Annotated in this window: 85 protein-coding genes and 14 pseudogenes (2 of these 99 running past the window's edge); 39 read left to right on the forward strand and 60 right to left on the reverse strand. The window is 62.1% G+C overall.

What is annotated here, in order from left to right; translation table 11 throughout:
• The 10 genes and pseudogenes from JN403_RS13565 to JN403_RS13610 all read right to left on the reverse strand — a co-directional run.
• Positions 1-170, reverse strand: partial view of a sulfite exporter TauE/SafE family protein gene (locus tag JN403_RS13565; RefSeq protein ID WP_205482781.1) — the beginning only. 598 nt of this gene lie to the left of the window's left edge; 170 of the gene's 768 nt are visible here — the first part of the coding sequence; it begins with the start codon at positions 168-170; its stop codon lies off the left edge, out of view.
• Positions 171-1,034: 864 nt separating this feature from the next.
• A complete protein-coding gene (ccoS, locus tag JN403_RS13570; protein ID WP_122534382.1) occupies positions 1,035-1,250 on the reverse strand; it encodes a cbb3-type cytochrome oxidase assembly protein CcoS in 216 nt (71 codons plus the stop codon).
• The gene (locus JN403_RS13575) at positions 1,229-3,697 is read right to left on the reverse strand and encodes a heavy metal translocating P-type ATPase (RefSeq protein ID WP_205487311.1); all 2,469 of its coding nucleotides are present in this window, start codon (positions 3,695-3,697) and stop codon (positions 1,229-1,231) included. The genes ccoS and JN403_RS13575 overlap by 22 nt, the downstream gene beginning before the upstream one ends.
• Before the next feature lie 16 nt (positions 3,698-3,713).
• Positions 3,714-4,247 carry a FixH family protein gene (locus JN403_RS13580; protein ID WP_205482782.1) on the reverse strand — a complete coding sequence of 178 codons (534 nt, stop codon included), beginning with the start codon at positions 4,245-4,247 and terminating at the stop codon, positions 3,714-3,716.
• Between the two features lie 12 nt (positions 4,248-4,259).
• The gene (gene ccoG, locus JN403_RS13585; RefSeq protein ID WP_205482783.1) at positions 4,260-5,675 is read right to left on the reverse strand and encodes a cytochrome c oxidase accessory protein CcoG; all 1,416 of its coding nucleotides are present in this window, start codon (positions 5,673-5,675) and stop codon (positions 4,260-4,262) included.
• A 56-nt stretch (positions 5,676-5,731) separates the two neighbouring features.
• Positions 5,732-6,711: pseudogene (ccoP, locus tag JN403_RS13590) on the reverse strand (cytochrome-c oxidase, cbb3-type subunit III).
• A gap of 34 nt (positions 6,712-6,745) precedes the next feature.
• Positions 6,746-6,928 (reverse strand): annotated as a pseudogene (locus JN403_RS13595) (cbb3-type cytochrome c oxidase subunit 3); the annotation flags it as partial.
• A gap of 5 nt (positions 6,929-6,933) precedes the next feature.
• Positions 6,934-7,545, reverse strand: coding sequence for a cytochrome-c oxidase, cbb3-type subunit II (ccoO, locus tag JN403_RS13600; protein WP_205482784.1), 612 nt, complete (start codon positions 7,543-7,545; stop codon positions 6,934-6,936).
• Complete coding sequence (gene ccoN, locus JN403_RS13605) at positions 7,545-8,987, reverse strand: cytochrome-c oxidase, cbb3-type subunit I (RefSeq protein WP_122622671.1); 1,443 nt, start codon at positions 8,985-8,987, stop codon at positions 7,545-7,547. Before ccoN ends, ccoO begins: the two co-directional genes overlap by 1 nt.
• Positions 8,988-9,325: 338 nt before the next feature.
• Entirely contained in the window at positions 9,326-9,589 is a 264-nt protein-coding gene (locus JN403_RS13610) for a hypothetical protein (RefSeq protein ID WP_205482785.1), read from the reverse strand.
• Positions 9,590-9,840: 251 nt separating this feature from the next.
• Here JN403_RS13610 and JN403_RS13615 point away from each other — a divergent pair, with 251 nt between their 5' ends.
• Complete coding sequence (locus JN403_RS13615) at positions 9,841-10,530, forward strand: alpha/beta family hydrolase (RefSeq protein WP_205482786.1); 690 nt, start codon at positions 9,841-9,843, stop codon at positions 10,528-10,530.
• On the opposite strand, the gene JN403_RS13620 is transcribed toward JN403_RS13615, so the two are convergent.
• The 3 genes from JN403_RS13620 to JN403_RS13630 form a co-directional block, all read right to left on the reverse strand.
• Positions 10,505-11,002 carry a hypothetical protein gene (locus JN403_RS13620; RefSeq protein WP_205482788.1) on the reverse strand — a complete coding sequence of 166 codons (498 nt, stop codon included), beginning with the start codon at positions 11,000-11,002 and terminating at the stop codon, positions 10,505-10,507. The genes JN403_RS13615 and JN403_RS13620 overlap by 26 nt on opposite strands.
• 163 nt (positions 11,003-11,165) lie before the next feature.
• The gene (locus JN403_RS13625) at positions 11,166-12,593 is read right to left on the reverse strand and encodes a hypothetical protein (protein WP_240356553.1); all 1,428 of its coding nucleotides are present in this window, start codon (positions 12,591-12,593) and stop codon (positions 11,166-11,168) included.
• Between the two features lie 545 nt (positions 12,594-13,138).
• Positions 13,139-15,004 carry a hypothetical protein gene (locus tag JN403_RS13630; RefSeq protein WP_205482790.1) on the reverse strand — a complete coding sequence of 622 codons (1,866 nt, stop codon included), beginning with the start codon at positions 15,002-15,004 and terminating at the stop codon, positions 13,139-13,141.
• A gap of 1,249 nt (positions 15,005-16,253) precedes the next feature.
• On the opposite strand from JN403_RS13630, the gene JN403_RS13635 reads away from it, so the two are divergent.
• Positions 16,254-17,675, forward strand: a complete 1,422-nt coding sequence (locus tag JN403_RS13635; protein WP_240356555.1) for an autotransporter outer membrane beta-barrel domain-containing protein — start codon at positions 16,254-16,256, stop codon at positions 17,673-17,675.
• Positions 17,676-17,749: 74 nt separating this feature from the next.
• Here the strand turns inward: JN403_RS13635 and JN403_RS13640 are convergent, their stop codons facing one another.
• The 5 genes and pseudogenes from JN403_RS13640 to acnA form a co-directional block, all read right to left on the reverse strand.
• Entirely contained in the window at positions 17,750-18,415 is a 666-nt protein-coding gene (locus JN403_RS13640; protein WP_205482791.1) for a hypothetical protein, read from the reverse strand.
• A 421-nt stretch (positions 18,416-18,836) separates the two neighbouring features.
• Positions 18,837-19,490 (reverse strand): hypothetical protein, encoded by a 654-nt coding sequence (locus tag JN403_RS13645; RefSeq protein WP_205482792.1) that lies wholly within the window; start codon positions 19,488-19,490, stop codon positions 18,837-18,839.
• A 285-nt stretch (positions 19,491-19,775) separates the two neighbouring features.
• Positions 19,776-21,340 (reverse strand): annotated as a pseudogene (locus JN403_RS13650) (PAS domain-containing methyl-accepting chemotaxis protein).
• Between the two features lie 100 nt (positions 21,341-21,440).
• A pseudogene (locus tag JN403_RS13655) lies at positions 21,441-22,231 on the reverse strand (CPBP family intramembrane glutamic endopeptidase).
• A 577-nt stretch (positions 22,232-22,808) separates the two neighbouring features.
• Positions 22,809-25,550 (reverse strand): aconitate hydratase AcnA, encoded by a 2,742-nt coding sequence (gene acnA, locus JN403_RS13660; RefSeq protein WP_205482793.1) that lies wholly within the window; start codon positions 25,548-25,550, stop codon positions 22,809-22,811.
• A gap of 235 nt (positions 25,551-25,785) precedes the next feature.
• On the opposite strand from acnA, the gene rlmM reads away from it, so the two are divergent.
• From rlmM to JN403_RS13675, 3 genes and pseudogenes are all read left to right on the forward strand, one after another.
• Complete coding sequence (gene rlmM, locus JN403_RS13665) at positions 25,786-26,853, forward strand: 23S rRNA (cytidine(2498)-2'-O)-methyltransferase RlmM (RefSeq protein WP_205482794.1); 1,068 nt, start codon at positions 25,786-25,788, stop codon at positions 26,851-26,853.
• 250 nt (positions 26,854-27,103) lie between these two features.
• Positions 27,104-28,530: pseudogene (locus JN403_RS13670) on the forward strand (FAD/NAD(P)-binding protein).
• A gap of 164 nt (positions 28,531-28,694) precedes the next feature.
• On the forward strand, positions 28,695-29,183 hold the full coding sequence (locus JN403_RS13675; RefSeq protein ID WP_205482795.1) for a hypothetical protein: 489 nt from the start codon (positions 28,695-28,697) through the stop codon (positions 29,181-29,183).
• Here JN403_RS13675 and soxR read toward each other — a convergent pair.
• Positions 29,174-29,635, reverse strand: coding sequence for a redox-sensitive transcriptional activator SoxR (gene soxR, locus JN403_RS13680; protein WP_122622685.1), 462 nt, complete (start codon positions 29,633-29,635; stop codon positions 29,174-29,176). The genes JN403_RS13675 and soxR overlap by 10 nt on opposite strands.
• 179 nt (positions 29,636-29,814) lie before the next feature.
• Between soxR and JN403_RS13685 the strand changes: the two genes are divergently transcribed.
• A complete protein-coding gene (locus JN403_RS13685; protein ID WP_205482796.1) occupies positions 29,815-30,138 on the forward strand; it encodes an antibiotic biosynthesis monooxygenase in 324 nt (107 codons plus the stop codon).
• Positions 30,139-30,185: 47 nt separating this feature from the next.
• On the opposite strand, the gene JN403_RS13690 is transcribed toward JN403_RS13685, so the two are convergent.
• The 10 genes and pseudogenes from JN403_RS13690 to JN403_RS13735 form a co-directional block, all read right to left on the reverse strand.
• Positions 30,186-31,289, reverse strand: coding sequence for a sigma-54 dependent transcriptional regulator (locus JN403_RS13690; RefSeq protein WP_122534783.1), 1,104 nt, complete (start codon positions 31,287-31,289; stop codon positions 30,186-30,188).
• Between the two features lie 144 nt (positions 31,290-31,433).
• Entirely contained in the window at positions 31,434-32,570 is a 1,137-nt protein-coding gene (ssuD, locus tag JN403_RS13695; protein WP_172612785.1) for an FMNH2-dependent alkanesulfonate monooxygenase, read from the reverse strand.
• Positions 32,571-32,933: 363 nt separating this feature from the next.
• On the reverse strand, positions 32,934-34,550 hold the full coding sequence (locus tag JN403_RS13700) for an inorganic phosphate transporter (protein WP_172612784.1): 1,617 nt from the start codon (positions 34,548-34,550) through the stop codon (positions 32,934-32,936).
• 130 nt (positions 34,551-34,680) lie between these two features.
• Positions 34,681-35,689 (reverse strand): annotated as a pseudogene (locus tag JN403_RS13705) (transporter).
• A gap of 109 nt (positions 35,690-35,798) precedes the next feature.
• Positions 35,799-36,631, reverse strand: a pseudogene (locus JN403_RS13710) (aldo/keto reductase).
• A gap of 232 nt (positions 36,632-36,863) precedes the next feature.
• Complete coding sequence (locus JN403_RS13715; RefSeq protein WP_205482798.1) at positions 36,864-38,300, reverse strand: TolC family protein; 1,437 nt, start codon at positions 38,298-38,300, stop codon at positions 36,864-36,866.
• A complete protein-coding gene (locus JN403_RS13720; RefSeq protein WP_205482800.1) occupies positions 38,297-39,217 on the reverse strand; it encodes an HlyD family secretion protein in 921 nt (306 codons plus the stop codon). The genes JN403_RS13715 and JN403_RS13720 overlap by 4 nt, the downstream gene beginning before the upstream one ends.
• On the reverse strand, positions 39,214-39,423 hold the full coding sequence (locus JN403_RS13725; protein ID WP_122534409.1) for a DUF1656 domain-containing protein: 210 nt from the start codon (positions 39,421-39,423) through the stop codon (positions 39,214-39,216). Before JN403_RS13725 ends, JN403_RS13720 begins: the two co-directional genes overlap by 4 nt.
• Positions 39,420-41,510: an FUSC family protein gene (locus tag JN403_RS13730; RefSeq protein ID WP_205487313.1), complete on the reverse strand. Its 2,091-nt coding sequence runs from the start codon at positions 41,508-41,510 to the stop codon at positions 39,420-39,422. Before JN403_RS13730 ends, JN403_RS13725 begins: the two co-directional genes overlap by 4 nt.
• 5 nt (positions 41,511-41,515) lie before the next feature.
• A pseudogene (locus tag JN403_RS13735) lies at positions 41,516-41,967 on the reverse strand (MarR family transcriptional regulator).
• 569 nt (positions 41,968-42,536) lie between these two features.
• Between JN403_RS13735 and JN403_RS13740 the strand changes: the two are divergent.
• A complete protein-coding gene (locus JN403_RS13740; RefSeq protein WP_122534411.1) occupies positions 42,537-43,205 on the forward strand; it encodes a polysaccharide lyase family 7 protein in 669 nt (222 codons plus the stop codon).
• Between the two features lie 168 nt (positions 43,206-43,373).
• Here JN403_RS13740 and JN403_RS13745 read toward each other — a convergent pair whose 3' ends face one another.
• Both JN403_RS13745 and JN403_RS13750 read right to left on the reverse strand, forming a co-directional pair.
• Positions 43,374-44,765, reverse strand: coding sequence for a heavy metal sensor histidine kinase (locus JN403_RS13745; RefSeq protein ID WP_205482802.1), 1,392 nt, complete (start codon positions 44,763-44,765; stop codon positions 43,374-43,376).
• A complete protein-coding gene (locus JN403_RS13750) occupies positions 44,738-45,433 on the reverse strand; it encodes a heavy metal response regulator transcription factor (protein WP_205482804.1) in 696 nt (231 codons plus the stop codon). Before JN403_RS13750 ends, JN403_RS13745 begins: the two co-directional genes overlap by 28 nt.
• 310 nt (positions 45,434-45,743) lie before the next feature.
• Here JN403_RS13750 and JN403_RS13755 point away from each other — a divergent pair.
• From JN403_RS13755 to JN403_RS13765, 3 genes and pseudogenes are all read left to right on the forward strand, one after another.
• Positions 45,744-46,366 (forward strand): annotated as a pseudogene (locus tag JN403_RS13755) (hypothetical protein).
• A gap of 71 nt (positions 46,367-46,437) precedes the next feature.
• Positions 46,438-47,046, forward strand: a complete 609-nt coding sequence (locus tag JN403_RS13760) for a cytochrome b/b6 domain-containing protein (RefSeq protein WP_275900184.1) — start codon at positions 46,438-46,440, stop codon at positions 47,044-47,046.
• Positions 47,039-47,808, forward strand: a pseudogene (locus JN403_RS13765) (molybdopterin-dependent oxidoreductase). The gene JN403_RS13760 and the pseudogene JN403_RS13765 overlap by 8 nt, the downstream one beginning before the upstream one ends.
• 1,116 nt (positions 47,809-48,924) lie before the next feature.
• Here JN403_RS13765 and efeO (JN403_RS13770) read toward each other — a convergent pair.
• The 5 genes from efeO (JN403_RS13770) to JN403_RS13790 all read right to left on the reverse strand — a co-directional run bounded on the left by efeO (JN403_RS13770) (position 48,925) and on the right by JN403_RS13790 (position 54,518).
• Entirely contained in the window at positions 48,925-49,749 is an 825-nt protein-coding gene (efeO, locus tag JN403_RS13770; protein WP_205482808.1) for an iron uptake system protein EfeO, read from the reverse strand.
• A gap of 27 nt (positions 49,750-49,776) precedes the next feature.
• Complete coding sequence (efeB, locus tag JN403_RS13775; RefSeq protein WP_122534418.1) at positions 49,777-51,093, reverse strand: iron uptake transporter deferrochelatase/peroxidase subunit; 1,317 nt, start codon at positions 51,091-51,093, stop codon at positions 49,777-49,779.
• Positions 51,094-51,158: 65 nt separating this feature from the next.
• A complete protein-coding gene (efeO, locus tag JN403_RS13780; protein ID WP_122623929.1) occupies positions 51,159-52,370 on the reverse strand; it encodes an iron uptake system protein EfeO in 1,212 nt (403 codons plus the stop codon).
• Positions 52,371-52,378: 8 nt separating this feature from the next.
• Positions 52,379-53,260 (reverse strand): iron uptake transporter permease EfeU, encoded by an 882-nt coding sequence (gene efeU, locus JN403_RS13785; protein WP_205482809.1) that lies wholly within the window; start codon positions 53,258-53,260, stop codon positions 52,379-52,381.
• A 364-nt stretch (positions 53,261-53,624) separates the two neighbouring features.
• Positions 53,625-54,518: a LysR family transcriptional regulator gene (locus tag JN403_RS13790; RefSeq protein ID WP_205482810.1), complete on the reverse strand. Its 894-nt coding sequence runs from the start codon at positions 54,516-54,518 to the stop codon at positions 53,625-53,627.
• Positions 54,519-54,623: 105 nt separating this feature from the next.
• Between JN403_RS13790 and JN403_RS13795 the strand changes: the two genes are divergently transcribed.
• From JN403_RS13795 to JN403_RS13805, 3 genes and pseudogenes are all read left to right on the forward strand, one after another.
• Positions 54,624-55,988: a citrate:proton symporter gene (locus JN403_RS13795; RefSeq protein WP_345945816.1), complete on the forward strand. Its 1,365-nt coding sequence runs from the start codon at positions 54,624-54,626 to the stop codon at positions 55,986-55,988.
• On the forward strand, positions 55,989-57,353 hold the full coding sequence (locus JN403_RS13800; RefSeq protein ID WP_205482812.1) for an acyclic terpene utilization AtuA family protein: 1,365 nt from the start codon (positions 55,989-55,991) through the stop codon (positions 57,351-57,353). It abuts the gene before it with no gap.
• Positions 57,350-57,666: pseudogene (locus JN403_RS13805) on the forward strand (hypothetical protein). The gene JN403_RS13800 and the pseudogene JN403_RS13805 overlap by 4 nt, the downstream one beginning before the upstream one ends.
• Positions 57,667-57,822: 156 nt before the next feature.
• On the opposite strand, the gene JN403_RS13810 reads toward JN403_RS13805, so the two are convergent.
• Both JN403_RS13810 and JN403_RS13815 read right to left on the reverse strand, forming a co-directional pair.
• The gene (locus JN403_RS13810; protein ID WP_205482813.1) at positions 57,823-58,563 is read right to left on the reverse strand and encodes a DUF3142 domain-containing protein; all 741 of its coding nucleotides are present in this window, start codon (positions 58,561-58,563) and stop codon (positions 57,823-57,825) included.
• On the reverse strand, positions 58,563-60,728 hold the full coding sequence (locus JN403_RS13815; protein ID WP_205482814.1) for an outer membrane assembly lipoprotein YfiO: 2,166 nt from the start codon (positions 60,726-60,728) through the stop codon (positions 58,563-58,565). The genes JN403_RS13810 and JN403_RS13815 overlap by 1 nt, the downstream gene beginning before the upstream one ends.
• A gap of 266 nt (positions 60,729-60,994) precedes the next feature.
• On the opposite strand from JN403_RS13815, the gene JN403_RS13820 reads away from it, so the two are divergent.
• Positions 60,995-63,121 carry a TonB-dependent siderophore receptor gene (locus JN403_RS13820; RefSeq protein ID WP_205487314.1) on the forward strand — a complete coding sequence of 709 codons (2,127 nt, stop codon included), beginning with the start codon at positions 60,995-60,997 and terminating at the stop codon, positions 63,119-63,121.
• Between the two features lie 480 nt (positions 63,122-63,601).
• On the opposite strand, the gene JN403_RS13825 is transcribed toward JN403_RS13820, so the two are convergent.
• Positions 63,602-64,942, reverse strand: a complete 1,341-nt coding sequence (locus JN403_RS13825; protein WP_205482816.1) for a HAMP domain-containing sensor histidine kinase — start codon at positions 64,940-64,942, stop codon at positions 63,602-63,604.
• Entirely contained in the window at positions 64,939-65,679 is a 741-nt protein-coding gene (locus JN403_RS13830) for a response regulator (RefSeq protein WP_122534429.1), read from the reverse strand. Before JN403_RS13830 ends, JN403_RS13825 begins: the two co-directional genes overlap by 4 nt.
• 305 nt (positions 65,680-65,984) lie before the next feature.
• On the opposite strand from JN403_RS13830, the gene JN403_RS13835 reads away from it, so the two are divergent.
• The 5 genes from JN403_RS13835 to JN403_RS13855 all read left to right on the forward strand — a co-directional run bounded on the left by JN403_RS13835 (position 65,985) and on the right by JN403_RS13855 (position 69,913).
• On the forward strand, positions 65,985-66,248 hold the full coding sequence (locus tag JN403_RS13835) for a DUF2790 domain-containing protein (protein ID WP_074891841.1): 264 nt from the start codon (positions 65,985-65,987) through the stop codon (positions 66,246-66,248).
• 78 nt (positions 66,249-66,326) lie between these two features.
• Complete coding sequence (locus tag JN403_RS13840; RefSeq protein WP_205482818.1) at positions 66,327-66,581, forward strand: hypothetical protein; 255 nt, start codon at positions 66,327-66,329, stop codon at positions 66,579-66,581.
• A gap of 139 nt (positions 66,582-66,720) precedes the next feature.
• Complete coding sequence (locus JN403_RS13845) at positions 66,721-68,670, forward strand: AAA family ATPase (protein ID WP_205482820.1); 1,950 nt, start codon at positions 66,721-66,723, stop codon at positions 68,668-68,670.
• Positions 68,671-68,826: 156 nt separating this feature from the next.
• On the forward strand, positions 68,827-69,474 hold the full coding sequence (locus tag JN403_RS13850; RefSeq protein ID WP_240356557.1) for a DUF6036 family nucleotidyltransferase: 648 nt from the start codon (positions 68,827-68,829) through the stop codon (positions 69,472-69,474).
• Positions 69,458-69,913, forward strand: a complete 456-nt coding sequence (locus tag JN403_RS13855; RefSeq protein ID WP_205482821.1) for a hypothetical protein — start codon at positions 69,458-69,460, stop codon at positions 69,911-69,913. The genes JN403_RS13850 and JN403_RS13855 overlap by 17 nt, the downstream gene beginning before the upstream one ends.
• 66 nt (positions 69,914-69,979) lie before the next feature.
• On the opposite strand, the gene JN403_RS13860 is transcribed toward JN403_RS13855, so the two are convergent.
• Complete coding sequence (locus tag JN403_RS13860; protein WP_205482822.1) at positions 69,980-71,056, reverse strand: AraC family transcriptional regulator; 1,077 nt, start codon at positions 71,054-71,056, stop codon at positions 69,980-69,982.
• A gap of 448 nt (positions 71,057-71,504) precedes the next feature.
• Here JN403_RS13860 and eat point away from each other — a divergent pair, with 448 nt between their 5' ends.
• From eat to JN403_RS13880, 4 genes and pseudogenes are all read left to right on the forward strand, one after another.
• Positions 71,505-72,857, forward strand: coding sequence for an ethanolamine permease (eat, locus tag JN403_RS13865; protein WP_122534432.1), 1,353 nt, complete (start codon positions 71,505-71,507; stop codon positions 72,855-72,857).
• Between the two features lie 28 nt (positions 72,858-72,885).
• A complete protein-coding gene (locus tag JN403_RS13870; RefSeq protein WP_205482823.1) occupies positions 72,886-74,277 on the forward strand; it encodes an ethanolamine ammonia-lyase subunit EutB in 1,392 nt (463 codons plus the stop codon).
• A 49-nt stretch (positions 74,278-74,326) separates the two neighbouring features.
• On the forward strand, positions 74,327-75,145 hold the full coding sequence (gene eutC, locus JN403_RS13875) for an ethanolamine ammonia-lyase subunit EutC (protein ID WP_205482824.1): 819 nt from the start codon (positions 74,327-74,329) through the stop codon (positions 75,143-75,145).
• A 662-nt stretch (positions 75,146-75,807) separates the two neighbouring features.
• Positions 75,808-77,171: pseudogene (locus JN403_RS13880) on the forward strand (CoA transferase).
• A gap of 22 nt (positions 77,172-77,193) precedes the next feature.
• Here JN403_RS13880 and argC read toward each other — a convergent pair.
• A complete protein-coding gene (argC, locus tag JN403_RS13885; RefSeq protein WP_205482825.1) occupies positions 77,194-78,117 on the reverse strand; it encodes an N-acetyl-gamma-glutamyl-phosphate reductase in 924 nt (307 codons plus the stop codon).
• 116 nt (positions 78,118-78,233) lie between these two features.
• Here argC and JN403_RS13890 point away from each other — a divergent pair, with 116 nt between their 5' ends.
• A complete protein-coding gene (locus tag JN403_RS13890) occupies positions 78,234-79,118 on the forward strand; it encodes a LysR family transcriptional regulator (RefSeq protein ID WP_205482826.1) in 885 nt (294 codons plus the stop codon).
• A gap of 86 nt (positions 79,119-79,204) precedes the next feature.
• On the opposite strand, the gene JN403_RS13895 is transcribed toward JN403_RS13890, so the two are convergent.
• Positions 79,205-79,636 carry a nuclear transport factor 2 family protein gene (locus JN403_RS13895; protein ID WP_205482827.1) on the reverse strand — a complete coding sequence of 144 codons (432 nt, stop codon included), beginning with the start codon at positions 79,634-79,636 and terminating at the stop codon, positions 79,205-79,207.
• Between the two features lie 265 nt (positions 79,637-79,901).
• Here JN403_RS13895 and yghX point away from each other — a divergent pair, with 265 nt between their 5' ends.
• The 3 genes from yghX to JN403_RS13910 all read left to right on the forward strand — a co-directional run bounded on the left by yghX (position 79,902) and on the right by JN403_RS13910 (position 84,769).
• Positions 79,902-80,789, forward strand: coding sequence for a YghX family hydrolase (gene yghX, locus JN403_RS13900; RefSeq protein ID WP_122623736.1), 888 nt, complete (start codon positions 79,902-79,904; stop codon positions 80,787-80,789).
• Positions 80,790-82,187: 1,398 nt separating this feature from the next.
• On the forward strand, positions 82,188-84,008 hold the full coding sequence (gene atzF / locus JN403_RS13905; RefSeq protein WP_205482829.1) for an allophanate hydrolase: 1,821 nt from the start codon (positions 82,188-82,190) through the stop codon (positions 84,006-84,008).
• A 71-nt stretch (positions 84,009-84,079) separates the two neighbouring features.
• On the forward strand, positions 84,080-84,769 hold the full coding sequence (locus JN403_RS13910) for a GntR family transcriptional regulator (protein WP_205487316.1): 690 nt from the start codon (positions 84,080-84,082) through the stop codon (positions 84,767-84,769).
• Positions 84,770-84,811: 42 nt separating this feature from the next.
• Here JN403_RS13910 and JN403_RS13915 read toward each other — a convergent pair whose 3' ends face one another.
• Together JN403_RS13915 and JN403_RS13920 are read right to left on the reverse strand one after the other, a co-directional pair.
• On the reverse strand, positions 84,812-85,756 hold the full coding sequence (locus JN403_RS13915) for an NAD(P)-dependent oxidoreductase (protein WP_275900159.1): 945 nt from the start codon (positions 85,754-85,756) through the stop codon (positions 84,812-84,814).
• 79 nt (positions 85,757-85,835) lie between these two features.
• Positions 85,836-86,710: pseudogene (locus JN403_RS13920) on the reverse strand (DMT family transporter).
• A gap of 146 nt (positions 86,711-86,856) precedes the next feature.
• Here JN403_RS13920 and JN403_RS13925 point away from each other — a divergent pair.
• Positions 86,857-87,710 (forward strand): annotated as a pseudogene (locus tag JN403_RS13925) (LysR family transcriptional regulator).
• 12 nt (positions 87,711-87,722) lie between these two features.
• Here the strand turns inward: JN403_RS13925 and JN403_RS13930 are convergent.
• The 6 genes from JN403_RS13930 to JN403_RS13955 form a co-directional block, all read right to left on the reverse strand.
• Positions 87,723-88,088 (reverse strand): glyoxalase superfamily protein, encoded by a 366-nt coding sequence (locus JN403_RS13930; protein ID WP_074893483.1) that lies wholly within the window; start codon positions 88,086-88,088, stop codon positions 87,723-87,725.
• A gap of 35 nt (positions 88,089-88,123) precedes the next feature.
• The gene (locus JN403_RS13935; protein ID WP_205482833.1) at positions 88,124-89,353 is read right to left on the reverse strand and encodes an MFS transporter; all 1,230 of its coding nucleotides are present in this window, start codon (positions 89,351-89,353) and stop codon (positions 88,124-88,126) included.
• A gap of 341 nt (positions 89,354-89,694) precedes the next feature.
• The gene (locus JN403_RS13940; RefSeq protein WP_205482835.1) at positions 89,695-90,714 is read right to left on the reverse strand and encodes an alpha/beta hydrolase; all 1,020 of its coding nucleotides are present in this window, start codon (positions 90,712-90,714) and stop codon (positions 89,695-89,697) included.
• Between the two features lie 280 nt (positions 90,715-90,994).
• On the reverse strand, positions 90,995-91,360 hold the full coding sequence (locus tag JN403_RS13945) for a hypothetical protein (protein ID WP_122534448.1): 366 nt from the start codon (positions 91,358-91,360) through the stop codon (positions 90,995-90,997).
• 193 nt (positions 91,361-91,553) lie between these two features.
• Entirely contained in the window at positions 91,554-92,303 is a 750-nt protein-coding gene (locus JN403_RS13950; RefSeq protein ID WP_205482836.1) for a creatininase family protein, read from the reverse strand.
• Positions 92,304-92,399: 96 nt separating this feature from the next.
• Positions 92,400-93,590 (reverse strand): GAF domain-containing sensor histidine kinase, encoded by a 1,191-nt coding sequence (locus JN403_RS13955; protein ID WP_205482837.1) that lies wholly within the window; start codon positions 93,588-93,590, stop codon positions 92,400-92,402.
• A gap of 289 nt (positions 93,591-93,879) precedes the next feature.
• Here JN403_RS13955 and JN403_RS13960 point away from each other — a divergent pair, with 289 nt between their 5' ends.
• The 3 genes from JN403_RS13960 to JN403_RS13970 are packed head-to-tail and all read left to right on the forward strand — an operon-like array spanning position 93,880 to position 96,218.
• Positions 93,880-95,217: a sorbosone dehydrogenase family protein gene (locus tag JN403_RS13960; protein WP_122623726.1), complete on the forward strand. Its 1,338-nt coding sequence runs from the start codon at positions 93,880-93,882 to the stop codon at positions 95,215-95,217.
• Between the two features lie 30 nt (positions 95,218-95,247).
• Positions 95,248-95,514, forward strand: coding sequence for a hypothetical protein (locus JN403_RS13965; protein WP_205482838.1), 267 nt, complete (start codon positions 95,248-95,250; stop codon positions 95,512-95,514).
• 14 nt (positions 95,515-95,528) lie between these two features.
• The gene (locus JN403_RS13970) at positions 95,529-96,218 is read left to right on the forward strand and encodes an ATPase (protein WP_205482839.1); all 690 of its coding nucleotides are present in this window, start codon (positions 95,529-95,531) and stop codon (positions 96,216-96,218) included.
• A 244-nt stretch (positions 96,219-96,462) separates the two neighbouring features.
• Here JN403_RS13970 and JN403_RS13975 read toward each other — a convergent pair whose 3' ends face one another.
• Both JN403_RS13975 and JN403_RS13980 read right to left on the reverse strand, forming a co-directional pair.
• The gene (locus tag JN403_RS13975) at positions 96,463-98,886 is read right to left on the reverse strand and encodes a glucose/quinate/shikimate family membrane-bound PQQ-dependent dehydrogenase (protein ID WP_205482840.1); all 2,424 of its coding nucleotides are present in this window, start codon (positions 98,884-98,886) and stop codon (positions 96,463-96,465) included.
• A 224-nt stretch (positions 98,887-99,110) separates the two neighbouring features.
• Positions 99,111-99,536: an NUDIX hydrolase gene (locus JN403_RS13980; RefSeq protein ID WP_205482841.1), complete on the reverse strand. Its 426-nt coding sequence runs from the start codon at positions 99,534-99,536 to the stop codon at positions 99,111-99,113.
• Positions 99,537-100,008: 472 nt separating this feature from the next.
• Here JN403_RS13980 and JN403_RS13985 point away from each other — a divergent pair, with 472 nt between their 5' ends.
• Positions 100,009-100,404, forward strand: a complete 396-nt coding sequence (locus JN403_RS13985) for an ester cyclase (RefSeq protein ID WP_205482842.1) — start codon at positions 100,009-100,011, stop codon at positions 100,402-100,404.
• 61 nt (positions 100,405-100,465) lie between these two features.
• On the opposite strand, the gene JN403_RS13990 is transcribed toward JN403_RS13985, so the two are convergent.
• The 3 genes from JN403_RS13990 to JN403_RS14000 form a co-directional block, all read right to left on the reverse strand.
• Complete coding sequence (locus JN403_RS13990) at positions 100,466-101,605, reverse strand: cytochrome c (RefSeq protein ID WP_240356976.1); 1,140 nt, start codon at positions 101,603-101,605, stop codon at positions 100,466-100,468.
• Between the two features lie 88 nt (positions 101,606-101,693).
• Positions 101,694-103,886, reverse strand: a complete 2,193-nt coding sequence (locus tag JN403_RS13995) for a xanthine dehydrogenase family protein molybdopterin-binding subunit (protein WP_205482846.1) — start codon at positions 103,884-103,886, stop codon at positions 101,694-101,696.
• An 11-nt stretch (positions 103,887-103,897) separates the two neighbouring features.
• Positions 103,898-104,350 (reverse strand): (2Fe-2S)-binding protein, encoded by a 453-nt coding sequence (locus JN403_RS14000; RefSeq protein ID WP_074893339.1) that lies wholly within the window; start codon positions 104,348-104,350, stop codon positions 103,898-103,900.
• A gap of 518 nt (positions 104,351-104,868) precedes the next feature.
• Here JN403_RS14000 and JN403_RS14005 point away from each other — a divergent pair.
• Complete coding sequence (locus JN403_RS14005) at positions 104,869-105,141, forward strand: DUF2790 domain-containing protein (protein ID WP_172612739.1); 273 nt, start codon at positions 104,869-104,871, stop codon at positions 105,139-105,141.
• Positions 105,142-105,316: 175 nt separating this feature from the next.
• Here JN403_RS14005 and JN403_RS14010 read toward each other — a convergent pair whose 3' ends face one another.
• Positions 105,317-106,216 (reverse strand): LysR family transcriptional regulator, encoded by a 900-nt coding sequence (locus tag JN403_RS14010; protein ID WP_205482847.1) that lies wholly within the window; start codon positions 106,214-106,216, stop codon positions 105,317-105,319.
• A 100-nt stretch (positions 106,217-106,316) separates the two neighbouring features.
• Between JN403_RS14010 and JN403_RS14015 the strand changes: the two genes are divergently transcribed.
• Complete coding sequence (locus JN403_RS14015) at positions 106,317-107,183, forward strand: aldo/keto reductase family oxidoreductase (protein ID WP_205482848.1); 867 nt, start codon at positions 106,317-106,319, stop codon at positions 107,181-107,183.
• Positions 107,184-107,358: 175 nt separating this feature from the next.
• Here JN403_RS14015 and yghU read toward each other — a convergent pair whose 3' ends face one another.
• Positions 107,359-108,198 carry a glutathione-dependent disulfide-bond oxidoreductase gene (gene yghU / locus JN403_RS14020; protein WP_205482849.1) on the reverse strand — a complete coding sequence of 280 codons (840 nt, stop codon included), beginning with the start codon at positions 108,196-108,198 and terminating at the stop codon, positions 107,359-107,361.
• 72 nt (positions 108,199-108,270) lie between these two features.
• On the reverse strand, positions 108,271-109,983 hold the full coding sequence (locus JN403_RS14025; RefSeq protein ID WP_205482850.1) for an amidase: 1,713 nt from the start codon (positions 109,981-109,983) through the stop codon (positions 108,271-108,273).
• A gap of 530 nt (positions 109,984-110,513) precedes the next feature.
• Here JN403_RS14025 and JN403_RS14030 point away from each other — a divergent pair.
• Together JN403_RS14030 and JN403_RS14035 are read left to right on the forward strand one after the other, a co-directional pair.
• Entirely contained in the window at positions 110,514-111,095 is a 582-nt protein-coding gene (locus tag JN403_RS14030; protein ID WP_205482851.1) for a DMT family transporter, read from the forward strand.
• On the forward strand, positions 111,074-111,400 hold the full coding sequence (locus JN403_RS14035) for an EamA family transporter (protein WP_205482852.1): 327 nt from the start codon (positions 111,074-111,076) through the stop codon (positions 111,398-111,400). Before JN403_RS14030 ends, JN403_RS14035 begins: the two co-directional genes overlap by 22 nt.
• 18 nt (positions 111,401-111,418) lie before the next feature.
• Here the strand turns inward: JN403_RS14035 and JN403_RS14040 are convergent, their stop codons facing one another.
• Positions 111,419-111,853 carry a GNAT family N-acetyltransferase gene (locus JN403_RS14040; RefSeq protein WP_205482854.1) on the reverse strand — a complete coding sequence of 145 codons (435 nt, stop codon included), beginning with the start codon at positions 111,851-111,853 and terminating at the stop codon, positions 111,419-111,421.
• A gap of 952 nt (positions 111,854-112,805) precedes the next feature.
• Between JN403_RS14040 and JN403_RS14045 the strand changes: the two genes are divergently transcribed.
• From JN403_RS14045 to JN403_RS14055, 3 genes are all read left to right on the forward strand, one after another.
• The gene (locus JN403_RS14045; protein ID WP_205482856.1) at positions 112,806-113,537 is read left to right on the forward strand and encodes a GntR family transcriptional regulator; all 732 of its coding nucleotides are present in this window, start codon (positions 112,806-112,808) and stop codon (positions 113,535-113,537) included.
• On the forward strand, positions 113,480-114,919 hold the full coding sequence (locus JN403_RS14050; RefSeq protein WP_275900160.1) for an MFS transporter: 1,440 nt from the start codon (positions 113,480-113,482) through the stop codon (positions 114,917-114,919). Before JN403_RS14045 ends, JN403_RS14050 begins: the two co-directional genes overlap by 58 nt.
• A 69-nt stretch (positions 114,920-114,988) precedes the next feature.
• Positions 114,989-115,343 carry the 5' portion of an amidohydrolase family protein gene (locus tag JN403_RS14055; RefSeq protein ID WP_240356977.1) on the forward strand. It continues 485 nt past the right edge of the window, so 355 of the gene's 840 nt are visible here — the first part of the coding sequence; its start codon is at positions 114,989-114,991; its stop codon lies off the right edge, out of view.

The raw sequence follows: 115,343 nt of genomic DNA on the forward strand, positions 1-115,343 counted from the left end.
ACACGTCCGACGTTGTAGGCCACCAGCAGACGCAGGCGTCGTCCGTGTTGCTCCTTGGGAATGGCAAAGGTGAGCGCGCCCATCAGCCCGCCGCACATACCCAGGCAGTGGCCGCCGCCGAGCAGGCCCAGCACGAGGGCGGAGAGGAGTTGGGGGAGGAGGTCATGCATGGTTTCGGCCTGAACGTCTGGCAGTGATTGCACGGACGTCTTCGCGAGCAAGGTAAAGCGCCACCCCGGTCGTCCCACATGAGATTGCATCAAGCCTGACGGCACCGCCGATGTATCTGCCAACACATGGACTGTGGGAGCGAGCTTGCTCGCGATGGCGTCGGTACATCCGACAGATATCCAGCGGTCGATAGTCAGCCTTCGTGAGCAAGCTCACTCCCACAGGGACCGTGTTCACTTGGCAGAATCCTTCGCGAGCAAGGTGGAGCGCCACCCCGGTCGTCCCACATGAGATTGCATCAAGCCTGACGGCACCGCCGATGTAGCTGCCAACACATGGACTGTGGGAGTGAGCTTGCTCGCGAAGAGGTCGGTACATCCGACAGTGATCCGGCGGTCGATAGTCAGCCTTCGTGAGCAAGCTCACTCCCACAGGGACCGCGTTCACTTGGCAGAATCCTTCTTGAGCAAGATGAAGCGCCACCCCGGTCGTCCCACATGAGATTGCATCAAGCCTGACGGCACCGCCGATGTATCTGCCAACACATGGACTGTGGGAGCGAGCTTGCTCGCGAAGAGGTCGGTACATCCGACAGATATCCAGCGGTCGATAGTCAGCCTTCGTGAGCAAGCTCACTCCCACAGGGACCGCGTTCACTTGGCAGAGTCCTTCGTGAGCAAGATGAAGCGCCACCCCGGTCGTCCCACATGAGATTGAATCAAGCCTGACGGCACCGCCGATGTATCTGCCAACACATGGACTGTGGGAGCGAGCTTGCTCGCGATGGCGTCGGTACATCCGACAGATATCCAGCGGTCGATAGTCAGCTTTCGTGAGCAAGCTCACTCCCACAGGGACCGCGTTCACGTGGCCGAATCCTTCTTGACGCCCGCTTTCTCTTTCCCTGCCGCTTCATCCACCCCGGCCTTGTGCCCTGGATCTTGATCGTCGAACAAAATGCTGTGAGCGGGACCGTCCAGGTCGTCGTACTGACCGCTGTCCACTGCCCAGAAAAAGACGTAAATCGCCACCGCGACAATCAGCAGCGCCACCGGAATCATGATGTAGAGCGCAGGCATGGGGCCTCCCTATTTGGTCGCGTCAGACGCAACGCATTCAACACCACCACCAGCGAACTCACCGACATCCCCGCCGCCGCCCACAACGGTGTGACCCAGCCCAGCGCCGCGAAGGGCAGCACCAGGCCGTTGTACAGCCCGGCCCACGCCAGATTTTCCAGAATGATCCGCCGCGTGCGCCGAGCGAGGCCAAGCGCCTCCACCAACACCTGCAGACGGTTCGACAACAACACCGCATCGGCGCTGGTCTTGGCCAGATCAGTGGCCGAGCCCATGGCGATGCTGATGTCGGCTGCTGCCAGCACCGGCACATCGTTAACCCCGTCGCCAATCACCAGAAGGGTTCGACCCTCGGCGCGCAGTCGTTGAAGAATGGCGAGCTTGTCATCCGGCCGCAGGCTGCCTCGCGCGTCATCGACCTGTAGCTGAGCAGCGACGCTGGACACCATGGGCGAGCTGTCGCCGGACAACAGCAAGGTCTGCCAGCCGCGTTGTTTGCATGCTTCGACCAAGGCCGTCGCGTCGTCCCGCAACCGATCATCCAGCACCAGCCAGGCGAGGGCCTGTGTGTCATCCGCCAGCAACAACCACTGACCGGGCTCATCCGGCATGGAGGGCACAGCGACGCCGCTCAGGGCGCAGACAAACGCAGGCTGACCGATGCGTAACGGGCGCCCATCAACGACGCCTTCAAGGCCTAGCCCCGGCGTGGCGACAAGCCCCTCGGCAGTCAGCGGCGTTTTGCCGAACGCCCGGGCAATCGGGTGTTCGGAGCGACTTTCCAGCGCCGCTGCCAGACTCATACAGTCGTCACTGCTCAGCGCGCCGAGGCTGCGAATGGCTCTTAGCGTCAGGCGACCTTCGGTCAACGTGCCGGTCTTGTCGAAGATCACCGTGTCGATTCGGTTCAGCCCTTCCAGCACATGGCCACGGGTCAGCAACAATCCGAGCCTGTGCAGCGTGCCGGTGGCGGCGGTCAGGGCGGTCGGGGTCGCCAGCGACAAGGCGCACGGGCAGGTGGCGACCAGCATCGCCAGCACAATCCAGAACGCGCGGCTGGCGTCGAGCTGCCACCAGACCACGCCGACACACACCGCCAGCACCAGCGAGATCAGCAAAAACCACTGCGCCGCGCGGTCCGCCAACTGCGCAAGGGGCGGCTTCTCCGATTGGGCGCGCTCCAGCAATCGGACGACGGCAGAGAGCCGCGTGTCATCGCCGAGGGCAAGGACTTCCACGGTCAGCACGCTTTCAATATTGGCGGTGCCGGCGGTGACGGCGTCTCCCACCTCGCGTGGCTGAGGCAGGTACTCGCCGGTGAGCAGTGATTCGTCGAGGCTCGACCGACCCGCGATGATTCGGCCGTCCGCCGGCAACAGCGCGCCGGGGTGGACCAGCACGTGATCGTGCAAACGCAACTGATGAGTCAAGACGCGCTCGGTCTGGCCGTCCGCGTTCAACCGCAGGCAGGACGCCGGCAGCAGATTGACCAGTTGCGCCGACGCGGCGCTGGTGCGTTCCCGGGCGCGGCGTTCGAGGTAGCGGCCGGTGAGCAGGAACAGCGCGAACATGCCGACCGCGTCGAAATACAATTCGCCAACGCCGGTGACCGCCGTCCAGATGCCCGCGAGGTACGCCGCGCCGATCGCCAGCGACACCGAAACGTCCATCGTGAGATGACAGGCGCGCAGGTCGCGTAGTGCCCCTTTGAAGAACGGCGCACAGCTATAAAACACGATGGGTGTCGTCAGAAACATCGCCACCCAGCGCAGGATCGTATGCATCTCGGGGCTGAGGTCGATGTTGAATTCAGGCCAGGTCGCCATGGTCGCCATCATCGCCTGAAACCACAACAGCCCGGCGACGCCCAGTTGACGCAGGCTGCGGCGGTTTTCCCGGGCCAGTTGCTCGGTCGTCTTGTCCGGCTGATAAGGGTGGCCGGCGTAACCGATGCTGCGCAGCTCGGCCAGCACCTCGCTCAGGGGCATCGACTGGTCATGCCAGCGCAGGTGCAGGCGGTGATTGGACAGGTTCAGCCGCGCTTCGACCACGGCGGGCAAGGTGCGCAGATGGCGCTCGATCAGCCAGCCGCACGCCGCGCAGGTGATGCCCTCGATCATCAGCGTCGTTTCAGCCATATCGCCGGCGACATCGCCAGAGGGGGTGTCATGGCGGACAAAGGGCGCCTGCACGTCGGGACGATCAAAGAGGGCTTGTTCGTCGGCCACAGGCGTCGGCAACACCTGAGGATTGACCGACGCTTCGCTGCGATGCAGGTAATAGCTTTCCAGGCCGCTAGCGACGATGGCGTGGGCCACGGCCTCACAACCGGGGCAACAGAACTCCCGCGCCTCACCCAGCACCGAAGCGACGAAGCGCGCGCCCGGCGGAACCGGCAGCGTGCAGTGGTAACAAGACCGCAGGGCTTTTATCTCGTTGGCCGTCATTTGAGTGGCGTTCACGTCAATGCCTGCCCGCGCCCTGAATCGGTTCGTCGCCCAGGGTCAGTGGCTGCCCGGGAAGGATCCGCTCTTCCTCGAACAGGCGCCAGGTCTGGGCGTTTTCCACCCCCAGCAATTCGACGAAGCGCCGGCCTTCGACCCTGTCGCTCAACTGCCCGACGTAACGCCCCGGCTGCGAAGGGTTACGCGGCAGCACGATTTTACGGTCCTTGTCCGGCTGGGTCGGGGAGATGAGGTTCAGCACCAGGGTTTCCGGCTGACTGGCGCCGCTCAGCTGCACATCCACTTCGCCGGTCAGTTCGTCGAGGCCCACACGGGCTTGCAGGTTGAGGGACTGAGCCAGCAACTCGCGATCGAGGGAGCGGTTGATGCCTTTCCCGGCCTCGTAATAATTGTCGGTGACGAGGTTGTCCGGGTGGGTGACGGCGATGGTGACCATTGCCGCGGTCAACGACACCGAGCAGGTCAGGATGCCAATAATGATCCATGGCCATAGCTGCCGGTGCCAGGGAAGTGCTGCGGTGACTGCGGTCATTTCCGACTTCTCTCAGCGAATGGACGGGCCGATGAAACGGCTCTTGGCGTGGACTTCGGTGTCGCTGTGCTCGATGGCCCTGAGGCTGAAACTGACCTCGTTGGTGCTCGACGGCAGCTGCTTCGGCGCGACCGACAGCTGCACCGGCAGACTGACGATCTCGCCCGCCGGCACCCTGATCTCGCGACGGCCTTGCAGCTTCAGGTCCGGCAGCCCGGTGGCCTCGAGCAGATAGATGTGGTCGATCTGGTCCTTGTTCATGACCTTCAGGCTGTAGACGTTTTCGATCCGGCCGTCAGCGTTTTCCCGGTACAGCGTGCGGTCCTTGCTGACGTCCAGACCCACCAGCGAGCGGGTGAGAAACGCGGCAGTGAGCCCGCCGATCATCACCAGCAACACCAGGCCATAGCCGATCAACCGCGGCCGCAGTGTATGGGTTACCTGCCCGGAAAGGTTGTGCTCGGTGGTGTAACTGATCAAACCGCGCGGGTAGTCCATCTTGTCCATGATCGAGTCGCAGGCATCAATGCACGCCGCGCAGCCGATGCACTCGATCTGCAAACCGTCGCGGATGTCGATGCTGGTGGGGCAGACCTGCACGCACATCGTGCAATCGATGCAGTCGCCCAGGCCTTCAGCCTTGTAATCCGTGTCTTTTTTGCGCGCACCCCGTGGCTCGCCGCGCCGTGGGTCGTAGGAAACGATCAGGGTGTCCTTGTCGAACATCACGCTCTGAAAGCGCGCGTAGGGGCACATATGGATACAGACCTGTTCCCTTAGCCAACCTGCATTGGCGTAGGTGGCGAGGGTGAAGAAGCCGACCCAGAAATACGACCAGCCGTCGGCCTCGCCGGTGAAGAAGTCCGCCAGCAGCTCGCGGATGGGCGAAAAGTAGCCGACGAAGGTCAGGCCGGTGACCAGGCCGATCAGCAGCCACAGGCCGTGCTTGGCACTCTTGCGCGCGAACTTGTTGGCGTCCATGGGCGCCTTGTCGAGCTTGATGCGCTGGTGGCGGTCGCCTTCGGTGACCTTTTCACACCACATGAACACCCACGTCCACACGCTTTGGGGGCAGGTATAGCCGCACCAGACGCGCCCGGCGAACACGGTAATAAAGAACAAGCCGAATGCGCTGACGATCAGGATGCCCGACAACAGAATGAAGTCTTGCGGCCAGAACGTCGCGCCGAAGATGTAGAACTTGCGCGCCGGCAGGTTCCACCACACCGCCTGATGCGCGCCCCAGTTGAGCCAGACTGTGCCGAAATACAGCAGGAACAGCACAACGCCGCCACCCATGCGCAGATTACGGAACACTCCGGTGAACGCGCGGGTGTAGATCTTCTCCCGCGAGGCATACAGGTCAACGGTGTCGCCGTCCTTTTCAGTCGGCGGCGTGACGTTGTGCAGCGGAATCTGATTGCTCATGGCAGCGTCCTACGCCCTTCGGGCCGAATCATCAGCGTGTGCGACGGCGATATCCTTCACTCGGAGTTTGTCGCCGGTTCGTCGCCATGGGACAGGCTATACACGTAAGCCGCCAGCAGGTGCACCCGGTCGTTTCCTTGCAGCAAGGCCTGCGCCGGCATCTGGCCCTGGCGGCCGTACTGGATGGTCTGCTGCAACTGGGCGAAGCTCGCGCCGTAGATGAACCCGCCGGGGTGGGTCAGGTCCGGCGCACCCAATGCAGCAACGCCTTTGCCCTCGGGCCCGTGGCAGGCGACGCAGGTGGTGGCGTAGGTTTTCGCACCTGCCAGCGGATCGGCGTTCGCATCAGCCGGCAACGCGCGCTCGTTCAGCTTCGTCAGCACGTAAGCCGACACGTCGCGCACGCCCTGATCGCCGATCACCGCACCCCACGCCGGCATCACGGCGTGACGGCCGTTCATGATGGAGGTTTTGATGCTCTGCGCATCGCCGCCCCAGCGCCAGTCGGCGTCGGTGAGGTTGGGGAAGCCGTAGGCGCCTTTGGCGTCGGAGCCGTGGCAGACCGAGCAATTGGACGCGAACAATCGACCGCCCATCTTCAGCGCTTGCGGATCCTTGGCCACCTCTTCAATGGGCATCGCTGCGAATTTGGCGAAGGTCGGTCCGAAGCGCGCTTCGGAGCGGGCCATTTCCTTCTCCCATTCATGCACGCCGGTCCAGCCGGTTGTGCCGTCGGAAAACTGGATTTTTTCTCGTTGTCGGCGTAGTCGTACCCCGGCAGCAAGCCCTTCCAGTTGCCCAGGCCCGGGTAAAACGCCAGATAACCCAGGGCGAAAATGATCGTGCCGATGAACAACCAGAACCACCACTTGGGCAGCGGGTTGTCGTATTCCTCGATGCCATCGAAAGAATGGCCCACGGTTTCATCGGTGGTGTCGGCGCGCTGGCCCTTGCGCGTGGCGATCAGCAGCCAGCCCATCGCGAAGATCGTGCCCAGGGTCAGCACCGTGACGTACAGGCTCCAGAAGGTGCTCATGGTTTCGGGCTCCTTTCGGCGTTGGAGGGGCGTGCTCTTTGCTTTGGTCTTGCGCCTGCCTGACCTGCGCAATCGCCTCCGGATCATCGGCAAACGGCAGCAGGGTTGCATCGTCGAATTCCGCCTTGCGCCGCGGGCTGAACACCCACAACGCCAGACCAATGAAGGCCACCATCACGACGACGGTGCCCAGGCCTCGTATTGTTCCCATGTCCATGGCGATCACCGTTTGCTCTTGATGAGGGTGCCCAGGCCCTGAAGGTAGGCCACCAGCGCATCCATTTCGGTCTTGCCCTTCACCGCGTCGGCTGCGCCGGCGATGTCGGCATCGGTGTAGGGCACGCCCAGGCTGCGGAGCACTGCCATCTTCTTGCCTGTGAGCGTGCCGTCGATCCTGGTGTTCGCCAGGAAGGGGTAGGCCGGCATGATCGACTCCGGCACCAGGTCCCGCGGGTTATACAAATGCGCGCGGTGCCAGTCATCCGAGTAGCGACCGCCGACCCGGGCCAGGTCCGGCCCGGTGCGTTTGGAACCCCACAGAAACGGGTGATCCCAGACGCTTTCGCCCGCCACCGAGTAATGCCCGTAGCGTTCAGTCTCGGCGCGAAACGGCCGGATCATCTGCGAGTGGCAACCCACGCAGCCATTGGCGATATAGACGTCGCGGCCCTCGAGCTCCAGCGCCGGGCGCGGCTTCATGCCTTCGACGGGTTGGGTGGTGACGTCCTGAAAGAACAGCGGAACGATCTGCGTCAACCCACCAATCGCCACCGCGATGACCATGAAGATCGACAGCAGGCCAATGTTCTTTTCCATTGCTTCGTGCTTGATCATCAGTGGGCCCCCACGACGGCAATCTGCGCGGCGGCTTCGGCTTCTTCCGTGTTCGCTGCACGAATGGTGCGGAACACGTTGTAGGCCATGAACAGCATGCCACTGGCGAAAATCCCTCCGCCCAATGCGCGCACGATGTAGCCCGGATGACTGGCCTGCAGCGCTTCGACAAACGAGTAGGTGAGGGTGCCGTCGTCGTTGATGGCGCGCCACATCAGGCCTTGGGTGATGCCGTTGACCCACATCGCGGCGATGTAGAGCACGGTGCCGACAGTGGCGAGCCAGAAGTGCGTGTTGATCAGGGCGACGCTGTGCATCTGCGCACGGCCGTAGAGTTTCGGGATCATGTGGTAGACGGCGCCGATGGAGATCATCGCCACCCAGCCCAGCGCGCCGGCGTGAACGTGGCCGATGGTCCAGTCGGTGTAGTGGGAAAGCGAGTTGACGGTCTTGATCGCCATCATCGGCCCTTCGAACGTCGACATCCCGTAGAACGCCAGCGACAGCACGAGGAAGCGCAGAATCGGGTCGGTGCGCAACTTATGCCATGCGCCGGAGAGGGTCATCATGCCGTTGATCATGCCGCCCCAGCTCGGCACCAGCAGGATGATCGACATCACCATCCCCAGCGATTGCGCCCAGTCGGGCAGGGCGGTGTAGTGCAGATGGTGCGGGCCGGCCCAGATGTACAGGGTGATCAGCGCCCAGAAATGCACGATGGACAGGCGATAGGAATAGATCGGGCGCTCGGCCTGTTTCGGTACGAAGTAATACATCATTCCGAGAAAGCCGGTGGTGAGGAAAAAGCCCACGGCGTTGTGCCCGTACCACCACTGGATCATCGCGTCGGTGGCGCCGGCATACGCCGAATACGACTTGAACAGGCTCACCGGCAGCGAGATGTGGTTGACGATGTGCAGCATTGCCGTCACCACGATGAATGCGCCGTAGAACCAGTTGGCGACATAAATGTGTTGGGTCTTGCGTTTGACGATGGTGCCGAAGAAGACCGCGCCGTAGGCGATCCAGACAATCGTCAGCAGGATCGCGATCGGCCATTCGAGCTCGGCGTATTCCTTGGTGGTGGTGTAGCCCATCGGCAGGCTGACGATGGCGCCGATGATTACCGCCTGCCAGCCCCAGAAATGAAAGGCCGCCAGGCCATCGGAAATCAGCCGCGCCTGACAGGTGCGCTGGACGACGTAATAGGACGTGCCGAACAAGGCACAGCCGCCGAACGCGAAAATCACCAGGTTGGTATGCAGGGGACGCAGGCGACCGAATGTCGTCCACGGTAATCCGAAATTCAGGTCAGGCCAGACGAGCTGGGCGGCGATGAACACGCCCATGCCCATGCCGATGATGCCCCAGACAACCGTCATGATGGCGAACTGGCGGACGACCTTGTAGTTATAAGCAGTCGGGCGGGGTGCTGTGCTCATGTCAGGTTCCACGGTGTGTATTTTATTAGTGTGGTAACAGCCGCATCTTCGATCGCGCGTAGCCCGTCACGCAGTGGCGTGGTTGAGGATCGACGGAGGCGAGAGACGCGGTGCACGCAGACGCCCGGTCGCCGAAGCGTGGAGGGGTTCTGGCTGAGAGGCCTGGGGAAGGAAGACAGGTCGAGCTGGATCGCGCGCGTGAGTGGGAGGGATTGGATACAACCCTGCGGGTGAAAACAGCGCTGAGGCTGCTTGTCTGCAAGAGGGTTGCGTTGCCGGGCACAATCTTGTTGCTGGGCCTGTGGCTAGCTGTCGCCGGTCCACTGTGCGGACACAGCTTAGACGCGAATGATCGCGGAGGGAAGGCTTTGGAACAGCGCCTGCGACACTTGGCCGCGCTCGACGTGAAGTTGCCGCGTCCCTGGCGGGACGCGGCGATCAACCATTTCCGGAGATAGCTGAAACGCTTCTCTGCCTGCCGTTCCTGTGCATCGAGAGAGCATTTCGACTGCAAAGTTGTATACAAAAAGCCGCTGACATTGGCGCTTTTTTCCGCCCAAAAAATATTTGGCCCGAGCTGGCAGAAAGCCGGCGATCGTCACGGGTAATCGTCCGGCGCGGACAAAAAGCATATTCCGTCGATGAAACCGCCCGGTTGTGTGCAGGTTGGGGCGCTCAGGGTTCGGTGCTTGTTGCCGAAGTGCCCAGCCAGACTAACGCCCGGGAGCTGAACCTTTGCTGTCGGGACAGGGCAATCGGCGGACAGGGTCATGGCGCGCCGAGGTTGCTGCATAATGCCGGCCGTGGTGCCCGCCTCACTGGGGGTGAGCGAAGTTTTGAAAAAGAGACCGGCATGAGCAAACAACAGGCGGCGAAGCGAACGGCTGATCACTGCGCGCAACTGGCGCAAGAACACGGCTGGATCTGGGATGCGCCAACCGGCTCGGCGGCGGACGCGCCCTCGACGCTGATTCTCGCCCACGGCGCGGGCGCCCCGATGGACAGCGACTTCATGAACGACATCGCCACGCGCCTGGCGGCCTTGGGTGTTGGCGTGCTGCGCTTTGAATTCCCCTACATGGCCCAGCGCCGAATCGACGGGCGTAGACGACCGCCCAATCCCCAACCGAAGTTGCTGGAGTGCTGGCATCGGGTGTACGCCGCCGTGCGTGGGGGTGTGAGCGGGCGGGTGGCGATCGGCGGCAAATCCATGGGCGGACGCATGGCCAGCGTCATTGCTGACGACGTGGAAGCCGATGGGTTGTTCTGTCTGGGCTATCCGTTCTACGCGGCAGCTAAACCCGAGAAGCCGCGGGTCGCGCACCTGGCGGAACTGCGGACGCCGACGCTGATCGTTCAGGGCGAACGTGATGCGTTGGGCAATCGAGAGGCGGTTGAAGGGTACAAGCTGTCGAAAGCCATTGACGTGCATTGGGTACCGACCGCCAACCATGACCTCAAACCGTTGAAATCATCGGGCCTCACTGTCGAGGCGTGCATGCAGGAAATCGCCGGGCTTATGGCGCGTCGGCTGATCGGATAGCGGGATGTTCCTCGGCGTTCAGGTCACAAACCAGGTCGAACAGGCCGTCGGTCACGTGAAAGTCCTTGGTCGGGACCGCAAACTCGAAATTGCCATGCAGCGCGCCGGCTGCTGCATCGCAGCCCAGCAACGTGAGGTTGCCTTGCTGCAAATCGCGGGAGTGATAAATCTTCGCCATGCGCGTGGGGGTCAGGTGATAGATAACGGTGATCTGTTCGTTGCGCAGCAAGTTGTAGCTGCCGGGTTGCACTGTCTGGTCGATGAACAGGCCGATCATGGTGCGGTGCCGACGAACCGTGCCAGTGGCGAGGATCTTCCAGATTCGGCACGTGGTCGGATCCGACCGGCCCGGGCGCAGACACGCCATGGCACTCAGGCGGTGGGTGATGAAGGGGTGACCATTGACCGTGGCGCTGAACGTGCCGCGCGCCACCGGTGCATGCGGGCGTTGAAGAGGAGGTTTTACGGGCATTTTTCTGAGCTTTCCGTGAATGGATTTTTGGGGCGATGTGGGCGCTGCACGTGTAAGACGCCGTCGGGGGGCGACGACGTCTTTGAAAGGGGGTGCTGCCTACGTGTCTGAAGCTTGCCGGGTCGCGTGATTGGCTGATTCGCGATTTAGCTAAAACAGCGAATTAGCGAATAGCGACGCCCAGACTGGAATTGATGTGGAGCAGTTTGTAGTCCTTTCCGGTGTTGAGGTTTTTCACGTAATACCACTTCGCGCCGAACACGTTCTTGGCGACGGTGGACGACCAATAGTTGGCGTTGCCCATTGGCCAGCGGTTGCCGTAGGCGTTATAGATCTCGATCAGCTCGTGGATGCTCGGGATGCGCCCGCCGATGCGGTTGGCGGCGTTGGAGATTTGGGTGTAGTTGCCGGAGCCCACGCCGTGGCATTCGATGACGCCGGTGACGGTTACGTCGTAACTCTGCTGTTCGCCCGCTGAATCGGTGACCGTGATGGTTGCCACGCCGTTGCCGCGCACCGACGTCCAGCCGGACGCTGCCACGACGGCCACCTTCGCATCGCTGGTCGAATAGGTATAAGGAGGTCGACCGCCGCTGGCGATGCGATGGACCGTGGTACCGCTCGGGAATGTCGGCAGCAAATCCGGATGAGCGGGCAGCAGGTAGATCTTACCGGCCAGGGTCACCGGAGACGTGTCAAACATAATCCCCTCGCGCACCGACAGCTGAAGCGGCACGGACTCCATGTCGACGCCATTGCGCGTCACGATATAGGTCAGCGTCGCGGTGCTGCCGATACTCATCTCGATCAGCATCTTGGGTACGCCGAAAACCAGTTCAGTCATACCACCGACATTCATCATCATGGTCTCGAACGTACGCGCGCCGACCCATCGCACTCGCACCATATCCCGAGGGTCCATCCCGCGATAACTGACACGCACGATCGCGTCCCAGCCGGTAATCAGTGAAGGACGCAGAATGCCGTCCGGGCCTACTGTGTCGACGGTTGGCGCAGGCAGTTCCAGCGCGGCGCTCATGATCTTCAGCGCAAGTTTGGCCGATTCCTGCACGATGCCGCTGGTACGCGTCACGGTGTAGACCACCTCGACATTTTGTCCGTCGTTTATCGTGACTACGCTGCCAGGGAACACCAGAGTCAACGCCTGACCGGCTTCGGCGGCGGAAATGAGCTTCTCCTGGCGATCGTTACCCTTCGGACCGTTCCACTGAGCGATGACCGTTTCGCCTTCGCGCAGATCAGCCGTGGCACCGATCACTAATGTGGCGCCATTCACCGCATCGGCCGGGTCCAGAATCTGACCCTCGGCTTCGCGGATCACCGGTGCCGGCAGAGGTTGGCGCATGCCCAGGTCAAGCTGGATCATTACCGGATCAGAGACCATCGACACGTTGCCCGCGCGGTCGGTAACGGTGTAGGTGACCGCAGAGGTCTGGCAGTCCGACAGTTCCATGAACGGACGGGTGAAGTCCACCATCACCCGGTTTAGGCCCATATCGTTGGCATCAACGACGGTCATCGGACCTTCCATCGAACCCCAGTAGGTGCGGATTTCGTCCCCTGCAGCCATGCCGCTGTAGCCCGCGATCTTGCCGGGAAGGATGTTGTTGAGGCCTTCCAGCTCGGCGGAGGTGAGGCCGTTCTGGATGACGTCGGGGAAGATAATAGGGGCGAGTTGAGGGGCGCCTGGGGCGGTTCGGTCGATTTGGATTGGGGTTGTGCCGGAAAAACTTCAGAGTCGCTGAACGGGCTGTAGACACGATACGACACGGCATGAGTACCCTCTGAGAGCAGCGAAACCGGGATTTGTACGGTCAGCAAGTCGCCAGGCTTGTCCGTCGATAGGATTTCCTTTTCCGGCAGGACACGCTCTCCATCAAACACTAGCTGATAAGTGTATTGCGGCTCAGCTGCCTGCCAGACTGGAAAGTTAACAGTAATCGGCGTGGTCAACGCATCGTTAGGGATTAATCCTTCCGCGAGTGCTGCTGGAATGGTTGGCAGTGCTAGCGGAATTGGGGCGCTTGCACGGGTGAGTTGTTGCGATGTCATTGATGTTACCTCTTGATGATAGGCAGACAGGTCGGGTTAAACCGGACCTGTCTGCTAATTTGATTAGTTAATGGAACAGACTGCTTCGCTCGACTCGCGCATCTCGACAGGTACGCGGGTGACTTTTGATGTCACTGAACTTTGGTTACTATCAGGGGCTGGATCAACCCTGATATAGGCTTCACAAAATCCGCGACAAATGGTTCTCAAAATATTGTACGGAACTCGAAAGCTGTACCCGTTTAGTATGTCTTGGTCATCGAGCTCACGACTGGCGGTGTAGGTGGCGGAATCGATCGGGTTGTTTTCTCTATCAAAGCCTTTGAAGGTGAAAAATAACTTTTGATTCTCTGCGATGTTAGCGTAAGGCACCACGTACCCATCAGTACCATCAGGTGCCACGCTCTGAGAGATATAGCCAGCCGGGTTCAACTTGAATGTCGGGCCTTCGATTCCTTCGGGACCACCCGGAAGATTTTCTTTTGAGCGGACGGTAACCAGCTGAGTTGGTGATAGGGTTAAGTTAGGGTTGCCCTGTCGAGCTACCGCGTAACGGACCGGGATTTCGGCTCCAGTGCCCTGCGCTTTCATAATCGAGTTGGCGACTGGAATGACGAGATCCGCTGCAGCAATCAGATCTTCTTCTTTAATTTGGTACCATTGCAGTCGCTGCTGATCGCCCCAGAAAAGATGGATGTCATCATTCACTTTGAATGATTCGGTCCAGCGGATGATCGCCCTGCTGTTGTATTCGTAATCTTCCTCATCAATGAAGTTATCGTCCTTGTTTGGACTTGCAAGGCTGGTCCCCTGAATAATTGGCGCTTCGGAGGGTTCAGGTACTGGCAAGGTCAGGTACACATCTACGTCAGTAGGCAGAGAAGTTCCATTTAACTGATTCTGACGAGTGACGGTATATGTGATCGAAACATGGCCGATGGGCGCCACGGCTAAGGTTTCGTAAGGAACCTTCAAGGAAAGCACAATATCTTCGTTTTCATTCCCCGCCGGGATTTGAACCGGGAGCATCGGATAATCACTGCCCCAGTGCAGTGTAATTTGATCAAACGCTGCCGCCCCTGGGTAGTGTGGAATATCAACTTGTACTCCGGGCTTGGCTTCCATGTAGTCGATCAATGATCCAATGGCAGGGTCAAGTAGAGGTGCAGGGTAGTTTTCCGGAATCTCCTCAAGCAACAGCAACACGTTTACCGCAAGCGACTCCTCAGAAATGTTGCCCGCCCTGTCTACGACCCGATAGATTACATCGTGGCTTCCGGATGTAATTGATTCAAGAAAGTCCCGCTCGAAGTCGAACACAACTTTGTTGAGGCCCATGTCATTTTGGTCTACGACAGCTATCGGACCGGCGACCTCACCCCAGTACGTGTGGATGACGTCATGCTTCGCCATGCCAGTGTACCCAGCAACCTGAACCTCAAGCTTATCGCCCAACTGGGTCAACTCAACGGCCGTCAGGCCATTCTGAACTTCCACAGGGAACTGGATTGCGGCGAGCTGAGGCATGCCAGGAGCTGTACGGTCGATAACTATCGGAAACTCGTCGGAAAAATTTTCTGAGTCGGCTGCAGGACTGTAGGTCCGGTACGTCAGTCGATGGACGCCCTCTTTGAGAAAGTCGACGGGTATCTCGAGAGTAAGGGGATCGCCCGGTTTCTCACTTGCCTGAATGACCTTTTCCGGTCCGGACGGAGTTCCGTTCCATGTTAATTGATAGGTATATCCTGGTTCGGCGGCGTCCCACACTTCGAGGTCGACAATTACAGGCGCATTCAGGTTCGTCACGGGAATCAACCCTAGATTGTCGGCGTCATGAAATGCTACTGCGACGTCGGGTGCTTTTAATGGCAGCGGCTCTCGACTGGTACGAGGGTGGATGATGGTCGGTGCTGTTTTAATGTTGGACATGTTGATTCCTTGAGTTCGCTTTTTTGTTCGGACTTGGGTGCGTCCGACAGGATCTTTATGAAGTGGTGGAGTGCCAATTCCTGATTTAAATAATAGCTTTTTCTCGGGCCTGTCAACGAAGCAAGAACCTCGTTTTTGTAGGAAAGCTAGGCCGGTGTAAGATGAATATTTGTATGTCGTAATAAAGTCATGCGCTTTTCAGGTCGCGAATCTTCGGTTTTGCTAGCGTTTCAGAGCCGGGGATGTAGTCCGCGGACTTCGTACTTTTCGGATATTTCCTACTCAATATTTTTTGGCCAATTTCTCTAGTTGTCGGCAGCGCGCCCATACTCGTCGCTTTCCATGTACAGATATCGGAGGCGATGTGCCGTCATTCAGGGAAATTTTGCTATTAGGAGCGAAGCCAAATATTTTAGCATTGGCGATGGGGATGATTTCGCCAGCGCTTTGGGCCCAACAGGTGAGCTATAAGCCGATAGCGCTTGAACTTGCTAACTTAGCGGCCATGGATAGTTATGACCTGTCCAAGCCGAAGAAATCCGATGAGTCCTTCGTACCAGTCGACGACACTATTGTTAACGTGGATTCTTCGACGCCCTCTCAGAGTTATTTGGTGACGAACGGTGGCGTATTGAATGTCTTGGAAGGTGGAGTCGTCAGCGCCATCGCTATGAGTCATTCAGAGGTCTATGTTAATGCTGGATTAGTGAGGAATGGGATTGCTGTAAGCTCTGGAGACCTGAAACTAGTCGGCACAACGGTTGAGAATGCACAAGGGCTGGGTTTGCAACTGCTGCTTACTGAAACCGATCTGATAACGCGCTCTCAAGCTCATGTTACTAATAGCTCCATCACTGGGGGATTTTACGGGCTGGGTGTCGGCGCAACCGGGGAGATTTGGCTCGCCAATTCAGTAGTGAAAGGCGTAAGTGCTGATGGTGCGCCTAAAGCCGGTGGTATGCGTCTTAGCGGCGGTGTCGCGCATGTCACGGACAACAGTAGTATCAAGGGTGAAGTCAATGGTATCTACATAGTTAACGGTGCATCTAACATAACCACGCAGGAAAACCACCTGGATATTAGTAATTCCTTAATAAGCGGTGCGGCCGGGGCGGCGATAGTGGTTGATAGGCTTAGCAGCAGGGCTCAACAAACGACAGCGGACATAATAATTCGCGATGGATCCAGCCTTGAGTCAGATTCGGGATTACTCATTAATGTCCAGTCAGAAAGCACCGCGAATGTAAAAGTGATCAACAGCACCCTCTCCGGCGATTTCGTCGCCGATGACACCAGCACCCTCAACGTGGTGCTGCGCAATCACGGGCAGTTGAACGGGAATATCGTCAATGGCAATTCCGTAACCATCGATTCCAGTGGCCGCTGGCAATTTGCGGCGGATAACAGCGTTAACTCGCTTGCTCTGGACGGCGGCAGCGTAGGCTTCACCGGAGACGGCTTTCATTCGCTTTCGCTGGGTACGCTGTCCGGCCGTGGGCTTTTCGACATGCGTATCAACCTCGACGACGGCACCGGTGATTTGCTCAGCGTGAATGGGGAAGCCTCGGGCAGGCATCGCCTGCGTATTCAAAACACCGGCACTGAAGCCGTCCCTGCCGAGTTCGACCCGCTGCGGGTGGTTCACACCGAAGGCGGGGATGCCGAGTTCGGGCTGGTGGGCGGTCGGGCGGATCTTGGGGTGTATTCCTATGAGCTTGAGCGCCAGGGGACGGACTGGTTCATCGTCGGGTCCGGCAAGGAGATCAGCCCGTCCACGCAAAGTGCGCTGGCGTTGTTCAACACGGCCCCGACGGTTTGGAACAGCGAGTTGACGACGTTGCGCAGTCGCATGGGGGAGGTGCGCGGCCAGGAGCAGGGCGGCGGCTGGATGCGTACTTACGGCAGTCGCTTCAATGCGGCGCTGGATTCCGGCGTTGATTACAGTCAGAAGCAGCAGGGTCTGTCGTTCGGTGCGGATGCGCCCGTGCCGGTAGGCAATGGTCAGTTGTTGCTCGGATTGATGGGCGGTTACAGCAAGTCGGATCTGGACATCGGCCGAGGCACTTCGGGTCAGGTCGACAGCTACTACGTCGGCGCGTATGGCACGTGGTTGTCGGAGGGCGGCTATTACCTGGACGGTGTGCTGAAACTCAACCAGTTCCATAACGAGTCCAAGGTAGCGATGAGCGATGGCACCAAGGCCAAGGGTGATTACAGCAGCAAGGCGTTGGGCGGGTCGCTGGAAGTCGGCAAGCACATAAAGCTGGGCGATGAGTATTTCGTCGAGCCGTTCGCGCAGGTGTCCAGCGTCTGGATCGATGGCAGCAGCTACACCCTGGACAACGGCATGCAGGCCAGGACCAACCAGACCCAGTCGGTGCTGGGCAAGGTCGGCAGTACCTTGGGACGCAGCTTCGCCCTGAAGGACGGCGGCGTGGTTAAGCCGTACGCACGGCTGGCGTTGGCCCACGAGTTCTCCCGCAGCAATGACGTCAGCGTGAACGGTCAGCGTTTTGACAACGACCTGTTCGGCTCCCGCGCGGAGTTGGGCGCAGGTGTTTCGGTGTCGCTGTCCGAACGACTCCAGGTGCACGCTGATTTCGATTACATGAAAGGTGAGCATGTTGAGCAGCCTTGGGGTGCGAACGTGGGTGTGCGTCTGGCGTTCTGATTCGCATTAGTTGATTAAAAGGCGGTTCCGAGGCCCCGGCTGCAGCGATGCAGTCGGGGCTTTTTTACGTGGGCTTACGACTTCGGCTGCATCCGGCGCCGTCGCGGTGGTCGGCCAGGGGACGAGCCCTTGCCGCGCCGCTTCCTCAGCCGGGGCAGGTTGACGGTCAGGGTTTCCGAAATGCCGACGAGCTTGGCGCGCCGCACCACTTCATAGCGCACCTCGACGCATCCGCTTTCGTAGTCCGCCAGCGTTTCATTGTTGAGGTACTGAACCAGGCGAGGGCCTTTGCGGCCTTCTACTTTGCCGATGGTGGTGTAGAAGGTGTTGTGGCCCCAGCGCAGCTTCAGGTGATCCCCGAACCACAGCTTCGGCGAGCGCGGGATATTGATGTAGATGCCCACGTGCAGCTGTGCGTCGGTGGGGCCTTCGGGGTCGGCACCGGTGATGAAAGGCGCTTCGAATACCGGCGCCGGAGGCGGGTGCTTCATCTCGTGATGCCAGGGAAATCCCGGGGCGTTCTGAAGCTGGCCGGCGTAGACCAACGCCTGTTCAGCCGCACTTTTGCCCACGGGCGGCATTGCCTGCAGTTCTTCGTAGAGCGGGATTGAACTCTTGTCAGCTGATTTGCGTTTGGTCCTGCGGGTATTTTTGGGGTTTGGCACCGTTAACTTTTTATTGTTATCTGACTCGGTCGGTTGTGAGTGGGGGGATGGCTGGATATCCGTTTCATCTTCCATTGGAACTCCTTGATCAGATCGCTAGTGCGAGAATTACAGGATTGGGTGTTGTGCGCTTGCTTGTAGGACTGCGGCGCTGCACATGCCTATGATCGATTCGAAAAATAGGACTGTCAAACAAGCGAAGTGCATGGGATTGCATGGATTCTTCGAAAAAATTCGTGGTTGAATAGATCTTTGATGTGTGAAACGAGCCTTTTTTAGGGCATTTTTGAGTGATTTTAATAATTATGTATCGCGGGTAGTCTATAAAATTTTGATAGTCCATCAGACGCTTCCTACGGTGATGTAGGTTCTTTGGAATCGAGATGCCCAAAAATAATTTAAATTATTTTCCGCTGGCTCATTTATTGACAAAACCTCCACGCATAAGCGTGGAGGGGGTTACTTTTGGTATTCAGTTGAATAGCGGGAAAGCTGGTTACAATTTAACTGAAACCAGGGTCGGCAGGCTGGTGATGGACACATTGCCCGCCCGGTCGGTGACGACGTACTCGATGGACACGGTTTCGGCTGCATGGGCTTGCAGGTGTTCACGGCTGAACGGGATTTCGATGGGTCGGAGGGTGAGCTCATCCGCCTGGACCTGATGGGCCGGGCCTGCGACGCCGTTGAGTAATGTCTGGATGATATCGCCCGGTTCCATACCGGCGTAGCCAGGGAGCAGTCCGACGAGTTGATCGCCGAGGGTGGCAGTGGGGAAGATGAGGGGAGCGAGGAGGGTGGCGCCGGGTTTGGTGCGGTCTACTTGAATTAAGGCAGGCTTAGAATCCGCGATGTTTCCCCCGGGGTAGGTAATGTATCGGTAGGCAATTTCGTACATGCCATCGCTGAAAAATTCGTTCTTCGAAATGTGAACAGTTAATTTGACTCTAGTTTCCGGATCAGGTATCGGAAAAGGCTGGCTAGGGCCGAGCTCTCTATTGTTAAGCAATAGCTGGTACGAGTCGCCGGTTTTCACGAAGTCCGGCACGTCAAAAGTGATCATTAGATCATTTTCGAGTTCGCTAGTAGGTACTAAGCCGTCCTGCTCAGCTGCGGGAACGGACGGGGAGTCAAGGCTTTCAGTTTTCATAAGTTTCTCCATCAAGCACGCCTCTCCACTTCCATCCGCAGAAAGAGTGCACATTTAATTCAATTGTCCAGATCAACAAATACCCCACCCATGGTGGTAACTATTTATCGTCTTTCAACAATCAACTAATAGAGTTCTACAAATCCTGTCAACAGCCAAACCCGCGCTCCAAACCAAAAACCGCTCCCTCAAACGATTTTCAGAAATGTCCTACTTAATCCCCAACACAAACAAAAAAGCCCCGGCAGACGATCTGCCGGGGCCTTCGCTTAACCCATCAATCACTCAGCGGTTAAAGCGCTCCACCAACGAGTACTGCGTGTTGGCTGTCTGGGTGAGTTCCGCACTGAGCGTGGCAGAGCGACGGGCTTCGTCGGAGGTCTGGTCGGCCAGGTGTGCGATGGTGCTGATGTTTCGGCTGACCTCTTCTGCCACCGAGCTTTGCTCTTCGGTGGCGGCGGCGATCTGCGTGGTCATGTCGGTGATGTTGGCCACTGCGTCGCTGATGCCCATCAGCGCCCTGTCGGCTTCCATGACCTGTTCGACGCCTTCTTCGGCCTGACGGCGGCCTGTGTTCATGGTCTGCACCGCGTTGGTGGCCGTCTGTTGCAGCTTGGCGATAAGGGCGTGGATCTGGCCGGTGGATTCGGTCGTGCGTTGGGCCAATTGACGGACCTCATCGGCGACGACAGCAAAGCCGCGGCCCATCTCGCCCGCGCGGGCGGCTTCGATGGCCGCGTTCAACGCCAGCAGGTTGGTCTGGTCGGCGATGCCTTTGATGACGTCGACAACGCCACCGATTTCGTCGCTGTCTTTCGCCAGCTGGGTCACGGTCAGGCCGGTTTCGCCCACCGAAGCCGAAAGACGCTGGATGGCCTCGCGGGTGTCACTGGCGATCTCGCGGCCGCGACGGGTCAGTTCGTTGGCCTGCTGGGTGGCATCAGCGGTGCGCTGCACGTGATTGGCGACTTCCTGAGTGGTCGCGGCCATCTGGTTGACGGCGGTGGCGACCTGTTCGGTTTCGACGCGCTGACGTTCCAGGCCGGTAGAGCTGGCCTGCGCCAGGCTGTCGGACTGACGGGCCTGAGCGTTGAGGTGTTCGGCGGTGTCCTGCAGGCGGGTGAGGCAGGTCTTGAGACGCGCTTCCTGACTGAGGATCGACATTTCCAGTCGTGCCTGTGCGCCGCGACTGTCGGTGTACATCTGTGCGATCAACGGGTCGGACGTGGTTTGCTCGGCCAGACGCAGCAGACGCTTGAGGCCGCGTTGTTGCCAGCTCAGGCCCAGCAGGCCCAGCGGCACCGACAGGGCAGCCGCCAGCGCAAAGCCCCAGGGGAGTTCAACCAGACGCCAATCAGAAAGCTCAGCTGGCTGACGAGGATGAACGGCAGCCAGTCCTGCAGCATCGGCAGCCATTTGTCGCGGCTTGGCACTGCGCTTTTGCCGCTGTTCAGGCGTTTGTACAGCGCTTCGGCGCGGGACACCTGTTCAGCGGTCGGCTTGATGCGCACGGACTCGAAGCCCACGACCTGCTTGTTCTCGAAGACCGGCGTGACGTAGGCGTTGACCCAGTAGTGGTCGCCGTTCTTGCAGCGGTTCTTGACGATCCCCATCCACGGCAAGCCCTGCTTGAGGGTGGCCCACATGTGTTCGAAGACCGCCGACGGCACGTCCGGATGGCGCACGGTGTTGTGGGGCGATTTGATCAGCTCATCCTTGGAAAAACCGCTGATTTCAATGAAGGCGTCGTTGCAATAGGTAATGACGCCGCGCGCATCGGTGGTGGAGATCAACCGTTGCTGCGCCGGGAAGGTCCGTTCGCGTTGAGTGATGGGCTGGTTATTTCGCATGAGCTATTCGATCCAGGAAGGCTGTCACGGGTTATCGGCTCGATGCGACAAAAATTAAGTTTTTGTGAACTGCTTCATCTTCTGAATGTCGTGAAAACGCCTACCGGTCGAACATCGGATAGGTAAACAGGCTGAAATGAAGCAGGTTCAGACCGAAGTGGGTGAGCACGGCAGCGGGCAGGCCGCCCAGTCGATAGGCAACGCCATAACCCACACCCCCGATGCCCGCCAGAAGCGCCCATTCCCAGCCCGCGCCGATGTGCGCGAGGCCGAACAGTGCCGATGCCATTCCGACTGCCAGAGCGTCATGGCAGGGTAAGTGCTGCAGCCACCTTTTCAGACCCCTTGCAGATAACCCCGAAAAAGCAATTCTTCGGTCAGCGCGACCAGCAAGAGGTTGTTCAGCGCCCATATGCCCGTTTGCTCCGGCCACTTGGGCGACCAGCCGACGAGGCCCAGCAGCAGCGCCGTTGATAAACACGCTGCGGCGGTGACGGGCAAGGCGATGCTGGTGACGCTCAGCCAGCGTCGTGGGCTCAACGCAATAAACACCCACGGGCAGGCGATGGCGATCCAGAAGCCGATGAGGGGCTTGTCGAGATTTAGGTACATCGAATACGGCGCCGCCTCGGGGCTGAGGCGCACACCGGCAATCGCCCTGGCGCTGAGGAAGCCGGGCAGCCAGTGACTGGCCAGGCCCGCCGCAATGGCGATGAACAAGGCATGACCGAACAGGCGGACGGCGCGGTGCTGGAAATGGCTGACGCAGATGCCGGCCATGATGAGCAGTCCGAACGTGATGACCACGGGAAGGCTGAGTTGGCCGTAGAGCAGCGCCAGGCTGTAGCCGAGAGAGAGCAGGAAGAGGGAAGTCCAGCGTTGCACCGACATGAAGTCGTCCTAGGGCGTCGGAATAGGCTGGCGATTTTAACGTTCATTAAACGCGTGTGTATGTCGGATCAACGGGGGGTTGGTCCGATTGTTTCGTGGATGCAGGGCGGAGGTGGTGTAGGGCGTTTCTGATGACGACGTATTTGTGTTGCACGCTGGCAATTTGCGGTGAGGCAGACGACGCCTTCCCGGCTAAAGCCGGTCCCACTAAAAGCTCGCGGTGGGCCCGTAGGATCGGCTTCAGCCAGGAAGAGGCCAGTATGAACACCCTAAGATTTTGGGTGAGGCAGAGAATGGCTTTCTAGCTAAAGCCAGTCCCGCTGGAGCAACGCTTACCGTCAGTAGGACCGGCTTCAGCCGGGAAGAGGCCGGTTTTAACACCAGAAGATTTTTGGTGTGGCACATGACGCCTTCCGGGCTAAAGCCAGTCCCACATGTAGGACCGGCTTCAGCCGGGAAGGGGCCGGTTTGACCACCATTAATATTGCGTTGTGGCATCTGACGCTTTCCCGGCTGAAGCCGGTCCCACTAATTGCACGCGGTGTGTCAGTACGACCGGCTTGAGCCGGGATGAGGCTCAGGAAGCAATCAGCTGCCGCAGCACGTAATGCAGGATCCCGCCCGCCTTGAAGTATTCCACTTCATTCAGGGTATCGATCCGGCACAGCACGTCGATGTTTTCCTGCTGCCCGTCCTCCCGGGTGATCTGCACCGCCAGGCTCATGCCCGGTTGCAGCGTCGCGCCGGTAAGTCCGGTAATGTTCAGCACTTCCTTGCCGGTCAGGCCCAGTGTTTTACGGCTTTCGCCCGCCCTGAACTGCAGCGGCAGGACGCCCATGCCGACCAGGTTGGAACGGTGAATGCGCTCGAAACTCTCGGCAATCACCGCTTTGACCCCCAGCAGATTCGTCCCCTTCGCCGCCCAGTCGCGACTGGAGCCCGTGCCATATTCCTGACCGGCAATGACCACCAGCGGCGTGCCTTCTTCCTGATAACGCATGGCCGCATCATAGATCGGCAGCTTCTCGTCGGTGGGCACGTGCAGCGTGTAGCCGCCTTCTTCGCCGCCGAGCATCTCGTTGCGGATGCGAATGTTGGCGAAGGTGCCGCGCATCATCACTTCATGGTTGCCGCGGCGCGAGCCGTACGAGTTGAAGTCCTTGTACTCCACGCCCTTGCTGCGCAGATAACGCCCGGCCGGGCTGTCGAGTTTGATGTTACCGGCGGGGGAGATGTGGTCGGTGGTCACCGAGTCGCCCAGCACCGCCAGCACGCGAGCCTGCTGCACGTCAGCGATGATCGGCAATGGCCCGGCCACGTCCTCGAAGAACGGCGGGTGCTGGATGTACGTCGAGTCCGGCTGCCAGACGTAAGTCGCCGCCTCGGGCACCTCGATGGCTTGCCACTGCGCGTCGCCGGCGAAGACCTCGGCGTATTCCTTGTGAAACATGCCCGTGCTGACGTTCATGACCGCGTCGGCGATTTCCTGCTGGGTCGGCCAGATATCCCGCAGGTACACCGGCTGGCCGTCGCTGCCTTCGCCCAGAGGCTCGCTGCTCAGGTCGGTGCGCACGGTGCCCGCCAACGCGTAGGCGACCACCAGCGGCGGTGAGGCCAGCCAGTTGGTTTTCACCAGCGGATGCACGCGGCCCTCGAAATTGCGGTTGCCCGACAGCACCGACGCGACAGTCAGGTCCGACTGCTGGATGGCTTTTTCAATCGGGTCAGGAAGCGGCCCGGAGTTACCGATGCAGGTGGTGCAGCCATAACCCACCAGGTCGAAGCCCAACTTATCGAGATACTGAGTGAGGCCGGCGGCGTTGTAGTAATCGGTCACGACTTTGGAACCCGGCGCCAGCGAGCTCTTCACCCATGGTTTGCGCTGCAGGCCCTTCTCGACGGCCTTTTTCGCCAGCAGGCCGGCCGCCATCATCACGCTGGGGTTTGAGGTGTTGGTGCAGGACGTGATGGCCGCAATGACCACCGCGCCGTTTTTCAGGCGGTAAGTCTGGCCGTTGTATTCATACTCAGCCTCGCCCACCTGCGCGGCGTTGCCCACCGCAACACCGCCGCCGCCTTCGCTTTCCAGTCGGCCTTCTTCGTGCTTGCTCGGGCTGACCGCCAATCCCAGGAAGTCGCTGAAAGCTTGGGACACATCGGGGAGGGCAACGCGGTCTTGCGGACGTTTTGGCCCTGCGAGGCTGGCCACGACGGAACCCATGTCCAGCTCCAGCGCATCGGTAAACGCCGGTTCCTGACCGGGCAAGCGCCACAGGCCCTGAGCTTTGCAATAGGCCTCAACCAATTGCACCGTTTCGTCCGGACGCCCCGACAGTCGGAGGTAATCCAGCGTGACGTCGTCGACCGGGAAGAAGCCGCACGTCGCGCCGTATTCCGGGGCCATGTTGGCAATGGTGGCCCGGTCCGCCAGCGGCAGGTCCGCCAGGCCATCGCCATAGAATTCGACGAACTTACCGACCACGCCTTTCTTGCGCAGCATTTGCGTCACTGTCAGCACCAGGTCGGTGGCGGTGATGCCTTCGCGCAGTTTGCCGGTGAGCTTGAAGCCGATGACTTCCGGAATCAGCATCGACACCGGTTGGCCGAGCATGGCCGCTTCCGCTTCGATGCCGCCGACGCCCCAGCCCAGTACGCCGAGGCCGTTGATCATGGTGGTGTGGGAATCGGTACCGACCAGGGTGTCCGGGAAGGCGTAAGTGCGGCCGTCTTCTTCCTTGGTCCACACGGTGCGGCCGAGGTATTCCAGGTTGACCTGATGGCAGATTCCGGTGCCCGGCGGCACCACGCTGAAGTTATCGAACGCATTCTGGCCCCAGCGCAGGAACGCGTAACGCTCACCGTTGCGCTGCATCTCGATGTCGACGTTCTCGCCGAAGGCCTTGTCGTCGCCGAAGCGGTCGACCATGACCGAGTGATCGATGACCAGATCCACCGGCGACAACGGGTTTATGCGCTGGGGATCGCCACCGGCCTTGGCCACGGCGGCGCGCATGGCGGCCAGGTCAACCACGGCCGGCACGCCGGTGAAATCCTGCATCAGCACGCGGGCGGGGCGGTACTGGATTTCGCGGTGGGATTTGCGCTCGATCAGCCAGTCGGCGAGGGCCTTGAGGTCGTCGCCGGTCACCGTGTGGTTGTCTTCCCAGCGCAGCAGGTTTTCCAGCAGCACCTTGAGCGACATCGGCAGTTTGTCGAGATCGCCCAGCGTGCGCGCGGCATCCGGGAGGCTGAAGTAGTGGTAGGTCTTGTTGCTGACTTCGAGGGTTTTGAGGCTTTTCAGGCTATCGAGGGAGGGCATGACTGACTCCTTGACGGTCCGTGCAGTACGCGCGGACGGGCGATCGACGGTAAGACGGGTCTTGCTTCGGCGCTCTGGGCGGCGCCTTTAAATGCTCATTGAGTAGTACTGGACCCGCCGGCTGAGCCAGTGGTTCCTGATTCGGCTATCATGCGCCGCTTTCGAGTCATTGAGGTTAGTCCTCAAGTACAGCTTGCGCCGCGACCCGATTCGTGGCGCGCGAGGAGACCGCCCCGTGAACACCCTTTTCATGCATTGCCGCCCCGGCTTCGAAAGCGAGGTCTGCTCGGAGCTCAGCGAGCACGCCGCCCGCCTCGAGGTGTCCGGCTACGCCAAGGCCAAGACCGACGCCGCTTTCGCCGAATTCATCTGCACCGAGGCCGATGGCGCCGAGCGGCTGATGAACAATCTCAAGTTCCGCGAACTGATTTTTCCCCGGCAGTGGGCCCGTGGCGTGTTTGTCCAGTTGCCGGAGACCGACCGCATCAGCGTGATCCTCGAACACATGGCCGGCTTTGCGCCGTGCGGCAGCCTGTGGCTGGAAGTGGTCGACACCAACGACGGCAAAGAGCTTTCGACCTTCTGCCGCAAGTTCGAAGGGCCGTTGCGCAAGGCCTTGGAAAAGGCCGGCAAACTGGTCGACAACCCGAGCCTGCCGCGCCTGCTGCTGACCTTTAAAAGCGGGCGCGAAGTGTTCCTCGGCCTGGCCGATGCCAATAACTCGGCGATGTGGCCCATGGGCATTCCGCGCTTGAAATTTCCCCGGGAAGCGCCCAGCCGCTCCACCCTCAAGCTCGAAGAGGCCTGGCACCACTTCATCCCCCGGGATCAGTGGGACGAGCGTCTGTCGGGCGACATGTCCGGCGTCGACCTCGGTGCGGCCCCCGGTGGCTGGACCTATCAATTGGTGCGGCGCGGCATGCTGGTCACTGCGATCGATAACGGGCCGATGGCCGAAAGCCTCATGGACACCGGACTGGTGCAGCACTTGATGGCAGACGGCTTTACCTTCAAGCCGCGTCAGCCGGTGGACTGGATGGTCTGCGACATCGTCGAGAAGCCCGCACGCAACGCCGCGCTGCTGGAAACCTGGCTGGGCGAGGGCCTGTGCCGCGAGGCCGTGGTCAATCTCAAGTTGCCGATGAAGCAGCGTTACGCCGAGGTGCGACGCCTGCTGGAGCGCATCGAAGACGGCTTCAAGGCCCGCGGCGTGAAAGTCGCCATCGGTTGCAAGCAGCTGTACCACGACCGCGAAGAAGTGACCTGCCATCTGCGGCGGCTGGACATGAAGCGCAAGGGCTGACGGTTGGGCGGGATCCCCATGTGGGAGTGAGCTTGCTCACGAAGGGGCCGGGACATTCAGTCAATTTCTCTGGGGATTGAAGGTAAGTCTTCGCGAGCAAGCTCGCTCCCACGGGATCGTGGTCTGCTCGAGCTCTCCGGCACGCCACATTCGGTCAGCAAACTGCCGCCGATTGTCCTGTTTAAATCCGGCGCCACGCTGTCCATAATCAGCCGGGCGCGCCAGCGGGGCGAAGACAAGGGGAGACGCAATGAGCGCTGAACACAATGGACCTGACGCCGACATTCTCATTGTCGGCGGTGGCCTCAGCGGCACGATGCTGGCCGTGCAGCTGCTGCGCCTGCCGGGCCAGCGGCGGATCCTGATCGTCGAGTCACGCAGCGAGTTGGGTCGCGGCGAGGCCTACAGCGCCACCGAGCTGGGCCATACGCTGAACGGCAACGCTGCGCGCATGAGCGTCGACCCCGACGATGCCGACGATCTCACCCGCTGGCTGACCGACTATATCGCCGGCGGCGGCTGGCCGGAGTCTGATCAGCAGCACGTGCCGGTGGCCGAGCTGTTTCCGCCCCGCGGGATCTTCGGTCTGTACGTTCAGCAGCGCCTGGCCGAGGCCCGGCTGACCGGCGAGCGCTGCGGTTCGACCGTCGAGCACGTGCGCGGCGAAGTCACCGACCTGCAGACTGACGCAGCCGGCATACGCCTGACCCTCGCAAACGGTGAGCACCTCACCGGCCGCTTCGGCGTACTGGCGACGGGCATGTTCGCCGCCGCGCGCACGCCCCAGCGCGATTCAAACGGCCTTAACGCCGCCGCTGTTGATCCGTGGGACGTCAACGCCATGGGCCAGCTCGACCCCCAGGGCCGCGTGCTGATCATCGGCTCGGGCCTGACCATGGTCGACGCCGTGGTGTCCCTTGAGCAAGCCGGTCACCGTGGGCCCATCGACGTGTTTTCCCGCCACGGTCTGCTGCCCCACGTGCGCCGTCAGCCGCCGACATGGCCGGATTTTCTCGCCGCCGATCTGAAAATACGCAGCACCCGCCAACTGGTCAGGGCCTTGCGCGAGCAGTGCGCCCGAGCGGCACAGCAGGGCATCGACTGGCAGGCGCCGCTCGACACGGTGCGCGTGCACATTCCACGGCTGTGGAGTCAGGCGTCTGACCTGCAGCGGCGCCAATTCGTACGCCACGTCCGTCCGTGGTGGGAAAGCCATCACCACCGTTCGCCGCCGCCCAGCGCGCACTTGCTGGGCAGGCTGATCGACGAAGGGCGCCTGCACATCCACGCCGCCTCATTGCTCAGCGTGGGAAGCGCCGAGGCCGGACAGGTCACCATCGACGTTCGCTATCGCGGCCAGGACAAGGCCACCACAGAGAGCGGCGCAGCGCTGATCAACTCGACCGGCATTCAATACGACTGGCGCCGGGTTGATCGTGCCTTGCCGCGCAATCTGCTGGCGCGTGGCCTGATTCAGCCGGGGCCGCTGGCACTGGGGATCGCCGCCGATGCGGGGGCGCGCTGATGGACGCTGATGGGCGGGTCTCGACGCGGCTCTATGCCATGGGCCCGCCCTTGCGCGGCCTGTGGTGGGAAAGCACTGCCGTGACCGACGTGGCGTTGCAGGCCAAGCTGCTGGCGGCGCGACTGGCGGCGGTGAGCAACGTGCCAAGCTGAATGAGCAGGAAATTGTGTCGACCGCGACACACTTTCCGCAGCCCCTCCTAAAGCACCCTCCGAACGAGCCGAAAGCCCATTATCGACCCGGTAAGACCGCCCGCTTTTCATCGCGAGGCGACAGGGACGTCAGCGATCGGACAAGGCTATGGAGGCCAGTCGTCATGTTGAGCTTGAGTTTCAGAAACCCCGCAGAAGCGGCATTACTGCTGCCGCAAAACGTTGCGCCGGCGTCCCTCGGTGCCGACGACCCACAGCAGAGCCTCAGCGCCGCCGACCAGGTGCGTCAGGGCATTGAAGTACTGCTTTCACCGGACGCGCAGAAAGCGGCGAAGAAGGGTGACAAGAACGCCGACATTGACGCCACGCACCTGCCTGACCGGATCAAGGAGCAGCTCAAGCTGATCCGCTCGATTCAGGAGCGCATTGCCAAACGCATGCAGGACATGCAGGCCTTCATGAGCGACCGGTCGCTCTCGCCCCGCGCCCGGGAGGGCAAGATGCGTCAGTTGCAGATGGAAATCATGGCGATGACCAACTCGCTCATTCAGGCCACTAATCAGCTCAATCAAGCGATGCAGCAGATGCATCTGTCAGTGGCGGACCAGACCCTCGCTGGCACCCTGGTCAGTCCACAAAACCTTCAATCCTGATCCAGCAGGCGCGGCCCGGCGCCTTGCTCGCTCAAGCTGTCGCCGAAGTTACGCAGCGGGCAGGCCTCCATCGACAGGCAGCCGCAACCGATGCAGCCATTGAGTTGGTCGCGCAGGGCGGTGAGGCGGTTGATGCGTTCATCCAGATCGGCTTTCCAGCGCTCGGATAGCCGGGTCCAGTCTTCAACGCTGGGCGCGCGGTCCTGAGGCAGGGTCTGCAGCGCGGTCTGGATGGTCGCCAGCGGAATGCCCAGGCGCTGCGCGGTTTTGATCAACGCCACCCGGCGCAGCACATCCCTGGGATAGCGACGCTGATTGCCGGCGTTGCGCTGGCTGCTGATCAGACCTTTGGCCTCGTAAAAGCGCAGCGCGGTAATAGCCACGCCGCTGCGGGCGGACAGTTGGCCGACGGTGAGTTCGCGGGCGATGGGCGGGATGTCCTGGGTGAGCATGCAATCTTCCTGTCTGCGGAACGACGCTTGACCTACAGTTAACTGGAGGTTTTATTCTGCGCAGCATCGCTTGCCTGGATGGGCTTGGCAAGTGGCGCACCGGCGCAAGAAACGTATGGGGCCTTGCCGGTTTGCGCAGCATCCTGTTCAGCAACATCCGTCATTCGTGGAGAACGTTCATGACACCAGCAGCCGCTCATCTTCCCTACAGTCAGTTCGTTGAGTTCGCCGTCGACCCCCACCATCAGGCCGGGCTGGTTGTGGCGCTCAGTGAGCGTTTCGAGCGATTCACGCGCACTTACCCAGGCTTTGTCCGGGCCAGCGTGCAGGTCAGCGAAGACCGCCAGCGGGTGCTGAGCCATGTGCAATGGCTGTCGAAGAGCGACTGCGAGCGCGCGTTCGAGAACGCCGAGCAGGGCGAAGGGGATATGTGGGAACTGATCCGTCGACACCGGGCGACGTCGATGATCTTTAACGCGTACGAAGTGGCGGGGAAATCGTAGGACTGCGTCAGGGCTGAATGCAGTCCTACAGCTTGCATCGCTGCGGCTCACACCGACAAATGCAGCATCCGCTCACCCTGGGTCTGTTCGCCGGGGCGGCGCTTGTTGACGGCGAGTTCGCCGATCTTGATCAGCCGCGCGCGCACGACATTGCGGCTCAACCCCAGCAACTGCGCGGTGTGTACCTGGTTGCAGTGGCTGAAGCGATAGGCCGCGCGCAGCAAGGCGTCTTCGACCTTCTCATGCAGCGCGCCGGCCTGCTCTTCGAACAGACGCTGGAATGCCCGGGCCAGCAGCGCTTCGGTTGAATCGTCGACGGCGGGGGCTGAATCCTCCTGGCGCTCAAGGCGCAGGTTCGACAGGCGCAGATCGCTGGACTGAATCACGCCGTTGCGGCAGATGAGCAAGGTGTGGTGAATCACGTTCTCCAGCTCGCGAATATTCCCCGGCCAGCCGTAGGTCCGCAGCTTGTGCTCGGCATCGGCGCTGATCTGGATCGGTCCGCAGCCCAGACGCTGGCTGTAGACGTCGATGAAGTGGCGGCTCAGCGGCATGATGTCGCCCGGCCGGTCGCGCAGGGTGCTCAGCTCCAGATTGACGACGTTGAGGCGATAGAACAGGTCTTCGCGAAAGTGCCCGGCGTTGATGGCGCGTTCCAGTTGAACGTTGGTCGCGGCCAGCACCCGCACGTTGATCGGCGTGCTTTTGCGCGAACCCAGCCGCACCACTTCGCGCTCCTGCAGGACGCGCAGCAGCTTGACCTGAATCGCCAGGGGCAGATCGCCGATTTCGTCGAGAAACAGCGTGCCGCCGTTGGCTTCTTCGAACCAGCCGGCCTTGGCGGTGAGGGCGCCGGTGAACGCGCCTTTTTCCTGGCCGAACAGCTCGGCTTCCACCAGCGATTCTGAAAACGCACCGCAGTTGACGGCTACGAACGGCTGGTGACGACGGCTGCTCAGGTTGTGAATGTGACGGGCCACCAGCTCCTTGCCGGTGCCGGTTTCACCGATGATCAGCACGCTGGCATCGCTGGGCGCGACTTGTTCAATGTGGGCCAGCAGCGCCTGGGACCTCGGGTCTTCGAACACCTGCGCGGTGGCGCGTATCGAAGTCGCCAGGGCTGGCGAGGGCGGTAGGGTCAATAGCTGCATAGGGGTCACTTGTGGTTGGAACGGGAGGCTGGCTGTCATGAAGGACTCCTTGTCGCGGTCGCCGTTGTCGCGCTGGCAGATCAACCGCTTCCCACGCGCTGCGCGGGCGCGCAGCAAGCGGTTGTTTCCAGGGGGCGGTGAAACTTACTTCTGCGGCGGCAGATCGTTGGCAATCATCTCCCCGAACGGGCCGGTGAGGTTGGTGATGCCGCGGCCTGCCAGGCTGCGATACGGCTCAGGCAACAGCGGAAACACCAGTTCGGCGAAGCGGTAGGCTTCTTCCAGGTGCGGGTAGCCGGAGAAAATGAAACTTTCGATGCCCAGGTCTGCGTATTCCTTGATGCGTGCGGCGACTTCCTGGGGATTGCCCACCAGCGCCGTGCCTGCGCCGCCCCGTACCAGGCCGACGCCGGCCCACAGGTTGGGGGCGATTTCCAGGTTGTCGCGACGGCCGTCGTGCAGCGCGGCCATGCGGCGCTGGCCTTCGGAGTCGAAACGCGAAAAGGATTTCTGCGCAGCGGCGATGGTGTCGTCGCTGATGTGCTCGATCAGGGTGTCGGCGGCTTTCCAGGCTTCTTCGCTGGTTTCGCGGACGATTACGTGCAGACGGATGCCGAACTTGACGGTGCGGCCGTTGCGCGCGGCGCGCTCACGCACGTCCGCCAGCTTTTCGGCCACGGCGGCAGGGGGTTCGCCCCAGGTGAGATACACGTCGACCTGCTCAGCGGCCAGTTCATGGGCCGCTTCGGAGGAGCCGCCAAAATACAGCGGCGGGTAGGGCTTCTGGATCGGCGGATACAGCGCTTTGGCGTTCTGCACCCTCAGGTGCTTGCCTTCAAAGTCCACGGCTTCGCCCTGCAACACACGGCGCCAGATCTTCAGGAATTCGTCGGTGACTTCGTAGCGCTCGCTGTGATCGAGAAAGCTGCCATCGCCACGGTTTTCATCCGGGTCGCCACCGGTCACGACGTTGATCAGCAGGCGTCCACCCGACAAACGATCCAGCGTCGCAGCCATGCGCGCGGAAACGGTGGGAGAAATGATTCCCGGACGAATCGCCACCAGGTAGCGCAGACGTTCGGTCAGCGGCACGAGGGCCGATGCGATCACCCAGGAGTCTTCGCAGGAGCGGCCGGTCGGAATCAATACGCCGTGGTAACCCAGATCATCCGCGGCCTGGGCGACCTGCTTCAGGTAATTGAGCGTGACCGGGCGCGCGCCCTTGGTCGTGCCCAGGTAATGGCCGTCGCCGTGTGTCGGTAGAAACCAGAAAACATCCATGAGAAATCCTTCAAGCGGAATCGGTGGGCTTGTCACAAGTGCACCCGTTATAAAGGCTCTGATTTATTCCGTAAAAGAACTGAATTCCATATTTTTATAACCGTTAGAGATATGCCCTGTTTGTTTGGATCTGAGAGGGCTTATGCGAGTCCTGGCGTGGCGAAGAACCCGAGGAGCGCGCTTTGTGGGACCGGCCTTAGCCGGGAAAGCGTCATGTGTCACACCGCAACATTGATGGCGTTCGCGCTGGCCTCTTCCCGGCTGAAGCCGGTCCTACTATGGGTACGCAGTCCCACTAAAAAGCACCGCGCAAAAAAACAGGCGCCGAAGCGCCTGAAGGACAGTACGGGAGACGCTCCAACATTAGAAAATCTGGGTGAACAGCCAGTACAGGCTGCCTGACAGCAGTATCGCGGCGGGCAAGGTCAGCACCCAGGCCATCGCCAGATTGCGCAGGGTGCGCATCTGCAGGCCGGAGCCGTTGGCGACCATGCTGCCGGCCACCCCGGAGGACAGCACGTGGGTGGTCGAGACCGGCAATCCGTACATGTCCGCTGCGCCAATGGTCAGCATCGCAACGACTTCAGCCGATGCGCCCTGGGCGTAGGTCAGGTGGGTCTTGCCGATCTTCTCGCCGACAGTGATCACGATGCGTTTCCAGCCCACCATGGTGCCGAGGCCCAGCGCGATTGCCACGGCCACCTTGACCCACAACGGAATGAATCGGGTCGCGGTGTCGATCTGCTGCTTGAACTGATCGACCTTGGCCTGGGTGTCGGCGTCGAAATTGCCGACCTTATTCTTGTCCATCACGCGGATGGCTTCAGAGGTCAGGTACATGTCGTTTCGTACGTTAGCGGTGGCCTCGGCCGGCACCTTGGCCAGCGAGCCATAACTGGCGACCTGATCGCCGATCTTGCCGGCCATGACGGCCAGCGCTGGCACCAGTTCAGGGGTGGCCTGTTTGTCACGGATGTAGGTGGACAGCGTCTGACGTGAATCAGCCGGCGCGGGCAGCGGCGCCGCTTTGGTCAGGGCCTGTTGGGTGACCTGGGCGACTGCGGCGAATTGCACCGACTGATCGGCCGGCATGGCGCGGTTCAGCGCGTAGGCCATCGGCAGCGTACCCACCAGAATCAGCATGATCAGACCCATGCCTTTCTGGCCGTCGTTCGAACCGTGGGCAAACGACACGCCGGTGCACGTCAGGATCAGCAGGCCGCGAATCCAGATCGGCGGCGGCTTGTTGCCTTCCGGGGCTTTGTACAGCGCGCGGTTCTTCACGAACATGCGCAGCGCCATCAGCAACAGCGCGGCGCAGGTGAACCCCACCAGCGGCGAGAGCAGCAGCGAATAGCCGACTTTGGTTGCCTGGGACCAGTCCACGCCGCTGGTGCCGTCACGGCCGTGCATCAACGCGTTGGCGATACCGACGCCGATGATCGAGCCGATCAGCGTGTGGGAAGACGACGCTGGCAGACCCAGCCACCAGGTGCCAAGGTTCCACAGGATCGCCGCGATCAGCAGGGCAAAGATCATCGCGTAACCCGCCGATGATCCGACCTGCAGGATCAGCTCGACCGGCAGCAGGGCAATGATGCCGAACGCCACCGCGCCGCTGGAAAACAGCACACCCAGAAAGTTGAAGGTTCCTGACCAGACCACGGCGAAGTTCGGCGGCAGGGAGTGGGTGTAGATGACGGTCGCGACGGCGTTGGCGGTGTCGTGGAAACCGTTGACGAACTCAAAGCCCAGCGCGATGACCAGCGCGACGCCGAGCAGAATGAACGGCGTCCAGGTCAGCACGACGGTACCCAGGTCGTCCATGTCCTGCTTGAGGCTGTAGCCGGTATAGAACAGGCCCAATGCCAGCACAACGAAGAAAATCACCATCGTCGTCATGCCAGGCTTGCGCCCGAATTGAGCACTCAGTCCGGGTCCCTGTTGCAGAGAGCCTTGAGCCAGTGTGGGGGTCGCCATGGGGCACAATCCTGTTAATGAGGGATAGTGACCATGATCATTACAAAATGTGACAGAGATGCGACACGGGTCACGTTTTGCGTGGATTTGCCGGGGTTAGGGACCAGTGGACGCGACTTCGCCGCTCGTTTTAATAATCCCGACTCTTGCGAAACGCCCATCGCCCCGCAATAAACGTAAAGGTTGCCACCAGCGCAACCAGCACCCAGAACCCATGGGGATCGGACGCCAGCGGTATGCCACCGACGTTCATGCCGAAGAAACCCGCGACGATGTTGATCGGCAGCGCCAGCACAGTCACGACGGTGAGGTGAACAGCGTACGGCTGCTCTGTTCGTTGAGGTTGGCGGCGATCTCTTCCTGCAGCAGTTTGATCCGTTCGCTGAGGGCGGCGAGGTCGCTGATCACCAGCGCCGACTCTTCGGTGGATTGCCGCAGTTCTTGCAAAATCCTCCTCCAGCAGCCATTGCGGCGGTCGGTGCAGCAGGCGCACTGGGGAGCCGGGTTCAAGGGCCAGCAGTTGCAGGCGCACCAGTACCCGACGCATGGCGCCGAGTTCCGAGCGGTTGTTGCTCAGGCGTTGAGACAGAAGCTGGTCTTCGATTTTGTCGACGCTGAGGCTGGTCTTGCGCATGAACTGGCTCAGCACTGCCTGATCGCGCAGCAGATGGGCCAGTAGCTCAAGGGGAGCGGAAGGTTTCGCCCTGCTTGACCGAGGAGCGCAGCCGGTCCACGGACCGCAGGGGCTGATGGCGCGCGGAGATCATCAGGTTGCTGCGCACGCAGACCCACAACGTGGCGATGTCGGTGGAGATACGGTTGAAGTCGAAGACCACGTCGTTAACCACCGCGAGCAGGGCGGAGTCGACGTGTTCGATGCGCGTGGAGCGCGACCCTTCGTGCAGGGCTTCGAGGAACTCGTCGGGCAGGTCGAGGTTGGTTTTCAGCCAGCGTTCGCAGCTGGCGGGTCAGGGTTCGGGTGCAGCCAGACGAACTCTCGTCCGGCTCGGTCGGCCGGCGCAGGCATTCCAGCGCGGCCGTCGAATCCAGCTCCCGACCGGCTCACCGGGACGGAAGCGGTAGCCGTACAGCAAGCCGAACAGATCGGAGTCCTGATGGTGGGCGATGCGTTGATTCATGAAGGCTCGCAGACGGGAAGTGCGCCCCGCAGGGCACGAGATCGAAGGCGGCATCATCGCAAGGGGTTTTGACAGTTTTGTGACGGTTTGTGTCTGGCAGCGATCTTGTTCAGACCATTGACAGGCGCGTCTTGCGCAGGGGCGCCGGCCATGAGGAATCAATCAACAACTCATCCTCGATGGACAGCTCGATATCAACCGCCGATGCGTTCAATTCCAGATGATGGGGGTGACGGCCTTGGGAATCGCGATCACGCCGTCCTGCCTCAGCACCCACGCCAGGCTGATCTGCGCCGGCGTGGCGTCGTGGCGTTCGGCGACTTCGAGAATGGCCGGGTTCATCAGCAGATTGCCGGCCTGACCGATCGGGCAGTACGCCATCAGTGGCATCCGGGCGGTTTGCATCCAGGGCAGGAGGTCGTATTCGATGCCGCGCTCTTCCGGGTTGTACAGCACCTGATTGGTGGCACACCCACCGCCGAGGCCGAGTTCGTCCAGTTCTAGCAGATCGGACACGTCGAAATTCGAAACGCCCCAGCGACCGATCTTGCCCGCTTCGCGCAAACGTTCGAAGGCTTCGACGGTTTCTTCCAGCGGGTACTGACCGGGCCAGTGCAGCAAATACAGATCGATGTAGTCAGTGTTCATGCGCTTGAGGCTGCGCTCGCAGGCTGCCGGAATACCCGCGCGGCTGGCGTTGTGCGGGTAGACCTTGCTCACCAGCACGACCTCGTCGCGGCGCCCGGCAATGGCTTGGCCGACGACTTTCTCGGCGCCGCCTTCGCCGTACATCTCGGCCGTGTCGATCAGCGTCAGGCCCAGGTCGATGCCCAGTTGCAGCGCCGAGACTTCCGCCTCGAACTGATGGCGATCCTCACCCATGTGCCAGGTGCCCTGACCGATAACGGGGACGGTTTTGTCTGCCAGTTCAAGCGTGCGCATCGGGGGTGCCTCCGGGCTGATGGGTCTGAGTCATTAAGAGTCAGGCAGTACCGGTGCGCAGGGGTTCAATCTCAAGCGAATACGCGGTGCGTGAGCGGGCTGCGCACCCATTGCAGGACCGGCTTCAGCCGGTAAGAGGCCGGTGTGAACGACATCAGTTTTGCGGTGTGACACATGACGCCTTCCCGGCTAAAGCCGGTCCCACAAAGAGTTCACGCCAATCCGCGAGAACTCACTTATGCCCATTCTCCCAACCCCCACCCAGCGCCAGGAACAGGTCGATCTGACCCATCGCAACCTGGGTGTTCGCCGCCGCGAGTTGTGCGGTGATGTCGGTGTAGGTGCGGGTGGCTTGCAGGTCGGCGAGGAAGGATTCGCGGCCGGCGAGGAAAAACCGGTGGGTCTGGTCCGCCGCCTGCCGTGCCGACTCCTCGGTTTCAACCAGCGCATCGCGGCGCTCCAGCAGCGCGGTGTACTGGGACAGCCCGGTCTGGGCTTCGCGGATCGCGTTCAGCACCACGCCATCAAAGCGCGCCAGCGCCACCTGATTCGAAGCCTCGGCAATGTGAATCCGCGCACGTGCGCCATTAGACGGGATGGTCCAATTGATCACTCCGCCAAAGCCCCAGCGGTTGGTCGACGGATCGCCCAGTTCATCGAGAATCCCCACGGTGCCCACGGTCGCGCCGATGCTGATGTCCGGATACAACTCGCCCGTCGCCACGCCAATGGCCGCCGTCGACATCGCCAGCCGGCGTTCCGCCTGGCGCACATCGGGACGGCGTTTGAGCAGCGCGGCGCCATCGCCCACCGGCATGACTTGAGCGATGTGCGGCAGCTCGGCGCACTCCGCGACCCCGCGGGGCAGCTGATTGAGCGGGCGGGCGAGCAGCATCGACAGGCGATACAGCGCTGACTTCTGCGCCGCTTCGTAACGCGGCAACTCGGCACGCAGCGAGCGGAACTGGGTTTGCGAGCGCGTCACCTGGGTTTCATCGCCACGGCCGGCATCGCGCAGGCGTTGGGTCAGGTTCAGGCTCTGCTGCTGCAGGTCCAGAGAGTGCAGGGCGATGTTGCGTTCTTCGTTGGCGGCACACACCTGGGTGTAGGCGCGAACCACATCGGCCACCAGCGTGATGCGTGCCGTGTCGGCAGCGGCCTGGGTCGCGTCGGCGTTGGCCTGGGCGGCTTCGATGCCGCGCTGCAACACGCCAAACAGATCGAACTGGTAAGAAGTGGTCAGGCCGACATCTCCGACATTGGACACCGGCACTTTTTCCGGCAGCAGATAGGCCTGACCGGCTTCCTGCAAGCGCTGCGCCCCAGCTTTGGCGGTGCCGCTCCAGCCACCGGCTGCGTCCGCTTCACTCATCTGAAACCGCGCCCGTTGCAGGTTCGCCGCAGCGACGCGCAGATCAGTGCTGGACACCAGCGCCTGACCCACCAGCTCGTCGAGTTTCGGATCGTGATAAAGGCGCCACCAGTCAGCCGGCACCGGCGCCGACACCACATTGGTCGACGAACCCGCCAGCTCGCCCTGCAGATCGGGGCGATTGACCGCGGCTTGATCAGGCAACGTGTAATCCGGGCCGACCACGGTGCAGGCCGACAGTAGCAAGCCCATGCACATGCTCATGCCCACCGTCAGCAGGCGTGCGCGGTGTTTCATTTCGGCGCTCCAGGCTGGATGGGTTGGTCATTTCCCTGAGCAGCTGAGCGGGCGTCATCGATGATCGACACCGTCGCCGTGCGCCCGGCAATCATGCGGAAATCCGCCGGCACGTCGTCGAACGCAATGCGCACCGGAATCCGCTGGGCCAGTCGCACCCAGCTGAACGCCGGGTTGACGTTGGGCAGCAGGTTCGAGCCACTGCTGCGGTCGCGGTCCTCGATGGCCGCGACGATGCTCACCACATGACCGCGCAGGCGGGCGTGGTCGCCAATCACGCGGATGTCCACGCCGGAGCCGATGTGAATCCCGTCCAGCTTGGTTTCTTCAAAGTAGCCGTCGATGTGGAACGAGTTGCTGTCCACCACCGACAGCACCGGGTGCCCGGCGCTGACAAATTCGCGGTCCCGGGGCGCACGGTCATTGAGGTAGCCGTCCACCGGGCTGCGGATCACCGAGCGGTCCAGGTTCAGTTGCGCCGAATCCACGGCCACCTGCGCTTCATTCAGGGCCGACAGCGCCCGGGCTTCCCTGGACTGGCTTTCTTCCAGCTGCTCGCGGGCCACCAGATTGCCGAGGCTGCGGTTACGGCGGTTTTCGCGCTGGGCCTGTTCCCAGGTCTCCTTGCGCTCCGCGACCGTGGCCTGGGCCTGGCGCAAGGCGAGACGGAAACGGTCCTGATCGATGGTGAACAGCAACTGGCCTTTCTTGACCAATTGGTTGTCGCTCACCGCGACCTTCTCGATCAGTCCGGAAACGTCCGGCGCGATCTGGATCACGTCGGCGCGGATGTGCCCGTCGCGGGTCCAGGGCGCGTACATGTAATACATCACCATGCGCCACACGACGATCGCGGCAAGGGTGACAACCAGCAGGGTCAGGACCACGCGGCCCAGCGTCAGAAGAGGTTTTTTCATGTCATCAGGTATCGACTTAGGGTATCCACGACGCCGAGCAGCAGAGCGTATAGACCGACGTTGAACAAAGCCCGGTGCCAGACCAGGCGGTAGAAGCGGGCGCGCGTCAACACGGCGTGCACCACCAGAAAAATCAGGTAAGCGATGCCCATCAGCACCAGAAAGGTCGGCAGGAAAATCCCGCTGATGTCCACATCACCGATCATAACGGCGCTCCATCGATGCCATAGGGCGGTTGTTCTTCCTGCTCGGCGAGCACATCGACGATCTCCACACCCGGCAACAGCGCCAGGCGCAAGCCACTGAGGGCGTGCAGCAGATTCAGCCGCGCGGCGTCATCATCTTCGCCATTGAACGCCAGCGCGCGGCGGGCGCGGTCCATGGTCATCAACAGACCTTTGGGCGCCGGCAAACGCTCCCGGGCTTTCAGGCAGGCCCGGAAATGCGCACCGACTTCGGTCGCCACCTGGCGTAACAGCTGGCGCGGCGCCGGGTCGACCCGCGGCATGTACGCCAGCAAATCGAGCATGTTCAGGGCGACCCGCGCTTCGCGCAGTGCACTGGTGGAATCCTGGGCCGTGATTGCCAGACGCGGCAGGTGCTGCATCAGCCGGTCGAGCATGCGCACGCCCATTTGCCGGTGCTCGGCCAGGGTCGCGTCCTCGCTGAGGGAGACAATGTCGCGCCAGCTGAAACGGGTCAGACGCTTGGCCGCCACCTCAGTGCCGAACGGCCTGACGATCAGCGTCCAGACGAAGGCGAATGCCAGACCCGCCGGCCCGGCCAGGTTGGAATTGACGAAGTTGACGAAGTCGGCGTCGTAGGCGCTCTGAATACTGATGAATGACGAGGTGTTGACGATGGTCAGCAGCGTGCCGAGGTAGAACTTCGGCTGCACGGTCAGGGTGCCGACACAGATAAACGGCACGGAAAACGCCAGCACCAGCATCGGGAAGTCGTGCAGGTTGGGCAGCACCACGAACAGATAGAGGCTGGCGAAGATCACCGACATCATGGTCCAGAAGAAGAACCGGTAGATCTGCGGCGCCGGGTCGTCCATCGCCGCAAAGAAGCTGCACGACACCGCCGCCAGCGCCACCGCACTCGCGCCGTCCTGCCAGCCCAGCAAGATCCACAGTACCGACGCGACAATGATGGCGCTGACCGAGGTTGCCACTGAATACAGCATCATCCCGCGATCAAGAAACGGCGACAGCCGCCCCAGCCGCCAATGGCGATACACCGCGCGCCAGGCCGAGTGATCGTCGGTTTCGATGGCGTGCTGCAGGCTGCGGCAGTCCTGCCACAGGTCGATCCATTCGCGCAGTCGATACAGCGCGTTCGACAACAGCAGTTGTCGGCGATCATCGATTTGCGCAGGCGTGGGTTGCAGGCGATCGAGCTCGGTGTGCAAGGCTTTCCAGTATGTGATCGGCGCGCCTTTGGCGGTCTGTTCGACCCAGTCGCGGCACTCGATCAACAGCGGCGCGAGGTCGGCGACGTGCTCGGGCGAACGCCGCTCCAGTGCCCAAAGGGCATCGTCCAGGGCATCAATAACGGGCAGCAAATGGATCATCCGCCCGCGCAGTTCCTTGGCATTGCGTACGGTCTGGCGATGGGCGCCTTCGTGGGGCAACTGGCCGATCATCAGCTCCAGGCTGTTGAACGTGCCGACCATGGCCGTGCGCAGGCCGCCGACGGCTTCCGGCATGGCGCTGCGGGAGAGAAAGAGATCGCTGTAGGCAGAGGCGTCCTTGAACCACTTGCCCATGGCATCGACCAGCACCGGCGCCAGCCGACGTGGCCAGAACATCGCGCCGACCACGGCGGCGCAGACGATGCCGAGGAAGATTTCCTCGGTGCGCGAGACGGCGATGTCGAACACCGCCTGGGGGTTGTCGACCACGGGGAAGGAAATCAGCGGCATGGTGTAGCCCGCCAGCATCAGCGCATAGCTGTTGGCCGTACGCAGATGCAGGGAAAGGAAGAGCAGGGTACCGGTCCACAGGGCAATGACCACCGCCAGTAAAAACGGCGTCTGCACGAACATCGGCACCAGCACCACGGAGGCGGCGGCGCCCAGCAGCGTGCCGGCGGCGCGGTACAGCGCCTTGGAACTGGTCGGCGCCACGAACGGGCTGGAGACGATGTACACCGTTGCCATCGCCCAATAGGGGCGGGGCAGTTCCATCATCAGCGCGATGTACAGCGCCAGCATCGAGGCCGCGAACGTGCGCACGCCGTAGAACCAGTCGCGGCCCGGCGGTACACCGTCGAAAAAGCCTTTGAACAGACCGCTCAAGATGACGACTCCGGCGCCATCGGCGTGGCCTGGGCGATGGCGCTGAAGACGCGCAACGTCGCTTCCAGATCCGCCGGGTCGACGTTGCTGAAGATGTCGCGGCGCAGGCGGATCAGCTCTGCCTCGATGGCGTTGGCCAGCGCGCGCCCTCATCGGTGAGGCTCAAGGCCTTGGCGCGTCGGTCAGTGGGGTCTTCGGTGCGCTGCACCAGTCCGGCTTTGCACAATTGATCCAGCAGGCGCACCAGTGACGGGCTTTCCAGCCCGCAGGCCTGGGCCACTGTCACCTGACGTACGCCTTCACCCAGACGCGCGATCATCAGCAACGGACCGGCGCAGGCTTCGGTGACGCCAGAGTCGATCAGCGTTGTCTGGCAGACGCGTCGCCACTGCCGGGAGGCGGCGACAACGCCGCCGGTGATGCGCATTTGCAGGGTGTCAGGGTTCATGAAAAGACCATTGAAGCGATATGAAGTTGGTTAGGAGTTGAATGATTAGGCGCTGCATTATTAGGCTGCTAACTAATAATATCCTGTAACAAAGTGTTCGCGTCAAATGGAATGTTGATGAACGGCCCTGGCGAAGTGTCGCAGGCAGGTTTGTTGCCGGATTTCTCAAACGTGCGCATGCGCGCGCCAGACGCCGCTGGCTGCCGCGAAAGAAGGGCGGGGGCATCAGAGCAGGAAATTTCCGGTACCGTCTGTCGGGCAGGGCCGCCGTGGCTGAACTATTTTTTGAGCGCCGTCTAAGCGCTCTCCAAAAAATGGCGCCAAAATATTTACCATTGCGCCGCTATTTCCGCAGGCTGGGCGAAAGTTTGATGCAGGGGACTTCGCCGGTTGCCTGGTGGCATTGTGCTGGCCTTACACGCTTGCCTATCCGCTTCGGCGGTTTCTTGACTCCCGGGACGACTAAAGATCAAACGGTTCAGCCGATAGCAAAGACGACAGGAACGGCAGTCACAGGCCTGTTCCAGACACCTTCTTTGCTGTGCGCAACGCGCACCATGAGTGCACCCATGATTGATCTCGCCATCTGGAATCTTTCTATACCGGTCGGTATCGCAGCCGCCACCATCGACACGCCAAAACTCGTCGGCGGTTACCAGGATGGTTACTTCCGTTCAGGGGACACTTTGTTCTTCTGGGCGCCGGTTACAGGGTCAAGGACTGACAATGCCAAATTTCCCCGCACCGAACTGCGTGAGACTTACGCCAACGGTACGGTTCACAACTGGACCTACTCTGACGCGGACAATTTCCTGCGTGCGGCGCTGACCGTGGACCAAGTGCCTTCTACGGGCAAAATCGTCATCGGTCAGATCCACGCCTATGGCAGTACCGAGCCGCTGCTCAAGCTCGAATACCAGTACAAGGAAAAAACCAAGACCGGCAACCTCGTCGTGAAGTATCGCTCGACGCCTACTTCAGAGCCCGAAGTCATTCAGGTGGCCACCGGCGTGCTGCTCAAGCAACGCTTCACGTACACCATCCACCTGACCCAGGCCGGCAACCTGACCGTCAATGCCTACGACATGCAGTGGGGTGCCAAGCTCGACCTGTCCTGGAAGGGCAAGCCGCTGTATTTCAAGGCAGGCGTCTACACCCAGGACAATGCCGGCTACGCCACCGAAGGCGGCGCGGCGACGTTCTACAAACTGGTGGCGACCCACGACAAGAAGGCGTGAGGGTTGGGGCAGACTGCAGTCTCGCGACGAACCCTTTCCTTGTGGGAGCGAGCTTGCTCGCGAAGAGTTGATCTCAACCGCTGAAGATCTAGCGGATGTACCGGCCTCTTCGTGAGCAAGCTCACTCCCACAGTTCATCTGACGGCAGGTGACAGTCTGCGCTGCGCGCTATCGTGGGAACACCAGCCCGAAACAGATCCGCCCCGGCGTCGGCTGGTTAACCGACACCTCGCCGCCGTGCAGCTGCATGATCGCGGCGACGATGGCCAGGCCCAGTCCATTGGAGTCGGAGCTCTGGTGGCGTGAGGCATCGCCGCGGTAGAAGCGGTCGAACAGTTTGCCCAGGGTCACGTCGTCCAGCGTCGGGCCCTGGTTCTCCACCTCGATGCGGCAGCGCTGGCCGCTCTCGATCACACGAATCCTGATCTCACTGCCTTCATCGGCGTAGCGAATCGCGTTCGCCACCAGATTACTCAGCGCCCTGCGCAGCAACAGGGGATCAGCCTCGATCCGCGCGTCGCCTTCGGTGTGCAGTGTGATTTCACGCTCTTCCGCCAGCCCTTCGAAATAGCCCGCGACTCGCTGCATCTCGTCCGCCAGCTCCAGCGCCTGGCGGTTGAGCGCGGCTTGCGCTTCATCGGCCCGCGCCAGGAACAGAATGCTTTCGACCATGCGCGAGATGCGTTCCAGCTCCTCCAGGTTGGAGGCCAGCAGCGCCTGGTATTCATCCTCGGTGCGCACTTGCCGCAGCGCCACCTGACAATGCCCCATTAACGAACCCACCGGCGTGCGGATTTCATGGGCCAAGTCGGCGGAAAACTGCGTCAGCCGCTGATAGCCATCGGCGAGCCGGTCGAGCATCGCGTTGTAAGCTTCACCCAGTTGCTGCAACTCCACCGGCGTGTCGCGATTGTCCATGCGGCTGTCCAGCTGCGCCGGGGTGATGGCCGCAGCATGGCTGGCCATTCTGCGCAACGGCCGCAGACCCCGGCGCAGTAACACGTAACCGAGCAGGGCTGTGAGCACGAAGGCCAGGGCCACGGCGAGCAGAATGCGATTGCGGAAACCCGCCAGGGTGGCCATTTCCTTGACCTCGATGTGCGCGGCCGTCAGGTGCACGATCCTGCCGCCTGACACCGCTTCGACCGTCGCCGCGCGCATCGGCACGCCTGAATCCAGCATGCCGCTGCGCATGTCGCCCACGCTCAGCGGCATGTTCGCGGGCACTACTGGCATCGACGGCAGGGACGCATGCAGCGGATTGACCCTGATCACCGCTGGCTTGCCCGGCTCGGCGATGATGAAGATGTCATCCTCGCTGTCGAGCATGTTCTCGAACAGCTGCGGGCTGCTTTGCAAGGTAGTCAGGGTCAGGTCGTACTGCAGCAGTTTGCGAAAGTGATCCAGCCGCGCCAGCACCGCATGGTCGCTGCGGGTCATCACCGCGCCCTTCATGGTCTCGTAGAGGTACATGCCGGCGCCCGCGACGGCGAGCATGGCCACCACCGAAAACGCCAGCGTCGCGCGCAGGGTCAGGGATGGCGGGCGTCGGGCTCGCATGGCCGCACCTCGCAGACGTAACCGATGCCGCGCACGGTGTGGATGAGTTTGATCGGGTAGGGCGTGTCGACCTTGCTGCGCAGGCGCTTGATCGCCACGTCGACGACATTGGTGTCGCTGTCGAAATTCATGTCCCAGACTTCCGAAGCGATCTGCGCCCTCGACAGCACGTCGCCCTCGCGGCGCAGAAACAGATGCAGCAGCGCGAATTCCTTGTTGGTCAGGGTGATGAGCTGTTGCTGGCGCGTGACCCTTCGGCGCAGCAGGTCCAGCTCCAGATCGGCCAGGTGGAAATGGTCGGCCTCGCGCACCACCCCGCGACGCAGGATGGTGCGGATGCGCAGGAGCAGTTCGGTGAAGGAAAACGGTTTGACCAGGTAATCGTCGGCGCCTAGTTCGAGGCCGCGAATGCGGTCCTGCAACTGATCGCGGGCGGTCAGAAATAGCACCGGCACGTCCTGCTTCGCCCGCAGGATTTCGATGATCTGCCAGCCGTCGATGCCCGGCAGCATGACGTCGAGCACCAGCAAATCGTAGCTGTGCTCAAGGGCCATGTGCAGGCCGTCGGTGCCGTGCTGGGTCCAGTCGACTTTGTACCCGGACTCGGTCAGACCTTTCTTCAGGTACTCGCCGGTCTTGGTGTCGTCTTCGATAAGCAGAATGTGCATCGTCGGTCAGGCTCGCTTCACGTCATTGGCGGCGTCGCCGGCGCGGGTGTCGGATGGATCATCAGATTGGGTCAGAACAGGCGCGAAGGGCTGCAGGCCGCGCCGGATGTGAAGTGTAACCAACGGATGGCGAGCGGTCGGTTACATTTTTGTCATTGATCCGCGCCATGACCAGCCTGCCCCCGAATGACAAAAATGTAATCGGGCGGTCATTGTCGGGTGCCGGTTGCGGGTAGAGGATGGTGGTCATGCAACACCTGACGTTCAGCTTCAACTTTCCCCAACTGCCTGAAGGAATCCACCGATGAAGATGAAGACAGCCCTGACCACCACGTTCGGCATGCTGATGCTCAGCGCCGCCGTCATGGCTTCCGCCGCTGGCATGGCCGCCGGTGACATGCCGGTGGTCAAGCCACTGCGCGGCACGGTCGACAGCGTCGACAGCAACACCCTGAATTTCACCACCCGTTCCGGCGCCCATCAGAGCATCGGGCTGACCGACAAGACTGGCATCCGCCTGGTCTCCAAGACCGACATCGCGTCGATCAAAGCGGACAGCTTCATCGGTTCCGCTGCGATCCCCAAGCCGATGGCACGCTGAAGGCTCTGGAAGTCACCGTATTCGAGCCGAGCCTGAAGGGCAGCGGTGAAGGTCACTACGGTTGGGAAAACGCTGACGGCAGCACCGGTACCATGACCAATGGCACCGTCGGCAAGCTGAGCGGCAAGGCCAACGGCCGTACCCTGAGCGTCGGCTACAAAGGTGGCGAGAAGCAACTGGTTGTGCCGGAAGACGTACCCATTGCCTATGTGCAGCCGGGCAAGGTCGATGAGCTGGTCAAGGGCGCGAAAATCGTCGTGTTCCCGGGCGAAGACGGCAAGACCGCACGCGGTGTCGCGGTTGGCAAAGACGGCTTCCAGCCGCCGATGTAAGCGGGTTGCGGCGTCTCACGGCGCCGCTTTCACCGAATCCGTGATGAGTCTCGCACCATGAAAAAACCAGAATTCATCCATGGCCCATCCGCCTGACGCACTGGATCAATGCCTTTGGCATGGTCTGCATGTTCATGAGCGGGTGGGGCATCTATAACGCGTCGCCGCTGTTCAGCTTCTCGTTCCCCCGGGATTTCACCGTGGGCGGCTGGCTGGGCGGCGCGCTGGCGTGGCACTTCGCCGTAATGTGGCTGTTGGTGATCAACGGCCTGGTCTACGTGCTCTATGGCCTGTTCACGCGGCATTTCAAGCGCGACTTTCTGCCGGTCACCCCCACAGCGGTGAAGCGCGACATGCTCGATGCGCTGCGCTTTCGTCTCAAGCACGATAAGGGCGTGTACAACGCCGTGCAGCGCCTGATGTATTGGCTGGTGCTGGCCGCCGGCGTGTTGATCGTGCTGACGGGGCTGGCGATCTGGAAGCCGATCCAGTTGCAGGAGTTGACCGCCGTGTTCGGCGGCTACGACTTCGCCCGGTACGTGCACTTTGCGGCGATGGCGTTCATTGGCGCGTTCGTGGTGGTGCATCTGGCGCTGGTGCTGATGGTGCCGAAAACCCTGATGCCGATGATCACCGGCGGCACGCGTGGGATTGAGAGCGGGAAGGTCGAGCATGATTGAGCCTAAAAAACGCGCCATTGCGCGCATCAAACTGGAACCGGCCCAGCAGATTCAGCTGGAGAGCCTGCAGCGTCGGCATTTCCTCAAAGGCGGCCTGACCGTGGGCGCGATGGCGATGCTCACCGGTTGCAACCTGCAGGACGGCGATCAGGTGGATAAGGTGCTGTGGAGCATGTCGCGGTGGAACGATCGGGTTCAGGCCTGGCTGTTCAGCGGGCAGAAGCTGGCGCCGACGTTCACCAAGGATCAGGTCCGTAACCCGTTTCCGTTCAACGCGTTCTACAGCGAGGATGATATTCCGGAGCTGGACACGGCGGACTGGAAGCTGGGTGTGTCGGGGCTGGTGCGGGACAAGGCGCCGTGGACGCTGGAGGGTTTGCGCAAGTTGCCCCAGCGCAGCGATATCACGCGCTTGATTTGCGTTGAGGGCTGGAGCGCGATCGGGCAGTGGGGCGGTGTGCCGTTGCGCACGTTCCTGGAGCATGTGGGGGCGGATACGACGGCGAAGTTTGTCGGGTTCAAGTGCGCGGATCGGTACTACTCGAGTCTGGACATGCCGACGGCATTGCATCCGCAGACGTTGCTGGCGCTGGATTTTGCCGAGGTGGCGTTGCCGCCGGAGTATGGCTATCCGTTGCGGGTGAGGGTGCCGACGAAGCTGGGCTTCAAGAATCCGAAGCATATCGTCGAGATTGTGGTGAGCAATGAGAATCCCGGGGGTATTGGGAGGATCAGGGGTACAACTGGTTTAGCGGGATCTGATCCCGTTCGTTTCAGGATCAAGATCAAGATCAAGATCTAAAGCGTCGGCCTAACGGCCTCGGGTTTCGCCTTCGGCGAGTTACTTGGAAAAGCACCCCAAGTAACCAAGGGTGCTTGCTCCTGGTTGGGCCCGACTTCGTCGGGTTCCCTCACTCCGACGACGCTCCGTGGGCCCGCGCCGAACGGACATCCATGTCCTGACGGCGCTCTCGCCGCATCCATGCGGCTCGGACCACTCCGCGTCGTCTGCGTTCGGCCTGCACCCAAGTCGCGTTTTCCGGTGTCTGGGCTTTTTGCGTATGAAGATCAAAAGCAGATCAAAAGCGGATCAAAAGCAGATCAAAAGCAGATCAAAAGCAGATCAAAAGCAGATCAAGGGCGGATTGCGGCCTGAGGATACTGGGGGCTTGTGGGAGCGAGCTTGCTCGCGAAGGCATTGGTCCATCCGCCGATAATCGGTGTTTGAAATGCAGCATTCGCGAGCAAGCTCGCTCCCACAGGATGGGGGTGCGGTCACCAAAATGGTTGGCGCCCTGGCTGGCTTCTTCCCGGCTAAAGCCGGTCCCACTGAATGCATGCGGCGTCTTGTAGGACCGGCTTCAGCCGGGAAAGCGTCGATCGTTACGCCGCAAGACTGATGGTGAGCAATCCGGCATCTTTCCGGCTAGAGCCAGTCCTACAAACACCGCGGTCACCGTATGACCGGCTTCAGCCGGGAAGCCCTTGATCTGCTCTTGATGTTGATGTTGATCTTCATACGCAAAAGGCTCAAACACCGCCAATCGCGACTTGGGTGCAGGCTGAACGCAGGTTTCGCGGAGTGGGCCGAGCCGCATGGATGCGGCGAGAGCGCCGTCAGGGCATGGATGCCCGTTCGGCGCGGGCCCACGGAGCGGGACCGGAGTGAAGGAACACGACGCAGGAGGGCCCAACCGGGAGCACGGCCTTTTTGGTTACTTTTTCGGCTGTTGGAAAAAGTGACCCGCCGTAAGGGCGGAACCCTAATTCAAGTACACACAAATAATGGATAGAGCGCCAATCCAACAAACGGCGCGCCCATAAAAAAGCCCGATTGCCAATCTCTCAGCAAACGGGCTTTTCAGCGCATAGAAAAAATCAGTTCAAACCCAATTTCCCGCGCATCTGCGACAGATCTTCCGCCAACGTATTGACCGGGCCTGCCAGCGCCTTGCGGTCCTGCTCCTTCACCTTGTCGTAGGTCTCATAGCCACCGTCCTTGGTCTTGTACTTCGCCAGGATCTTGTCCACCGTCCCAAAGTTCTTCTCGACCTTCGCCACGAACGCCTTGTCCGACTTCTCCAGCTGCGGCTTGAACAGATCGACGATCTTCTTCGAACCGTCAACGTTGCCCTGGAAATCATACAGATCGGTATGGCTGTAACGATCTTCCTCGCCCGACAGCTTGGTCGCCGCCACTTCTTCCATCAACGCAGCCGCACCGCCCACTACCTTCTCCGGCGGGAACGTCATGTCCGCGATACGCGACTGCAGCTCTTTCACGTCAGCCAGCAGCTTGTCCGCGAACACGGCCTGATCCTTGGTGGAATTCTGCGAGAACAACGCATATTCCAGACGGTGGAAACCGGTGAAATCGTCGGCCTTCACGCCGTTTTCGTGGTCGTCCTCGCGGGAGTCGATCGACGCGTCCAGATCGCTGAACAGCTCGGCAATCGGCTCGATTGACTCATAGGACAGACGCGTGGTCGGGAACAGCTTCTTCGCCATCGCCAGGTCGCCCTTCTTGATCGCGTCGGTGAACTTCTGCGTGTCGGCGGCCAGGGTGTCGACATTTTCCGTCACGTAGATCTTGTAGTCCGAAACCGGCGTGACCAGGTCCAACGGCGCGGTGGCGGCGAACGCGGACATCGATGTCTGCAACACGCCAAAGGTAAGCAACAACGCGAGAGGCGACTTTTTCATAGAGCTCTTCCTGTGAGGTAAGGGTTGTCAGGCAGTTTTTGTTGTTTGGGCAGAGGCGGCCAACAGCGACCGGCCGATGAAATCGTTGTTGTCGACCACGCCCGGCAGGGTGAAGAAATACCCGCCGCCGATAGGCTTGAGGTATTCCTCCAGCGGCTCGCCGTTGAGGCGTGTCTGCACGGTAATGAAACCTTTCTCCAGGTCCGCCTGATAGCAGATGAACAGCAGGCCCATGTCCAGCTGACCGTTCTTGTTCACGCCGTTCGAGTAGTTGAACGGGCGACGCAGGATCAGGTTGCGCTGGGTTTCAGCGGTGCGCGGGTTGGCCAGGCGGATGTGCGAATCCAGCTTGGTGATCTTGCCTTCCGGGTCTTTGTGGTAATCCGGAACGTCGGCTTCGGTCTTGCCGTCCATCGGCGCGCCAGTGGTTTTGACCCGGCCGAAGATCGCTTCCTGTTCCTGCAGCGGGGTACGGTCCCAGCGCTCGACGAAGTTGCGGATGATGCGCACCGCCTGGTAGCTGCCGTTGGCGGCCCAGGCCGGCTCGTCGCTGCCCGGTTGCACCCAGACCAGTTCGTTCATGGTCTTCTGGTTGTTCGAATCCGGGTTGGCCGAGCCGTCGCGGAAACCCAGGAAGTTGCGCGCGCTTTCCGGCGCCTGGCCCGGTTTCAACGGGGCCTGGGCGGGGACGGTGCCTTCCTGTTTCCAGCGCACCAGCAGCAGGTCCGGCAGGTTTTTCACGATGTCGCGCAGGGCGTGAATGTTGCTGTCCGGGGCGTTGGAGCAGAACTGAATGCTCAAGTCGCCGTGGCAGCAATCGGCTTCGAGCGCGTCGTTGGGGAAACCGACCATGCGCTGCAAACGCTTGGGTTTGACGGGTTCCAGCCCGAAGCGGTCATCGAACAGCGAGTCACCCACCGACACGGTAATGGTCAGGTTGTCCGGCGTGACCACCGGGCCGAGGATGCCGGAATCCAGTGGCGGCAGTTTCGGATCGACTTGAGGCACGGCCCCGCCGGTCATCAAAAACGCAATGCGCTCGTTCAACGTACGGAACATGCGCTCGAGGTCTTCACGGTCCTGGGCCAGTACGTCGAAAGAGACCATCATCCCGGCGGTTGGGCGCGGGTTGACGATGCCGCTTTGATGCTGACCGTGGAACGCGTTGTGGTCCTGGGTCTTTTCGCTTTTCGGTGCTTCGGTGACCTGCGCCGGCGCGGGGGCGGCGAACGCGTTACCGGTCAGGCTGGCACCGGCCACCGCTGCGCCTGCAGCGCCAAGGCCCAGCAGGACGCGGCGACGGTCAGTGGAGATCGGCGCGTTTTTTGAATCGGAGTCTTTCATGTGAATGCTGTCTTCGCTCTGGTTTCAGGGCCGGGCGGGTGCATGGGGCACCCGCCAGGGCACGCTTACAGGCCTGAGAGGCCGAGGGCCGGATCGATTCCATCGAGTGCGTCGGCCAGTGCCTTGGCCTTGTCTGCTATTTGTTTTCGTTGTTCGGTGCTGACCTGGTCGTACGGCTTGAAGCCGTCGGCGGTCTTGAGCATCAGCAACTGGTCATCCAGCGCGGTGCTCGCGGTGTCGATCTTTTTCAGCACGTCGCCGGAAGACTTGGCCAGCAGCGGACGCAGCAGCTCGATCACCTTGCGCGTGCCTTCCAGGTTGGCGGCAAAGCCGTTCACGTCGAGGTGGCTGTAGCGTTCTTCTTCGCCGTTGCTGCGGACCTCGGCAATGCTGCGCATGTTGCGCACGACCATGCTCGCCAGCTGTTCCGGGGCGATGCTCTGGGCCAGCAACTGCTGCTTCAGGCTGGCGATGTCGGCTTGCAGCTTCTGCACGACCGGCGCCAGGCCGTCGATGGATTTTTGCGAGAACAGGCCGAATTCGAGGCGGTGGAAGCCGCCGAAGCCGGGGTCCTGCTCGCGTTTTTCGTAGTAATCGGCGCGGGCGTTGATCGCGTTGTCCAGCTCGGACAGGCGCTGGGCCGCAGGGGCGATGCGCTGATAGGCAGCACGGGCCGGCGCGTAGGCTTTCTGCGCCTGGGCCAGATCGCCGCTGTCGATGGCTTGCTGCAAGTCGTTCGTCGCGCGGATCAGCGCGCTGCTCTGGGTACTCAGGTAGACGCGGTATTCGGACAGCGGCCCGATGAAGGCGACCATCGACGGACGCGCTTTGGCGGCGGCGTCAGACTCCGCGGTCGGCGTCACGTGCAACGTGCCGCGTGGATTGCTCAGCAGGCCGCAGGTGATGGCGTAGTCGCCGGGCTGCAGGTTGGCGTTGATGATCTGGCTCAGGCCCGGGACGATGTTTTCCCGCTCTTCCACCACCAGCACGCCGTCGAGGATTTCCCACTCCACGGCGCGATCCGAGGCGTTGACGATGCGGAAGGCGTTCTTGCCGGCCGGCACGGTGATCGAATTCGGCTCGCAGCTTTTCGCGTTAATGGTCACGACCGTTTCATTGCCGCTGTTGGCGATGCGCTTCTTCTGCGCGGCCTGGGAGGCGAAATAAAACATGGCGCCGGCGGCGATCATTAGCACCACCGAGCCCGCAACGGCGAACTGCAGGGCGCGAGATGGCTTGGCTTTCTTGGGAGGAAGGCCGTTGGCAGTGGAGTTCATGAGTGCCCTTATTTGTTCGTAACTGAATGCGTAACGGAAGAAGTGTGGCCGTGTTCATGGGCCGGGCGGGTGGGCAGACTCACCACCCGCGCCTGGGGCTTGAAGAACAGGAACAGCGCAAAAACCAGGTACGCCAGGTACGCCACCAGCACGCTGACGGTCGGCGCATCCTGATAACCGAACATGCCGGCCAGCACCGAGCCGGTTGGGCCGTCCATCGGCAGGATCGCGCTGATGTCGAAGACCACGTCCTGAAAGTGGTTCCAGACCCCGGCTTCGTGCAGCGAGCGCACGGAGTTGGCCAGAATGCCCGCTGCCACCACGAGGATGAACAGGCCGGTGTAGCGGAAAAACTTGCTCAGGTTCAGGCGCATGCTGCCTTTGTAGATGCCGACGCCGATGCACACCGCGATGATCAGGCCGAACAGCGCACCCAGCGGACCGGACACGTCCTCGCTCTGCTGGAACACGGCGAGCAGGAAGAACACGGTTTCGAGGCTTTCACGGGCGACAGCAAAGAACACCATGCCGATGAGGGCGTAAGTCTGGTTTCTCGACCCGGCCAAAGCAGCGTCCAGGGACTGGTGCAGGTCATGTTTGACCGAGCGGGCGACCTTGCGCATCCACACGACCATCGAACTGAGGATCACCACGGCCACCAGGCCGACGACGCCTTCGAACAGTTCCTGCTGCTTTTGCGGGAATTCAGCGCTGACCATTTCCAGGCCACCACCGACGAACAGCGCCAGGGCGACAGCCAGGAACACGCCGATCCATACCGCGGGCATCCACTCGCCACGGCCGGTTTGTCTCAGGTAACTGGCAATGATGCCAACGATAAGCGCGGCTTCAATCCCTTCGCGCAGCATGATCAAAAAAGGAACGAGCATTTATCACCGGTGCAGATCTGTTAGGGTGTGTGACGTAAATGCGTCAGGTAGCCATTCGCATTCAGCCATTGTGTAACATAATGATACTCATTATTGAATGCGCGCACTGGTTTTTTTGCAAAACCCTGCTTGTTGTGCAGGTGTTCAGGTGGGGTTCAGCCAAGAGGCATTGCAAACTGCAGCAGACGGCTTCCCAGCTCTGATCGGACACTGCCGCAGGTGTACCGGCCGACAGATGAAGGGTGGGAGCGAGCTTGCTCGCGGATAGGACGGTCCATCCGCTGAATGTTCAGCGGCTGGAATGATGTCTTCGTGAGCAAGCTCACTCCACAGCGTTCGTGTTTGCAGGCTGAAGGGGGATCTCCTACAGGTTTTGCGGTGACAGCGCGTTTTTCATGGTTTCGACGAATCGCTGGGCGGCGGGGCTCAGGCCCACACCCGCTCGGGTAATCAACCCGATCTCCCGACACACCCCAGGATGCTCGACCCGCACCTGTATCAAATCGCCGCGGCCTTCGTCGGCGGATTCCGGCAGCAACGTCATCCCCAGGCCTTGCCGCACCAGCGCCATGACCGTCGACATGTAGTTCGCTTCCAGCCCCGGCGTCAGTGCCAGTCCTTCTTCAGCAAACAGTTGCTCCACCCGCTCGCGCACGCTGCTGTCGCGACCGGTAAGGATGATCGGCTGCCCGGCCAGGGCCTGCAGGGTGATCGAGCGCTCCCGTGCCAGCGGATGATCAGCGGGGACGAACAGACTCAGCCGGTCGACCATCACCACCTCGAACGTCAGCCCGTGGCCCATCCGCGCCCGCACCCCCAGCCCGAAATCCACTTCGCCCTCACGCACCAGCGCATCGATCCGCTGCGCCACCACGTCCCGCAGGCGCACTTCGACCCCGGGGAATTGCTCGCGGAAGGCTTTCAGCAGCGGCGGCAGCGTGCCGGAACACATCGACGGCAGGGCAGCGATGGTCACCACGCCCCGGCGCAGCGCGGCCAGATCCCGCGAGCCGCTGACGATGTTGTCCAGGTCCAGCAGCAGTTTCTCCATGGGCCCGCGATTGTTCTGGCCCGCAGCGGTCAGGCTGACCTGACGCGGGCTGCGCTCCAGCAGGGCGACGCCGAGCCATTCTTCCAGCTGCTGGATCTGCACGGTCAAGGCGGACGGCGACAGGTTCAGCTCCAGCGCCGCTTTGGCAAAGCTGCCGGTGTGGGCGACGGTCAAAAAGGCGCGGATGTGCTGAATCGAGTTCTTCATGGCTGAGTTTTCCGAAGTAGTTGCCGTACGCGCGCCATTCGGTTTTTTCGAACGTAGGGCGCCGAACATTTCAATTTACAAAGCTTACCCCCGTTTCGATACTCGATGAAAACAACAACAGCTCATCCCGCCGCCCGCCGGTCAGGGATGACGAAGGATCAAACCATGCTCGCCACCCTCGGTGTCATTACCATCCTCTGCCTGCTCGCTGCCGTCATGAGCAAGCGCCTCTCGCCCTTGGTCGCCCTGATTGCCTTGCCCATCATCGCCGCGCTGATCGGCGGATTCGGTCTGCAAACCAGCGGCTTCATCATCACCGGCATCAAGAACGTCGCTCCCGTGGTCGGCATGTTCGTGTTCGCCATCCTGTTCTTCGGGGTGATGACCGACGCCGGTATGCTCGACCCGATCATCGACCGCATCCTGCGCACCGTGGGCACCCGTCCTACGCGGATTGTCGTCGGCACCGCGCTGCTGGCGTTGCTGGTGCACCTCGACGGTTCCGGCGCGGTGACGTTTCTGGTGACGATCCCGGCGATGCTGCCGCTGTACACGCGGCTGGGCATCGATCGGCGGATCCTGGCCTGTGTCGCAGCGATGGCGGCGGGGGTGAATTTCCTGCCGTGGACCGGTCCGGTGCTGCGCTCGTCGGCGGCGCTGCACGTGCCGGTGTCCGAGCTGTTCCAGCCGCTGATTCCGGTGCAGATCGTCGGCCTGGCGTTTGTCTTCTTCTGCGCCTGGATGCTCGGGCGCCGTGAGGAAAAGCGCCTGGGGCTGGGCCGCTTTCAAACCACGGCCGAGCCCATCGACGTAGTGCCCCAGCGGGTGCTGACCGAGCAGGAAGCAGTGCTGCGCCGACCGCGTCTGTTCTGGCTCAACCTGTTGCTGACCATCGTGGTCATGGCGGTGATGATTTCCGGCTGGGTCGATCCGGTGGTGATGTTCATGGTCGGCACGGTGCTGGCGCTGTGCATCAACTACCCCAACGTCGACGCCCAGCGCGCGCGCATCGATGCCCACGCCAAGACCGCCCTGACCATGGCCAGCATTCTTCTGGCGGCCGGGGTGTTCACCGGGATCATGCAGGGCACCGGCATGCTCAAGGCCATGGCCGAAGTGGCGGTGGCGCAGATCCCGGCTGGCCACGGCAAGTTGATTCCGATGGTGGTGGGCCTCCTGTCCATGCCGCTGAGCCTGTTGTTTGATCCCGATTCCTTCTATTTCGGCGTGATGCCGGTGATTGCCGAAGTCGGCCGCTCCCTGGGCGTTGATCCGCTGCAAGTGGCTCAGGCCTCGCTGCTGGGCGTGCACACCACCGGTTTCCCGGTCAGCCCGCTGACGCCGGCGACCTTCCTGCTGGTCGGGCTGTGCAAGGTCGAACTGGCCGACCACCAGCGCTTCACCATTCCGTTTCTGTTTGGCGCATCGGTGCTGATGACCCTGACCGCACTGTTGCTGGGAGTGTTTTAAATGAAGACAATACGTATCGGCTCTGGCGCCGGTTATTCCGGTGACCGTATCGAGCCTGCAGTTGAACTGGCCGAGAAGGGCGACCTCGACTACCTGGTCTTCGAGTGCCTGGCCGAGCGCACCATTGCCCTCGCACAACAGGCGCGGCTCAGTGATCCCGAAGCCGGTTTCGACCCGCTGTTGAGTGAGCGCATGCGTCGCGTGCTGCCGTTAGTGGGGCGCGGCCGCGAGACCGGACAGCGTCGGCTGCGACTGATCAGCAACATGGGCGCGGCCAATCCCCTGGCGGCGGCGCGGGAAGTGCGGCGCATCGCGGTCGAGCTGGGTTTGCATGGGCTGACGGTCGCGGCGGTGACGGGGGATGACGTACTCGCTGCTCTCAAGGCGAGTCCTGAACGGTTGCTGGATAACGGCGCGACGATTGCTTCGTTGGGTGATCAGTTGATCTCGGCGAATGCCTACCTGGGCGCGCAGGGGATTGTCGAGGCGTTGAAGGCCGATGCCGATGTGGTGATCACCGGCCGGGTTGCCGACCCTTCTTTGTTTCTCGCGCCACAGCTCTTTGAATTTGACTGGGCCGAGGACGACTGGACGCGGCTGGGACGCGGCACGTTGATCGGCCACTTGCTGGAATGCGCCGGGCAGATCACAGGCGGCTATTTTGCTGATCCGGGCATTAAAGAGGTACCGAACCTGGCGCGCCTCGGGTTTCCTTTGGCGGAAGTCGACGCCGAGGGCAGGGCGGTGATCAGCAAGGTCGCCGGCTCCGGCGGGCGCATCGACACCGCCACCTGCACCGAGCAGATGATTTATGAAGTGCACGACCCGGCGGCGTACCTGACCCCGGACGTGACGGCGGATTTTTCCGGCGTGTCGTTCCATCCAGTCGCCACCAACGAAGTACGGGCTGAAGGCGCCGATGGCCGCGCGCGACCTGAGACGCTGAAGGTCTCGGTGGGCTATCTCGACGGCTGGATCGGCGAAGGGCAGATTTCCTACGGCGGCCCCGGCGCACTGCCCCGCGCGCAACTGGCGCGGGACGTGGTGCTGGAGCGCTTACAACTGACCGGCGTGGTCTTCGATGACCTGCGCGCCGAGCTGATTGGCGTGGACGCGTTGCACGGTGCGACGTTGGGTTCGCGGGCGGCGGCCGAGCCGTGGGAAGTGCGCTTACGTGTTGCGGCGCGTTGTGAAGACAAGGCCGAAGCCGTGCGCATCGGCAATGAAGTCGAAACCCTTTACACCAACGGACCCTATGGCGGCGGCGGCGCGACCAAGGGCGTCCGCCAGGTGGTGGCAGTGGCGTCGCTGCTGATGCCGCGAGATGCCGTCAAGGCGAAGGTTCATCTGGAGGATGCATCGTGAGCACCGTGACATTGCGCGAACTGGCCCATTCCCGGACCGGCGACAAGGGCGACACCTCAAATATTTCGGTCATCGCCTTCGAGGCGCAAGACTACCCGCGATTGCTCAAGGCGCTGACGGCTGAGCGGGTGGCTGAGTATTTTGCCGAGTTGCTGGGGGACGATGGCTCCCGGGTACTTCGGTATGAACTGCCGAACGTGCACGCGCTGAATTTTGTGCTGCCGGGGATTTTAAAGGGGGCGTCACACGGTCACTGGCGCTGGATGCCCACGGCAAAGCGCTGGGGGCGGCGTTGCTGGATATGGAGGTGTGAGTTCGCCGGATTCGCGGCGCAGCGGCCGACGCCTTCCCGGCTGAAGCCGGTCCTACGGGATGCACGCGAGTCCTTAGTGGGACCGGCTTTAGCCGGGAAGAGGCCAGCGATCACACCGCATTCCTGTCGACCTTGCATGAAACGCGGCCCGTTCACCTACTTCTGATTCACTAGAAACACCACATACCCGCGAAACCACGGGCTGTCCTGCAGATACCCAGGCGCTTCCCATTCTCCGCCCTGCACCAGACCGATCCTGAAAGGCAGCCCCATCCGGCTGATGCGCGGCAGGTAGGCGGCGTAATCGGGGATGCTGTGGCGGCCCTGGTAGGTCTGCACCACCACTTCGTCGACCACGCCTTTCAGCTCGCCGATCGTCTTCGCATCCGCGTTGCTGCTCCAGTCCATCAACCCGGTGATGCTCAGCTTCAGCGCAGGCGGCAAGCGCTGGCGCAGGTCCTTGAGAAAGACCACGTAGTCCTGCAAATAACGCGTGCGCGCATCGAAATCGATCTGCACGCCGGCCACCGCCGTGCCCGCGTCCCGCCAGCGTTGCACCTGGCCCAGCAGCTGTTTGTAAACCGGGTCGGGCCAGCGCAGGGTGTGGGCGCGGTAGACGATCCACACCTCCTGCTGGGGCAGACGCCTCACTCTCATCCCCTGGGCAATCAGCGCCGGCGTTTGCCGATCACGACGGGTGGTGCTGATCTGGCCCTGGAGCACATACAGGGTTTTCGCCTGGTCCAGCACAGGTTGCGTCGCCACGCCGCTCCACAACCAGAAGGCATCGTGCTCGCGGGCGCCCACCGCCGCCCACGTCATGGGGCTGCTCAAGCCTGCGATGACCAGACCGATCAGCCCGCCGGCACACACCCGCCAGCGAAACAGCGCCCTCATCACCAGTAATACTGCAGGGATTTGCCCCAGCTGGTGACGCCGTAAGTGGTTTTCAGTTGCTTGAACCAGCCCTTGCGCACGGCGGGCGCCACATCCTTGCCGCCGCAACTGTTATAGCCCGCGGGCGCGTAGCAGTTGATCGCCCGGAACAGGGCGTAGGCCTTGTCGTCCCGCGCGGCTTTGCTGTCGGCGATCACCGTCTGGTAGCCGCTCAGCCGCGAAAAGACCTGGCCCTTGAAGCCGGGTTCGCTGCTGCCCAAATCACCCGCGTCGGGCTTCTGATCCAGCGGCATGCCGTCCAGGCCGTTGCGCAGGATGAACTCACCCAGGCAGTTCAGACCTTTGGCGTCCTTGTCGCTGGCCTGCAACGCGGCGGCGATCTCCCCGATGCTGGGGCAGGCGTAACCCGATTCGGCCTTGGCGCCGTTCCAGCGGAACAACTGCAGCGTCTGGCCGGCGTCATAGACATAACCCAGGCTGGTGCCCAGTTTGATATCGGCGGGCGGCTCCGGCAGCGTTTTCAGATCATCGGCGAACGCGGCGTACTGGCTGTGCAGCAGCGCCTTGTAGAGCAGGACGAACTGCGCGGTGGCCTTCTCGACATCGCTGATGCCCTGACCGATCTGCTGGCGCAGCAGCGGCGCGTCGGCCACCTTGCCCAGCAGAATCAGCCGCACCTGGGCGGAGGTGATCGGCGAATCGCTGGCGAACACCTTCGTCAGTTGCCCGCTGCGTTCATAGTTCATCGCCAGCGCCAGTTGCAGTTGTTCGCGCTGCAGGGGCTGCTGCGCCAGGGGCAGCAGTTTCAGCCACAGCGCCTGGGCGCCAGGCATATCATTGCCCGCCTCCAAAGCCAGGCCGCGCAGGGTCTGTTGGCTGAAGGCCAGATAATCCAGTGTTTCGGGAACGTCGTTCGGCAAATGCTTGAGCGCGTCGGCGGGTTTCTTGTCGACGTAGAACGCGAAGGCGGCCTGCAAGTACTCGAACACCGCCGGTTGCTGCGCGAACAACGCTTTCTGCCCATCGAGCTGCTGGCGGGTCAGCCGGTTCGGCAGGTCCGGGCGCATGATCATCAGGTCATGGGTCGCCGTGATCAACGGCGATGGCGTGGCGCCGGTGAGGGTCGTCAGCAGGTTGTTGTCGGCTTCCTGAATCAAGGCTTCCGGCGAGGCAGATACCCGGGCGTCTCCGGCTTCCGTCAGTTGCCAGGCGTAATCGGCGGCCAGTTTGTCGGTGTCTCCTGCCAGCCAGTGGACGCGGCGCAGCAACCCGGTGGCGGAGCGGCTGTAGCGGCCGTCGGGGTAAACGCTGAGGTACTGCTCGATGGCTTGACCGACTGCTGCGTAAGGCGCGCGATCATGGTCCTCTTTCAGGCTGCCGTATTCGTCGAACGCGTTCTGTTGCGCGGCGTTCAGCCGGGTGCGGACGATCATGTACAGCGCGGTTTCCTTGAGCCAGGGTTGCGCGCTCTCGGCGAGGCCGCTGAATCCCTTTTCTGCGTCGCTGAAGCGTCCGCTGTAAAAATCCGAGGCCGCACGCAGGTAGGCGGCAAACGCCTTGGCTTGCGGCGACTGGACATCGGTCGGCAACAGGCTGGCCTGCTTGTCAGCCTCCCAGGTGCAGGCATCCAGCAGTTGCAGGCGGGCGCGGGCCAGGGATTGGCGCTCGGTGGCGGACAGCCCTTCGGTGTCGAGCAACTGGCCGATGAAATCAGCGGCGCTTTCATCGCGGTTACTGCGGCAGCGGCTGCCTTCGCCCTGCAGAAAGGCCTGGCCCGCGGTGTCGTTGCTCTCACGGCTGAGGCCAAGCTTGCCCAGCAAGTCAGCCATGGCGGCGGCGCCTGATTCTTCGCTTTCGTCGCCCTCGATCTCTTCGTTCGCCAACCTGAACGCCGCAAACGGCACCGGGCCATAGCCCTCGGCCAGTTCCTGCTCGGTCAGTTCGCCGGGCTTGAGCGTCAGCGCCTTGCGATCGGCCAGCAGCAGACGCAGGTTGACCCGGCTGTCGTTACCGGGCGTGAGAAAGGGCAGGTTGTTACAGACGTCCAGCGAGTCGCGCAGCAGCGACCAGTTGGGGTAGCACGAGTCGTCACTGCTGGCCTGGGCCTGGCCGCCCATCGTCGCGCCAATGATCAAAGCAAGAGGAGTCAGGGAGCGGATACGCATGAACAATCCTTGATTTCGCTACGTAAGAAGAGGGTGAGCGCGGCGAATGATACAGGGTGTTTCGCCGTATCCACCGAGCGCCACGGACGCTGGATTAAAAATTATTTTCAGATTCATGTGAGGTAAACCGTGTCTGCATCCGTGTAGTGAGAATCAGATGCGTTTCGTGACAGGCGCATCGCTTCTCGACGCCTCAGGTTCTCGCTTCCATGACAGCTCAATCCGGTTTTCGCGTGTCCGCTTTCCCCGTGCTTCGTCCTGCATCGTTGTTGAGCGTGTGCTCAGCCACGGCGCTGTTGTGCTCGCTGGGCATGAGCCCTGTTGCCTGCGCTGAAGAAATGCAGCTGGACGCGGTCAACATCGACGCCACGTCCCAGCCCGAGGTCAGCGAAACCCAGCACAGCCGCGACAGCTATCAGGCGCGCAAGGCGACCGTGGCCACACGCACCGAAGCACCGTTGGTGGAGGTGCCGCAAAGCGTCAACGTGGTGACCAACCGGGTCATCGAAGACCGCCAGCCGTTCAGCCTGGACGAAGCGATCAATGCGGTCAGCGGCGTCAAGCAAAGCAATACCTTGGGCGGCACTCAGGACGCCATTCAGAAACGCGGCTTCGGCACCAACCGCGACAACTCGATCATGCGCGACGGCATGCAATCGGTGCGGGCGCGTAACTTCACCCCGACCACCGAGCGCATTGAAGTGCTCAAGGGCCCCGCGTCGATGCTCTACGGCGTGCAGGACCCGGGCGGCGTGATCAACGTGGTGACGAAGAAACCGGAGTTGGTCGAGGCCCGCTCGATCTCGGCCTTCGGCAGCAGCTTTGGCGGCGGTGGCGAGCAGATCGACCTGACCGGCCCGATCGGCACCAACGGTCTGGCCTACCGGGTGATCGCCGACAAGCAGAACTACGATTACTGGCGCAATTTCGGCAGTATCGATCAGTCGGTGATCGCGCCGTCGCTGGCCTGGTACGGCGATGACACGACGGTGTCCGTGGCCTACGAGCACACGGAATATTCCGTGCCCTTCGACCGTGGCACGCAGATCAACCCCAAGACCGGCAAGGTACTGGACATCCCGCGCAGCCGGCGTCTGGACGAGCCGTTCAACGTCACCACCGGGCGCTCCGATTCCCTCGACCTGCGCATGGACCATCGCCTCAACGACACTTGGACCCTGCGCACCGGTTACGCCTACAGCCGCAATTACTACAACGATTACCAGTCGCGCTTTATCTCGGCCAACTACAACACCGGCGCCGTGACCCGTCGCGGCGACGCCACCCGCGATGCCGTGCAGTTCGCCCACACCGCCACTGTCAGCGCGCTCGGCAACCTGTACTGGGGCGATGTGCGCCACGAAGTGCTGATCGGCGCCGATTACATGAAGAACGACCGCGACCTGGGCGATCTGTACCGCAGCGCCAACAAGGTCGACTTCAATTACAACGCGCCGGTCTATGGCGTTACTCAGCAACCGACTACGGCCAATGCCGCCCAGAGCGACCAGACCGATCACCTGCGTACCCATGCCTTCTTCGTTCAGGACGCCATGCACCTGGGCGAGAAGTGGATCCTGCAGACCGGCCTGCGTTATGACGCCTTCGACGAGCTGACCGGCAAGGGCCGGCCGTTCGTGGTCGGCGCCGACGTGAAGGACAGCAAGGTCGTGCCCCGCGTCGGGCTGGTGTACCTGATCCAGCCGGACTGGTCGGTGTACGGCAGCTACACCGAGTCGTTCCGCCCGAATACCTCGATTGCTTCGCCGATTGGCGACCTGCCGCCGGAGGAGGGCAAGGCCTACGAAATCGGCACCAAGTTCCAGAACGACGCGATCACCGCGACGGTGGCGCTGTTCAACATCAACAAGCAGAACGTGCAGACCAGCGAACCGTGCGGCACCGAGACTTGCACGCGGGTGTCCGGCGAGGTGCGCTCGCGCGGGCTGGAGGCGGATATCACCGGGCAGTTGAACGAGTTCTGGAGTATTACCGGCAGCTACGCGTACACCGACACGAAGGTGCTGGAAGATCCGATTCTCAAGGGCGAGCCGCTGGATGGTGTGTCGAAGCATACGGGCGCGGTGTACCTGACCCGTGACTTCGGGCACGTGGGTGTGGGTGATCTACGCGCGGGTGCCGGTGCACGGTTCGCGAGCCGCTGGGGTGTGAACGATGGCGCGGGGAGGGAGTATTACCTGCCGTCGTCGAAGGTCGCGGATGCGTTTGTGGCGTACAAGGTGAAGCTGGATGAGCGTGATGTGACGCTGCAGTTGAATCTGAAGAATGTGTTCGACGAGAAGTACTACACGTCGGCGAGCGGGTTGGGGTCGCCGGCGATTTCCATCGGTGAGCCGCGGCAGTTGGTGGCGAGGGTGAAGCTGGATTTTTGATTTTTCAAGATTAAGATCAAGATCAAGATCAAGGGCGTCGGCCTAACGGCCTCGGGTTTCGCCTTCGGCGAGTTACTTGGAAAAGCACCCCAAGTAACCAAGGGTGCTTGCTCTCGGTTGGGCCCTTCCTTCGTCAGGGTTCCTTCACTCCGGTCTTGCTCCGTGGGCCCGCGCCGAACGGACATCCATGTCCTGACGGCGCTCTCGCCGCATCCCTGCGGCTCGGCCCACTCCGCAAAACCTGCGTTCAGCCTGCACCAAAGTCGCGTTTGGCGGTGGCTGAGCCTTTTGTGGTTGAACAGCGAAGGCAGATCAAAGGCTTCCCGGCTGAAGCCGGTCCTACAGGCGCGCGCGGTCTGTTGGTGGGACCGGCTTTAGCCGGGAATGCGTCAGGCGTCAAAGTGCAAAAGGTTCGGTGCTCACGCTGGCCTCTTCACGGCCGATGCCGGTCCCACCAGGGATAATCAACGTCAATATCCTCTAAAGATCCGTGATCTTCACCGCGCCTGTCGCTATCCGTGCGGGCAGCTTCAACTGAGCACCCAACCCACCCCCTTCGCGGTTGGTGAGCGTCAAGGTACCGCCCAGTGCGATCGTCAATTGCTGCGCGATCGCCAGGCCCAGTCCGGTACCTCCGGTGTCGCGGTTGCGTGAGCTTTCGACGCGGTAGAACGGCTTGATCACTTCCGACAATTCCCCTTCGGCAATGCCCGGCCCGCGGTCCAGCACGTGAAGCGACAGGCTCTGATCGGCGTGGGCGATCACTTCAATCTCCGCCGCGCCGCCGAACTTCAAGGCGTTGTCGGTCAGGTTGACCAGCACTCGGCGCAAGGCATGGGGGCGGGTGTCGATGATTGCGCCGGTCTTGCCGTTCAGCTGCACATCGCGGCCTACGTCCTGATAGTCGAACACCAGGCTGTCGAGGAATGAATCCATGTCCAAGCGCCGTGCTGTCTCGGTCGAGGTGTCCATGCTGCGGGCATAGGCCACGCCTTCCTGAACCAGGTGCTGCATCTCGCTCAGGTCGCTCCAGAGCTTGTCTTTCTCGATGCCATCGTCCATGAACTCGGCGCGCAGTTTCATGCGGGTGATCGGGGTTTGCAGGTCGTGGGAGATTGCTGCCAGCAGTTGCATACGCTCCTTCACGTAGGTCGAGATCCGTTGCTGCATGGTGTTGAACGCCACGGCAGCGAAGGCCACTTCGGTCGGGCCGCTTTCATCCAGACGGATGCCTTCGCCGTTGGGGTCGAGGTTGTCGACGGCGTGGGACAGGCGCGTCAGCGGACGAATCGCTGTGCGTACGGCCAGCCAGGTGCAGACAAACAGCAACACCAGTTGGCCGATCAACAGCAGCGGCAGCCAGGGCGACAGCGGGGTGATCTGCGGGCGTACGTCGATCGTCAGCGGGTTGCCGTCCTTCAGCGTCAGATGCGCCTGATAGTGCGGGCGGCTGTCGGCGATGTTATTGAAGGTCAGTGTGTAATCGTGGCCCAGGCTTTCCTGCATCGAATGCACCGACATTGGCGCCTTGTCCATGTCCACCGGCGTACCGGTCTGGCCGGCACCCAGGATGTAGACGTAGGTCGGGTGTTCGAAACGTGGCAGCCAGGCCTGGCGTTCGTCGGCGGGCAGGCGTTCGAGGATGGCAACGGTAGTGCTGAGGTCGCGCTCCATGTTGCCGAGCATCGTGGTCATTGCGCTTTCATAGCGCTCATAAAATTGCAGGCCGAACGACAGACCGTGGGCCAGCACCAGGCTGATCAGAAAAATCAGCGAGAGACGCGAGGCCAGGGTGCGCGGCCATCCGAAGCTCAGCTTCATGGGCTTTCCCCGAGAATTTCCACGGCGTAAGTGAACACGTAGCCCTCGTTGCGCACGGTCTTGATGTAGGCCGGGTCGCGGGCGTCGTCGGCCAGGCGCTGACGCAAGCGGCTGACCAGCAAGTCGATGGAACGGTCGAACAGATCGGCGTCGCGGCCCTGGGTCAGGTTCAGCAGTTGATCGCGGCTCAAGACGCGCTGCGGGTGGTCGAGGAAGGTGCGCAGCAGGCGGTATTCCGCGCCGCTGAGCGTCACCACCGTGCCCTGGGCGTCGAGCAAGTGGCGGGCGGTGGTGTCCAGCTTCCACTTGCCAAACGCCAGCAAACGACCGGCCTCGGTGACGATCAGGTTCGGCGGCAGCATGCGGGTGCGGCGCAGCACGGCGTTGATCCGCGCCAGCAGTTCACGGGCGGCGAAGGGCTTTACCAGGTAGTCATCGGCGCCCATTTCCAGGCCAATGATGCGGTCGGTTTCGTCGCTGCGGGCGGTTAGCATCAGCACGGGCGTCGTCTTGTGCTTGCCGGTGCGCAGCTCGCGGCACAGCAGCAGGCCGTCGTCACCCGGCATCATGATATCGAGCACGATCAGGTCGACGGGCGTCGATTCCAGAAACGAACGCATCTGCCTGCCGTCCGCCACCACCGTGGTGCGCAGGCCGTTCTTCTTCAGGTAGTTGCCCACCAGTTCCCGAATCTCGCGATCGTCATCGACAATCAGAATGTGATCGACGTGCTCCATTGCCGCAGCTCCCGTATTCATGTGTGTGAGGCGCATCTTAACCAGTCGCGCGTGACTTGCCTGCCGGGGTTTGTATTCCACTGTATCTGGCGCTGCCGGGCATACATGCGCATGCAAAAGGCAGGTTTTTCGGCGCGAATGTATCGCTGTGTATCTGCAGCGGGCTCTGACACGTAAGGATGATTTTCCGGCGGTTCGCGACACAAGCGAGATACCTGCGGGGCGTTCAATGGGACCCATCGAGACGACAGACACACACCGCCTCGAACCCTGACCGAATGACCCTTTGAATACCGGAGAACATCATGAACTGGAAGAACCTCAGCATCGCCACCCTGTTTGCCGCCATGAGCCTTGGCGCCCTGACCGCCCAAGCCCAGCCCGTTGCTCAAGCCCACAATTACATGTACGGCGAGCACCTGGACATCGCCAAGGCCTTGTCCACCGAAGTCGACCCAAGCCCGGCCTGCGGCGTGGTCAATGCCCACCTTCGCTACCTCGACTCCCAGGGCCAGCAACAGGTTCTGAACTACGAGACCGTTGCCCAGAACTGCCCGCAGGACAACTGAGTCCAGGGCCGCGCGGATGACGTGTCACCGGCCGCCCGGTTCGCCCATTACCGTTGAAGATTACGTGAGGATCACACCATGACACCGATCAAAACCACCTTGTCGGCCTTTGCATTGGCACTCGCGGGTTTCGCCGTTCACGCCAACGCAGCCGTGACGCACACCGGCGGCGACGAGCGCACCTGCTTCCAGCTTGCGCCGAAAGTCGCCGAAAACGGCTCCGACAAGACGCCACTGGTGATGTGGATCGAAAGCCGCGGGCAGATGGTCGCCGAAGGCGGCTCCGAACACACCCGGGTCGGCGTGGCGGGGCATCAGCAGAGCCGGGTGTGAAGGGTATGTCAGACGGTGGTCTTTCGGGCCGTCCGTGGTAACGGCGACACGCAAGTGGGCGGTGATCGGGCGGCAGGAGTAAGCTGTGCTCCTTTTTGACTGCCCGCGCCCACGCGCCGCTCAGGACCTGACACCCGCAATGAGATCACCCGCTGCCTTCGCGCCACCGCCGTCACTGTTTCTGCCCCTGACCCAAGAGGTGTGCAAAGGCTTGGCCGCTGGCGAATCGCTGGACGATTTCCTCAATCAGGCAGGCCGGCCACAACTCGCCGCGCTCATGCTGCTGCTCAATCTCAACGCACTGGTCGCGCAACATACTGCCGTCGAACAGCTCGAACGCATGCTCGATGACGTCCTGCGCGCGGCCGCCTCGGTCGAAGACGCCGGCGGCCGTTTTGCCGATCTGGTGCGCGGCAGGTTCACCGCCGACCATCTGGCCGCAGGGCTCTCGGTGCTTGAAATTGCGGGCGTCAGCCTGCTCGAAGACGCTGACATCGAGCAGCAGGATTACCTCGACGGGGAAGGGCAGTGGGACTTCGGTTTTGGCCTGCGTTATCGCGCGAAGCTGGAGCCACTGACCCGCGAGATTGTGATGCCGTCCGGCGACGTGCTGCGCCTGAGCGATCAACAGAGCCGGATCTTCGACGAGTTCAAGGTGTGCAGCGAGGAGTCGTTCCACCTGCAGGCCTATGCCGGGGTGGGCAAGACGTACTTGCTGGCGAAGTTCTTCGAGGTCCTGATCCCGGAAAAAACCCTGCTCATGGCGACCTTTCCCGGACAGGTGAGCGCGCTTCAGGCGCGGGTGCGCCAGGCCAATCCCGACGCGCGGATCAACGCGTGCACCTTCGGTCACATGGCCAACCTGCTGCTTAACCGCGATCTCACTGCGCGCGGCTGGCGCAACACCGATATACAACGCACCGGCGCCAGCTCGCTGGTCGATGATCGGCAAGTGGCGCAGTGGCTGAACCTGCAAGCCGTGGGCAAGCTACAGCCCCGTGATGTGGCGCGGGTCTGCCGCAGCACCGTGCACAGTTTCAGCCTGTCGCCGCTGGCGAATATCGAGGCGCGGCACTTGCCGTCCCTGGGCCATGCGGCGAGTCAGGCGGACATCGCCCTGCTGCTTGAATACAGCCGCCTGCTCTGGCGCGAGACGGTCAGGCCGTCGGCGCCGCATATCCGGTTGCCGATCCGCAACAGCCACCGGATCAAGTTTCTGGCGCTCACCACTGAAGTCATTCCCGAGAACTACAGCCACATCATCATCGACGAGAGCCACGAGCTGACGGCGCCAATGGTGCAGATCCTTGATCGCAGTCCCCAGGCGGTCATTACCCTGGGCGACGAATTCCAGCAGCTCAGCGGCAAGACCCCTCGCCACGGCGGCTTCATTCGCCAGCGTTTCATGACCCAGTCGATTCGCGCCGGCAAGCAAATGGCCGACGTGCTCAACCCGATGATTCAGTTGCACCCCAGCGACATCAAGGAAGGCTTCGTCGGCCGCGCGCCGCACCCGACACGCATCATCGGCCACGGCGTCATGCCGATCCCGGAAAAACCCACCACGATTCTGGTCGCCAACGAATGGGGCCTGTTTGCCTGGTTCAAGCGCCTGACCGAAGCAGGCGCGCGCTTTCAAATGCCACTGCGCACCCTTGAAAACCTCACGCTGTTCGTCAAAGGCCTGGACCTGCTCTACCGCGAGGACCTGCGACCGCAACACCGGCTGATCTTCCGCTTCGCTTACTGGGACGCGCTGGCCTCGGCCATGGGCGGCAGCCACGAATTCAAGGCCATGCACGAGTGGCTCGGCCAGGGCAACCGGCTGCAGGACTTCCTCGACACCACCCAGCGTTTCTGCAACGACCCGGCCGCCATCCTCAAACTGGCGAAGGTCGAAGACGTGAAGAACCAAGAGTTCGACGCCGTGCTCCTCTCCCGCGACCTCATGCGCCCACCGCGGGAAGGCTCGACGCATTCCCTCGCCAGCGTGTGCTCGCTGCTCTACACCGCGAGCTCCCGCGCCCGGCACGAACTGCTCCTGCCGGGGAACATGAACGACTGGTTGCAGGATTTGGGGCGGAAGTAGGGGGCGGACAACTCTCTCGGTAACGATCCGGTTTAAGCGGGATTGCCTTCCCTTATTTCCGGCGGCTCCTACACACAGGGACGATCCACGCTGACTTCGTACCAGCTTATTCATCGGTAAATTTCTGATCGACTTTTAGCGATCCAGGGACGAACCGTGAACAAGAACGCTGCCTATGATGTACGGCCTGCCATCCTTAATTGCGAGACCGCGTTGGGAAGCGCATTGGTGGCCATGTTCAAGTTGGTTGAGAGCGAACTGACTTGTGAGAAGGCCCCGCCTGCGGCGCTTACCGTCGTTATCTTTGGTGGGTGCGCGGTGCATCTGTATACAAGTCATCGGGTTTCCAGTGATGTCGATGCAGAGTTCTTTGCGTCGGAGCTGCCTTCGAGCCTGGATTTACAGACTATGCTGGCGGCAGTCCCCCAGACATTCGTGGATGAGCAAAGCGGTCGAGTGGTGGAATTGTCTTATGACCTCAACTTCACGTCTGGATTGGGCCCATTGCATGAGGACTATCTGGAACGCGGAGTGCCGCTTGATTCGTTCGGGCCGCTGTCGCCATTGCGAGTTCTGATAGCGTCGCCGGTCGATCTTGCTATTTCCAAGCTCGGACGCGGGACTGAGCAGGACGTCAGCGATATCTTCGCCCTGTTGCGTACCGGCTTCATCCTTGCTGCCGAGTTTGAGCGTTTGGCCCTGCAGGCCATTGATTGCTATGTTGGCAATCACGAACCTCCCACATCCATCCTCACCAATATTTTGCAGGACTACCTGGAGACCGCCGATGGACAGCCCGGTTGAACGCCACTTACTTTCCGAAGCGATGGCCAGACTCGCTGATCAACCGCTGAGTCAGGCCGATGATTGCGCGTTGGTGAGTCTGGCTCAGGAGGTCTGGTATGAGCACTCGAGCATGGAGTCTGAATTGCGCAGATTTCTCGCCAGCAATCCTGGCGAGCTGGCGGCGCGCCGAGTGGGGTACCTTCTGGAAAAGCTGACCCGGTTCCCCTGTGCGACTGACGAGCGGGTGCGCGAGACTTTGCATGCGCTGAGTTTGCTGATTCAGCGTTTTCCGCGTCAGGGCGACGACCAGCAACTAGCGGAGACTCGCCTGCGTGACCGTCGGGACGAGCTTGCACTGTCGTGGGGACTTAGCGAGGGGTTGGGGTTGAAAGTGCAGACCCTGCTGCCGTATCAGACGCGCCATTACGCAGCGGGACGTAACTCGGCTTTCAAATAACCAACACTTGGTTTATCACCGCTGAACCCGGCTTTCAGCAGGGGCGAGAATCCGGACAATGACTTTTCAAACCCTGCAATCCCCACCCCGCCACTGCTTCGGACTCACCCCGAACCATCGTTTGAACGCCCGTGAAAAGGCGCTGGTTTCCGAGTAGCCGAGCAGCGAGGCGAGTTGGGTGATGCTGAGGTTCTGCTGCTTCAGGTGGCTCAGGGCCGAATCCTGGCGGATCTGGTCGACCAGTTGCGTGAAGCTGATGCCGTGTTCGCGCAGTTTGCGCTGCAGGGTCCATTCGGACAGGCCCAGGGTCTGGGCGATGTCTTCCAGCGCCGGTTCGCCCAAGTGCAGGGTGGCGACGATGGTCTGGCGGGCGCGGTCAAGGAGCGTCGCTTCGTGGCGGTTGCCCGTGCTGCTGCCGTTCTCGCCCAACTGACGGATCGCGTCTTTGATCAGCATCAGCAGAATCGGGTCGCTGCCCGGCATGGCCTTGCCGACGACATCGCCCTTGGGAATCAGCAGCGAATTGCAGCGCTGCCCGAAAGTTACGTCAGCGCGGAAGACGTCGCGGTGCTCGTGCCAGCCCTGGGGTTGGGCATGTTCGAAGGCCACTTGCCGAGGTGCCCAGTCCGGGCCGAGCACGTGGCGCACGAGGTTCAGCGCCATGCCCATTGTGAGTTCGGCGTCCTGGCGTCGTTCGTTGATCGCGCCGTGGCGGACCTGATAATCAAACCGGTAGCACTCGCCTTGATCGACCAGTTCGATCAGCGTGCTGTGCTGGTGGAAGGGGAAGGCGGCGGAAAAGTTGATCAGCGCGTCTTCCAGCGTCGCCGAGCACAGACCAATGTAGCCCAGCAGACCCAGTGCCTGAGGCCGGAATTGCTGGCCGTAACGCAGGCCGAAATTGTCGCAGCCGGTCTGGCTCGCGGCTTCTTCCAGCACTTTGCAGTAGTTGGTCAGCGGCAGGCTCAGGGTCGGGTGCAGCAATTGCTCGGGGTCGATCCCGGACCGCCCGAATACGCGGTCCAGATCACCGCCGTGCTGCAGGATGAACCCGTCGAGCCCATTGGCCGCAGCCGACAGCACGCCGCGGTTGCTGGCGGCGGGCATGTTCGATGCGGCGGCGGGGACGAGGGTCGGGAGCATAGGGGTGATGGCTCTGACGGTGTGTAGGCAAAGTGTGCAAGCAAATGTCATACCTTCATGGCTTCAGCACACCTTCCGGCAACCACGGGCCGGCCTGCCATTCAGCTGTGGAGGCTTGATCGCACCTCGGCTGGGCGGACGTCTTCGCGAGCAAGCTCGCTCCCACAAGAGGCGCGGTGCTACCCGGCGACTCATCCGGCAACCAGAGTTTTGGGAAGTACGGTGCCACGCCGATCCGGAAACACAGCCTTACACTGACCTCAATCGTGACCCCCAATAAAGCACCGGGCCGTTTTCACGCGCCAGCGTGGCGCACCCCCGGCAGATACCGGGAAAACTTGACCGCAGACGACATACGGTGCAACGCACTGTCAAGCCATGGCCGGCGCGCTGTGACTATGCTCGACGGCAGACAAATACCGTCGCCTGGCTACCGGGGTACACGCTCATGACTGCTTCACAACTCAAACCGACCTTGGGAACCCTGCACTTGTGGGGACTGGCCGTGGGCCTGGTGATTTCCGGCGAATACTTCGGCTGGAGTTACGGCTGGGGCACCGCCGGGACGCTGGGCTTTCTGGTGACCACGCTGATGGTCGCGGTGATGTACACCTGTTTCATCTTCAGTTTCACCGAGCTGACCACCGCGATTCCCAACGCAGGCGGGCCGTTTGCCTATAGCCTGCGCGCCTTCGGCGTCACCGGCGGGATGATCGCGGGGCTGGCGACACTGATCGAATTCGTCTTCGCCCCACCGGCCATCGCCATGGCCATCGGCGCCTACCTCAACGTGCAGTACCCGTCCCTTGACCCAAGGGTTGCGGCCATCGGCGCGTACTTCGTCTTCATGACCCTGAACATTTTGGGCGTGAGCATCGCCGCGACTTTCGAACTGGTGGTCACCGTCCTGGCGGTGGCTGAACTGCTGGTGTTCATGGGCGTTGTCGCGCCGGGCTTCAGCTTCAGCAACTTCGTGCTGGGCGGCTGGGCGGGTTCCGACACCTTTGGCCTGCCGGCCATCAGCGGCATGTTCGCGGCGATCCCGTTTGCCATCTGGTTCTTCCTCGCCATCGAAGGCGCGGCCATGGCGGCCGAAGAAGCCAAGGACCCGAAACGCACCATCCCGCGGGCCTATGTGGCGGGCATTCTGACCCTGGTGGTGCTGGCGATCGGCGTGATGATCTTCGCCGGCGGCGTGGGCGACTGGCGCACGCTGTCGAACATCAATGACCCGCTGCCCCAGGCAATGAAGGCCGTGGTGGGCGGCAATTCGAACTGGATGCACATGCTGGTGTGGATCGGCCTGTTCGGTCTGGTCGCCAGTTTCCACGGCATCATTCTCGGTTACTCGCGGCAGTTCTTTGCCTTGGCGCGGGCGGGCTTTCTGCCGCCGAGCCTGGCGAAACTGTCGCGCTTCCAGACCCCACACCGCGCCATCCTCGCAGGCGGTGTGATCGGCATCATCGCGATTCTCAGCGACGGTGTGATCAATCTGCAGGGCATGACGCTGACCGCCGCGATGATCACCATGTCGGTGTTTGGCGCTATCGTGATGTACATCATCAGCATGCTCAGCCTGTTCAAGTTGCGCCGCAGCGAACCGAACCTTGAGCGCAGCTTCCGCGCCCCGGGTTACCCGGTTGTGCCAGGCATCGCTCTGGTACTGGCGGTGGTGTGCCTCGTCGCCATGGTCTGGTTCAACCTGCTGATCTGCGCCATATTCATCTGCCTGATGGCCGTGGGCGCGCTGTTCTGCAAAATGGTCCGCGGACGCAGTGCGGCGGTCGCGGTCACCGGTTAATCACGCGGTTTCGACAAAAGAGGTGTGCATGAGCTTCTCCCACAGCATCGGTGGCATGGTCTGGCGCTTCGACAGCCTGCGGGAACTCATGGCCAAGGCCAGCCCCGCGCGCTCAGGCGACTTCCTGGCCGAAGTGGCCGCAAGCAGCGATGCCGAGCGTGCGGCGGCGCAAATGGCCCTGGCCGACGTGCCGCTCAAGCAGTTCCTCACCGAAGCGCTGATTCCCTACGAAGAGGATGAAGTCACCCGCTTGATCGTCGACAGCCATGACCGCGCTGCCTTCGCTCCGGTCAGCCATCTCTCGGTTGGCGGCTTCCGCGACTGGCTGCTGGGGGACGACGCCACCGAAGCCAGCCTCAAGGAACTGGCGCCGGGGCTGACCCCGGAGATGGCGGCAGCAGTGTCGAAGATCATGCGGGTGCAGGATCTGGTGCTGGTGTCCCAGAAGATTCGCGTCGTCACCCGCTTTCGCAACACCGTCGGCCTGCGTGGGCGCATGTCCACCCGGCTGCAACCCAATCACCCCACCGACGACCCGGCCGGCATCGCCGCCAGCGTGCTCGACGGCCTGCTGTACGGCAACGGCGACGCCATGATCGGCATCAACCCGGCCACCGACAGCGTCAGCGCCATCAGTGAACTGCTGAAAATGCTCGACGGCGTCATTCGTCATTACGAGATTCCCACCCAGTCTTGCGTGCTGACCCACGTCACCTCTTCGGTCGCGGCCATCGAAAAGGGCGTGCCGCTGGATTTGGTGTTCCAGTCCATCGCCGGCACCGAAGCGGCCAACAGCGGTTTCGGCATCAGCCTGGAAGTTCTTCGCGAAGGCTACGAAGCCGGGCTGAGCCTGAAGCGCGGGCCGCTGGGCGACAACCTGATGTACTTCGAAACCGGGCAGGGCAGCGCCTTGTCGGCCAACGCTCACCACGGCGTCGATCAACAGACCTGCGAGGCCCGCGCCTACGCCGTCGCGCGGCATTTCAACCCGTTTCTGGTCAACACCGTGGTCGGCTTCATCGGCCCGGAATACCTCTACAACGGCAAGCAGATCATTCGCGCGGGGCTGGAAGACCACTTTTGCGGCAAGCTGCTCGGCGTGCCCATGGGCTGCGACATCTGCTACACCAACCATGCCGAAGCCGATCAGGACGACATGGACGTGCTGCTGACGTTGCTCGGCGTCGCGGGGATCAATTTCATCATGGGCATTCCGGGGTCCGACGACGTGATGCTCAATTACCAGACCACCTCGTTTCACGACGCCCTGTATGCACGCAAGACCCTCGGCCTGCGCCCGGCGCCGGAGTTCGAGGAATGGCTGACGCGCATGGACATCCTGCGTCAGGATGACGGCGGCGTGCGGCTGGGGCAGGGCGTGCCGCCGCTGTTCCGCAAGGCGCTGGCGCAACTGAATTAGGCGAATTGAATGACCGGCGTGATCAGTAGTCGAGAGAGGGGCTTGAGCCATGAGCGATGACAAGAAATCACCCGCACACGCCGATGCCTGGCAGCAGTTGCGGACGCTGACCTCGGCGCGAATCGCCCTCGGGCATGCCGGCACCAGCCTGCCGACGGCGGCGCAGCTGGATTTCCAGTTCGCCCATGCACAGGCCCGCGACGCGGTGCACTTGGCGTTCGATCACGGGGCGCTGGCCGAGCAACTGGCGGGCCGCTCCCGCGAGACGTTGCCCCTGCAAAGCTCGGCAGCCGATCGCAATATCTATCTGCAGCGCCCTGATCTGGGGCGGCGTTTGTCCGAGGCGTCGGCTGCCCAACTGAAAGATTACGCAGCGGCGAATCCCGAGGGATTCGATCTGGCGCTGGTGGTCGCCGACGGGTTGTCTGCCTTGGCGGTGCAGCGTCACAGCCCGGCGATGCTGGAACGCATTGATGAAATGGCGGCAGCGGAAGGCTGGAGCCTGGCGCCGGTGGTGCTGGTGGAACAGGGCCGGGTCGCCGTTGCCGATGAAATCGGCGCACTGCTCAAGGCGCGCATGGTGGTGATCCTGATCGGCGAGCGGCCGGGCCTCAGCTCGCCGGACAGCCTCGGCCTGTACTTCACCTACGCACCGCGCGTGGGCCTGAACGACGCGGCGCGCAACTGCATTTCCAACGTGCGCCTCGAGGGCATGAGCTACGCCATGGCAGCGCACAAATTGCTGTACCTGATGCGCGAAGCCTGGCGCCGGCAACTGTCCGGCGTGAGTTTGAAAGACGACGCACAAGTGCCGGTGCTGGAGGCGGGCGAGGGCAGCCGGCCGGGGAATTTTTTGCTCGGTGGATGATGAACCTAGCCAGTCCAGATGATCGTGCCCACGCTTTGCGTGGACATGCCCCTGTGACGCTCCGCGTCAGCTTTGCAGGGCTGGAAATAACTGGCGTCTTTTTCGACGCCTTCCCGGCTAAAGCCGGTCCCACATTTTAGGTCACGGCCAGTTTCACCAAATGCACGCGGTGCTTAAAGTGGGACCGGCTTCAGCCGGGAAGAGGCCAGCACAGCCGCAGCATCTCCATCGGCGGAGACACCGCTTTCCCGGCTAAAGCCGATCCCACATTTTAGTTCACAGCCGGTTTGACTGGATGCACGCGGTGCTTAAAGTGGGACCGGCTTCAGCCGGGAAGAGGCCAGCACAGCCGCTGAATCTCCACCGGCAGACAGACCCCCTTCGCGAGCAAGCTCGCTCCCACATAATCGTCGACGCCGCCGGATCTGAACCAGGCTCCGTAACGTGTGGGAGTGAGCTTGCTCACGAAGAGGCCATTGCATCCACTGCATTTCTGACAGTAGGTACACCGATTTCCCGGCAAGCCGGCCCTACGAGCTGCGCGGTGTCAGCCCGCTTTCCAGATTCATTTGCTAGGCTGCTCCCACCACTCCCGAGAGCGCTGCCCCATGTCGACTGCCCATTCCGACTGTGCCACCACGCACTTCTTACGTGAATTCTGGCTGGCCCTCGGCGGCGAGCCTCGCTACCTCGATCATCTCCAGTTCACCGGCGAAGGCGCGCTGGCGTCGGTATTTCCGGTCACCGGTTTCGCCACCGCCGCCATCGCTGCCGCGCATCTGGCGGTGGGCGAAATGATTGATCAGGCCCACGGCACCTCGCCTGCGATCACGGTCGATCGGCGCCTGGCCTCGTTCTGGTTCTCAACGTCCCTTCAGCCCCAGGGCTGGTCACTGCCGGCGCAGTGGGACGCGGTGGCGGGGGACTATCGCGCGGCGGATGGCTGGATTCGTTTACACACCAACGCACCGCACCATCGTCAGGCCGCGCTCGCCGTGCTGGAGACCGCCGCCGAGCGCGACGCGGTCAGTCAGTCTGTACTGCGCTGGAAGGCCAGTGAGCTGGAAAGCGCGGTGGTCGACAATCAGGGGTGTGCCGCCGCAATGCGTAGCGCCGCGGCCTGGCGCGAACATCCCCAGGGCCGCGCCGTCACCGCCGAACCCTTGCTGCATCGCACGCAGGCCCCAGCGGCACCGGCTGCAGCGCATCAGTCAAACCCTGCACGACCCGAATGGATCGTCCCGCGCGAACGTCCTTTGCAGCGCATCCGCGTGCTCGACCTCACGCGCATCCTGGCCGGCCCGGTGGCGACGCGGTTTCTTGCCGGTTTCGGCGCCGAGGTACTGCGCATCGACCCCCTGGCTGGGACGAGCCCGGCACCGTGCCGGAGGTGGTGCTGGGCAAACGCTGTGCGCGGCTGGACCTGCGCGACCCTGCCGATCGCGCAGTGCTGGAGGCCCTGATCAGCGAAACGGACGTGATGGTTCACGGCTACCGCGCCGACGCCCTCGCGCGGCTGGGCCTCAGTGCCGAACGCCGCCGCCAGCTCAATCCCGGTCTGGTGGATGTATCGCTCAACGCCTACGGCTGGACCGGCCCGTGGCGCGAGCGACGCGGTTTCGACAGCCTGGTACAGATGAGTTGCGGCATCGCCGATGCGGGCATGGTCGCAGCGGGAAGTGATCGGCCCGTGCCGCTGCCGGTGCAGGCGCTGGATCACGCCACGGGGTATTTGATGGCGGCGGCAGCCGTGCGTGGACTGACCGAGCGACTGACCACCGGGCAGGGCGTGCAAGTGCAGGCATCCCTGGCGCGCACCGCGTTATCGCTGATGTCGTTTGCTCGAACCGAGGCCCAGCCTGCAGCGCTGCTACCGCTGAATCCGAGCGATTATTCCGACGCCATCGAGCACACCGCCTGGGGCCCGGCGCTGCGCCTCAAACCCGCCGGGCAGATCGACGGCACGCCGACCCACTGGGATTTACCGGCGAGCGAACTGGGCTGCGTCGACGCGAGATGGCTGTAACGCGCGACGGGTCGAAGGCCTGTCAGCCACCCGCAATCATCACATCCAGGTTCTGCACCGCCGCCCCGGCCGCGCCTTTGCCCAGGTTGTCGAACACGGCGGCCAGCAATACGTGGCCATCGTTTTCGAACACCATCAGCCGCAGGTTGTCCGTGCCATTGAGCTGGCGCGGGTCGATCCCTGTCAGCGCGCGCGACTGCTCCATCGGCATGACTTCGACATACCCGCTGCCCTGATAATGTTCAGCCAGCGCGGCATGCAGCGTCGCGCCCGTCACGCCGTGGGGCAGCAGGCGCGTTTGCAGCGCGATGGTCAGCACGATGCCCTGACGAAACGCGCCATAGGCCGGAACGAACATCGGCCGCTCGCTCAGCCCGCTGTACTGCTGGATTTCCGGCACGTGCTTGTGCGCGAGACTCAGACCGTAGACTTGAAACGGAATCGACTGGGCCGCGTCAGGTCCTTCGAATTCATCGACCCCGGCGCGGCCTTTGCCCGAATAGCCTGACACCGCGTTGATGCTGATCGGGTAGTCGCGGGGCAGCGAGCCCGCCTCCAGCAACGGCCGCAAGAGACCGATCGCCCCGGTGGGGTAGCAGCCCGGATTGCTGACGCGGCGGGCGCTGGCGATGCGTTGTTTTTGCGCGTCGCTTATCTGCGCGAAACCGTAGACCCAGTCGGGGTGGGTGCGGTGCGCAGAGCTGGCATCGATGACCCGCACGTCCGGATTGGTGATGCTCGCGGCCGCATCGCGCGCGGCATCGTCCGGCAGGCACAGCACGGCGATGTCACACGCATTGATCGCGGCAGCTCGGCTCACAGGGTTCTTGCGATGCTCGGCCGGCAGGGTAACCACGTGCAGGTCGGTGCGGCCTTGCAGGCGCTGGTGAATTTGCAGGCCGGTGGTGCCTTGGTCGCCGTCGATGAAAACAATAGGGAGGGGCATGGGTTCGATTCCGCAAAAAGGTCGTCAATGGACGCCATCTTCCAGCGCACTTATGGATAGAGAAAGTTGAATTTATTGACGGTAGACTTCAGCTTTTCTGAAGAAGGGGCCGGGCGATGCGGGAAATCAGTCTGGATCGGTTGCGCACGTTAGTGGCCATCGCCGATCACGGGTCGTTCGCTGAAGCGGCGCGAGTCCTGAACCTCGCGCCGCCGACGGTGAGCCTGCACATTGCCGATCTGGAGCAACGGGTGGGCGGCGTGTTGCTGTCGCGCACTCGCGGACGGGTTCAGCCTTCGGCCATCGGCGACACCCTGATCGAACGCGCGCGGCGCCTACTGGCTGATGCCGAACAGGCGCTGGAAGACGTCGAGCGTCAGGTTCAGGGACTGGCCGGGCGGGTGCGGTTGGGGGCTTCGACGGGCGTCATCGCGCAATTGCTGCCCCAGGCGCTGGAAACCCTGGCGCAGGTGCACCCCGGCATCGACGTGCAGGTGGCGGTGCTGACGTCGCAACAGACGCTGCAAAAGCTCGCGGACGGCAGCCTGGACATCGGGGTGATTGCATTGCCCCAGGCGCCGGTAAAGGGACTGTCGATTCAGCCGTGGCGGCGCGACCCGGTGATGGCGTTCCTGCCGGCTCGCTGGGACTCTCCGCCAGTGATAACGCCGTCATGGCTCGCCAGTCAGCCGCTGATTCTCAACGACACCACCACGCGGCTGTCCCGCCAGGTGGCGGAGTGGTTTGCCGGCGAGGGGCCGCAGCCGACGCCGCGCATTCAGCTCAATTACAACGACGCGATCAAGAGTCTGGTGGGGGCGGGCTATGGCGCGACATTATTGCCCCACGAAGCATCCACGCCAGCGCCCGAGAACCGCATTGTCATGCGTCCGTTGCAGCCGGCGTTGTGGCGGGAGTTGGGCATTGCGCACCGGGCGGGAAACGTCGAGCGCTCGACCGGGTTTGTGCTGGAGGTGTTGCAGGAGCTGGAGGCGTTATAGCGGAAAAGGCGGTAAAGCAGACGTGTAGCCGACCGGTGCTTGATCCTGTCAGGCGCCCGGTCGGTTACAGCGTGGCTGTCATGCCATCAGAATTTGAACGCCTGGCGCCCGATCAGCAGCCATTGGCCTTTCTGTTTCTGCCAGACCTGAAAGTTTTCGATCTCGGTCGGCACGACCTTTCCACTGTTCACCGCTTCTGCGGAGAAGTGATTGCGCACTAGGGCAGTGTCGCCGTTCATGTTGATTTTCTGGTTTTTCATCTCAAGGGTATTGAAGCCGCTGCGACCGGTTTCGATGTCGGCGATGAACTCATCCTTGTTCTGCACTTTGCCGCTGGAGTGGCCGTAGGTGACGTTGTCGGACGTCAGGGCTTTGAGGCCGGCGATGTCCTTGTGCAGCATCGCCTGGGTCATTTTGTCCACCGCTTTGGCGACGTCTTGCTCATCGGCAGAGGGAGCAGCGGCAACGAAGCCTGAAAACAGGCACAGGAAGCCGAGGGTCAGTTTGAGTCTGGTCATAGGTGCATCCTTTTTTATTGTTGATGGAAGCGTAAAGCAGAGGCCATCTGGCAAAAGTGGCTTTTGTACGTCGTCGTACAACTGCGCCGCTCAGGCTAGCCCACAACGGGCGTGTTGGAAAGGGAGTGTTTGAAAGCGGGGAGCCGCCGCGGCGCCTCTTGATACAGGCTGGCGAAATCCTGCTTTACTGAGGACTCGCTGCGGCACGTTCAGACGCTCGCTATCGCGCCTGTGGCCGTTGAACCACCGATGAGGATGCGCACAGATGACCCGTCTCACCGCCAAAGACTTTGCCCCGGAATTGCTGGAGCTCTATGACCACTATGTTCACGGCAAGATCAATCGCCGGGAGTTTCTCGATCGCGCAGCGGTGTTCGCCGTGGGCGGCCTTGCGGCGACGACGATTCTGGCCTCATTGAGCCCCAACTACGCGCTGGCCGAGCAGGTCGAGTTTACCGACCCGGACATCATCGCCGAGTACATCACGTATCCGTCGCCCAAGGGCCATGGTCAGGTGCGCGGGTATCTGGTGCGGCCGGCGAAGGCCGATGCCAAAGTCGCGTCGGTGCTGGTGGTGCATGAAAACCGAGGTCTCAATCCCTACATCGAGGACGTGGCACGGCGTGTGGCTAAAGCCGGTTTCATTGCCTTGGCGCCTGACGGTCTGACGTCGGTCGGGGGCTATCCGGGCAACGACGACAAGGGCCGCGAGCTGCAGCAGAAAGTCGACCCGGAAAAGCTGATGAACGATTTCTTTGCGGGCATCGAATGGCTGATGGCGCATCACGCTTCGACCGGAAAAGTCGGGATCACCGGGTTTTGTTATGGCGGGGGTGTCTCGAATGCGGCCGCAGTGGCCTACCCGGAGCTGGCGGCGGCGGTGCCGTTTTATGGCCGGCAGCCCAGGGCTGAGGACGTGAGCCGGATAAAGGCGCCGTTGTTGTTGCATTACGCTGAGCTGGATAAGCCGATCACTGACGGCTGGCCGGCGTATGAAGCGGCGTTGAAGGCGGCGGGGAAGACGTATGAGGCTCATATTTATCAGGGCGCCAACCACGGTTTTCATAACGATTCGACGCCGCGGTATGACGATGCTGCCGCGACATTGGCGTGGAACCGGACGGTGGATTGGTTCAGGAAGTACCTGGTCTGACAGTGAAGGGGACTGATTTATTTACAGCGCTTCATCGTAAATTAATCTGTCCCCGGGGTACGCGGTGCGGCTGCAATGGTCGGCCTAACGGCCTCCGGTTTCGCCTTCGGCGAGTTACTTGGAAAAGCACCCCAAGTAACCAAGGGTGCTTGCTCCTGGTTGGGCCCTTCGTTCCTCAGGGTTCCTTCACTCCGGTCTCGCTCCGTGGGCCCGCGCCGAACGGGCATCCATGCCCTGACGGCGCTCTCGCCGCATCCATGCGGCTCGGCCCACTGCGCGAGACCTGCGTTCAGCCTGCACCAAAGTCGCGACTGGCGGTGTTTGAGCCTTTTGCGTATGAAGATCAAAAGCAGATCAAGTGCTTCCCGGCTAAAGCCGGTCCTACAGTCGAGGTCGCCGCCAATCCCGTGGTGCGCATTGATCGTTCCTCACGATCCGCGTGGGAATGCATCCCCTGACGCTCCGCGTCACCGGTCTGGCTGGAGGAACGCGCTCTCATTGTGGGACCGGCTTTAGCCGGGAAGAGGCCAGCGTGTTCGCCATCACTTTCGCGGTATGCCACCCGACGCCTTCCCGGCTGAAGCCGGTCCTACAGTCGAGGTCGCCGCCAATCCCGTGGTGCGCATTGATCGTTCCTCACGCTCCGCGTGGGAATGCATCCCCTGACGCTCCGCGTCACCGGTCTGACTGGAGGAACGCGCTCTCATTGTGGGACCGGCTTTAGCCGGGAAGAGGCCAGCGTGTTCGCGATCACTTTCGCGGTATGCCACCCGACGCCTTCCCGGCTGAAGCCGGTCCTACAGTCGAGGTTGCCGCTAATCCCATGGTGCGCATTGATCGTTCCTCACGATCCGCGTGGGAATGCATCCCCTGACGCTCCGCGTCACCGGTCTGGCTGGAGGAACGCGCTCCCATTGTGGGACCGGCTTTAGCCGGGAAGAGGCCGGTGTGTTCGACATCACTTTCGCGATATGCCACCCGACGCCTTCCCGGCTAAAGCCGGTCCTACAGTCGAGGTCGCCGCCAATCCCGTGGTGCGCATTGATCGTTCCTTACGTTCCGCGTGGGAATGCATCCCCTGACGCTCCGCGTCACCGGTCTGGCTGGAGGAACGCGCGCTCATTGTGGGACCGGCTTTAGCCGGGAAGAGGCCAGCGTGTTCGCCATCACTTTCCCGATATGCCACCCGACGCCTTCCCGGCTAAAGCGGGGCCCGCTAGGTGATCGCGGTGTGGCGGCAGGCACCAAAACCCTGCACGCAGTGCCTCTTTGAAGCGCATGGTGGCTCGTCCAATAATCTGAAGACAACCTGCACCCCAACGCCAGCGGGCTACGTCCTCCCTGGCCCGGCTTTTGCTTTTGTTGAATCCAAACTTGGATACAAGATGGAAGCCTCCCATGCACGACCTCCAAAGCTCTCATTTCGGCTGGACGATCAACGAGTGGCTGACGGCCTACCAGACCGGGCAGTTGTCCCCGGACGTCCTGCTGTCGCTCGCCAGCACTTACCCGGCAACCGACACCGCGTGGATCGCGCGGGCCAGTCAGGCGCAGATCAGCGAGCAGCTTGATGCGCTCGCCGAGCGTCTTGATGCAGTCAACGGCGATATCGCGCAATTGCCGTTGTACGGCGTGCCGTTCGCGATCAAGGACAATATCGACGCCGCCGGTTGGCCGACGACGGCGGCGTGTCCCGAATTTGCCTACACCGCAAGCAAGGACGCGACCGTGGTGGCTCGACTGCGCGCAGCGGGGGCGATTCTGATGGGCAAGACCAACCTTGATCAGTTCGCCACCGGCCTGGTCGGCACTCGCTCGCCCTACGGCGCCGTGTCCAACAGTTTCAATCCTGATTATGTCAGTGGCGGCTCCAGCTCTGGCTCGGCGTCGGTGGTGGCGCGGGGGCTGGTGGCGTTTTCCTTGGGCACTGACACCGCAGGCTCGGGCCGGGTGCCCGCCGGGTTCAATAACATCGTCGGCCTGAAGCCCACCAAGGGCCGCTTGCCCAACACCGGGCTGGTGCCGGCGTGCAAGACCGTGGACTGCATTTCGATCTTCGCGCTGACCGTTCATGACGCGCACAAAGTCGCCGGCCTGGCCGAGGGATTTGATAGCGATGACGCCTATTCCCGCCACAATCCGGGCACGGCGCCGGTGGGCTTTCGCGTCGCGATGAAGCTGGCGGTGCCGGACACTTTGGAGTTCTTCGGCGATACGCACAATCAGGCCGTGTTCGAACAGGCGCTGCATCGTTTGAGCGACATGGGCGCCGAGATCACCCGCATCGATTTCGCCCCGTTCAAAGCCCTGGCCGAGCAGCTCTATTACGGCCCGTGGGTGGCGGAACGCACGGTGGCGCTGGCCTCGATGCTGGAAACCAACCCCGACGCCATTAACCCGGTGGTGCGCGGCATTGTGGAAAGCGGCCTGGCCTACAGCGCCTGTGACGCCTACCGCGCCGAATACCTGCGGGCGACGCTGAGCCGCCAGATCAACGAGGCGCTGGCCGGCTTCGACGCGCTGGTCGTGCCCACGTCCGCGACCCTGCGCACCCAGGCGGAAATGGCCGCGGAGCCGGTGCTGTACAACTCGCAGTTCGGCTTCTACACCAACTTCACCAACCTGGCGGACCTCTCGGCCCTGGCATTGCCTGCTGGTATGCGCGCCGACGGCTTGCCGTCGGGCATCACCCTGATTGCACCGGCGTGGCACGATACCGCGCTGGCCCGGTTCGGCCAGCGCTGGCAGGAAAGCGTCGGCTTGCCGCTGGGCGCAACCGGTCGCTCACTTCCCGCGTCGCCACCTTCGCCAGCTGTTGCACCGCGCGGCAGCGTGCGGGTTGCCGTGGTGGGTGCGCACCTGACCGGCATGCCGCTCAACGTCCAGCTCACGAGTCGTGATGCTGTGCTCGTCGAACAAACCCTGACGGCGGCCGATTACCGGCTCTACGCGCTGCCCGGCACCGTTCCACCCAAACCGGGTCTGGTCAAATCCCCAGGCGGTACGTCAATCATCGTTGAGCTGTGGGACATCCCGCTGGCGCGTTTTGGCGAGTTCGTTGCCGAGATCCCCGCGCCGCTGGGCATCGGCAACCTGACGCTGAAGGACGGTCGCAGCGTCAAGGGCTTCATCTGTGAACCCTGGGCGATCGACGGCGCGCTGGACATCACACCTTTCGGGGGTTGGCGCGCGTACATCGCCAGCCTGAAGAAAGCCTGACCCAACGCCTGACGCGGCCCCCAAACGCCGTCGCGTCAGGCGTAAAGATCACCTGCCGGAGCACCCAGGTCATCATCCCTCATCAAAAACCCAAACTGCGCCCGGACAACCTGGCCGAGCGCATCTATCAGCAGCTCAAGGAGGACATCTTCGAGTTCCGCCTGCTGCCGGGGGATCGCTTCAGCGAAGGCGAGGTGGCCGAACGCGTGCAGGCCAGCCGCACGCCGGTGCGGCAGGCGCTGTATCGGCTGGAGCGCGAAGGCTATCTGGAGGTGTATTTCCGCAGCGGCTGGCGGGTGAGGGCGTTCGATTTCAACTATTTTGAAGAGCTTTACGACGTGAGGATCGTGCTGGAGTGCGCGGCTCTGGCGCGTCTTGAAGCGCTGGATCTGGAGCAACACCCGGTCATTGATGAACTGAAACACACCTGGCTCGTCACTCCCTCCAAACGCCTGCAACACGCCCAGCAAGTGTCAGCCTTGGACGAGCGTTTCCACTGCGCATTGCTGGAGGCGGCCGGCAACACCGAGATGGCGCGCCTGCACTTGGAGATCACTGAGAAGATCCGCATCATTCGCCGCCTTGATTTCACCCAGGCGGCGCGCATCGAGGCGACCTACGATGAGCACGCGCAGATTCTTGGCGCCGTGCTCGATCGCCAGACCCGGCACGCGCAGCAGTTGCTCACGCAGCACATCGAGATCAGCAAGCAGGAAGTGCGCAAGATCACCCTGCACCGGCTTCACGTCGCCCGTCCTTGAGCTGACGTCTGCACCTCGCATCGCCCACCAATCAACGAGCTCTCAGCGCGGATTGCGGCGCTCCGCCACTTCGGCCAACACCGCCAGGTCCATGTCGCCCTGACCGTGGTCGATGGCGTCCTGCAAGTGGGCGCGAATCATCTCGGCGCTCGGCATTTCGACCGACACCTGGCTGGCCGCGGCCAAGACCAGGTCCACATCCTTAAGCCCCAGCACTGCCTTGAACGCCGCCGGCTCGTACGTGCGTTCGCCAATCAGCGCGCCATAACCGGCGTACACCGGGCCGGGGAAGATCGTCCCCGACGCCAGTTCCACCAGGTCGGCAGATTTCAGGCCGTGGCGGGTGACCAGCACTGCCGCTTCGCTCATCGCCTCGATGGCCGAAACCAGCATGAAATTCATCGCCAGTTTCATCGCGTTGGCGCTGGAGGGCTTGTCGCCCATGGGCCAGGTCTTGCTGCCGATCAGGTCGAACAGCGGCTGCACCCGGTCGATGGCTTCAGCGGAGCCGGCCGCCATGATGTTCAGCTTCGCGGCGGCGGCCATGTTGGGGCGGCCCATCACGGGCGCGGCGATGTAGTCGATGCCTTGTGCGGCATGCAGCTCGGCCAGTTCATCGGCGAAGGCCACGGAGATGGTCGCCATGTTGACGTGAATCAGCGGGCCCTTGAGTTGCTTGAGCAGGCCGGAATCCAGCAGCACGGTGCGCAACGCGTTGTCGTCGGCGAGCATGCTGAATACCACGTCGGCGGCGAACGCCTGGGCAGGCTCGGTGACCGCCGTGGCACCTTGCTCGACCAGTGGCTGGGCTGCGTGGGCAGAACGGTTCCAGACCAGCAGTTCATGACCGCCTTTCAACAGATTGCCAGCCACGGCCTGACCCATATTGCCGAGGCCCAAAAAGCCGATTTTCATGGGGGTACGCTCCAGTAGACGAAGGGAGTACGGCGCGAGAGAGCGCCACGCGGGGCGAGCAGGATCGTTCACGACCTGTGCAGCTCACCTTCCTGAAGGATGGGACCGCGCCGCTCTAGAACCGTGCCCGGCCATTGCACGTGCCCGAGCACTACCTGTGCCGCCCGTGCTGCCCAGCCTGACGCGCCTCGCCGCGTATCACCAGACCGATGCCGACACCGGAGACCGCCATGCCCAGGGCCATCAGCCACGACAGCGGTTCGTCGAACATGGCCCAGGCCAGCAGCAGCGTCAGTGGCGGGCTCAGGTAAAGCACGCTGGCAACCCGCGTCGGCGTGGCCCGGCGCAGGCACATCCAGTACAGGCCGTAACCGCCGACCGTCGACACCGACGTCCACAGCACACTCATCGCGAAACCTGCGTTGGGCACGGGCGCGAGACTCCCGTGCAGTCCGGCAACGACGGCAAACACGAAGGTCGAGACGAAGCACTGCAACCACAGGTTGGGCAGCAGGCCTAGCGCCTTCGGGTCCGGGAGTGTTTTTGCCACAGCGTGGCGACCGCCAGCGACAGCATGCCCAGCACCGGCAGGGCATAGGCCCATGGCGGTGCGCTGCCCCAGGCCAGCGCGTCGTGGGTCGCCAGCATCACGCCCGCCAGACCGATCAGCAACCCGGCCCATACGCCGCGGGTCAATCGCTGGCGGAGCACCACGGCCGCCAGCACGGCCATGCCGATCGGCAAGAGATCGGCAAACAGCGCCGCCAGCCCGGCGGGCACACCCAGGGCAATCCCTTCGGTCACACCGAACAGATAACCGGCCATGGCCAGCAGGCCGATGCCGGCGTTTTTCAGCAGCACCGCGGGCGGCGTCTGGCGCAGTTGCCGGGCGACGAAGGGGAACAGAAGAAACGTGACCAGGATGCAACGCCAGAACACCACCAGCGACGCCGGCGCGTAATCGATGGAGAAGCGCGCGCCGATGAAACCCGAGCTCCAGATGACCACCAGCCCGGCTTCGAGCATCGGCAAGGGGAACGCCCGGCGCCGGGACGGAAGAGGGAGGCTCACGTTGGTCAGTTCGTTTGAAGTGTTCATGGACCCAACGTACCCAACCGCCGTAATCTAATAAATCAAAATAAACGACAGCAGTGCTTCGGGATCAGTGAACCATGAGCGCCATTCTGGATATCGAACAGGTCCGCACCTTTCACGCCGTGGCGCGCATTGGCAAGTTCAGTGCAGCGGCGGAACAGTTGCACAAAAGCCCGGCGGCGGTCAGCGTGCACGTGCAGCGGCTGGAAGCGGTGGCGGGCGGGCGACTGCTCAATCGCGACAATCAGTCGGTGTCGCTGACGCCGCTGGGCAAGCGTTTTCTGACCTCCACCGCTGCGCTGCTGAGCACCCACGATCACGTGCTGGCCGAGCTGCAGGGCACGCAGCTGGCGGGGCGCATCACCCTCGGGGTGCCGGACGAATACGCCACGCATCTGATTCGCGACGTGCTGCCGATTTTCACCGCCGCCTGGCCGAACATCGTTCTGGAGCTGAAGACCGCGCCCAGCTTCACGCTTCGCGATCAGGTGCGGCGGGGTCGGCTTCAGGTGGCGGTCATCGCCCAGCCGGAAGGCCAGCTGAGCGCGGACGATCAATTGCTGGTACCGACGACGCCGGTGTGGGTCGGCGCCGCGCATCTTCCGGGGATATGCCGGACCCGTTGCCGCTGGCCGTGCATGCCGCGCAATGCTCGTACCGGCAAGCGATGATCGAGTCGCTGAAGCGCAGCGGCCTGCGCATGCGCATCGTGCTCGAGAGCTCGTCCAATCAGGCAGTCAAGGCCTGCGTCGAAGCAGGCCTGGGGATCAGCGTCATCGACCGCGCCCGGGTCACCGACGGCATGCGCATCCTCGACGGCCTGCCGCCGATCGCTGACCACGACATCATCGTCGTGCGCTCGTCAGCTTCTCACGGGGATGACGCCGTGGACCTGCTGCGGCGGGCGATCGGGCAGTATTTCCGCCTCTGACGGCGGCGCGGGTCAGTCCTCGGAGCGCTCGCAGAAGCGCAGGCGATTGCCAAACGGGTCGGCGATTTCCATGACCTTGCCCCAGTCGAGGTCCTGGATGCCGGGGCGTGAATAGCCGTAGTTTTTCGCCAGCAGTTCGCGCTGCAGTCCGGCGATGTCGCTGACCGGCACGAAGAGCGTCGAGCCTGGCGTGGCGTCGCCGTGGTGTTCGGTCAGGTGGATGACGAGTTGGTCGCGGCGGGCCTGGGCATACAGCGGCAGACCCGGTTCAAAGCGGTGCTCCCACTCCAGGCTGAAGCCGAGAAAATCCACATAGAATTCTTTCGCCTTGGCTTCGGAAAAGATTCGAATCAGCGGTATCGCCGGGGACATCTGCACAGGGGTTCACTCCTTGATGGTCTGAGCGGGCGATTCTAGCCCAGAGTGGCCCTGCGGCTACCCCGCGTCTGCTTTAGGGGCGGCTGGCGCACGTAAATCGCCAGCAACATCGCGCCGAGGCTCAAGGCGGCGAGGGCCAGCGAGCCCACATCAATCGCCAGATCCAGGCCCCATGCGGTGGCGGCGCGGCCCAGCAACAGAGCGACAACACCTTGCATCAGGTACGCCACCAGAAACAGCGCCGACAGGGTCCCGGCCCGGTGATGCATCGGCGCGTGGGCGTTGATCAGGTTGAGGCCGCCCATGAACAGCAAGCTGTAACCGGCGCCGCTGGCCGCGCTGGAAAGCAGGAACACCGGCAGGGCGTGGGTCTTGGTCGCGAGCATGAGCAGCAACAGGCTGACGATGGAAACACTCGCGCCGGCGATGATCGACAGCCTTGAGCCGAAGCGTTTGCCGACGATGCCGGTGATACCGAGCACGATGGCGAACAGTGAAATGGCGCCGCCGTTGACCAGCGCGTTGCTTGAGCCGATCAGGTCATGGGCGATCTGCGAACCCAGCGAGAGCATCGTCGCCCCGACCGAATACGCACTGAGTACCGCGCTGACCGACACCAGAAACGTGCGGCGCAGCGGCGGGTGAATGTGCGGCAGCTTCAGCGACCAGGGCTTTTTGCTCTCGGCCGGGGTGTGGCGCGGCAACCGCCAGACGCCGAACAGCGTAGCGCCGAGCACGACGATCAACACCCAGAAACTCAGGCGCGTGGGGAACGGCGCGTACTGGATCAGGCCACCGCCGATGATCAGGGCGGCGGCAAGGCCCGAGGCCTGCGCGGCGGTGGTGATGGCGCCGGCCAGTTTCGCCTTGCCCGGCGCGCTGAATTCGACGACCGCAGCCGCCGAAGGGCCTGCCGACAGCCCGACGCCGATGCCCATGAATGCCCGGCCGATCAACAGCCAGGTGACATCGGGGGCGACGGCGAACAACAGCACGCCGATCAGTGAAGCGCCGACACCGAGCAACATCGCCGCACGGCGCCCGATGTAATCGGAAAGGTCGCCCAAGGCAATCAGCGTCGCCACCACGAACACCGGGAACACCGCGAAAATCAGCGTGGTCACGGTCGGCGTCAGTTGCCATTGATGGGCGTAAAGCGGGTACATCATGGCGGGCGCGGCGCTGGTCCACAGCGTATGGACCACCACGGCGGCCGCGACCCAGAAGCTGGTCTGCCGGCTCCATGTCGTGTGGGAGTGATTCATTCGAAGCGCCTCGCAGGGATCAGATGGGTGACATTAAGAGAGAGGGGTGGAGTGGGCTTGTACCGATGTGCGTTTGAGGGTGTTCACACTGGCGCCTTCCCGGCTAAAGCCGGTCCCACGGTCGCGGTCACAGCCAGTCCTACTGAATGCACACAGAACCTTGGTAGGACCGGCTTCAGCCGGGAAGACGTCGGACGCTACGCTGCAAAATTTTGAAAGTTAACACTGGCCTCTTCTAGGCTAAAGCCGGTCCCACTGGATAAACGCGTGCACTTAGTGGGACCGGCTTTAGCCGGAAGACGTCGGAGGCCATACCGCAAGACGGGTGGCCTCCGATGGACTCAGTTCAGGTGAGCCTTCAGCTCGCCCGCGGCCTGGCGCATGGCTGCTTTGACTTCGGGAATGTTGCTCAGTGGGTTGAGCAGGCCGTAGTCGTGGACCATACCGTTGTAGCGCACGGCGGTGACGTCGACACCGGCGGCATCCAGCTTGCGGGCGTAGGCTTCGCCTTCATCACGCAGCACGTCCAGGGCGGCGGTTTGCACCAGCGCAGGCGGCAGGCCCTTGAGCTGTTCGGTGCTGGCGCGCAGCGGCGAGGCATGAATGTCGGCGCGCTGGTTGGCGTCGGTGGTGTAGCTGTCCCAGAACCAGGTCATCATGTTTTTGGTCAGCAAATGCCCCTCGGCGTATTGCTGGTACGAACCGGTGTCGAAGTTCGCGTCGGTCACCGGCCACAACAGCAACTGGAAGCGCAGCTTGGGCGTGTTGTGCTCCTTGGCCATCAGCGCTACCACAGCTGCCATGTTGCCGCCTACGCTGTTGCCGGCCACGGCCAGACGCGAGCCGTCCACGTTGATTTCCTTGCCATGTTCGGCCACCCAACGGGTCGCGGCGTAGGCCTGATTGATCGCCGTCGGGTAATGCGCTTCGGGTGAGGGCGTGTAATCCACGTACACCGCGACCGCCCCCGAACCCACCACCAGATCGTGAATCAAGCGGGCGTGAGTCGGGTAGTCACCCAGCACCCAGCCGCCACCGTGGAAGAACATGAACACCGGCAGCGCACCCTTGACGTTGGCCGGGCGCACGATAGTCAGCTTGATGTTCTGGCCATCGGCCTTGATGGTTTTCTCGCTGACTTGAGTCCCGCTCAAATCCACCTTCATCGAATTCTGTGCGCCGGTCAGCACCGCACGGGCGTCTTTCGGGCTGAGCTGTTCCAGTGGCTTGCCACCCCCGGCGGCCAGCGCATTGAGGAACGCCTGGGTCTGGTGTTCAGGCACGGCGGTTTCAGCGGCGAACGCTTGGCTGACGGAGAGAGCGAGGAGGGTAGCGGTGAGGGTTTTTGTCAGAGTATTCATGATGGCGCTCACATGGATTGGCACGGGGATCAAATGAGCCGGTTTAGCGCATCGAGCGCTTTCCGGCTGGCTTGGACCACACTGTACGGAGTTGCCATGAGTGGAACAATTGGCCTTATTAGAGACACATTGTTTCCGTTAAGGAGACGATAGGTTGTGAGGGACGCCAGTCGGTTTTACGTATAGAGGCCTCAGCCAGGGAATCCGTGCAGCAGAAACAAAAACGGCGCCGTGCTGAACATCAGCAACGGCGCACGTCTTAGAGGCGGGGTGAAGCAAATTAGCTGCGCAGGTCCTTGTTGATCTCGTCTTCGTCCTTGTGAGGCGGCGCTTTCGGCAGCTCGGCAGGGTAGAACTCACCCTTGAGATTCAGTGCGGCGATGCGCGCCTTTAGTTTTTCGATGACCAGGTCGATGTCCTGTTGATCATCGAGATCGTCCACACGCAGCCACAGGTGCGGGAGGTTTTCAAAATACACGCCGTCGATTTCCACATCGGCAGTCATTTCGCGGTCCTGGCGCCACAGGCACTTGCGGTGAACCGTTGCGGGGTCTTGGGGCCAGGTTTCCGACGTGGTCAGCCAGACCTCGTGGTAATCCTGCAGGTCAATTTCTTCAATTTTGTCCAGTGGGATAAAAGTATTCACATATCACCTGTCAGCCAAGGGGACCGGGCGAGGTCGTTGCGCTGCTGACTGCCCCAGATCCCGAACCGTTTCATAAAGCGCACACCACTATGGCCGCCGTTTGGCTGACGAGTTCAACGCCCGCGCGCTATTGCCGCACGGTTAAGCCCCGTCAACGCAGCGACGTTAACGCATCGACCTCAACGCAGCGACGTCAGCGCAGCGCCGGCTCACGACTGAACGCATCCACCGCACGCGCCAGGCCCCTGGACGCCAGCGCCACCAGCTCGGCGCCTTTTTCCGGAGTCGCCAACGCGGGATCGGAGCCCATGCGCCCATCGGGGAAGCGCGCACGGAAGTCCTTCGCCTCCCGAATCGGCCCGGACGGTGCGATCTGCGGCGAGTAGTCCGCCGACTTGATCGAGTCCGGGTAGGCCCACTGGGTCACCGCGATCTCGGACGGCGTCGCGTGTGAACCGTGGCCTATCGGAAACTGCCGGTGGGCCAGTTCGCCGACGCCTTCCAGGTCCCACCAGTTGATCAGCTTCAGGGCGAAGCCGGCAGAACGCCCGGCGAAACTGGCCTCAGCGTACAGCTCGGAAAACGCCGCCTCGATCGACGCGACGTTACCGCCATGACCGTTGAGGAAGAGGATCTTTTCGAAGCCGTGACCCGCCAGCGAGCGCGCCCAGTCACCGATGGCGGCGATGAACGTCGAGGGGCGCAGCGAGATCGTCCCGGGAAAGCCCAGGTGGTGTTGCGCCATGCCAATGTTGAAAGTCGGGGCAATCAGGATATCGGCACTCTTCTGCGCTTCGTGGGCGATGATCTGCGGGCACATCCAGTCAGTGCCGAGCAAGCCGGTGGGCCCATGTTGTTCGTTCGAGCCGATGGGCACGACGATCGTGCGGCTGCGTTTGAGAAACTGCTCGATCTCGATCCACGTGGACTGGTGCAGAAGCATGTCAGGTGCTCTCCTCAGGGAAGGGGGCTTGATAAAACCGGGTTACAGCGAAAAATCGTGACGCGCGGCACCGGTTTGACGCGCCAGAATCGGCGCTCAAGCGGGTGGCACGCCCGGGAAACGCGCGATGAAACAGGTGCCCAGCTCGGCCGATGAACTCACGGTCAGGATGCCGTCATGGGCCGTGGCGATCTGTGAGGCGATGTACAGCCCCAGTCCCAGGCCTTCTCCGCGACCACCGGCTTCTGAGCGGGTGAAAGGCTCGAACAGCAGCGGCAGCAGCCGGGGCGAAATGGGCGTGCCGCGGTTCATGACGGAAATGATGACCTGATCGCCTTCCTGCCAGATGTGCAGATGGATCGGCGTCGTGGGTGAACCGTGGGTGACCGCGTTGCCCAGCAGATTGGACAGCAGCTGACTGATGCGCAGCGGATCGCAATAGACGTTGCCGCCGAGTTGGATGGACTCGATCAAGCTCGCCTGCGGGTGCGACGCGCGGATCTCGTCTACCGTCGCTTTCAGGACGTCGGAGAGATCGTCGGTGATGTGGCGCTTCACCGGAATCCCGCCGCCCATTCGGCCCCGGGCAAAGTCCAGCACGTTTTCGATCAGCGCGCCCATCCGGATCGAGCTCTGGCGTATGGCCGCGACCAACCCCAGCGAGCGCTTGTCTTCGGTTTTGGTCGCCAGCAGGTCGGCGCTCATGCGGATCGCGCTCAGCGGTGTGCGCAGGTCATGGCCCAGCACCGCCATGAATTGCTCGCGCAGCCGGCCGTGTTCGTTGGCGTCGGTCAGTTCGGCCCGGGCGCTCTCCAGGTGACCCTGGGTGTCCAGGCTCATGGCGATCAATTGCGCGAAAAGGGTCAGCGTCTTGACGATGGCAGGATCGCTCAGGTCCGCCGGCACCGAATCGATCGCGCACAGCGTGCCGAAAAAGCGGTCGTCCGGCAGAACGATGGGGATCGAGATGTAGCTTTCCAGCCCGTAGGTGAGGGGCGTGTGATGGGTGGCGAACTGCGGGTCGGCGCTGGCGTGACCAAATACCACGGGCTGCTGATGCTGCCTGATCTCGTGGCAGATGGTCGTCTCCAGCACCAGTTCGCCGCCTGGCTTGAGGCCGAAATTGATCGAGTCATCGACGGCGCAGGCCACCCAGTGACGTTCCGTGACCCTGGCGATCGCCGCAAAGCGCATGCCGGTGAGGTGCTTGACCATGCTCAGAATGACGGGCACGGCCGGGATCGCACTGATCGCCTCAACATCCAAAGCAAACTCTGGGCGGGTCATCGGATCTGGCTCTGGTCTAGTGGTAGGGCAGCGTATCTAAAATCGGCGGACATGGCTAACCCCTCGGTCCTGCAGGCGAGGTGTCCGCGCAGATTATTGAACCCTGACGCTCACACGGTGGTCGTTTTATTGATGCCTGAACGGCACATCTCATTTGCGTCCGATGAGCTGTTTGCTGTCGGTCGACAGGGCGATACTTGTCAGCTCTGTGTCTCTCGAAGCATTTGCTTCTCCTGTCTCTTGATTCTCAAAACAATGGGCCCACGGATGGCCGCCGCGAGGTTGAACGATGATTGCCATGCACCGATTTGCACTGCTGATGACCACTGCTGCGATGCTCAGTGCCTGCGGCGAAACCGCCAAGCTGCCGTTTCAGGCCGGCGTCGGCGCGCAGCCGCAACTGCCCGAGCCCAACAGCACCTTGATTCCGACCGTCAAGGTGTCCAAGGCCGTCGGCTGGAAGGGCGCCGAGACGCCCAAGGCGGCCGAAGGCTTCAAGGTCAGCGCGCTGGCGGAAGACCTCGATCACCCGCGCTGGCTGTACAGCCTGCCCAACGGCGACATCCTGGTCGCCGAAAGCAACAAGCCGCCCAAGCCTGAAGGTGCGAAGGACGGCGGCCCGGGCGTGATGGCCTGGATCAAGCGCACCGCCACCGGGATCGTCATGAGCCGGGTCGGCGCCGAAGCCGAGAGCGCCAACCGCATCAGCATCCTGCGCGATGCCGACGGCGATGGCCGCGCGGAAATGAAGAAGGTGTTCATCAGCGGCCTGACCTCGCCGTTCGGCATGGTGCTGGTGGGCAACGAACTGTTCATCGCCAACGCCGATGCCGTGGTCAAGGTCCCGTACAACGACGGCCAGACTGAAAGCACCGCCAAACCGGTGAAAGTCACCGACCTGCCGGCGGGGATCAATCACCACTGGACCAAGAACATCATCGCCAACCGCGAAGGCACCAAGCTCTACGTCACCGTTGGCTCGAACAGCAACGTGGCCGAGAACGGTCTGGAGGCCGAAGAGGGCCGCGCGGCGGTCTGGGAAGTGGACGTCAAAACCGGGCAGAAACGCCTGTTCGCCAGCGGCCTGCGCAACCCCAACGGGCTGGCCTGGAAACCGGGCAGCAATGAGCTGTGGACGGTGGTCAACGAACGTGACGAAATCGGCAGCGACCTGGTGCCGGATTACCTGACCTCGGTCAAGGACGGCGCCTTCTACGGCTGGCCGTGGAGCTACTACGGCAACCACGTCGACAGCCGCTTGCAGCCGCCGCGCCCGGACATGGTCGCCAAGGCCATCGCCCCGGATTACGCCCTCGGCACCCACGTTGCGCCGCTGGGCCTGACCTGGTCCGACCCGCGCGGCATGCCGGCCAAATTTGCCGACGGTGTATTCGTCGGCGAGCACGGCTCGTGGAACCGCAACCCGCAGTCCGGCTACAAAGTCGTGTTCGTCGGCTTCCAGGATGGCCGCCCGACCGGCTTGCCGGTGGATGTCCTGACCGGTTTCCTTAACGCCGATGGCGACGCACAAGGCCGTCCGGTCGGCGTCATCCTCGACAAGCAGGGCGCGTTGCTGGTCGCAGACGATGTGGGCAACAAGGTCTGGCGCGTCAGTCAGGCCAAGTGATGGCTTTGTGAGAAAAGGGAAATGCCGGTGATGATCACCGGCATTTTTCGTTTTGGCGGCCGCTATTTGCCTTCTAACCGAGGCATGCAAATCAGGTTGAACGTCCCTCCACCACCCGGCGTCATATTTTCTGTAGGGGTTGCAGCGTTATTGAGACGCTCCGGCTTTGTTAAACCGCTGGTAACGGTGTTTCTCAAAGCGCGTACCATTCTTGAAATCGATAGTGACCATCACGGTAGGCGAGTTCTCTTTTTCCCGGAAGAGAGGAGGATGGCCTCCATACCGAACTTGCTTTAGAAGGACGCCACGCGATGAAAATTTCAACCCTGCTGACTCTGGTCGCCGTGCTGTCCAGCGGTTTCGTCGCGTCGGGTCCTGCTGCTGCAGCAGTCACTGTTTCGGCGGCGGACGCCGAGGCGTGCCATTTGCTGCCGGTGGTTGAAAGCCGCGTGGCATTGCAGTCTTCTCAAAGTGTTGGTGTGCTCTACAGCGAAAACACGGTCAACACCCTCGAATACCTTGAGCGTTATCACGCGGTGGCGTTGAAAGGCGTCAAGAACGGCGGGCTGGATTCGCGCATTCGCGAGGCGTTCGTCAGCAGCTCCGATCCGAAACTGGCAATGGACTGGCTGAAGGGTTCGTTGCAGAAGCAGTTCGCGTCGGTGACCGTGTATGACAACCTCGATGCGCTGATGCAGGCGCGGCCGGACGTGGTGGTCATGCTCGACACCTACAGCCAACTGGTGTCCCAGCGTAACTCCCAAGTTGAAGCGCGCTTCATCGCGAAGTTCTACGACTCGAACCTGCAATACATCGGCAAGGCTGAAGGCCTCGGTGCCAAAGAGCTGACCTCGGTGTGGGTCCACGACAAGGCCGCCCCGGAGATTGCTGCGCAGATCAACCAGCAGCGCGACCTGCAGATCAACGCCCTGAAGCAGTTTGATGCCTCACTGAAAGCGCTGGTGACTACTGGGAAGACAGCGGAAGTGGCGAGTAATTGATCGAATGGTGTGTGCGGTGGATTTGTGGGGCCGGGTACACACTGTAGGACTGGCTTTAGCCGGGAAGAGGCCGGTGTGATCGTCCTCGATTTTGCAGCGTGATGCGCGACGCCTTCCCGGCTAAAGCCGGTCCTACGAGGCGAGCGCGGTCCCACCAGGTGAATCCGGCCTGATCTTTCCTCTGTTGCAATAAAAAACCGCTGCGCCCCTCATCAAGGCGTCAGCGGTTTTTTTGTGGAAGCGGTTACTTGCCGTCGGGCAACGCGTAGGCAATCACATAATCACCGCGATCCGCCGACTGGCGGGCGCCGCCGGCAGTGATGACGATGTACTGCTTGCCGGTCTTCGGTGAAACGTACGTCATCGGACCGCCCTGGCTGCCGACCGGTAAGCGGGCTTTCCACGCCTCTTCGCCATTGGCGCTGTTGAATGAGCGAAGGTAGTAATCCTGAGTGCCGGCGATGAACACCAGACCGCCCTGTGTCGACAGCGTGCCCCCCAGCGTCGGCATGCCGATTGGCAGCGGCAGGTGCATTTTGATGCCCATCGGGCCAGTGTCCTGCACGGTGCCTACCGGGACTTGCCAGGCAATCTTCTGGGTTTTCATGTCGATCGCCGTCAGCGTGCCAAACGGCGGTGCCTGGCACGGGATACCCGCCACCGACAGGAAGCGGTTCTTGTTGACGGCGTACGGCGTGCCTTTCAGCGGCACGGCGCCCATGCCGGTGTTCAGCGCTTCACCGCCGGACGCCGCGATAGCGTCCTTCAGCTGCGGCACCATCTGAATCCACAGACCCAGGCGCATGTCATTGACGAAGATGAAACCGTGGACCGGATCAGTCGACAGGCTGCCCCAGTTCATCCCGCCCAGCGAGCCCGGGAAACTCAGCGAAATGTCGGTGCCCGGCGCGGTGAACAGGCCGTCGTAACGCATCTTCTTGAACGAGATCCGGCACAGCAGCTGGTCGAACGGCGTGGCGCCCCACATGTCCGATTCGGTCAGTGTCTGCGCGCCGATCTGGGGCATGCCGACGGATTTTGGCTGGGTCGGCGAGTACGGCTCGTTGGGAATGTTAGACGCCTTGACCGGAACCTCCTTGACCTCGGTCAGTGGCTGGCCGGTGTGGCGATCGAGGACGAAAATCTGTCCGGCCTTGGTGCCGATGACCAGCGCAGGCACCTTGCTGCCATCAGGTTTGGCGAAGTCGATCAGGCTCGGCTGCATCGGCAGGTCGAAATCCCAGAGGTCGTTATGGACCGTCTGATACACCCACTTTTGCACGCCGGTGGTGGCGTTCAATGCCAGCACCGAGGCGCCGTAGGTGTGATCGAGCTCGCTGCGCTTGACGCCATAAATGTCCGTGGACGAACTGCCCATCGGCAGGAACAGCGTGTTCATCGCCGGGTCGTAGGACATCGGCGCCCAACTGTTCGGCGTGCTGCGCACATAGGTTTTGTCAGCGGCAGGCGCCTGTTTGTCTTCGGGATTGCCTGGATCGAACGCCCAGCGCATCTGCCCGGTGACCACGTCAAAGCCACGGATCACGCCGCCCGGCATGTCGGCCTGGACGTTGTCGGCCACGCGACCGCCGACGACCACGGTGGTTCCGGCCATCAGCGGCGCCGATGACAGTTGATAATAGGAATCCGGCACGTTGCCCAGACCGGCTTTAAGGTCGACCTGGCCATTGTTGCCGAAGCCCTGGCAGAACTCGCCAGTGTCGGCGTCCACGGCAATCAGGCGCGCATCGATGGTGTTCGTCAGCAAACGACGCTGGCAGTTGGCGCCGGCAGGCACTGCGACCGACGCCGCAGGCGTGCTGCCGTCGGTGGGTGGCACAACGGCAGCGCTGGCGTCGAAGTAGGCCAGTCCGCGGCAGCGTTGCCATACGGCGGATTTGGCATTGATTTCGTTTTTCCACAACTGCTTGCCGGTGTCGGCGTCCAAGGCGATGACGTTGTTGTGTGGCGTGCAGATGAACACCTTGTCGCCGACCTGCAGCGGCGTCATCTGGTCTTCGGCGCCGTTGCCGTCGCTGATGGCGACGTCGCCGGTGTGGTAGGTCCAGGCCGGCACCAGCTTGCTGACGTTGTCGCGGTTGATCTGGTCCAGGGCGGCGAAGCGGCTGCCGCCTTCATCGTTGCCGTAATGGGCCCAGTCTTTCTGCGCGTGGGCCGGATCGACCTTGGTCAGCGCCGGACCATCCCCTGTCGGCGACACCGAGGCGTGGGGCTGGAACATCCCCCAGAACCCGGCGACCATTGCCACCGCCAACACACCGCCAACGAGGTAACCGCCGCGACCGGCTGCCAGCCCGTTAGCCTTGCGCAGGGAAGGGTAGATCAGCGCGACCAGCAGGCTCAGCACGCCGAAGGCAAACAGGCGGGAAACCAGAGGCCAGAACTCCAGCCCGGCATCCACCAGCGCCCAGATCAGCGTGAGCAGCATCACCACCGCAAACAGCCAGGCGCCCGACATGCGCCGACGGAACAGCTGAACGGCGGAGAGAATCAGGCCAAGTCCGGCCAGCAGGAAATACACGCTGCCGCCCAGCGTAGCGAGGTAGCCGCCGCCCGCTGCGAAAAGTAATCCGAAAACCAGCACGCCCAGCGCGACGACCCGAATGGGCCAGCGGCTGACGGCTGCCGAAGGTTGTGAGTGGTTCATGAGGCATTCCTGCTGACGCGATGAAGGGTCGAGGGGGACCGATCAAGTGAGGTGAGAGCAAAGGTTTAACGCATCGTCGTTGCGGTGCAGCCAAGTGCACGGCACGATCACGTGCTTAGTTAACCGGTTAGTTAATTTTGGCGACGATAGCAAAAAAGGACACCCTGCGTCAATTTGTCTCGCACTGCAGTGTTTCTTGCGCCCGCTTGCTGAGCGCTGGTGCCTTATTCCGGCTGAGCCATAAACTGCCGCAAGCGGTGTTGCAGGCGGTCCACGGCGTTGTCCATTGCGAGAAACGCGGCGACTGTCATCACCTGCCAGCGCTGGCCTTCATCGCCAAATACCACCTGATCGAATAGGCCTTCAGCCACTTCAGCGACGAAGAACCAAGTTTCGAGCCCGCTGAGGCCCTGACCGGGGTAGACCCGTTTGTAGATGAACGAAGCACGGTCGAGAATGATGCCGAACTCTTCCCGCGTCTCCCGCACGGCGCACTCTTCTGGCGTCTCGTCACCCTCACGACCGCCGCCGGGCAGGTCCCACAGATTCGGCCACGGGATCTCCGGCTTGTCATCGCGCTGGTAAGTGAGCAATGTCCCGTTGCACAGAATCGCGACTTTCGCGCCGGAGAAAGGAGGGTGGGTGGACATGATTGCGCCTTGATGGAGTCAGTGCGGATAACTTAGCACCGACTGGCTGAGGCATCGCCTGCGGCCAAGGGGACTGACACGCCGCATCCAACCTGGGGGGACCGGCTTCAGCCGGGAAGGCGTCAGTCGTCACACTGCAAAATTGAGGGTGTTCACGCCGGCCTTTTCCCGGCTAAAGCCAGTCCTACGAAAGCGCGCTCATCTTGTAGGACCGGCTTCAGCCGGGAAGGCGTCAGTTGCCACACTGCGGAATTGAGGGTGTTTACGCAGGCCTCTTCCCGGCTGAAGCCAGTCCTACGAAAGCGCGCTCATCTTCTAGGACCGGCTTCAGCCGGGAAAGCGTCAGCCGTCACACTGCAAATTGGATGGCGTTCACGCCGGCCTTTTCCCGGCTAAAGCCGGTCCCACTAACAGCATCGCGTGGATTCAGTGGCATTAGCATTCATGCGAACCACCCACTCCGGGAGACACCATGAACAACCAGACACTCAAAGACGCCTACACCGGCTACATCGCCTGCCTAAATCGCCAGGACTGGTCTGCCTTGGGAGACTTCGTCGACGATGAGGTGCATTACAACGGCGAACGCGTTGGGCTGGCCGGCTATCGGAAGATGTTGGAACGGGATTTCAGCGCCATCCCTGACCTGCGTTTCGTCATCGATCTGCTGATCGCCGAGCCACCGCATATCGCCGCGCGATTGTTATTCGATTGCACACCGGTGGGCGAGCTGTTCGATGTGCCGGTGAACGGGAGGAGGGTGACGTTTACGGAGAACGTGTTCTACACGTTTGAGGCGGGGCTTATCGTCAACGTCGAGTCGGTGATCGACAAGGCGGCGGTGGCGGCGCAGGTATCCAACCCCTGAGCCGCCGAATGGCCTGGCAGTACTGCCGATTCAGACAAGAATCAGCAGCGCTACCGTCCCATCAATGCAACGCGCTGGCTCGGTTTTTGGCCACGTCTTCGGCCTTGATCTCGCCGTCGCTCTGACCGAACCGACGCAGCACGAACGTGCTCACGGCAGCCAGCTCAGCGTCGCTGTAACTACGGGCAAACGCAGGCATGCGCTGGTCGACACGTGCCGCCGTTGGCGTGTGACCTTCCAGCAACGTCGCCATCAGGTTGCGACCTTTGGGGTCGTTGACGGTTTTCAAGCCGGCCAACCCGCCTGCCGGTGATTGCCGGCCACTGCCGTCGATCTGGTGACAGGCCACGCAGGTGTCGTTGAACAGCTTCTGGCCGAGCCCCTTTTGCAGCGCGGCATCGTTCACCGCCATGCTCGGGCGGGGGATGCCTTCGCTTCTGGCCGGGGTGCTCTTGAGGTACACCGCGATGGCTTTCAGGTCAGCCGGTTCGAGGTACTTCAGGCTGTGCTCGACGGCGTCTCCCATCGGCCCGCCCGCGCCGCCGAAGCCGGCCGCGTAGCCCTTCGACAGGTAGCTGACGATGGCGTCTTCCGGCCAGGCGCCGATGCCGTATTTGGTGTCGGAGCTGATGTTGTAGGCCATCCAGTTACCCAGTTCGGCACCCGCCAGAGAATTGCCTGAGCTCATCGCCTGGAAGATGTTGCGCGGTGTGTGGCATTCGCCGCAGTGGCCCGGGCCCTGCACCAGGTACGCGCCACGGTTCCATTCCGCCGACTGCTTGCTGTCCGGGACAAAGCGTTCGTTGCCCGCGAAAATCGCGTTCCAGAACATCATTCCCCAACGCTGATTGAACGGGAACGAGATTTTGTTTTCAGGCGGCATCTGCTTCACCGGCTCAAGGCTGAACAGGTAGCCCTTGATCGCCAGGATGTCTTCCCGGGACATCAGCGTGTACGAGGTGTAAGGGAAGGCCGGGTAGTAATGCTTGCCGTCCTTGCCCACGCCTTTTTGCAGGGCGTCGACGAATTCGTCGTCGGTCCAGTTGCCGATGCCGGTCTCTTTGTCCGGGGTGATGTTGGGGGAATACAGGCTGCCGAACGGCAATTTGAATTCCAGCCCGCCGGCGTACGGCTTGCCGCCAGGTACCACGTGGCAGGCCACGCAATCGGCGGCGCGGGTCAGGTATTCGCCCTTGCTCATCGCCGGGGTGTCGCTCGCGTAAACGGTGCTGGCCAGCAAACCGGCCACAAGTCCGAGCGCAGTGTTGAAAACGTTCATGACGCGCTCCTTAAACAGTGAAATAGCCAAAGCGGCTCAACGGCAGACGACGCTCGCGTACACCGGTCGCGGCGAACACCGCATTGACCAGAGCGGCGGCAGCGGGCACGGCACCGGTTTCGCCGACACCGCCAGGGGTCTCGACACTGTCGACGATGTGCACCTCCACCGGTGGCGCGTCGCTCATGCGGATCTGCCGGTACTCGTGGAAGTTGGTCTGCTGCACTTGACCCTTCTCGACGAGGATTTCGTTGAACAGCGCGGCCGACAGACCGAACAGCGTGCCGCCTTCCATTTGCGATGCCACCGAGGTCGGGTTGGTGGCAAAGCCGCAGTCGATAACCGTCACCAGCCGTTTGATGCGCAGGCCTTTTTCGCCTTGCTTCTCCAGCTCGACGATAGTCGCGACAAAGCTGCCGAACACCGCCGTCACCGCCACGCCACGGCCTGAACCCGCGGGCAGCGGCTTGTCCCACTCCACCAGTTGCGCGGCCTTGGTCAGCACCGCCTGAGCGCGGGGCTGCGACTGCATCAGCGCCAGGCGGTATTTCACCGGATCGACCTTGGCGTTGTGCGCCAGCTCGTCGATGAAGCACTCGATGGCGTAGGTGCTGCGTAGCGGCCCGACGCCACGCCACCACGAAACCGGAATCACCTCGGGGTCGTGACGGATGTAGCGCACTTCAAGGTTGGGCAGGGTGTAGATCGGGTCTTTCGCCACTTCGACGGCATCGCCATCGACGCCGTCGGCCGGCAACGCGCCGATGTAGGCCGCGACGACCGAGGCGCCGGCGATGCGATGCTCCCAGCCAACCGGACGCAGGTCTTTGTCCAGCGCCGCGTTGAGACGGTCGACGTAATGGGGACGATAACGGTCGTGGGTCATGTCCTCTTCACGGCTCCAGATCAGCTTGATCGGGTAGCTCAACTGGCGCGCGATGTCCACGGCCTGGAAGATGAAGTCGGATTCCAGACGACGGCCAAAACCGCCGCCGATCAACTGGTTATGGATGATCACCTTTTCCACCGGCATGCCGCAGACTTTCGCGGCGCCCGCCTGGGCCATCCCCGGCGCCTGGCAGCCGACCCACAGCTCGCACGCGTCGGCGCGCACATGGGCGACGCAGGTCATCGGCTCCAGTGGGGAGTGGGACAGGAAAGGTTGTTCGTAGATGGCTTCGAAGCGGCTGGAAGCGTTTTTCAGTGCGCCGGCGATGTCACCGGATTGGTGTGCGAACACACCGTCGCCTGCGCTCGCCTCGAACAGCGATTTGTCCAACTGGGCTGAATCCAGAGCGGCATGGGGGCCGAGGTCCCAATCGATGTCGAGGGCCTTGAGCGCTTGCTGACAGGACCAGAAATTGCTCGCCGTCACCGCCACCGCGTTGTCCAGCCGCACGATGTCGCGCACGCCGGGGATCTTCCGCGCAGCGTCTTCGTTCTTCACGCCGCGCAGTTTGCCGCCGTGAACCGGGCAGGTGAGGGTGGAGGCAATCAGCATCCCCGGCACTTGCAGGTCGATGGTGAATTTCGCCGTGCCGTTGACCTTGTTCGGGGTGTCCAGGCGCTGAACCGGTTTGCCCAGCAGCTTGAATTCGCTGACGGCTTTGAGCGGGATCTCGGTCGGCAGTGGCAGCTTCGCGGCGGCGTCAACCAGCTCGCCGTAACCGGCACTTTGACCGTTCGGGCCGATGACCCGGCCGTTCTCGGCGTGGCACTGGCTCGGCGCGACTTTCCAGCGCATGGCCGCGGCCTGGATCAGCACAATGCGCGCGCCGGCGCCGGCCTTGCGCAGGGGCTCCCAGCTGTAGCGGGTGGAGGTCGAGCCGCCGGTGGCCTGGAAGCTCAGCAGCGCGTCGGTGTACAGCGCTGCATTGGGCGGCGCTTCGGTGATGGTGATCTGGCTCAGCGGCACTTCGAGCTCTTCGGCGACCATCATGGCAATGCCGGTCTGCACGCCCTGGCCCATTTCGATCTTCGGCGAAATCAGCGTAACGGCGCCGCTGTGGTCAATGCGCACAAACGCGCCATAGCCTTGTTCAGCGTTGTCGCCCAGGCTCGCGCCTTTTACCAGGTCGGCGGCGAAGCTACGGGTGACTGACGCCGGCAGGTAGGTGCCGATGACCAGCCCGCCCAGCAGCGCACTGCCTTTGAGCAATCCACGACGCGAGAGCATCGCGGCAGATGATTGTGATTCGGACATGATGAGTTCCTTCAGGCCTGGCTGACGCTTTTGATGGCGGCGCGAATGCGGGTGTAGGTGGCGCAGCGACAGAGGTTGCCCGACATGGCGTTGACAATCTGTTCGTCGTTGGCTTTGGGGTGTTCCTGCAACAGCGCGACGGCGGACATGATCTGCCCCGACTGGCAGTAGCCGCATTGCACGACTTCATGGTCCAGCCAGGCTTTCTGTACCGCCTGACCCACGGCCTGCTCGCCGACCGCTTCGATCGTCGTGACCTTGCGGCCCGCCACGGCGCTGACCGGCAGCACGCATGAACGCACGGCCTGGCCGTCCAGGTGCACGGTGCACACGCCGCACTGGGCGATGCCGCAGCCGTACTTGGTGCCGGTCAGGCCCATCACGTCGCGCAGGACCCACAACAATGGCATGTCGTCGGCGACATCCAGGTCGTGCTCCTGGCCGTTAATCATCAATTTCTGCATTGCAACCTCAGACGGTCATCACGGTTGACGCACTGCGCCACGATCAGATCGTGAGGCGGCATCAAGGCTTCGGTTTGTTTTAACAATTAGCGCCGTGCCAGTGGCCAGCGCTTTATAGAGGTCTGCTCGGACATCTTGGGGTTCGGGACGAGTCAGCGGGACGAATGGTAGTACGTTCGTCATTGGAAATGTTTGATTGCACTGAAAATATTTCTCGGAGACAGTTGAATGCCCCCGCGACAACATGACGCGCTCCGTGAAAGTGCAGTCCCCCGATATGCCGCACCAAAAAGGGCGTCTACTCTTGGCTTATCAGATGCGCGAAAAGTTGTGGGTTAACAGCTGGTACAACAGTCTATTACGGGAGTTGATGTAATCAATTCGGGCATCGATGACGGTGATGGGCTTTATCAATTTTAAGTATTTATCATCTGCGCCGATCACGAACAGAATGGCCCCAGAAGCAAACGACAAGCGCTTTGCTCCCTTACTACTTAATGAACTTCTGGAGAACGACCATGAAAGTATTAGCCTTCGCTGCTCTGTCCCTCGTCAGTGTTTTTGCCGCTGCCGGCGAACTCCCGGCCACCAGCCAACAGCACTCGACCCAGGTTGAACAATACAACCGTCACAAAGGTATCGACGTCGCTGAAGTGATCAGCATCAAAAATGCCCAAGACCCGCAGAAAGTTGATGGTCCGGTGCAATCCACCATGGTTTATGTTGACCATGCCGGCGTGACCCATACCCTCGACTACACCATCATGGGCTACGGTCGCCAAAATGGTTGATCGCCAGTGCCCTGGCGGCTTCAACTACAAACGCTATAAAAGAAACGCTGCATTGAATGCAGCGTTTTTTTGCCTGAATATTTTATTGGAACATCTCGCTGTTTGTGTCGGCATGAACTAGCGCTGGCGGTCGATTTATTTAAATGACTCATCTATGCCTTGGCGTGGATAAGCATCATGCCTGCCGCTGGATGAAGTCCAGAAACGCTCTTAAGGGCGATGGCACATAGCGCCGCCCCGGGTAATACAGAAACGGCCCGCTGAAACTTGGCCACCACTTTTCGAGCACCGGCTCCAGCGCGCCGCTGTCCAGATGAGGCCGCAACCAGTCTTCGAACAACGAGACGATGCCCAGGCCGTCCATGGCGGTCTGCACGGCAAGATCGACTGCGCCACCAATCCGAACGGTCAATGGGCCGGTCGGGTCGACCCGAAGGTTTTCGCCGTCGCACTCGTATTCCCAGAGCGGTACCGACCCGCTGGGGAATTTGCCACGCAGGCAACTGTGATTGAGGAGATCCCGCGGATGCTCGGGTCGGCCCCTGGTATCGAGGTACGCCGGCGATGCGGCGGTGGCGAAACGCTGAACGCGTGGGCCGATGGGCACGGCGATCATGTCCTGCTCCAGGCGGTCGTCGTAGCGGATGCCAGCATCGCAACCGGCCGCGAGCATGTCGACGAAGCTTTCCTCAGTGACCACTTCCATGCGGATGTCCGGGTGCGCTTGCAAGAACGGGGTGATGATTGCCGGCAGTATCAGGCGAGCGGCGCTGACCGGTACGTTAAGCCGCAGGGTGCCGGAAGGGCGGTCGCGAAAATCATTGACCACGTCCAGCGCCGATTCGACTTCCCCAAGCGCCGGGACAATCCGTTCCATCAGCCGCGCGCCGGCTTCGGTCGGCACGACGCTGCGGGTGGTGCGGTTGAGCAGGCGCACGCCCAGGCGCGACTCCATGCGTCGAACAGCATCGCTGAGGCTGGACGCCGACTTGCCACTCAGCCGTGCCCCTTCACGAAAGCCGCCTGCGTTGACCACGGCCACGAAGGCCAGCAAATCCTGAATGTCTGTCGCCATTGTCCGCTCACTCGTACAACCCGTGCCGATTGCACCTGATTATCAGCGCATCGGTCAACGCCTATAGTCGCTGCACACACTTGATCACGAGGCGTCACCCATGAGCCAGGCCAGCAAGGCAGGACAGTTTTCATTCGGCGGTCGCACCGTCAATCGCATGGGCTACGGTGCCATGCAGCTGGCGGGACCGGGCGTATACGGACCGCCGAAAGACCACGCGGCCGCGATTGCCGTGTTGCGCGAAGCGGTCGCTTCCGGGGTTAACCACATTGATACGGCCGACTTCTATGGCCCTCACGTCACCAATCGGCTGATCCGCGAAGCCCTGCACCCGTACGCCAACGAGCTGTTGATTGTCACCAAGGTCGGCGCCTCCCGAGGTTCCGACGCTTCATGGAATCCCGCCAACAGCCCGGCAGAACTGGTAAGCGCGGTGCACGATAACCTGCGCAATCTCGGCGTGGATGCGTTGCACGTGGTGAACTTCAGGGCGTGGGGCACCGGGCATTCACCGGATGAAGCGTCGATTGCCGAACCGTTCAGCGCGCTGGCCGAGTTGCAGCGTCAGGGGCTGATTCAGCATCTGGGCCTGAGCAACGTCAGCGCAAAACAGGTCACCGAGGCGCAGCGCATTGCCGAGGTGGTCTGCGTGCAGAACCACTACAACCTGGCGCACCGGGATGACGAGCCGCTGATCGCCGAGCTTGGCAAACAGGGAATCGCTTACGTGCCGTTCTTTCCATTGGGTGGATTTACGCCGTTGCAGTCGCAGACCCTGTCAGATGTCGCCAAGCGCCTTGAAACTTCGCCGATGTGCGTCGCGCTGGCGTGGCTGCTGCAGCGTGCGCCCAACCTGCTTCTGATCCCGGGCACCTCGTCGGTGGCGCACTTGCACGAAAACCTCACCGCCGCCGAGCTGGTGATTCCAAAAGAGATGCTCGCCGAGCTGGAACAGCAGGGCGACTGACGGTCTTCCCGCTGGAACCGGTCCACGTCTGGCGCACACGGTGCTACTGGATGAATGCGGTGTCTTGTAGGTCTGGCTTTAGCCGGGAAGAGGCCGGTGTGAGCACCATCAATTTTGAGGCGTGACGACCGACGCCTTCCCGGCTGAAGCCGGTCCTACAGGGATTAGCAGCGTATCAATCCAGATCCGACGCATCATGCCGTTCCGGCACTTGCGTGGCTTCATCGCCCCAGGTGCGGTTGACGCGCATGCCGCGAATGACCGCCGGCCGTTGTGCAATGGTTTCGGCCCAGCGTTGCACGTGGGTGTATTCGTGGGCGGCGAGGAATTCGGCGGCGCCGTATACGGTGTTGCGCACCACTTGCCCGTACCACGACCACACGGCGATGTCGGCGATGGTGTAGCTGTCCCCGGCCAGATAGGCGCTTTCGCTCAGGCGCCGATTCAGCACGTCGAGCTGACGCTTGGCTTCCATGGTGAAGCGGTCGATCGCGTATTCGAACTTCTCCGGCGCGTACACATAAAAGTGCCCGAAGCCGCCGCCGAGATAGGGCGCAGCGCCCATCTGCCAGAACAGCCAGTTCAGGGTTTCGGTGCGGCCGGCCAGGTCCTTGGGCAGCAACTCGCCAAACTTCTCCGCCAGGTACAGCAGGATCGAGCCGGATTCGAACACGCGAATGGCCGGTTCAACGCTGCGGTCCAGCAGCGCGGGAATCTTGGAATTGGGGTTGATGTCGACGAAGCCGCTGCCGAACTGATCCCCCTCGCCAATGCGAATCAGCCAGGCGTCGTATTCGGCGCCGCTGTGGCCGAGGGCAAGCAGCTCCTCAAGCAGAATCGTCACCTTGACGCCGTTGGGCGTGGCCAGGGAATACAGCTGCAGCGGATGCTTGCCGACCGGCAGGACCTTTTCGTGGGTCGGCCCGGCCGTCGGGCGGTTGATGCTGGCGAACTGGCCGCCGGAGGGCGCTTCGTGCTTCCACACGGTCGGCGGGACGTAAGGTGCCTTGCTCATTGAACACTTCTCCTGAGGGTCAGTTTTAGCGGGAAGGATCGAGGCGCGCTGACCTCGACCCTTTAACACTGTTTATCGAGCAGAAGACAACGGCGGCGTGCGCGGCGGAATCTGGCGCTGGCTGCCGATGGCTTCGAACGCTGAAGCGAAACGCAGCAGGGCGGAATCGTCGTACGCCCGGCCGGCGAAGGTCAGGCCGACGGGCATGCCAATATCGGCCATCACGCCCATTGGCACAGTGACGGTGGGCACGCCAAGGTGGCGGATCGCGAGGTTGCCGTTGGCCACCCAGACGCCGTTACTCCAGGCAATGTCCGCCGAGACCGGGTTGACATCGGCATCGGCCGGGGCCACGTCGGCCACGGTCGGGAACAGCACCGCATCCAGCCCAAGCTGCTGCATCCAGTCTTCGAGGTCAATGCGGCGCGTATGTTCCAGCCCGCGCAGGCCGTCGGCCAGTGTGTCGATCCGGTCCCACGGCGTGATGCCGCGCTGGGCCATCTTCACGTATTCGTCCATGCCGGCGGCGAGATCGCCCTCGCGGTTGGGCAGGGTGCCGGGGTCGTGGGGGAAGATCAGCGGGCCGTTGACCTCGGCCAGGCGGTTCAGTTTCGGGTCGCCGTTGGCCTGCAGGAAATCATCGAAGGCCCAGGCAGTCAGGTCCCACAGTTCGTGGTGCAGAAACTCTTTGGAGACGATGCCGCGGTTGTACACCGTCGGCGCGCCGGGGTGATCGCCCTCGCAGTTGGACACCAGCGGGAAATCCACCTCGATGACTTCAGCGCCCTGGGCTTCGAGTGCCCGGCGCGCCTGTTCCCACAGGTCGATCACCGACGCGCGGGTGATGATGCGCTGGCCAGTAGGGCCGCCAATGCCGGGCGCTTCGGACGTACCCGCTTCAGGGTCGGCATTGATGTACATGCGCGGCACGCCAAAGCGTTTACCGGCCAGTGTTTGCGGGCTGGCGGCGAGCTCGGCGTAGGACGCCGGGCGCACCGAATCGACCGAGGGAATAGGCACCCACGGCTGCAAGCGCCACAGGTCGCCGCGGGTGTCGGGGTCTTCGGCGACCACCACGTCCAGCACTTCGAGCAGGTCGGCCATGGTCCGGGCGAAGGGCACGACCACGTCCATGGTCGGCGTCAGCGGCCAGTTGCCGCGCACCGAAATCACCCCGCGCGACGGCGTGTAGGCGCACAGACCGTTGTTCGACGCAGGGCCACGGCCGCTCGACCAGGTTTCTTCCGCCAGCCCGAACGCCGCGAAACTCGCCGCTGTTGCAGTGCCGGCGCCGTTGGACGATCCAGAGGCAAACGGCGCTGTCAGGAAATCTGCGTTGTAGGGGCTTTCGGCGCGGCCGTACACGCCGCGCTGCATGCCGCCATTGGCCATCGGCGGCATGTTGGTCTTGCCCAGACAGATCGCGCCGGCGCCACGCAGCCGCTCGATGGTGAAAGCGTCGCGGTGGGCGACCAGTTCGGCAAACGCCGGGCTGCCCGACGCGGCCGTAAGGCCTTTGACCAGGTAGCTGTCTTTGGCGGTGTAAGGAATGCCGTCGAGGGGGCCGAGGGTTTCGCCTCGCGCACGACGGTCATCGGAAGCCTGCGCTTCTTCCAAGGCCTGGGGATTGCGCACGACCACGGCGTTCAGGGCGGTGGCGGTGTCGGCGCCGTCATAGGCATCGATTCTGGCGAGGTAGGCCTGGACCAGCTCGACGGCGGTGGTCTGGCCTGCTTCCAGGGCTGCGCGCAATTGCGCGACGGACACTTCGGTGACTTCGATCATGACTGCGACGACCGTAGGCCGGAGAGCAGAGAGCAGGGCGTGTGAACAAGAATTGGCATATCGCTTCCCGTTGCGCGGCAGGGCCGGACTGGTTTTGAGCCGACTGAGGCGTGGGTGGGCAACGCGGCTCAGGTCGGCAGGCGTATTCGTGTGATGCACATTATGCCTACGTCATGTGTTTGTCGCGAGGCGTGCGCTGGGGCTCATGACCCTGGCCACGCAGGACGTGCGACAGTCGTCGGACACGCGCTATGGCGAAAGGCTTACACGTCGTCGGGCAATGTCGCCCTGTACAGCGAAGCGCCACAAGCGCAACCTTGGATCCATCAACCGAGGCGCTGGATGTGCTTCGCAGGTCATGGATGATCCACCATTTGCCGGGACGGCTACTGACAGGATGTTGGAATGGTGTTGATAGAAAAGAACCCGCTAAGGCGGGTTTTTTATTGGCCGCAGGAAAGTGCGCTGGCCGCTTGGCACGACTTCTGTGGTTAACTCCTGCGCATCATTTTTTCTGTGGCAGGTTTGCAATGACTCCCCATCACGGCGCGCACCGGCAAGTCATCGGCATGTGGTTGATGGCGGGCGTGGCGCTGATGTTCGCCAGTCATGATGCGATTTCCAAGACGCTGATCTATTCCCTGCCGGTGATCTTCGTCGCGTGGGCCCGCTACCTCGTCCACTCGACGCTGGTGACCAGCGTGCTGCTGCGCAACGGCGGCGCGAAAGTCTTCCACACCCGGCGGCCCTGGCTGCACCTGCTGCGCGCGGTGGTCCTGCTCGCCGACAGCCTCTCGTTCCTGTTCGGCCTGACCCACGTGCCGATTGCCGAGTCTACGGCGCTGGTTTTCCTTGCCCCGGCATTCGTCACCATCCTGTCGCCTCTGATGTTCGGCATCAAGGCCGACCGCTGGCAGTGGCTGTCGGTGGTGCTGGGCTTCATCGGCGTGCTGGTGATCATCAACCCGGCCAGCGATGCCTTCTCACTGTGGATGCTGTTTCCCCTCGCGACTGCGCTGTTCTTCGCGCTGTATCAACTGCTGACGCAACTGGCGGGGAGACCGACAGCCCCTCGGTGTGCAGCTTTTACGTGGGCGTGTTCTGCACGCTGATTCTCAGCGCCATCGTGCCGTTCTACTGGGCCGATCCCGATTGGCTGCAGTTGGGCTTGTTGCTCGTGCTCGGCGGTCTGGGTTTGTGCGCGCACTTTCTGATGGCGAAGTCTTATCGCTACGCGTCCTCGTCCGTCCTTGCGCCGTTGGGCTATCTGCAGATCATCTTCGCGGTCGCTTACGGAATTCTGCTGTTCGGCAACTACCCGGGCACGGCGTCGATGTTCGGCATCGGGCTTATCTTCCTCAGCGGTCTGCTGGTATACGCCAGACGCCAACCCGTGGCGCCTGTCAGTCAGGTCTGATCAGGGTTTAACCGCGCTTCATGCGTTTTCATTGCCAGGACGGGTGAAGGAAAAACGGTGGATATCAACCCGCAACTGCCAGCCCTGATTCGCCCAATAGGTTGCTGCGGCCGGGTTGGTCTTGAGCACGTCGATATGGCATTTGTGAATGCCTTGCGCCTCCAGACTGACCAGACAGCGCTCGACCAGCGCCTTTCCGAGTCCCTGCCGCCGATACTCAGGCAGCACCAGCAGATGCTGTAAATACCCGCGCCGGCCATCATGGCCCGACATCACACACCCGCAGATGAGTGAACCGTCCTCCGCGACGAAGCTCAATCCGGGGTTGCGCACCAGATACCGCTCGGTGGCCTCGCGGGAGTCCGCGTCACGCAGGGAAATACCCGGCGTGTCACGCATGAGTTGGGTGATGGCGTCGTAATCGTCAAGGGTCATGGGGCGGATGATGGGCATGGCTGGCGCCTGAAGTGGAGAGAGGGCAGGGAGCGTAGCAGCGCGATTGGTGGGGTGTCATGTCAGCCGCAGTGTGACGCGGAGCGTCACGGGATGCATTCCCACGCGGAGCATGGGAACGATCGGACATCTTGTGACGCTCATGCCGTCCTCTTCCCGGCTGAAGCCGGTCCCACTAAAAGCACGCGGTGTTTAGTAGGACCGGCTTCAGCCGGGAAGCTTTTGCCTTTGATCTTCCTACGCAAAAAGCTCAAACACCACAAAACGCGACTTGGGTGCAGGCCGAACGCAGACGACGCGGAGTGGGCCGAGCCGCATGGATGCGGCGAGAGCGCCGTCAGGACATGGATGTCCGTTCGGCGCGGGCCCACGGAGCGTCGTCGGAGTGAGGGAACCCTGAGGAACGAAGGGCCAAACCGAGAGCAAGCACCCTTGGTTACTTGGGGTGCTTTTCCAAGTAGCTCGCCGAAGGCGAAACGATCTGCCGTTAGGCAGATGCTCTTGATCTGATCCGTATTTATAAGCCATACCTGAATCTGTACTGAAACAGATGCAACCCCCAAAATCACCTCACTCCCGGCAGACCGATCAAGCCCGACCGGTCCCCATCATCCGGCCCGAATCCTCAGTACTACTCACTTGCGTAGGAGAAACCCATGGCCAAGCTCGCCATCTTCCTGTTCGGCTTTCTCGCCCTGACCCTCATGATCGGTGCGCTCGCCACAATCTCCCCGACCTGATCCCGACCTGACACCCACCGCGCTCCCCGCAACCTGACGGCAGACACAAGTTCTGCCGTTTCCGCGTTCCTCTGAAAAACGTTAAGCCCAAAACCCCAAACGCCATTCATCTGCCAACCCCAATCCCCACCCTTGACGCCTATTTGTAACGGGACAATACTCAGCGCAGATTCATATAGATGACTACATAACTACAACAGCGAAGCGCTTACATGAACCGACTTTCCAGCGATGTCCGCTTGCCGCTCTATCAACGCCTGCGAGACCAGCTCGCCGAACAGATCGCCAACAACCGCTGGCGTCCGGGCGAGGCCATTCCCACCGAAGCTGCGCTGTCCAGCGAGTACTGCCTGTCCACCGGCACCGTGCGCAAAGCCATCGACATGCTGGTCAACGAAAACATCCTCGAGCGCCAACAGGGTCGGGGCACCTTCATTCGCCGGCCACAGTTCCAGTCCTCGCTGTTCCGGTTCTTCCGCTTTCAAAGCGTCTCCGGCGAACGCCAGGTGCCCGAAAGCCGCATCCTCTCCATCGAAGCCGTCACCGCGCCCTCGGCCGTTTCCCAGGCCCTCGGTCTGCCGCTGGATGCGCCGGTGATTCGCCTGATCCGCCTGCGTCTGCTCGACACTCAGCCCGTGCTCGCCGAAGAAATCTGGCTGCCTCAGGTGCAATTTCAGACCCTGCTGGAAATCGACCTCAGCCGCCAGGGCCCGCTGCTCTATCCGATCTACGAAGAGCAATGCGGCCAGGTGGTGGCCTACGCCGAAGAAACCCTGACCGCCGAAGCCATCAACGAGACCCACGCCCGTTTGCTGCAGGTGCCGGTCAACAGCCCGGTGGTGGTGATCGAGCGGCTCGCGCGCAACTACGCCGGCGAGCCGCTGGAATGGCGCCGTTCCCGCGGGCATGCCAGCCACTTCCGCTACAGCGTCGACATCCGCTGAACCCTGCCTGCGAAGCCCGAATTCTGCACCCAAGCCCGTCACTCAGAACGGGCTCTATACCACCTGCCGCGTCACTTCATAAGGACAAAAACATGTTCAACTGGTATCGCCAAGTCACTCCTCGGGAGCGCAAAACCTTCTGGGCCTGCTTCGGCGGGTGGTCGCTGGACGCCCTGGAAGTCCAGATGTTCGGCCTGGCGATCCCGGCGCTGATCGCCGCCTTCGCGTTGACCAAGGGTGACGCCGGGCTGATCAGTGGCGTGACGCTGATCACCTCGGCCCTCGGCGGCTGGGTCGGTGGCACGCTGTCCGACCGCTACGGCCGGGTGCGCACGCTGCAGTGGATGATCCTCTGGTTCTCGTTCTTCACCTTCCTGTCGGCGTTCGTCACCGGCTTCAGCTCGCTGCTGATCGTCAAGGCGCTGCAGGGTTTCGGCATCGGTGGCGAGTGGGCTGCAGGCGCGGTGTTGATGGCCGAAACTATCAACCCGAAATACCGTGGCAAGGTCATGGGCACCGTGCAGAGCGCCTGGGCGGTGGGCTGGGGCCTGGCGGTCGGCGTGTTTACTTTGATCTATTCCTTCGTGCCCCAGGACATGGCCTGGCGGGTGATGTTTCTGGTCGGGCTGCTGCCGTCGCTGCTGATCATCTGGGTGCGTCGCAACGTCGAGGAGCCCGACAGCTTCCAGCGCCTGCAAAAAGACAACGTCATCCCGCAGAGCTTTTTCAAATCACTGGCCGGCATCTTCCGCCCGGAACTGATCCGCGTGACGCTGCTCGGCGGCTTGCTCGGCCTCGGTGCCCACGGCGGCTACCACGCCGTGATGACCTGGCTGCCGACCTTCCTGAAAACCGAACGCAACCTGTCTGTGCTCAACTCCGGCGGCTACCTAGCGGTGATCATCGTCGCGTTCTGGTGTGGCTGCATCGCCAGCGGCTTTCTGATCGACCGCATCGGCCGCCGACTGAACATCGTGCTGTTCGCCCTGTGCTGCGTCATCACCGTGCAGTGCTACGTGTTCCTGCCGCTGACCAACACACAGATGCTGTTCCTCGGTTTCCCGCTGGGCTTCTTCGCCGCCGGCATTCCGGCCAGCCTCGGCGCGCTGTTCAACGAGCTGTATCCGGCTGACGTGCGCGGGGCAGGGGTGGGCTTCTGCTACAACTTCGGCCGCGTGCTGTCCTCGGTCTTCCCGTTTCTGGTGGGCCACATGAGTGAATCGATGTCTCTGGGCTCGGCCATCGGTATTGACGCCGGGATTGCCTACGGTGTCGCGGTGATTGCCGCATTGTGCCTGCCGGAAACCCGCGGTCGCAGCCTGGAAGCCAGCCCCACTGCAAGCGCCGCCGCAGATGCACCCAGCGAAACCGCCCGCGCCTGATTTCCCATTCCGCGCGATGCCTGTTGCGTCGCGCATCTTCTGATAGATGAGATCCATGTCCGACCTCTTATCCGCGACTCCCCGTCGATCCTTGGCATCGATGGTCACGCACACGTCTTCAGCAGGGAGCTGGACCAGACCTCGGCACGACGCTACTCACCGGACTACGACGCCACGCTGGCGATGTACCAGGATCAACTTCATCGGCATGGCCTGACTCATGGCGTGCTGGTGCAACCGAGCTTCCTCGGGACCGATAACCGCTACTTGCTCGACGCCCTCCAGCAGGCGCCGGATCAACTGCGTGGCGTGGTGGTGGTCGACCGCGACATCAGCCGTGCCGCGTTGGACGAGATGGATCGACTGGGCGTCGTCGGTGTGCGTTTGAACCTGATGGGCAAGGCGCTGCCGGACTTTTCCGCAC

The sequence above is a fragment of the Pseudomonas sp. 15A4 genome (genome assembly GCF_016925575.1).
Taxonomy (GTDB): domain Bacteria; phylum Pseudomonadota; class Gammaproteobacteria; order Pseudomonadales; family Pseudomonadaceae; genus Aquipseudomonas.

Bases quoted from the DNA above. Each gene is read 5' to 3' on its own strand.
- ccoS (WP_122534382.1), bottom strand. From the start codon at position 1,250: ATGCCTGCGCTCTACATCATGATTCCGGTGGCGCTGCTGATTGTCGCG.
- JN403_RS13575 (WP_205487311.1), bottom strand. From the start codon at position 3,697: ATGACGGCCAACGAGATAAAAGCCCTGCGGTCTTGTTACCACTGCACG.
- JN403_RS13580 (WP_205482782.1), bottom strand. From the start codon at position 4,247: ATGACCGCAGTCACCGCAGCACTTCCCTGGCACCGGCAGCTATGGCCA.
- ccoG (WP_205482783.1), bottom strand. From the start codon at position 5,675: ATGAGCAATCAGATTCCGCTGCACAACGTCACGCCGCCGACTGAAAAG.
- ccoO (WP_205482784.1), bottom strand. From the start codon at position 7,545: ATGATCAAGCACGAAGCAATGGAAAAGAACATTGGCCTGCTGTCGATC.
- ccoN (WP_122622671.1), bottom strand. From the start codon at position 8,987: ATGAGCACAGCACCCCGCCCGACTGCTTATAACTACAAGGTCGTCCGC.
- JN403_RS13615 (WP_205482786.1), top strand. From the start codon at position 9,841: ATGAGCAAACAACAGGCGGCGAAGCGAACGGCTGATCACTGCGCGCAA.
- JN403_RS13620 (WP_205482788.1), bottom strand. From the start codon at position 11,002: ATGCCCGTAAAACCTCCTCTTCAACGCCCGCATGCACCGGTGGCGCGC.
- JN403_RS13625 (WP_240356553.1), bottom strand. From the start codon at position 12,593: ATGGCTGCAGGGGACGAAATCCGCACCTACTGGGGTTCGATGGAAGGT.
- JN403_RS13630 (WP_205482790.1), bottom strand. From the start codon at position 15,004: ATGTCCAACATTAAAACAGCACCGACCATCATCCACCCTCGTACCAGT.
- JN403_RS13640 (WP_205482791.1), bottom strand. From the start codon at position 18,415: ATGGAAGATGAAACGGATATCCAGCCATCCCCCCACTCACAACCGACC.
- JN403_RS13645 (WP_205482792.1), bottom strand. From the start codon at position 19,490: ATGAAAACTGAAAGCCTTGACTCCCCGTCCGTTCCCGCAGCTGAGCAG.
- acnA (WP_205482793.1), bottom strand. From the start codon at position 25,550: ATGCCCTCCCTCGATAGCCTGAAAAGCCTCAAAACCCTCGAAGTCAGC.
- JN403_RS13675 (WP_205482795.1), top strand. From the start codon at position 28,695: ATGTTGAGCTTGAGTTTCAGAAACCCCGCAGAAGCGGCATTACTGCTG.
- soxR (WP_122622685.1), bottom strand. From the start codon at position 29,635: ATGCTCACCCAGGACATCCCGCCCATCGCCCGCGAACTCACCGTCGGC.
- JN403_RS13685 (WP_205482796.1), top strand. From the start codon at position 29,815: ATGACACCAGCAGCCGCTCATCTTCCCTACAGTCAGTTCGTTGAGTTC.
- JN403_RS13690 (WP_122534783.1), bottom strand. From the start codon at position 31,289: ATGCAGCTATTGACCCTACCGCCCTCGCCAGCCCTGGCGACTTCGATA.
- ssuD (WP_172612785.1), bottom strand. From the start codon at position 32,570: ATGGATGTTTTCTGGTTTCTACCGACACACGGCGACGGCCATTACCTG.
- JN403_RS13700 (WP_172612784.1), bottom strand. From the start codon at position 34,550: ATGGCGACCCCCACACTGGCTCAAGGCTCTCTGCAACAGGGACCCGGA.
- JN403_RS13715 (WP_205482798.1), bottom strand. From the start codon at position 38,300: ATGAAACACCGCGCACGCCTGCTGACGGTGGGCATGAGCATGTGCATG.
- JN403_RS13720 (WP_205482800.1), bottom strand. From the start codon at position 39,217: ATGAAAAAACCTCTTCTGACGCTGGGCCGCGTGGTCCTGACCCTGCTG.
- JN403_RS13725 (WP_122534409.1), bottom strand. From the start codon at position 39,423: ATGATCGGTGATGTGGACATCAGCGGGATTTTCCTGCCGACCTTTCTG.
- JN403_RS13740 (WP_122534411.1), top strand. From the start codon at position 42,537: ATGATTGATCTCGCCATCTGGAATCTTTCTATACCGGTCGGTATCGCA.
- JN403_RS13745 (WP_205482802.1), bottom strand. From the start codon at position 44,765: ATGCGAGCCCGACGCCCGCCATCCCTGACCCTGCGCGCGACGCTGGCG.
- JN403_RS13750 (WP_205482804.1), bottom strand. From the start codon at position 45,433: ATGCACATTCTGCTTATCGAAGACGACACCAAGACCGGCGAGTACCTG.
- efeO (WP_205482808.1), bottom strand. From the start codon at position 49,749: ATGAAAAAGTCGCCTCTCGCGTTGTTGCTTACCTTTGGCGTGTTGCAG.
- efeB (WP_122534418.1), bottom strand. From the start codon at position 51,093: ATGAAAGACTCCGATTCAAAAAACGCGCCGATCTCCACTGACCGTCGC.
- efeO (WP_122623929.1), bottom strand. From the start codon at position 52,370: ATGAACTCCACTGCCAACGGCCTTCCTCCCAAGAAAGCCAAGCCATCT.
- efeU (WP_205482809.1), bottom strand. From the start codon at position 53,260: ATGCTCGTTCCTTTTTTGATCATGCTGCGCGAAGGGATTGAAGCCGCG.
- JN403_RS13790 (WP_205482810.1), bottom strand. From the start codon at position 54,518: ATGAAGAACTCGATTCAGCACATCCGCGCCTTTTTGACCGTCGCCCAC.
- JN403_RS13795 (WP_345945816.1), top strand. From the start codon at position 54,624: ATGAAAACAACAACAGCTCATCCCGCCGCCCGCCGGTCAGGGATGACG.
- JN403_RS13800 (WP_205482812.1), top strand. From the start codon at position 55,989: ATGAAGACAATACGTATCGGCTCTGGCGCCGGTTATTCCGGTGACCGT.
- JN403_RS13810 (WP_205482813.1), bottom strand. From the start codon at position 58,563: ATGAGGGCGCTGTTTCGCTGGCGGGTGTGTGCCGGCGGGCTGATCGGT.
- JN403_RS13815 (WP_205482814.1), bottom strand. From the start codon at position 60,728: ATGCGTATCCGCTCCCTGACTCCTCTTGCTTTGATCATTGGCGCGACG.
- JN403_RS13825 (WP_205482816.1), bottom strand. From the start codon at position 64,942: ATGAAGCTGAGCTTCGGATGGCCGCGCACCCTGGCCTCGCGTCTCTCG.
- JN403_RS13830 (WP_122534429.1), bottom strand. From the start codon at position 65,679: ATGGAGCACGTCGATCACATTCTGATTGTCGATGACGATCGCGAGATT.
- JN403_RS13835 (WP_074891841.1), top strand. From the start codon at position 65,985: ATGAACTGGAAGAACCTCAGCATCGCCACCCTGTTTGCCGCCATGAGC.
- JN403_RS13840 (WP_205482818.1), top strand. From the start codon at position 66,327: ATGACACCGATCAAAACCACCTTGTCGGCCTTTGCATTGGCACTCGCG.
- JN403_RS13845 (WP_205482820.1), top strand. From the start codon at position 66,721: ATGAGATCACCCGCTGCCTTCGCGCCACCGCCGTCACTGTTTCTGCCC.
- JN403_RS13855 (WP_205482821.1), top strand. From the start codon at position 69,458: ATGGACAGCCCGGTTGAACGCCACTTACTTTCCGAAGCGATGGCCAGA.
- JN403_RS13860 (WP_205482822.1), bottom strand. From the start codon at position 71,056: ATGCTCCCGACCCTCGTCCCCGCCGCCGCATCGAACATGCCCGCCGCC.
- eat (WP_122534432.1), top strand. From the start codon at position 71,505: ATGACTGCTTCACAACTCAAACCGACCTTGGGAACCCTGCACTTGTGG.
- JN403_RS13870 (WP_205482823.1), top strand. From the start codon at position 72,886: ATGAGCTTCTCCCACAGCATCGGTGGCATGGTCTGGCGCTTCGACAGC.
- eutC (WP_205482824.1), top strand. From the start codon at position 74,327: ATGAGCGATGACAAGAAATCACCCGCACACGCCGATGCCTGGCAGCAG.
- argC (WP_205482825.1), bottom strand. From the start codon at position 78,117: ATGCCCCTCCCTATTGTTTTCATCGACGGCGACCAAGGCACCACCGGC.
- JN403_RS13890 (WP_205482826.1), top strand. From the start codon at position 78,234: ATGCGGGAAATCAGTCTGGATCGGTTGCGCACGTTAGTGGCCATCGCC.
- JN403_RS13895 (WP_205482827.1), bottom strand. From the start codon at position 79,636: ATGACCAGACTCAAACTGACCCTCGGCTTCCTGTGCCTGTTTTCAGGC.
- yghX (WP_122623736.1), top strand. From the start codon at position 79,902: ATGACCCGTCTCACCGCCAAAGACTTTGCCCCGGAATTGCTGGAGCTC.
- atzF (WP_205482829.1), top strand. From the start codon at position 82,188: ATGCACGACCTCCAAAGCTCTCATTTCGGCTGGACGATCAACGAGTGG.
- JN403_RS13935 (WP_205482833.1), bottom strand. From the start codon at position 89,353: ATGAATCACTCCCACACGACATGGAGCCGGCAGACCAGCTTCTGGGTC.
- JN403_RS13940 (WP_205482835.1), bottom strand. From the start codon at position 90,714: ATGAATACTCTGACAAAAACCCTCACCGCTACCCTCCTCGCTCTCTCC.
- JN403_RS13950 (WP_205482836.1), bottom strand. From the start codon at position 92,303: ATGCTTCTGCACCAGTCCACGTGGATCGAGATCGAGCAGTTTCTCAAA.
- JN403_RS13955 (WP_205482837.1), bottom strand. From the start codon at position 93,590: ATGACCCGCCCAGAGTTTGCTTTGGATGTTGAGGCGATCAGTGCGATC.
- JN403_RS13960 (WP_122623726.1), top strand. From the start codon at position 93,880: ATGATTGCCATGCACCGATTTGCACTGCTGATGACCACTGCTGCGATG.
- JN403_RS13965 (WP_205482838.1), top strand. From the start codon at position 95,248: ATGATCACCGGCATTTTTCGTTTTGGCGGCCGCTATTTGCCTTCTAAC.
- JN403_RS13970 (WP_205482839.1), top strand. From the start codon at position 95,529: ATGAAAATTTCAACCCTGCTGACTCTGGTCGCCGTGCTGTCCAGCGGT.
- JN403_RS13975 (WP_205482840.1), bottom strand. From the start codon at position 98,886: ATGAACCACTCACAACCTTCGGCAGCCGTCAGCCGCTGGCCCATTCGG.
- JN403_RS13980 (WP_205482841.1), bottom strand. From the start codon at position 99,536: ATGTCCACCCACCCTCCTTTCTCCGGCGCGAAAGTCGCGATTCTGTGC.
- JN403_RS13985 (WP_205482842.1), top strand. From the start codon at position 100,009: ATGAACAACCAGACACTCAAAGACGCCTACACCGGCTACATCGCCTGC.
- JN403_RS13990 (WP_240356976.1), bottom strand. From the start codon at position 101,605: ATGAGCAAGGGCGAATACCTGACCCGCGCCGCCGATTGCGTGGCCTGC.
- JN403_RS13995 (WP_205482846.1), bottom strand. From the start codon at position 103,886: ATGTCCGAATCACAATCATCTGCCGCGATGCTCTCGCGTCGTGGATTG.
- JN403_RS14000 (WP_074893339.1), bottom strand. From the start codon at position 104,350: ATGCAGAAATTGATGATTAACGGCCAGGAGCACGACCTGGATGTCGCC.
- JN403_RS14005 (WP_172612739.1), top strand. From the start codon at position 104,869: ATGAAAGTATTAGCCTTCGCTGCTCTGTCCCTCGTCAGTGTTTTTGCC.
- JN403_RS14010 (WP_205482847.1), bottom strand. From the start codon at position 106,216: ATGGCGACAGACATTCAGGATTTGCTGGCCTTCGTGGCCGTGGTCAAC.
- JN403_RS14015 (WP_205482848.1), top strand. From the start codon at position 106,317: ATGAGCCAGGCCAGCAAGGCAGGACAGTTTTCATTCGGCGGTCGCACC.
- yghU (WP_205482849.1), bottom strand. From the start codon at position 108,198: ATGAGCAAGGCACCTTACGTCCCGCCGACCGTGTGGAAGCACGAAGCG.
- JN403_RS14025 (WP_205482850.1), bottom strand. From the start codon at position 109,983: ATGATCGAAGTCACCGAAGTGTCCGTCGCGCAATTGCGCGCAGCCCTG.
- JN403_RS14030 (WP_205482851.1), top strand. From the start codon at position 110,514: ATGACTCCCCATCACGGCGCGCACCGGCAAGTCATCGGCATGTGGTTG.
- JN403_RS14040 (WP_205482854.1), bottom strand. From the start codon at position 111,853: ATGCCCATCATCCGCCCCATGACCCTTGACGATTACGACGCCATCACC.
- JN403_RS14045 (WP_205482856.1), top strand. From the start codon at position 112,806: ATGAACCGACTTTCCAGCGATGTCCGCTTGCCGCTCTATCAACGCCTG.
- JN403_RS14050 (WP_275900160.1), top strand. From the start codon at position 113,480: ATGGCGCCGTTCCCGCGGGCATGCCAGCCACTTCCGCTACAGCGTCGA.